The sequence below is a fragment of the Candidatus Binataceae bacterium genome (genome assembly GCA_035508495.1).
Lineage (GTDB): Bacteria > Desulfobacterota > Binatia > Binatales > Binataceae > JASHPB01.
The window spans coordinates 56,128-152,127 of the sequence record DATJMX010000014.1 but is presented as its reverse complement, the minus strand read 5'-3'; the positions used below and the strand labels follow the sequence as shown (position 1 = coordinate 152,127).

Sequence of the window (96,000 nt, the reverse complement as noted above, 5' to 3'; positions counted from 1 at the left end):
TAATTTTGTGGCGTTTATTCGCTGTGTTTCTCATAACAAGAATCAGTGCGCCTGCGCCAGCACAACAGCGGTACTTATCGAGCCCTATCGGTCAGTTTTAAGGGATTCGCCCGAGGAGCTCGCGCGCTTGCTCGATGACGGCTTCCTGATGCGGCTGCAATTCCTGGTAGCCGCGACTTGTCGTCAGCTCGAGAAATGGATCGGCGACTTCGGTGCGGATTGCGGAAAGCTCCTCCACGATCGCAAGCCCGCAAAACGGCACGTAGGATTCGGAGTAGCCTCCCTCATGTGCGAGTACCAAACGGCCGCGGCAAAGATCCGACGCGCTATCGAGCAGCATCCTGGTCAACGCGCGATAGCATTCGCTGCTCAGCATCATGCGTCCGAGCGGATCGTAGGCGTTCGCATCGAGGCCGCTCGCTACGACGATCAATTCAGGCTTGAAGTAGTAAAGCGCCGGGACCAGCACGCGTTCGAAGACCGCGGTGTACGCGCCGATGCCCGAACCCGGCGGCAGCGGAACATTGAGATTCAGACCCTCGCCGCGACCCGCGCCATTCTCCGACATCGCGCCGCTTCCGGTGGGATAAAGATTGTCCTGATGAATCGAGATCGTGAGCACGTCGGGATTCTCGTAGAAGGCCATCTGCGTGCCGTTGCCGTGATGAACATCCCAGTCCACGATCGCGATTCGATTCAAACCCAGTATGGCGCGAGCATACATCACGGCGACGGCGATATTGCCGAAGATACAATAGCCGCGTCCGCGTGAAGGCTCGGCGTGATGACCGGGAGGCCGCACCAGTGCATAGGCATTGTCGACCGCGCCTCGTACCACTTCGGCGATCGCTGCAATCACGCCGCCGGTCGAAAGCGCCGCGATCTCAAAGCTGCCGGTGCCAAAGGGAGTCAGCTCGCCAGCGTCGCCGCCATGAGCCGCTGACATCTGCCGGATACGCTCGATGTAATCGCGGGTGTGGAACCGCAGGAGGTCTTCCTCAGTTGCGGGAGCCGGCCTGATCGCATGGAGCCGATCGAGCACTCGCGTCGCGGCGAGCAGATTATGGAAACGGCGCTTGGTCTCGGGATTCTCGAAACCGGCGCTCGGCTGGAGCGGGTACGTGCCGCCGCCCGAATCGTGCCACATGTAGGTCTCATCGAACACGAATCCGGTTTTTCTCGCTGTGGTCATTTCAAATCCGCCCGCGGGCTAGCCCCTGCCGTGCGTGAAGTGCGTCTCGCCAATCGAGAAGAATGTGCCCCCAAGTTCGCGAAGCTTTCCGCTCATGATCTGACTCACGATCGTTGATCCGATCGTTTCTACGCCGGATTGCCAGTTATCGTAAACGAAGACGATTCAATGAAGAAGGCCCGGCAGATGCCCGGGCCTTCCTACGAGTTGCGGTTTTAGTCGTTTGAGAGGAATTCGAGTTGATTGGGCAGGAGCAGATCGGCACTGCCGAAGGCGTCAGCTTCCTGGCCTGACGCGCTCATGCTTTGTGCGCAGAACTTGATATTGCAGTTTTTGTCGCCGGTACACGCATCCAAGCCTGCCTGCGCCCAGAACAAAGGATGCGCAGGAGCGAGCAGGCCCGCCAGTTCAAGCCGTGACAACGTCACCTGCGCGGATTGGCCGGGCGAGAGTGCCAGTGTCTTGATCTTGATCAGGTTGCCGTTGACATCGAAGAAATCGACCTCCGCGTGGCAGGTCGCGGTAGGCGGTATATTCAATGGCGAGAACGTCACATTCACCTGGGCGGTCTGACCTAAGCCGAGACCGATCAAGCTGCTCACAAATACGAATATCTGGATTGCTGACATTTTTTTGACCTCATTTTCTGAACGACGGAAATGCTATCGGGCGAAACGTTTTCGAAGAGGATTTATTCCTGGTCAAAATCGGGGGCGTTGATCGAAGGGGTGTCCAGAGCGCGAGTGACGCCTGTCAGCGTGTCAACAATTTCGACTGATTGCGTGATGTTGCACAGCGTGAAGTCGCAAGAATCGTTGCTTGGGTCGCAGGTGTTCTCGACTTGCCCCTGCTCAGTGAAGATTCCCAAACTGCCACCACTAGCGAGGTCACTCCGGGTGAACTTCAGGACGCCGGTCTGTCCGGGCGTGAGCGAGATCGTCTGATTCTTGACCGCGTTGCCGCGACCATCGAAGACAATGACATTCATGACGCAGGGACTCGGCGGGTAGTCGTCCGGTGCCGAGAAGCCGCCCGGCACGTAGGCCAAGTTTACCTGTCCGTACTGCAGCAAACCGAGGCTAATTGGCGCTCCTGGGTTCAGCAGCGCACTGATGAGCGCGAGCATTCCTAACATTCTTAAATCCTCCAGCGATGGCTTTATTGCCGTTTAGGAGGATATAGCGAATCTTAACCTTTAATACCACTGAAAACGATTAATAGAGCATAACCAGTATACAGGTACATATTGAGCTGCGTGGGCGCGACGATACGCAAACCCGCGAAAACCTCTGGCGAGGATTTCCGAGCTATACCAGGCTGGCAGGCCCAGGATGGAAAGGGTCTTCGAAGAGATCGGGAGCGTTCAGGTCGCGGACTTCTGCTTTACATCTTCGACTGCATGTCGGCCTTGCCGGTGGCCATGTCCGTGGGAAAGGACACATGCGAGTGGATCATTTTCCACTGGCCTTTCTGCTTCTGCCAGACGTCGGTCACGCGAAATGTCATATCGATGGGTTTGCCGTCTTTGCCGGTGCCGGTGAAATGCTGAATGCTGTTGGCCATCGCCATCTTGCCGTCCGATACGACGTGCATCGAAACGAACTCGACCTTCGGATTCTTTATCGTATCGAAGAACCCCTGGAAGTCGCCGCGCACGGCTTTTCGTCCATCGAACTCGCGCGGCGTGCCGATATCATAGACGACGACATCGTCGCTGGGCTCGTAGCAATTCATTAGCTCATCGACGCTCGTCGCCTGGGCGCATTTATGTTCGAGCGCTTCGATCTCGGCCTTGGAATCGGCGGCCCATGCTGGCGAAGCGGTCGCGAATGCGATTAGACAGATCGCCGAGGCGATCGCGGCCAGACTGAGTTTTGATTTGGTCGTCATATTAAGATCCTTTAGGAAGTTTGAGGACTCGTTCCCCGATTATGTTGTGCTGGATCTCGTTGGTGCCGGCCGCGATCGTGCCGCGCCGCGCCGCGAGCATCCGATGTGACCACTTGCCACGATCGATGGAACCGGCGGCCTGATATTCCAACTGACTATATGGTCCGAGCAGTTCCATTGCGAACGATTGAATACGCAGATTCAGGTCTGTCGTGCCAAGCTTGAGAATCGATCCTTCGGGACCCGGCGGCAGCCCCTTCAATTGCCGGGTGAGCTGACGCAGGCTCGTGTACTTGAGCGCCTCGGCCTCGCACGCAAACGCCGCGAGCTTCTGCTTTACATACTTGTCGTCCGAAGCCGGACGGCCGCCGCGATTCACCTTCCTCGCGAGGCTCGCAAGCTGGCGCACTTCGACCATCATCTCGGAGCGGCCGCCGTGAATGGTGCGCTCGAACATCATGTTGGTCATCGCGACCATCCAGCCCTGGTTCTTCTCGCCCACCAGGTTGGACTTCGATACCACGACGTCTTCGAAGAACACCTGGTTGAAGCCGCGCTCGCCCGTGATCTGCACCAGCGGCCGCACCGTGACTCCGGGAGTCTTCATGTCAACCAACAGGTAGCTAAGGCCCTTATGCTTGGGCAGACTCGAATCGGTACGGCAGAGCAATGTCGAAAAGTCGGCGTGATGCGCGTTGGAGGTCCACACCTTCGAGCCGTTGACGACGAAGTGATCGCCCATGTCCTCGGCGCGCGTCTCGACCGCGGCAAGATCGGAGCCGTGATTCGGCTCCGACAATCCCTGGCACCAGATTTCCTCGGCTGACGGAATCCGCGGGATATAGCGCTTCTTCTGCTCGGGCGTGCCCCACTGCATGAGCGTCGGACCGACGCGCGCGATGCCTTGAAAGTTGACCGTGGGCGGCGCCTTCGCGCGGTCGATTTCCTGGTGATAGATGAACTGCTGAACGAGAGTCGCGCCGCGCCCGCCATATTCCTTCGGCCAGTGAATGCACATCCAGCCGGCGTCATAGAGCTTGCGATGCCACGCGCGGCGCCGCTCGAATTCCGTCTTGGTGTCGGGATCGGCAAGCTCACTGTCATCCCGCCAATCGCGCGGAATATTGCTCTCGAGCCAACTCCTGAACTCGCGCCGAAACGCTTCATCCTCTTCGCTGAAATTGAAATCCATCACGGCCTCCAGCAAAGGTTCTCAGCCATCAGTACGCGCCGAGTCACGCGGGCAACACTATCGCGACTGCGCTGAATCGCAAGGGCCGCAAACCGCGACAAGGAGTGGCTTTATTGCCATAGTGGGGCGTCTTGAGATTCGCGCCGGAGGTCGAAATCGTGGCTGATATAGCGTCGCAGATATTTCGTGTGAATGAGGTCGAATGGAGTCCGCTTGCGCCGGGGGCCAAGGTCAAGTTGCTATGGACTGATGCTGCGACGAAACGGCGTGCGCAGATTATTCGCTTCGAGCCCGGCGCGGCGCTCCCGATGCATCGTCATGTCGGCGATGAGCTGATCTATGTAATCGAGGGAGCGATCAGCGACGAGCACGGCACCACTGCGGCGGGATGCGTTGGCTATCGGCCCAACGGATGCGTTCACAGCGTCGGCAGCCGCAACGGGGCGACGGCATTGGCGATTCTTACCGGAGGCGTCGAGCCAACCAGCGATGCGGCAGGCGCGCCGCCATCGCAAAATATCAACCCGGCTGAAATCGCATGGGTCGAAGCGATCCCGGGAGTGAGGCAAAAGCCTCTCTGGCTTGACAAGGAGACCAAACGGCGCGCTGCCCTGGTGCGCTTCGAGCCGGGAGCGCAACTGCCGCGTCATAAGCATCTGGGCAACGAGTTGATATTCGTAATCGAAGGCTCGAACTCCGACGAATCAGGCGAAGTGCTGGCCGGCAACGTCAACTACCGGCCCGACGGATGCGTGCACACCGTCACGACCAGGAATGGCGCGACGCTCTTCGCGCTCGTGACCGGCGGCGTCGAGATGATCAAGTAAGTAGTTTCGCGAACGTATTGCTATCGGGCCTTGGCACTAATTTCCCGGCGGAGTCCGCGTCCTTCGGCGCGGCGCCCGCGCAGCGTCATGCAGGTGCTCGAGGCGCGCGCGACGAGTTCGTTCTTGTCGTTCAAAACGTTGCATTCGACCAGGCCGATAGTTTTGCCGCCGCGAACCATGCGCGCTTCGGCGCGGAGCTTCGCATTCCAGACCGGGCGGAAGAAATTGATTTTCAACTCGATGGTCGTGAACGTCTCGCCAGCGGCAAGCGTGCTGCTGTAAGCGATACCCATCGCGGCATCCGCGATATCGCACAGCACGCCGCCGTGAAGCGTTCCCATCGGATTCGAATGGCGCGCGCCGGCTTCGAATTCGACCGTGGCGCGCCCGACTCCCTCGCGAATCAAGGTGAGGCCGAGAAGCGTACCGATCCCGGCGGGGAATTCTTCGCGGATTGCGGCCATCTGCGGTTCTTCCAGGCGTGTGGAACTATTCATAAGTTGGGTTGCCACGACTGTTCGATAGCCGCCTGGCCCAAAAGGTTACGACCGCGCAAATGCATCGGGTGTAACCTCCGATCGTCCGCGCGCATCTGAGTCGCACACGACGAGCGAGCCACCCGGGAATCGGACATCCGAGGACGGCAGTTGATTATGAGTCAGGGCAAGACGGCAATCGTAACCGGTGCTTCGCAAGGAATCGGCGCTGGTTGTGTGAGGACTTTCGTGGAGCGCGGCTACTCTGTCGTTGCCACGTCGCGAAATATCACCCAGTCCGGCGCATTCGCATCGTCAGAGAAACTTGCGTTGGTTGACGGCGACATTGGCAGCAGCGCGATTGCCCACAGAATCGCCGAAGTCGCAATCAACCAATTTGGATCGATCGACGCGCTCGTCAACAACGCCGGAATATTCTTCGTCAAGCCGTTCACCAGTTACACCGCCGATGACTTCAAAGCGCTCTCCTCAACAAACCTTGAAGGTTTCATTTACCTCACTCAACTCGCGATTAGTCAGATGCTGGCGCAGAAGTCGGGCGGCAGCGTCGTCACTATCACTGCGACTCTCGCCGAGCATCCGATCGCGGGTGTGAACGCCTCGATTCCGATGATCACGAAGGGCGGGCTCGAAGCCGTCACGCGTAGTCTCGCGATGGAATACGCGAAGGATGCGATTCGCGTGAATGCTGTCGCGCCGGGAGTAGTCAATACTCCCATGCATCAGGACGAACTCGAAGCCATGAAGTCGCTCTCGCCTTCAGGTCAGGTATCGGACGTCGAGGACATCGTCGATGCGGTTATTTACCTCACCGAGGCGCGTCGAGTGACCGGTGAAATACTCCATGTCGATGGCGGAGCGCATATTGGTAAATGGTAATTCCAGAAGGAATAAGTAATGCCGGAAATCAAGAAAGTACAATACACGGCGAAAGCTCACACCATCGGGGGCCGCGACGGTGGCTCATCGCGCACTTCCGATGGCCGGCTCGAGGTTAGACTCTCAGTTCCGGGCCTGCCCGGAACTGGCACCAATCCTGAGCAACTCTTCGCCGCCGGATGGTCGGCATGTTTCATCAGCGCGATGGGACTCGTGGCGCACCAGAAGAAAATCAAGCTTCCATCCGAGACTGCTATCGATGCCGAAGTCGATCTGTGCCTGAACGGCGGATATTCGCTCCAGGCCCGCCTGAACGTGAGCATGCCAGGGCTGGAACGCGATATCGCCCAGAGCATCGTCGACGAGGCGCATCAGATCTGCCCCTATTCCAAGGCCACGCGTGGCAATATCGAAGTGACTATCAAGGTCGCCTGATTCGAAGGATGCGACGCGACCTTATGCTTGGTGCCTTTCAAATGAGGATCGCTACTCGTTGACGGCGTATTGATCATTTCAGTAATGCAGGAGATACGCGCGCCTATCGCCTGCATTCGAGGCTGAAGTGACACATGTCAATGCCGATCAACAACGGTAATTCGAAAGCACGCAAAGCTCCCGACCGATACGCGGACCAATATGTTGCTTGGGAGGAGCGCTGGGAGGCGGGCAAGCGGCTGCGCGAGAAGGTTCCGCGCGAGAAACACGCCGGATGGACGCCGACCCAGAGACGCTCCGATCCGGTCGAAATACTCGTCAAGTCAAACGCGCAACGCCTGCCTGAGTTGGTGCCGATCCGAACGGCGCGGATGCTCACTTCGTCGTTCGCGTTTCTGCGCGGCTCGGCGGCGGTCATGGCTGCCGATCTGTCGCGCACGCCGAAAAGCGGAATTCGTGTTCAGGCCTGCGGCGATTGCCACCTGATGAACTTCGGCGCCTTTGCCACGCCCGAGCGCAAGCTGATCTTCGACATCAATGACTTCGACGAAACGCTCCCGGCGCCTTGGGAATGGGATCTGAAGCGGCTCGCGGCAAGTTTCGCGGTCGCCGGTAAGTATATCGATCTGAATCGCGCCGACGCGCACGCAGCCGCCGAATCCGCAGTACGATCGTATCGCAAATCGATGTTTCGCTATTCGCGGATGCGGGTTCTGGATGTCTGGTACGACCACGTCGATGTTGAAGACGTGATCGCGGGCCTTCCCGATCCAAGCTGGCAAAAGAGATGGCGCGAGCGGATCGCCAAGGAACGCGCGCGCAGTGTAGTCGAGCATGACTTTCCCAAGCTTGCCGCGCGCAGCGGCAAGCGGCCCAGGATCAAGGATAACCCGCCGCTGATTTTCCATCTGCCTGACCAGGACGATCATGACCATCACAAGTCGGCGACTGCTGCGCACTATGAGTATATGGCGTCGCTCGCGCCTCAGTACCAGGCGATACTCGAGCGCTATAAACTGGTTGATATCGCGATGAAGGTGGTCGGCGTCGGCAGCGTCGGGACGTTTTGTGCGATCGCGCTTTTGATGGCGTCTGACAACGACCCGCTGTTCCTGCAGATCAAAGAAGCCAACGCATCCGTGCTGGAACCTTTTGCCGGAAAGAGCATTTACAAGAATCATGGCGAGCGGGTCGTAGTCGGCCAGCGATGCATGCAGGCTGCGGGCGATATGCTGCTCGGCTGGGCGCACGGCAAGTATCGCAAACGCGACTTCTACGCGCGCCAGTTGCGCGACATGAAGATGTCGATCGTGATGGAGACAATGGACCGGAACACGCTTCGCTACTACGCGAAGCTCTGCGGACGGGTGCTGGCGCGAGCCCATGCCCGGACCGCGGATCCGGCGGTCATTGCCGGATACATCGGCAAGAGCGGCGTCTTTGACGAGGCGATCGCGCATTTCGCGATGGAGTACTCGACGCAGACCGATCACGATCACGAAGCGTTGACCGTTGCCGTGCGCGCCGGACGGCTGGAGGCCGCGGCATCGATCTGAACTGAGTATTGCTGCTGAATAATGAGTAATCGTGAAGAACCGCTGGAGTCTCTGTTTACCGAGGGCGGTCCCGGCGCCGCGATTCTACGCCGTCTGCGCTTGCTAAATCCGGAGCTGGGCGTCGCGTCGGATCGAGCGGCGATCGTACTGGCTACTTTGTGCTGGGTACCTTTGTTGATTTTGTCGGCCGCGCAAGGGCTTGTTCTCGGCGGAGCGAAAATTCCATTCCTTAAGGACATCGCGGCACAAACGCGCTTTTTGCTGGCGGTGCCGATGCTCATGCTCGCCGAGATTCCGGTGGGATTTCGGCTGCGCGAGATGGTCAAGCATTTCCTGAACGCGGGACTTATCCGCGATTCCGAGCGCGAGCGTTTCGGTGAAATACTTGTCGATTCGGTGCGAATCCGCGATTCTCGCATCGCCGAGCTGGTCGTGGTCTCGCTCGCCTATATCATGACGTATCTGAATTTCACCGGCGGGCAGCTTCAGCAAGGCAGTACATGGTACTCGCCCGACACCGGTCGTCTCTCACTCGCGGGTTATTGGTACGTACTCGTGGCGCTGCCGGTTTTCCAGTTTCTGATCCTGCGTTGGATATACAGGATGCTTAACTGGACATTGTTTCTAATCAAGGTTTCACGGCTTGATCTGAGACTTTCGGCGGCGCATCCGGATTCGGCGGGAGGGCTGGGCTTTCTCGGCAAGAGCCTGATTCCATTTGGCACGATCACGTTTGCGCTGAGCACCGTAGTATCCGGCGCGATCGCGAGCCGCGTCATCTTCGCGGGCGCAAAGCTTGAATCATTCGCAATCGTGTACGTGGCGTTGCTCGTAATCTCACTGATTATTTTCGCGGGGCCGTTGTTGATATTCACACCGCGGCTCTTTCGTCTGAAGTACCAGGGGATGCTCAAGTACGGCGTGCTGGCGGAGCGCTACACGCAATTGTTCGAGCAAAAGTGGACCTCGCTCGGCGAGCACGGTGCGGCCGAGGAATCGGTGCTCGGCACCAGCGATATCCAGTCGCTGGCCGACATGGGCAACAGCTTCGACCTGGTGCGGAAGATGAGAGTATTCCCGCTCGAGCCGAGCGACTTCGTCGCGCTGGCGCTGCCCGCGATCATCCCGGCGCTGCCGTTGCTCGCGACGGTGATGCCCGTCGGCGACATCGTCAAGGATCTCCTGAAGCTAATCGTCTAGCCTTCGACGACTCTATTGCGCTGACCGACTCAGTAGCCGAACTCGAAGCCGGGGCCGAAGCCGTACGGAGGCATCATCATCATGTCTTCGCTGGCCTCCATGTTTTCTTGAGCAGCTTCCTGCTCCTCTTCGACCATCCGGTTCTGTATTCGGATGGCCTCGTAGCGTTGGTACGCACCTTGGGTGCCGACGTACATGCACTGGCATTCATAAGGGTCCGAGACCCAGTAGCGCAGTGTTCCATCCTTGCCGGTGTAGTGCGTCAACTTCAGCGGAGGAAGATTCTTGAGGGTCTGCGACTTCTGCGGAGTATCGGCGGGATATTGTTTGAAACCGGCCGCGGCCAGCATCGGATCCATTTTCTGCGCGCGCTGCTGGGGCGTCAGCGAGCACGAGCCGAGCAGCACGGCGGCAGTGATGGTGACAATTACCTGATAGGCTTTGCGCATGGCGGGCATCTTGGGTCGCGCGCCGGCGCGATGCAACGGATGATTGCCGATTTCGAACGGAAAGTGTCGTTTGAGTATGCACGCTGCCGAGCGCTAATGTCGGGGCGAATCCTTTGAGTGAGGTGACGCGATGGACAAGGCAGCATTTCACGCCGAGATCGCGAGGATCGTCGACGAGTATCGGCTCGATCAGCATCCGTACGTCAAGCTCGTTCATGAAGGCAAAGCCACGCGCGAGCAGCTCAAGGGTTATCCGCTGCAGCATTATGAGATGACCGTGCGCGATTCGGCGCCTATTTCGGCTGTCGCTTACCTAAAGATGTATGAGATCGACAAAAAGGTCGCACGCGGATCTGCCAAAGGATTCGCCGAAGAAGCGCTCGGGCTTTATAGCCATTCCGCGGGGCACACGGAGCTGCTGTTCGAGTTGTGGGAGGGCGGCCTCGGCTTGCCGCGCGAGCAACTGGTTAATTCGGTCGGCTCGGAGGAGGCGCGCGCGTTCAATGCCTGCATGTATCGGATCATTCATCTGAAGCCGCAATTCGTCGGCTCGATCGGCCTGTGCGAGGAAGTCGAGGTTCCCGCCTACAAGATGATCCAGGAGGGCCTCGAGCGTCACTACAATCTGAAGCCCGAACACACGCGCTTTCTGTCCGTGCATCATGAGGCCGACAAGCAGCACGGCGAGGGCGGTCATCGGATGATCGATCGTTTCGTCACCGGGACTGGGCGCGAGCAGGAATTCGTCGCCGAGGCGCGAACGATGGTGCGATTCTTCTGGAAGGGCTTCGATTCGATGCTCACAGCCTGAGAGCGCCACCAGTCCCAACGGAACTGGACCGTCAAATCTTCCGCTAACGGCCTGTCAGGGGGAAATCCCGGCGCGGTCATCGCGGAGTTGCGAACGCCTTCACGGTTATGCAAGCCTGATTGTCCGGACTGATTCTCATCTCACTCACAATGGATAGCGGGGTCTCTCAATGGCTGCTCCTCTGCGCACCGCGGCGATACTGAAGAAGTATCGCGCCGACTTGCTCAAAGAATGGACCCGAACCCTCGTCGATGGAGTCCGCAACGATCGCAGGATCACTGAAGAGGAGTTGTCGGCGCAGGCCAACGAATTTCTAACCTTGATGGACGCCGCAGCGGCGAGCGCCGGAATCCACGAGGTCGATGGCGACCAGTGGTCGCGGGTTAAAGACTTCCTCAGCGGGATCTCGCGTTCGCGCGCGATCCAGGGATTCTCTTCCGACCAGACTGCGGCCTTCATTTTTTCATTCAAGAAGCCGCTGTTCGATCGGCTCCGCAAAGAGCTCAGCAAAGATCCTCAGGCGCTCGCTGATGAACTCTGGGCGGCGACTGAGCTAATCGACAAACTCGGACTGCATACGGTGAAGTTCTTCCAGCAGGCGCGCGAAGAAGTGATCACGCGCCAGCAGGAGGAACTCCTCGAACTGTCCACGCCTGTAGTCAAGATGTGGGATGGCATCCTCGCCCTGCCGATGATCGGCACGCTCGACAGCGCCCGCACGCAGGTGGTGATGGAAACGCTGCTCCAACGAATCGTCGAAACCGGGTCGGAGATGACGGTTATCGACATTACCGGGGTGCCGACCGTCGATACGCTCACCGCGCAGCACCTGATGAAGACCGTCGCGGCAATTCGCATGATGGGCGCCGATTGCATCATCAGCGGGATCCGCCCGCAAATCGCGCAGACGATCGTGCATCTGGGCGTCGATCTGGAGGGCATCACCACCCGGGCCACGCTGGCCGACGCGCTCGCGCTCGCGCTGAAGCGTACCGGATTCATCGTTTCCCGCATCAACGAGAATAAGCGGTAATCATGGAACGAATTCCGATACTCAGGATGGGGACCTTCCTGCTCGTCACTATCCAGATCGAGATGGACGACCGAATTGCGCTGCGGCTCCAGGAAGATCTCACCTCGCTGATTGAGAAGACCGGAGCGCGCGGAGTGTTGCTCGATCTGTCGGCGCTGGAAATCGTCGATTCTTTCATCGGCAGAATGATCGGGACCATATCGGCGATGTCGCGGATACTAAACGCGAAGACCGTCGTCGTTGGACTTCAACCGGCGGTCGCGATCACGCTGGTAGAGTTGGGAATCGCGCTGGCCGGCGTCAAAACTGCCCTCAATGTGGAGCGCGGAATGGCGATCCTGCAGGCCGAGGACGAAGAGGACTCAGACCTCAAAGAATGAGTGAATCGATGCCGATCGTTACCAGTCAGGACGTGGTTCTGGCTCGACAAACAGTTCGAAAACTGGCCCAGGAGACAGGTTTCGGAATCGTGGATCAGACCAAGCTGGTCACCGCGATTAGCGAGCTTGCCCGCAACGCAATCAGCTATGGCGGCGGCGGAGAGCTCCAATGGGAGCGCGTCTCGGACAACGGCAAGAAGGGCCTCAGGCTCACGGTCGCTGATAGGGGGCCCGGGATCGCGGATCTCGAACTCGCGATGAAGGACGGCTGGACCTCGGGCTCCGGGCTCGGGATGGGATTGCCGGGCGCCAAGCGCCTGGTCAACGATTTCCATATAACAACGGAGGTTGGAGAGGGGACGACGGTGGTAGTTACGAAATGGAAGTAGCGTCTCACACGCATACCGCGGCTCGCTCTACGGTCGTCATCCGGATTGACGAGCAGAGCGCGATCGGCGATGCGCGGCGCGTCTCGACAAAAATCGCCGCGGGAGCAGGTCTCAAGGAATCGCTTCGCAACAACGTCCCGCTGATCGTAACCGAGCTCGCGACCAACCTTCTACTCCACGCCAAGGACGGCGAAATCCTGATTCATTTAACGCCCACGCCGACAGGTTCGGCCGTTGAAATAATAGCGACCGATCGCGGCCCCGGGATTGCCGACGTGAAGCGCGCGCTCGACGATGGATACTCGCGCGCCGGGACGCGCGGATGCGGCCTCGGTGCGGTTAAGCGTTTGTCCACGGAATTCGATATCTATTCACGGCAACCATCCGGCACGGTTGTGATGTCGAGAATCTTCACGCGTGGCCGCAAAGAAGGTTCTGCGCGCGCCCATGTCTCGGCGATCTGCGTGCCGAAGCCGGGAGAGCATATAAGCGGCGACGCCTGGCAGATAAGCCGCCTCGGGAACCATTTTGGAGCGGTAGTGATCGATGGATTGGGCCACGGTCCCCTCGCCGCCGAAGCCGCCTCGCGAGCAATCGACATCTTCGACGAGCGGCACTCGATTACGCCGCAGGAATATCTGGAGAGCACGCACCTGGTGATACAGGGTTCAAGGGGCGCGGCCGCGGCCTTCGCCAGGGTCGATTTGGAACGAAATACTCTTCAATATGCCGGGGTTGGTAATATAGTCGGGCGACTGGCTGACGCTCGCAGCCGCAAAACCCGATCGCTGATTTCGCTCGACGGAATCGTCGGAGCACAAATCCGCAAGGTGCGACAATTCGACTATCAGTTGAGTCCTGACGAGCTATTAATCATGCATTCGGACGGTCTCAGCGAGCGCTGGAATCTCGAAGACTACCCGGGGCTGGCTCAGGCCGATGTGGCAACAATCGCGGGTGTGCTATATCGCGACGCAAAGCGGGGACGCGACGACGCCACGGTGCTGGTAGCAAGACTCAATTCGACTCGATGAACGAACGCGAACATAACGACGGTCGCAGCGATTTGGCCGCGCTCCGCGAGCAGTGCCAGGCGCTGCAGGCTGAGCTTGCCACGCGGATCGCACAGGTCGAGTCGCTCACCGATGAACTCGCCGAAACCAACAGCGGCGTCGTGGCCCTCTACGCGGAACTCGATGATCGGTCGGTGCAGCTCCGCGAAGTATCGGAACTGAAAAGCCGTTTTCTTTCCTACATGAGCCATGAGTTTCGGACGCCCCTCGGCTCAATCCGCAGTGTCGTCCGAATCCTCCTCGACAAGCTCGACGGTCCATTAACCGAAGAGCAGGAAGTCCAGCTCCGGTTCATCCAAAAGGGCGCGGAAGAGCTGTCGAACATGGTCAACGATCTGCTTGACCTGGCGAAGATCGACGCCGGCCGCATCTCGATCTCGCCGGAATGGTTCGAGCTGGTCGATTTGTTCTCGACATTGCGCGGCATGTTCAAGCCCATCCTGACCAATGACAACGTCACGTTGATATTCGAAGAGGCCGTCGACATTCCGCGGATTTACACCGATGACAAAAAGCTATCGCAAATACTCAGGAATTTTATTTCCAATGCCCTGAAATTCACGCCCAAGGGTGAAGTCCGGGTTTCCGCACATCAAGAAGAGCCAGGTTTCGTACGCTTCGCGGTCGCCGATACCGGCATTGGAATCGCCAAGGAATATCATAAGGCGGTTTTCGAGGACTTTGTGCAGGTCAACTCTGCCATCCAGCATCGCGTCCACGGTACCGGCCTGGGGCTGGCGCTCAGCAAACGGCTTGCAGAGATGCTCGGTGGCCACGTTGAACTGGACAGCGAAATTGGACGTGGTTCAACATTCTCGGTTATCATACCGATAGAATTTCGCCCGACTGATCCGTCGCCAAACGAAAGGAGTTAGGTGGCAGAACGGCCCAACGGGCGCAGAGACCAGCTAATGCCCGATACCCCCACCCCGCGGATCGCGATTATCGACGATAACCCCGCGACCCTTTACTCCACTTCACGCGTCCTGCGCTCGGCCGGCTTCGAGGTGCGGGAAGGGATGACCGGAGAAGCCGCGCTTGGATTCGCCAACGAAGGCGCGGACCTGATGCTGCTCGATGTCAACCTGCCCGACATGCACGGCTTCGACATCAGCCGTCACCTGCGCAACGATCCGCGCACCGCGCGCCTGCCGATCATTCATCTCTCGGCAACCTTTGTCACTGAAATCGACAAAGCCCGCGGTCTCGATGCCGGCGGCGACGGCTATCTCACGCATCCTGTCGAGCCTCCCGTGCTCATCGCGACGGTCAACGCCTTTCTGCGCGCGCGGCGCGCCGAAGACGATTTGCGCACCAGCGAGGCCAAGTTCAGAGCCGTCTTCGACAATGCCTCCGGCGGCATCCTGCTGCTCGACGAGGATATGACTTTTCTGGACGTCAATCCGAAGGTCTGTCGTGTGCTCGCGCGCAACCGCGAGGAGATTATCCGCCAGCCACTGTCAGCATTCACCGACCCCGAATCGCACGTCAACCTCGCCGAGATTTCGCGCACCCTCGAGGCCAAGGGTTTCTGGCAAGGCATCTTCCCGTTACGCAAAGACGATAGCGGCGACCTGGTACATCTTGATTGGAACATCTCGGCGCACTCGTTTCCCGGCGTGCGGATGGCGATCGTTACCGATATCACGGAGCGGGTGAGGCTCGAGCTACAGCGCGATGAGCTGCTCGCGAGCGAGCGCAAAGCCCGGTCTGAAGCGGAGCGCGCCAATCGCCTGAAAGACGAATTTCTCGGCACCCTGTCGCACGAGCTGCGCACCCCGCTCAACGCGATCCTGCTACGGACCCAAGCTCTTCGGCAGAGCGTCGGCGATCCGGAAAAGGTCGAACGGGGCCTCGCCGCGATTGAGCGCAACACCCAGCTTCAGGCGCGCCTGATTTCCGACCTGCTCGACGTGTCGCGGATCATGTCGGGGAAACTGCGCCTGGACGTCGAGCCGATCGATCTGGCTGCGACCATTCGATCCGCATTGGAAATCCTCGCTCCCGCACTCGAGGCCAAGGGACTCAAACTCAAGACCTTGATCGATCGCAACGCGGCGACAATTTCCGGCGACCCCGGCCGACTGCATCAGGTTATCTGGAACCTGGTCAACAACGCGATCAAATTCACACCGCAAGGCGGTGAGATTTCAGTCGCTCTCAAGCGTGTCGCCGGCGAGGTCGAGATAACGGTCAGCGACACCGGCCAGGGAATCAAACCCGAGCTGCTGCCGCACCTGTTCGAGCGATTTCGCCAAGGCGATGTCAGCGCGAATCGGACCCACGGCGGCCTGGGTCTGGGGCTCGCAATCGTCAAGCACCTCGTCGAGATGCACGGTGGGACGGCGCGTGCCTACAGCGCCGGGCCCGGCAAAGGCGCAACCTTTACCGTCGTCTTGCCCAATGAGATCGTGGATCGCGATTCAGAGGCTGAGGCTCGCGCTCCGACGCAGCGTCACGAGACTGAGCTGGCGCGTCTGGACGGCGTGCGAATACTCGTCGTTGATGACGACGTCGATGCTGCCGCGGCAATGAGCCAGATCCTGGAATCACACGGCGCCCAGCTGGCCACTGCCAATGATGTCGATACGGCGCTGGACGAGCTGACACGCTTCAGTCCGGACGTGCTGGTGAGCGACATCGGGATGCCGGGGCGCGATGGCTACGATCTGATTCGCGAGGTTCGCGCGCGTGGGTTCACCCACCAGGCGCTGCCTGCTATCGCGCTGACTGCTCTGGCCCGTCCGGAGGATCGGCGCCGGGCCTTGCTCGCCGGCTATCAGATCCATCTCGCCAAGCCGACCGACGCAACCGAGCTGAGCGCGGCGATTGCAACCCTGATTGGCCGGACCGGAATCGACGAAAGCGCCCAGGAGCGCAAGCTCTCCGCGGATTGATCGCGCCAGGCGGCGCGTTCTCGAAAATCTCGAGCGCCCTAAGCCCGTCGTAATCCTGCGTGTTGGTCGGCGATCTTAAACGCGATCTTGTTGATGTTGAGCGCCTTGATCTTCGACTCGAGCGTGGACGGCCTGATGCCGAGCTTGACGGCGGCGCCCGACGGACCGGAGACACGGCCACGCGATTCTGCCAGCGCGGCTTCGATTCTCACCCGCTCCTGGGTTTCCATCGCTTGCGCAAGTGGCATCGCGGGCGTTGCGATCTGAACGCGATTTCGCAACAGCCAGCTCGGATCAACCGAGAACGTTTCCGTCTCACAGATGATGACCGAGCGCTCGATCACGTTCTGAAGCTCGCGGACATTGCCCGGCCACGGATAGGAGCGCAGATGATCCATGCTGGCTTGGCTGATGTTTGTAATTCGCTTGCCCGAGGCCGCCGCGTACCGATCGACGAAGTATCGCACCAGCATCGCGATGTCCTCGGGACGTTGTCGCAGCGGCGGGACTTCGATCGGGAACACGTTGAGCCGGTAGAAGAGATCACTGCGAAAAATGCCCTCGGCGATCGCTGCCTTCAGATCGCGATTCGTAGCCGCGATCACGCGCACGTCAAGCGCGATGGTGTGACTGCCCCCGAGCCGCTCGAATTCCCGCTCCTGCAGGACGCGCAATAACGCGACCTGCGTTTCCATCGGCAGTTCGCCGATTTCATCGAGAAAAATCGTGCCGCCAGCGGCCATCTCGAAACGCCCGAGCCGCTTCTGCAGCGCTCCTGTGAAAGCTCCTCGCTCGTGGCCGAAGAGCTCCGATGCGATCAGCGCCTGCGGAATCGCCGCGCAGTTCACGCTGACGAACGGGCCCTTCGAGCGCGCTGAGCGCTTGTGAATCGCGCGGGCAATCAGCTCCTTGCCCGTGCCCGTCTCGCCCGTGACCAGGATCGACGACTCGGTCGGCGCAACCTTCGAGACGCGTGACAATGTCGCCTGCAGCGCCGCCGAATCGCCGATGATCTCTTCGAACATCGAAATCGTGTCGATTTCCTCGCGCAGCGCAGTGTTCTCGTTTTGCAGCCGCTGCTCGAGCTGCTTGCGATCTTCGATTTCGATTCCCGACGAATACCAGCGCAGGATGCGGCCGCTGCTGTCACGAAGCGGAAATGAGCGGAACAGGTGCCAGCGAAAAGCCCCATCTTTGCGGCGCAGGCGGATTTCGAACTCGTAGCTCTCGCCGCGCAGAATCGGACCGCGACTGTTGATCGCCTCCAGATCGTCAGGATGGGCGAACCGCCGCATGTAACCGGGCGATCGATATTCCTCCAAAGTGATTCCGGCGTACTCGAGCGCGAATCGATTTGCGTAGAGGCGCCGTCCCGCTGGCGACATGATCCCGATCTGCTGTGGCGTGAAATCGATCAAGTCGCGGACCTCGCGCTCAGCGCGTTTGAGATCCTCGATGTCGGTGTTGGTGCCAAACCATCGGACAACGGTGCCGTGCTCGTCGCGATAAGGTTCCGCGCGCATCAGGAACCATCGATATTCGCCGCCCGAGCTTCGCAGACGCGCCTCGGCCTCACCTGCACGTCCGGTGCTGATGATCTCCTGCCAAACCTGCGTCAGACCTTCCACGTCATCCGGATGCAACGTGCTCGTCCATCCCCATCCGACGGCCTCGTGCAGCTTAAGGCCAGTGAAATCGAGCCAGCGTTTGTTCATGTATTCGACGGAGCCGTCGCTCAGGCACGACCACATGAGCGCCGGTACCATGTCAATCATGAGGCGGAAATCGGGGCTCGAAACGCTCGGATCGAGGTTCATAGCGCTCTGGCGATCGCTCAAATCATGGGCGAAGCTGCTTCTTGAGAGTCTACGGTTCTCCAGGGACTCTTCTTCTTGCACGCATCTATGGCTAACGCTCGATCGCAGCAGCGTAAAGCAATTCGGCGTGGAGACGGCGTGGAGTTTCCGTGGAGTTTCGTGTGTAGCGAAAATGGCGACCGCCAATGAAATCGCAGCCCGATCTTAGGTTCCGAGCGTTCACGCTCGATCGCGCAAATCAGCAATTGCGGCGCGCTTCCGTGGTGATCCCCCTGCCGCCAAAAACCTTTGCGGTCCTGCAGTACCTCGCGGAAAATCCGCAGCGCCTGGTTACCCACGCCGAGTTGTTGAGCGCGGTGTGGCCGGGAGTCGCGGTCGGAAACGGTCTGCTGCGGGGCTATTTGCGCGACATCCGCCGCGCGCTCGGCGACGACGCGGCGAATCCAAAATTCATCGCGACACAACAGCGCCTTGGCTTTCGCTTCCTGCCCGAGGTTGATTTCGATTCATTCGAGAACGCCCAAGGGGCGTTGCCGAGCGGCCGCGATTCCACACCTGTCAGCGCGCTGGTTGGGCGCGATCACGAAACGCGCGCGCTCGCGGATTTCCTGCGCGAGAGTCTCAATGGCCAGCGTCAGGTGGTTCTGATTGCGGGCGAGCCCGGGATCGGCAAAAGCGCGCTGGTCGGCGAGTTCGTCACGCGCGCCACTGCGCAATCCTCGGTCATCGCGACCTTGGGTCAATGTGTCGAGCAATACGGCATCCGCGATTCGTATCTGCCGATCTTCGACGCGCTCGAGAGCCTGTGCCGCGGCCCCCGCGCTACGAGCGTCATTCGCGTGCTCAGTCGTCATGCTCCCGTATGGCTAAGCCAGTTGCCGCGAATTGACGCCAGTCAGCACGCGGCGAGCGCGCCGAACGTTCAGGATCGCACGCAGGCTGGGATGCTCCGTGAGCTCTGCGAAGCGCTGGAGGTGATCGCCGCCGAGATGCCGCTGATCCTCGTGCTCGAAGATCTGCAGTGGAGCGATAATTCGACGCTCGATTTGCTATCGGCGATCGCACATCGGCGAGAGCCCGCGCGTCTGATGGTCATCGGAACTTATCGGCCCGCCGAGGTTATCGTTTCCTCGCATCCGCTCAGGACGATCGCGCAGGAGCTGCAGGCGCATCGTTTGTCCCGCGAGCTTTGGCCCTATGGCCTCAACGTCGACGAGGTGCGGCGCTTTCTGGATCAGCGCTTCGTGGGCAACGGATTTCCCGAGCGGATGGCCCAGATGATTCACGCCAATTCCGCCGGCAATCCGCTCTTCATGACGACTCTGATCGACGACCTGATGCATCAGAACGCGATCATGAACGTCGACGGGCAATGGCGCCTTGGCGGCGACCTGGACGAGGTCGGGACGAAGCGGCCGGAGAGTCTGCGCAAGCTAATCGAGGCGCGCTTCGAACGGCTCTCAGCGCGCGAGCGTTCGGTGATCGAAGCGGCTGCCGTTACGGGCATCGAATTCACCGCCGACCTCATCGCCGCGGCGCTCGAAATCGAGACCGCCGACGTCGAGGATTGCTGCAACGATCTGGTGCGGCGCTCCCAGTTTCTCGCCGCGGCGTCACCCGAGCAGCCAACCGGCGCTGGTGCGCAATTCACTTTTCGTCACGATCTCTATCGCAGCGCCGCGCTGGCCCGAACCTCATTTGCCCGCCGCGTCCTCTGGTGCCAGCGTATCGCCGAGCATCTGGCATCTGGCGACGACAGGTTCGTTAAAGAGGTATCTGGCCAGATCGCCTTTTATTTCGAGCAGGCTGGCCTTCCGCAGCAGGCGGCTAAGCATTGCCTGGTGGCGGCAGAGCGCTGTTCAGAGATCTTTGCCGACAGCGAGGCCGTCGAGCAGTTCCGCCGGGGAATCAAGCTGCTCCAGAATGCGCCGGCCTCAGAGGCGCGCGACGATCTGGAGCTTCGTTTGCAAGTTGGGCTGGCAACATCGCTGACCAAGCTCGAAGGTCTGGACAGCGATGAGATCGACGCGGCTCTGCGCCGGGCCACGGCACTCAATCAAAGAGTGGCAGATGCGCCCCAGGCTTTCGCCACGCTGCGGTTATTGGTTTCGCTGCAGATCGGCCGCGCGGATTTTCCGGGCAGTCTCGACTTTTGCGATCGGATGGACGATATCGCCGGCCGGCACCGCGAGCCGATATTCGAGGCTGAGGCAAAACGACTACGCGGACTGAGTTCTTTCTTCCTCGGCCGCTGCGCCGAGGCGCGAGATTCTCTGGAAAAAAGTATTTCAATATTCAATCAAAGCAGTACTCAATCGCATAGTTTTGCATATGCAGAAGATCCCAGGGTCTTTTCCTCATCGGTTCTGGCAATTGTCCTTTGGATGCAAGGCTATCCGGACCAGGCTCTGGCCCGTTCCCAGGAGGGAGTTAGAATAGCAACTGAGATTGGCGAACCTTACTCAGTCGCGCTGGCTCATTACTTCCTTGCCAATCTGATGAGATTTCTGCGCGACATTCCAGGTACGCTGCGCGAGTCCAGTTCAACGATCGCGATATGCCAGGAGCACGGTTTCGCTTTGTGGCGCGCCCAGGCGTCGCTGGAGCGCGGATGGGCTCTGGCGATGAGCAAAAAGTCCGCCGACGGAATCAAGGAGATCGAGGCCGCGCTCGGCACGCAACTCGGCTCGGTAGGCGCGGGCGGCTCGATCGCAAAACTTGCCGACGCATGTTTGTGCGCGAAGAAAACATCCAGAGGCCTGAGCGCCGTAAACCAGGGCCTCGAGCACGTGCAGAAATATCATGAAGGTATGTGGGCACCTGAGCTTCATCGGCTGAAGGGAGAGCTGCTCTTGCAAAAGCTTGACGCCAAGAAAGCGGGTAAAAGACGGGCCAAGGAATTCGATCAGGCTGAGCAATGCTTCCTGACCGCCATCGATCGCGCGAAAGAGAACGGCGCAAGATCATTAGAGCTGCGCGCCGCCACCAGCCTGTGTCGCTTGTTCGGGCAACAATCCAAACCACGTCACGGCCGCCGCCGACTGGAAGAGGTCTATCGATGGTTCACCGAAGGACTCGAAACCCCCGATCTGATTGACGCAAAGGCATTGTTGAAGAATGGCTAGCAGGCGTGCTCAGGCTTCTAACTGCGGCTGCGTTCATCGAGCCATTCGCGCACGTACGGTGGACAGTTGCGCAGCTCGATCCCCCGCCCTTCCCATCGCGCGAGCGTATCGACGACGTCGCGCTCGACGAGTGTTACGTCCTTCATGTCGAGGACGGTGCGCTTGCTCCGCGTGGCAAATTGAGACTGAAGTTCGCCGAGATGTACCGTTTCCACCTTGCCGCTGAGGACGAGCACGACGTCATCGGCGCTCTCAAGTCGTTCAATCTTCAATACCACCTGTCATCCCTCTGCGGCCTAAAGCCGCTTCATCCTTTCGTCCGTCGATAGCTGCGAGTGCCAGGGCGATCAGCGAGGACGTTGCGAGCGTCGTGCCATCCGCCGGCGGCCGGAAATGATCGTGCGAATGAGCATGAGAAGTCATCAGGCCTCACGCGTCGAGGCGGAGATTTCTTACGATGGTTCGCGAATTTACGATCGTCCGCGATATAGCGCGGCCTTCACCCACCAAAAGTAAGCTAATCGACAGAGCGCCACGCTGGATCGAGAGGGAACGGCGCTTGCTGAGTGCGTCACGGGAACCTGTCTCACGAGTTCCCTGCCAACTATGCATTTTTCTTTTCGGAGGCGAAATTATGCCGAATATTGAAAGGTATGAGAATCTCGTCATCGGTAGCGGGGGAGCGGGCAAGCTCACCGCCTGGTCATTGGGTGCGGCTGGACGCCAAACCGCGCTCGTCGAGCGCGGCGCGCTCGGCGGCGCATGCCCGAACGTCGCATGTCTTCCGAGCAAGAACATCATCTATTCCGCGCGCGTCATCTCGCTCGCCAAACGCGGCGCCGAATTCGGACTCGAGACCGAGGGCCTGCACGTCAATATGGCGGCCGTCCAGCATCGCAAGCGCCTGATGGTCGAGGGGCTCCACCAGATGCATGTCGATCGCACCAAGGCGAGCGGCGCTGAGCTCATCATGGGCAGTGCGCGTTTCATCGCACCGCGCACCGTCGAGATCGATCTCAATAGCGGCGGCAAGCGGACCATCGCCGGCGATCGCGTCTTCCTCGACCTCGGCACGCGTGCCGCCATTCCGCCCGTCCAGGGACTGGCGCAGGCGAAGCCGATGACTCACGTCGAAGCGCTCAACCTCGAGCGCCTGCCTGAGCATCTCATCGTGATGGGCGGCGGCTACGTCGGGCTCGAACTGGCGCAGGCGATTCGCCGCATCGGAGCGAAGGTCACCGTGATCGAAGCGGGCCCGCAGCTCGCGGGTCATGAGGATGCCGACGTGGGCGCGGAGCTGAATGATCTCTTCACCAGCGAGGGAATTGAAGTAGTGCTCGGCACTGAAGTTCGCAAGGTCGAGGGACGCTCCGGCGAGCGCGTAAAGATCGAAACGACCGACGGACCCGGCCAGCGCACGATCGAAGGCACCGACATCCTGGTCGCGACCGGACGTCTCGCCAACACCGAAGGAATCGGGCTCGACCTCGCCGGAATTGAACTGGGCGAGCACGGCTTTATCAAGGTCAACGATCGCCTCGAGACCACCAGCGAGAAAACCTGGGCGATGGGCGACTGCGCGGGTAGTCCAATGTTCACGCACGTGTCGGAAAACGATTTCGGCATCGTTTACGGCAATCTGAACGGCGCCGATCGATCCACCAGGAATCGGCTCATCCCGTTCTGCATGTTCACCGACCCCGAGCTCGCGCGCGTCGGCCGCAACGAGAATGAAGCGCGCCGCGACGGAATCGAATATCGCGTGGCGAAAATGCCGATGGCCAACATCCTGCGCACGCGAACGATCTCAGAACCGCGCGGCTTCATTAAAATGCTGATCGCGAAGAACAGCGACGAGATTCTCGGCTTCACGGCCTTCGGCTTCGAAGCAAGCGAATTGATGGTCGCGGTGCAGACAGCGATGGCCGGTCGTTTGCCGTTCACCATCTTGCGCGACGCGATCTTCACGCATCCCACGATGTCCGAAGGCCTGAATTTCCTTCTGGCTGATGTTCCTTCTAAGGAAATGCCCAAGTGAATTTGTAGACCAGTTCGTAGAACCACCTCGCGCCATTCGCGACGACTTCTATCCCGGTGCGGTGTAGATACACGGCGGTCTTGACTAATAACGCTACACTAGTGTAGCGTTATTAGGGCGAGGCGTTGGACTGGCGAAATTTAGTCGTGTGAAGGTGCGCCGATGCGCAAGCTCGAGAACAAGGTGAGCGTAGTAACCGGCGCGGCATCGGGAATTGGCGAAGCTACGGCCAAACTGTTTGCCGCCGAAGGCGCCACCGTCGTCGTCGTCGATATCGATGAGATCAATGGCCGTCGGGTCGCAAACGAGATTGGAACCACGGCGCTTTTTTACAAGGCCAACGTCGGCGATTCGGCCGAGGTTGAAGAAATGATCAGATTTACGCTCGAGAAATTCGGCCGCATCGACATCCTGCACAACAACGTCGCGACTGCCGGCGCCGTTGCCCCCATCGGCGACATGCCGCTCGAGGCCTGGCAGCGCGCGATTACTATTTCTCTCTCAGGAGTTTTCTATGGGATGCGGTTCGCCTTGCCGCACATGGTGGCGCAGGGCGGCGGAGTGATCGTCAATACCGCGTCGGTCTCCGGCCTCGCAGCGGACTTCTTGTTGGGCGCGTATAATGCAGCGAAAGCCGGTGTCATAAATCTCACTCGCACCGCAGCAATTGAGTATGCTCGCAAGAATATTCGCGTAAATGCCGTCTGTCCGGGCAGCGTCGCGACACCGCCGCTGGTCCGGGCGCTGGGAGACGAAGGACGAAAACTACTAGAAGACCATCATCCGATTGGCCGGCTTGGCCACCCGGATGAGATCGCTCGCGTGGTGCTGTTTCTCGCCAGCGACGATTCATCTTTCATGACGGGAAGCATAGTAGTCGCGGACGGCGGTATCAGCGCCCACACAGGATTCTTTGGGCATCCCCTCTAGATAGTCTTTGCATCCCGTGGCTCAACACTTAGTCAAACCCACACAAAAGGAAGTGAGTTCGCCTGCAAGAGGACGCGGGCGGCCGCGTAGCGACGCTGCTGATCGAGCGATTCGCCAAGCCGCGCTCCAGGTCTTCATCGAGCGCGGGATAGATGCGGCAAGTATCGAACAAATCGCCGACTACGCGGGTGTTGCGCGAACAACGCTGTATCGCCGCTGGTCATCGAAAGAAGATCTCATTGCCCAGGCAATCGCCTCCGCGCGCGGCGAAGGAGAACGCCAGGCAGCGAATCGAGCCAGGTCGCGCAAATCACCTGGGCCCCTGATCGATGCGCTCGCGGATCTCGTCACGCGCCCGGAATACAGAAGACTGGCGGCTCGACTGATCGGCTCTGTTCCGAGTTGCCCGAAGCTGATGGCGACCTATTGGACCAACTATTTGTTGCCACGGCGTTCGGCAATGGCGCTATTGATCGAGGAGGCGCGCCACCAGGGTATCGTGCGAAAGGATTGCGACCCGGAGATACTGCTGGATGTAATTAGCGGCGCGGTTATACATCATTTGCTAGTCAGACCGGGGAACAGGACGCGCAGCGAAATGCGCACATACCTTAACCAGGTGTTGCGCCAGTTTTATCCTGCGGAGCGATGAACTCAGTCGGATGCGAGCTTGACGGAACGTGCTTTGTCGGAGCTGATCCAGCCCTGGGCGGCGAAGTAGTGCGAAAGATATGCGCTCACCTGATCCGCCGTCTTGTCGGATAGATAGTTAAATCGGCCGAGGTAGGCTTTCCCGCCCGCGATCGCTCCTGTTGCGGCACCGCCGGCGATCGTCACACCTCCGGTGGCCGCCGCTCCCGCGCCCATCAGCAGCGCGGAACCCGGCAGTTCATTTGCCGCGGCATGTCCGATTGCAAGCTCGCGCTCTTGATCGGGCGTGCTCGAGAACTTTCGCTCGGCTTCCGACACCACGCCGTGGCTTTCCTTCACATCGTCTGCGACCACAGCGAAGTTCTGTACATAAATTATTTGCGGTCGAGGTTGGGTTGCTGAATCTGCGACGGTCTCAGGCTTGACCCCGGCGCTGGCACATCCTGCACCAACGATGGCGAGCATCAGGAAGGCCGTCTCGAAGAAATGAAAAATACTTCGAACATGGAAAGACGATGGCGAAGATTCGATGCACTTCATGTCTTTTCCGTAGGCCTGACGAAATAGAAAGCCCGAGCTCCGCGGTTGCCGATTCAACTTCGATGCAGGAATCGAAAGCCACGAAAGCGCAGTGAATCTCTTGGTTCTTCGGCCTTCGAGATTGAACTGTCCTATGAAAAAACGCCCCGCCGGGCAGGGACTTTACTCGTGTGATCCAGCCCGCCGTCGGATAGCACTGGTGACGGCGAAATTCCAGACATCGCAGGTTTGAGAAGTTACACCGCTAAGATGTAATAACCGAGTTGGAATCCTGGGTCGATCCTGAGCCATCCAACGGAGGTTCAAATGTCTCAAGAGCCTTACATCCTGATTACTGCGGACACGCATGCGGGCGGGAGCCATGCGAGCTATCGCGAATATCTCGATCCGGAATGGCGCGAGCGGTTCGACGATTGGCGCGGCGGTTATAAGAACCCTTCGCAGGAGCACTACGGCTCCAAGAAGATGCGCAATTGGGACTACGGCATTCGCAACAAGGATCAGGACAGTCAGGGCGTAGTCGGCGAAGTGGTATTTCCCAACACCGTCCCGCCGTTCTATCGCAAAAGTATCGTCACGGCGCATCCGCCAAAGCCCGAAGATTATCAGCAGTGCCAGGCAGGTATCCGTGCGCACAACCGGTGGCTCAAGGATTTCTGCGCCGAGGATCCTGTACGCCGCGCCGGGATCGGACTTATCCTGCCCAATGACTTCGACGAAGCGATCAAGGATATCGAGTTCATCGCGAAGTCGGGATTACGTGGCGGCGTGCTGCTGCCGCTTATTCCGCCTGACGCGCACTGGCTGAAGCCGCTTTATGATCCTGCGTGGGATCGAGTGTTCGCGGCAATCCAGGATCATGGCCTCGTGCTGAATCAGCATACGGGACAAGGCCTGCCGAACTACGGCGAGGGCGTCGTCGCCGAATCGATTTGGATCCAGGATGTCGCCTACTACGGTCAGGCCGGCTATCGGCATCTGCTGATGGCCGGAGTATTCGAGAAGTTTCCGAAACTGAAGCATATACTGACTGAGTCAGGATGTTACTGGGTGCCGGCGATCCTCAAGCAGATGGACCGCGCGTATTACGCCATCAAGTCGGGCGCGCTCGGCGAAATGAACTACAAGGGAATGGAGTCGCCGCTCAAGGAACCGCCAAGTGAGTATGCGAAACGCAGTTGCTATTACGGCGCGAGCTTCCCGAGTAAAGCCGACCTCGCCGGAATCGAAGAGATCGGCGAAGACCATGTGCTGTGGGGCAATGACTATCCACATTACGAAGGAACCTTCCCTTACAATCTGCAATCGTTGCGACTCACCTTCGGCGCCATGACCGATTCGCGCCGCCGCAAACTACTGGGCCTGAACGCGGCGAAGCTCTACAATTTCGATCTGGACAAACTCAAGGAACGCGCTGCGAAGATCGGGCCGACTCCTGCGCAGGTCGAGACCCCGCTGCCGCGCGAGGAAATCCCCCGCGATAGTGCCTGTTATCTCTTTCGCGAAGCGCTGCAGGAGGCGTCCTGAGCCATGGCGATGCCCACCGACATCGGGATCATCGATACTATGATCGGCTTCCCGGCTGACGACTTCAAAATGTATGACTTCATCCGGAAGCAGTTGAAAGATCCGTCGGCGAAATTCGATTTTCCGGTCGAGTACATGTTCAAGAACGTGCCGAAAGAACTGTACGGCTCCAAGGATCCCATCGGCGCGACGCTGCATGAGATGGATCGCTTCGGCATCGAGATCGGCCTTATCGGCGTGGGCGGCGAAGTATCGGCCGGGGCACTCAAGGATTACCCGGACAGGTTCGTTCCGATCGGCAACGTCGATCCGAATCGCGGCATGGACGGAATCCGCGACATGGTCCGGCAGCACGAAAAATACGGCGTGCGGGCCTTCGGCGCGTTCAACGCCGGCTACAATCCGCAAGTAGGTATTTCCGATCCGCTGATGTATCCGATCTACGCCAAGTGCGTGGAGCTGGGTGTGCCGATCTTCGCCTGCGCGGGAGTGCCGGGGCCGCGATTCCCAATGTGGCCGCAGGAAGTGCGCTTGATCGACCAGGTTATGTACGACTTCCCTGAACTCGTCTTCGTCACGCGCCATGGATGCGAGCCGTGGGAAGACCTCGCGGTCAAGCTGATGCTGAAGTGGCCGAATCTTTACTACTCAACCTCCGCGTTCGCGCCCAAGCATTATCCCGAAGCGATCGTCCGCTACGCGAACACGCGTGGCACCGACAAAATCATCTATGCCGGTTACTTTCCGATGGGTCTCTCGCTCGAACGAATCATGACCGACATGAAATCGGTGCCATTCAACGACCAGGTCTGGCCAAAGTTCCTGCGCAACAACGCCCGTAAAGTCCTGAAGCTCGGATCTTGAAATGAGTCTCGAGTGCCTGACGATTCGCAGGACTCCGCGACCGACTTCGCCTGCTCGCCAGGCGAAGTTGGTCAGTCACCTAATAATTGAACTTCGGGCTGAAACCAGTTGCGCCGTCTGGCATTAAGTCGAACAGATGCCATAGCGTGCAAAAATCGTCGCCCGGCTCGCTGCGCGCGTCTGACACCCGCACGATTTGACCGCGCTCCTTTCTGAACACTGAAATCCCCGGGATATATCGGCCGTCTTCCGATTGATAACCCATGTCGGCGGCGAAACTGGTTCCCTTGTGACTGACTATCGGAAAACGCCAGCCCCGGCTCTCCGCGAACGATCGTTGAACTTCAGGTGCGTCCGGGCTGGAGATCGCGAACGCGGCGCGCTGCGCGATATGTTCGTAGATGCCGTTGTAGCCGTCGGCCCACAACGTGCAATAGGCACACTTCACACCCATGCTATGCACCATGATCAGATCCCGTTTCGAACCGAACAGCTCGGATAACTTGACGGACCCGCGCGCCGCCGCAAACTCGTAGTCTTTTACCGCCTCGGGCTCTACCGAGGCCTGCGTCTCGCGCATCTGCTGACGCAGCTCGGTGATGCGACGCCGATAGTCTGTAAGCTTCGCATTAGTGTCTTTGTAATTCATACTGACTATTTCCCGTATTCGTCGTGAAGCCGCACCCACGACATCGTGAACTGCAGGTTGTCTTCGTCGCGTCCTTTCGGCGTGAGATCCAGGTAGTGGTACGCAGCGTTCATCATATCCAGTCCGCGCGAATAGCTCGAATAGGTATGGTAGATGGTGCCGTCGTCATCGCGATAGAAGATACTGATGCCGGGGCGCTCACCACCGAACGGTTTTCCGATTGTATAGTTATAGTATGACTGGCCTTTGCCCTTTTCTTCGGTCGTCTCGCTCACCTGGTAGTCGCGATTGAAATCGCATTCGTGGGAAGATACCCACTTGAAGTTCCATCCCATGCGTTTTTTGAAGGCGGCGAGCTTCTCCAGCGGCGCGGCGGAGACTGCGACGAAAGTCAGATCGCGTTGCTCCAGGTGCACCGCGAACCCGTTGAAGCCATCTGCCCAGAACGAGCAACTTTTGCATCCTGCAGTCGAGCTCGGACCAAACATGAAATGCTGAACGATCAGTTGATGACGGCCGGCGAATAGATCGGCGAGCGTTTGTCTACCATCCGGCGTGTCAAAAACATACTGCTTATCGACCCGAACCCACGGCAGAGCGCGGCGCTCTCGACTGAGCTCGTCGCGCAAATGAGTGAACTCCTTTTCCTTGGCCAGCAATTGCTTGCGGGCCTCGAGCCATTGGTCTTGTGAAACGACAGTGTGGTTTGGCATGGCTATACCTCCGATCAAGGTTTGCTCTTTCGCTTGCGTATTCCGCTGCTGCGCGGCTGCGCGCGGCCCTTGCCAGGCGGCCGTTGGTGGCGCCCACGGCGCTCGTCGATTTCCTCGAGCGCGGCAGCCAGTGTGTCGAACTGCTGCTGCCAATACTTGCTATAGCGGTTGATCCAGACTGCGGCGGAATAGACAGGGCCGGCGTCGAGGCTGCATCGGCTGATACGCCCGGTGCGTTCCTGCTGGATTAGCCCGGCGCGCACCAGGACCTGGATGTGACGCGAGACTGCTTGCAACGAGATTTCGAATGGCGCGGCCAGCTCGGAGACCAGCAGCGGTCCGCCATCAAGCCGCTCCAATAGCGCGCGCCGCACCGGATCCGAGAGGGCGAAGAATACGCGGTCGAGCGTTTCCTCGCCCGCGGGTCCGATTCCGGCAGCTTCGGCTTCTCTCGGCACGCTTCATAACTATCAACACATTGGTTGATAGTCAACATATCTGTTGATTAATTGCGCGCAGACAACGTGCCGGTGCGGATACGCGCGCCGAACAAGGGAAATCAGACTTTGAGCACGGAGCGGAAGCGGACTTTGCCGGACATCATGTGGTCGTAACCCTCCGATGCGCGCGCGAGCGGGAACACTTCGATCATCGGGCGCACTCCCGTGAGCGCAGCGAAGTTGAGCGCATCTTCCGAGTCCTTGGCCGTTCCCGAGGGCCAGCCCGTGATCGTCCGGCGCTTCAAGATGAGCTGAAGCGGCGCGACGCCAAATGGTTCGGAGCTGGCGCCGACGATTACGAGGTTGCCGGCCGGGCCCAGCCCGTCGACGAGCGTGCCCATCGCCTTGCTGTCAGGTGCGGTCGCGAGGATCACGCGGGCACCGCCGAGACCCGCGAGTGTTTTGGCAACGTCCTGCGTGGCGCTGTCGATATATTCGTGGGCGCCGAGCTTCACCGCGAGATCCTTCTTGTCTGCACCGCGGCCGATCGCCACGGTATGGAAGCCGAACTTGTTCGCGAACTGCACACCGAGATGCCCGAGGCCGCCGATTCCCTGCACGGCCACGAGGTCGCCGGGTCCGGCGCCGCTGTGCCGTAGCGCGTTAAACGTGGTGATTCCGGCGCACATCAGCGGGCCAGCATCCTCGGGTTTGAGCGCCGCGGGGATTCGCGCGAGTGCTGATACCGGGGCAATCATGAACTCGGCGTATCCACCGTCGTAACTGATACCCGGAATCTGGCCGAAGTCGCAGGTGATGAAATCACCACGGCGACACGATTCGCACTTGCCGCAATTGCCGCCGAACCAGCCGACACCGACGCGCTCGCCAACCTGCCATGGATCGGCGTTGTCGCCCAGGGCGTCGATCACGCCCGCGATTTCATGACCGGGCGAGCGCGGATACGCGATGCCAGGGAAGGCGCCCTCCTTGGTGATGCTGTCGCTGTGACACACGCCGCAGGCTTCGACGCGAACTCTCACACTGCCGGGCGGCGGCGCGGGAATGGGAGCATCGACCATCTCGAACCGTCCACCAGCGTTCTGCACACGGATGACTTTCATCGTAGATTCCTCCGGCTTTGAAAATGGCGCGCGGGCGCCGCGCTCATCGCTGGTGCTTCGATGAGCGCGGTGGCCTGTAGGTTACGCCATGGCGAAGGTCTAACGAAGTGTCGGTTCCGCTATGACTTGGGCTTGAGCTCCCTTACCGCCGACGCCACAGAATGTGACGTTGTAGTTGACCACCTGATCGGAGGTGCTGTTGCAAGTCCAGTCGCTCGCCTGGTCGTCGAACTGGAAGGAGTAAGCGGTCGGGCATGAGCTCTTGAAGATTGACAAATAGTTATTGCCGCCCACCGAGATTTGATTGATCGCCGCCGTCCAGTTGACGTTGGTCGGACCGCATACGCCGGTGTAAACGGCCGGGGTCTGACAGATACACGTCTCGCTCGCGCCGCAGGCTTTGCCGGCGGAATCCTGGCATTGCGTGTTGCCGGTGCACGTCGCGCTCGACGTGCAATTGTTGACCGAGTTGCAGACGCATGTGTCGCTCGCGCCGGCGCATTCGTTGACCGCCTGCGCCATGACGGTGCCGGTCGTAGGAAATTTCCGTACGGCCGCCTCGAGGCAATAATTGCCCGTGCCGCAATCGCTGTCCGCGGTGCATGATTGCGATGGATTGATGGGAGTGAAGTTGTCTGCGTTCCACACCAGCGCGCCGAACGCGGCCGGTCCGGTCACCGCCTGATTGTTAATCGGCGGAAGACAAGTCGAAGCCTGTGCGCCAGCGGAACTGGCATTGGTCAGAGTCGCGCAAGTATAGGCGGGGAATGGGAAAGTGAAGTTGGCCGAGGGACAAGCTTGTCCGTCCATCGCGCTCGAGGTGCATCCGCCATTCTGCGTGATCGCACCGTTGCCCGGGATGCATAATCCGGCACCCGCCGGCCACGTGACGTTGCTCGCCGGAGTGAAGGTCGGAGTCATCAGGCAGGTGGTGCCGGGCTGACAATCCGCGGAGCTGAAGCATACGGCGTTGCCCGAATTTGCGGACTCGAGATTGATCTGATGGCCGAATGGATCCACCTCTGTCGAGGTTTGATTCAGGCAGGCATAGAAAGAATTGTTCTGCGCCGTGCAGATCGTCGCGCTGGGATTGAGCGCGCAATAGTTGACCGGCACCGTGCAGGCGATGACGCAGGTGCCGTTGGAATCGCACGGACCGCCAGCGCAGTTCGGATCGTTCTGATTGTTCGCGGTGCAAGACTGACTCGAATTGTCGACTCGCAGTAATGGCGGACAGGTCCTGAGCAGGTCTGTTGTGCAGCTCCCGGTTTGGCAAGTCGAGCTGGTCGTGCTCCAGACGATTCCCGCGCCAGCAGTATTCGGATCGTCGGCGGTCCCCCGCAATACCGTTGAGAACGGCGGCACGGTGGCGCCCGACGTCGCGGTGGGCGACGGGCCGACATCATTGAAGAGCCAGGTGTTGGTGCCGGCCGGCGCGACGATAACTGATTGCGGTGAACCGGCCTGACCATTGGTATAAGTCGCGCCGGCATTCCATCCCGGCGCGTCGGTCGGTCCTTCGGCGCTGACGTTGATCGGAACGTTGTAGCCGCTCACCAGGCTCACATCGTAGTTATCGAGCGTACCGGGAAAACTCCCGGCATTGGTGCCGGCCAGAGTCGCTTCCCAGAGCGTTGCGTTATTCGCGCCCGCACCGAAGCAATCGGTGGCGCCACAATCTCCCGTGACACAGCTCATCGCATTCGAATTGCATCCGGTACGTCCCCAGACACGGCCCGAGTAGGTCAGCGGGATCGCTGCTGCGACGCTGGTCGCACACACGCCGCTTGGCAGGCAGAGTCCACCGTTGCAGAGCGGATCGCTCTGGTTGGTCTGGGTGCAACTGCAGGCGCCGTCGAGGCAGGTCGATCCAGCGGGGCAGGTGAAATTGGTGCCGCACTTGGGCGCCAGCTCCCAGCTCGAGATCTGGCTGACGGGCGGCGTCAGATCGACGTTGCCGTTGGCCGCGATCCAGATCGGCTGACTGCAGTTGTTAATGAAGTTAACCGTGTGCGCGGTCGGCATCGCCGTGGGCGTCGCCGTCGGAGTCGCCGCACGCGCGCGCGCAGTGAACAGCAAGACGCTGGCGATGGCCGCGATTACGATCGCACGGGCAATTCGGCTCATTGCAAGTCTCATCGGATGGTCCTCTGGATCACGGGTTCAGAAGCTGAGAGCGATACCGAACGGAACCGAGAGCTCCGTATCCGCCCCTTCAATCACGGCCTGCGGCGAGTTGTTGCCGCGCGTGAGCGCGTTGAAGCGCAGGATCGCATCCTCGGGACTCGACGCGACGAACAGCAGGCCGCCGCCGTACGCGATTCCGCCGGGAGCGGCGATCATCGTTTCGGGCCCGGCAAGCACACCCACCGGGGCGACGTCGCCGTTAGCTCCTGGCGCGTAGACCGTCACCGAATCGCTGTCGCTGTTGGCGACGTAGAGGTTGCCACTGCCGTCCATCGCGAGCGCGTCAGGTGCGTGCAATCGCGTGAGCAACCCTTTGATCCGCCGAATGAAGGCGGCATTGCCGTTGCTATTCGGCGGATAGACGGTGACGGAATTTCCCGCCGTGTTCGCGACATACACGTTGCCGGCGGGATCGAAAATGACGTCCTCAGGTTCCTTGAGACCCGTCGCCGGGCCTCCAACCAGCGCGATGGGCGCCGCGTTGCCGCTGGCTGCGGGTGCATAAACCGTCACCGTGTTGCCGCCTGCATTGGCCGCATAAATCCGGTTCTGGCGATCGACCCTGATTCCCTCGGGGTCGATCAGCAGCGTGCTCGCGCCGCTGATGACCGATATCGGCCCTACGTCGCCATTCGCGGAATGGCTGAAAACGGTGATCGTGCTGTTGTCACCGTTGGCGACGTAGATCAGTCCCCGATTGTCGAATGCGATCGCCTGGGGATTTGCGAGCTGCGTGGTGCCGCCGTCGATTGAGCGCAGCGGCTTGGCGTCACCATTGGCCCGCGAGTTGTAGACCGCGATCGAATTGGTCGCCGAGTTTGGGGCGAAGACTCGCGGCGCGGGTGGCGGACCGCTCGAACCACCGCCGCATCCCGCGGCGAGCGAGGCGAGAACGAGTCCAATCAAGGCTTTGCAGGTTAGATGCGATGAAAGTCGTATGATCATATGGATGCGCCTTGTCGAGGACGAATATCATGGATAGCAGTGAGTCGCGAGGTTAAACTGGTGAAATTGTGGATTTTTTCTGTCGAACTGCATAAAGCGACATAACGCACCTCGCCTCTCAAGCATTCTGTCTATCTTTATTGGGTTAACTTCACGTTCCGTGACGCAGCTTGCCACGAACAATTATGAGATTTAACGTCTTGTTCGTTTTTGGAAGTTTACTTCTGGATCAATGGAACTCTTTGCGATGAGAACAAGCTGCAACCGTTCGATCATCGGATCACTCTTCAATTTTGGGAAAGTCGCGATCGCGGTGATGTTTTATGTTGCTTTCTTCGATGGCATAGCCACGGCGCAAACTCCGCGGAGTCCGATCCGGCACGTGATCGTGGTGGTAGGTGAAAACCATAGTTTCGATAATCTGTTCGCAACCTACCAGCCGCACCATGGGCAATCCGTCGTGAACTTGCTTTCGGAAGGAATAGTCAATATCGACGGATCACCCGGGCCAGGTTTCGCGAAGGCCCGGCAATGGCAGGCGAAAGAACAAAATACATATTCAATCGAGCCCCAGCGGACAACACCATACTCGCATCTGCCTCAACCGAATACTACTTTCGCGTACGGGCAGCCGCTCAATGTTGCGGACCTGAGATTTCCGGCTGACCTGCCTAACGGACCTTTTCAGATCACCAAGTATACTGCCTACCAGCTTTCTTTCACCGGCGATCCGGCGCATCGCTTCTTCCAGATGTGGCAGCAGTTCGACGCCGGCCGCAATGATCTATTCCTGTGGAGCGCACTGGCGACCGGAGCGGGCAGCGACGGCAAAGCTCCCCCGACACCGTTCAGCGATCAAAGTACCCGCCAGGGAAGCGTTTCGATGGGCTTCTACAACGTCGCCCAGGGCGACGCGCCGGTGTTCAAGTTCATCGCCGATCACTACGCAATGAACGACAATTTTCATCAGGGGATCATGGGCGGCACCGGGGCGAGCTTCATCTATCTCGGCACCGGCGACCTCGCCTTCTACAGCGACGGTAACGGCCACCCGCTCACGCCGCCCAAAGAATTAATCGAGGATCCGAATCCGTTGCCCGGCACGGACAATTGGTTCAAGCAGGACGGATATCACAGTGGAACTTACGTGAACTGCGCGGATCGCGCGCAGCCGGGCGTGGCGCCAATTCTCGACTATCTGAATTCCCTGCATCGCGAGTCCAACTGCGATTCGGATCATTACTACCTGGTGAATAATTACGGACCGCCTTACAATCCGGATGGTTCTCCTGTCGATGTGAAGAAACATCCATACACTCTGCCGCCGCAAACGCTGCCCAATATCGGCGAGTCACTCAGCAAAGGCGGCATCACCTGGAAATACTATATCGGCGGGCTGCGCAAGGGCGGCGCCAACGATGCCTGGTGCTCGATCTGCAATCCCCTCCAATTCAGCAGGAACATCATGAGCGGCCCACTGCGTGCCGATATCGAAGGAGTGCAGGATTTCTTTCACGATGTCGAAGCGGGATCACTTCCGGCAGTCTCGTTCGTGCGTCCTTACGAACCGTACTCAGGGCATCCCGGGAACTCGGCGATGTCGGCGTATGAGTATTTCGTACAAAGTATCGCCAACGAGGTAATCAAGCATCCGAAGCTTTTCGCCGACTCGGCGGTCTTCGTGACCTTCGACGAAGGCGGCGGATACTACGATTCAGGTTATATCTCGCCGCTGGATTTCTTCGGCGACGGCACGCGCATTCCACTGATGGTTATTTCGCCGTATGTGAGGGCCGGCGCGATCAACCACGCATATTCAGATCATGCGTCGATTCTTAAATTTCTCGAATGGAACTGGAGGCTGGCACCGCTTTCGAAGCGCAGCCGCGACAACCTGCCGGATCCTATGCCATCGACGAAGAACCCCTATGTCGCGGCGAATGGCCCCGCGATAGACGATCTGCGAGGCATGTTCGATTTTCAAAATCCGCGCCGGGACGATCTGCTGATCATCCCGGATGGAATCTAGCTGCGACTCCCGCGCTTGCTGACCGCGGTGCCGCGAATCACGGTGACGATTGTGAGGAACTCCCGCTGGGTCAGCACGTAGCCGAGCAGGCTTAGCTGCTTCATCGCGCGGAGCTCGAGCGGCGTCACTTCGTAGCGGGTAAGCAGAGCCTTATCGCTGATCAGTTCCTGCCACGATTGCGCCGGGCTTCGATCCTCTGGCTTCGGCGCCGGTTCGAACATCGACTTCGCTTCAGGATGAACCAACAGGAACAGTTCCTGGCGGTCAACCCCGAGCGTGCGTGCCAGGCGCTGGGCCAGGCTGAGCGACGGCTTGCGGCGTCCACTCTCAAGGAATGCGACGTAGCTCGCTTCGACGCCGAGCTTGGCGGCGAGGGCGCGCTGACTCAGGCCGAGCGCCTTGCGCCGGCTCTTCAACACGAGACCAAGTTTATTTCGCGAGCTCATAGATCGAATTCGTTGCGCAACGCCTCTCGGAGTCTGGTGTAGTGTAGCAGTCCGGCCATGTATTGAAACTTCTGTGAGACGGACATCTTGTCATCGAAAGACAGTCCGTACTGTTTTGCCAGGTAATCGATAACGGCCGAATGTCCGTTCACATCGAGATTCGTCGGCCTGGTGCTTCGCCGCGATTGAGGAAACATCTTCCGCGCCATCGGTTGCGGATAGATGCCCAGACTGACCAGCACGTCAGCCACGAGTTCCGACGGCTCATTCAGATGATCGGAGTAACCGGTGTAGAGCAGGCTCGGAGTGTGGTCGTCATTGCCGAAGATCTCGGCCGTCAGATGATGACCCATCTCATGAACGAACGCCGCGCCGATCACTGCCGGATGATGGGCCGTGTTAACACAAATGAGCGGCTTGCCCGACAGGAAGTCGGTCTTGCGGACGTAGAACCCGAGCAGCGCCAGTCCAGTCGACGTCGGCATCCGGGCCGGGCGTACTTCGACTCCGACGCCGGAAAAACGTTCGGAAAATTCGCGGGTCGATCCGAGCCTCAGTGGCTCGCGATTGAGGTTCGGCCAGACGTTCTTGCGTGCGTCCTTGATGAGCGCGTTGAGCTGCGGCCGATCGAGGCATCGCCGCAACGGTCCCGCGTAGTCAAGGCTTGCCAGCTCTTCGACTTCGGCGCCGATCTTGGAAGCCTTGCGATGGAGGCGGGTCTTACTTTTGGAGGCGACCAGCTCGACCAGCAAGGCGTTAATTTTGGACCGCTCGCTTTTGGAGCTCACGATAGACAAACCCTGTCTGCGAGAAACAAACAAATCTAATCCAACGCGTCAAACCCTACACTGCTTCGAGTTGACTGGCAACTCCAAGGTGCCAGAAAGAGCGATTACAAGCCAGACCAAACGAAAAGCATACCAAGCGAATACATTTCGTATTTCTTTCGCCTTGCAGTCACGGCGCACTCCAGCCGAAATGTGACTTAGCAATGATGAGCGCTGAGTGAGCGTAACCAATCACAACCAACTAATTGGTATCCACGCCTCAGTCTGCTCAGAGCCCGCACTTGCGTGCGCACCCAAAGCAACCCTAGTATTCGCGAAGTCAGTTAGGAATGACAAATTGTCAGCGTCGAATCTCATCGTCGAGATTGCCCGATTGCGAGCGCTGCGGCTGGTATCACGCGCGATTCGTACCCCCACGCCGCCAAGGCGAATCTACTCGCGCGTTCAAAAGCTGCCCTCCGATCCTTTCCACAACCCTGCCAACTCAGCTTTATACAACCTTGTATTAGTCATACCGGCGAATTCTTTCGCCATAAAAGGAGACAGGGGTTATGGAACTAAGGCTTTTGGTTACCGAAGAGGAACGGAGAATCTTTGCTGATCGGCTCGCAGAGGCGCGGGCCAAACTCGGCATCAGGTTCAGAGAGAAGTCGCGCTCTCAGCTCGCGAAAATTCAGCTTGCCTTTGGCAATCTCTACGGCCTGTTCGAAGGGGAATCTGATCCGGCCGAGAAAATGATCGCGGGCATTTCCACCCACGATTTGGAAATGTTCCCTCAGACCTGCCCCAAACCGGATCTTTCTCATCTGGCGCCTGGAGCAGTGGTCGAATGCAGCGATCTCTGGTCGCTCAGGAAAGGCGCGGGACTGATGGTCTGGTGCGGAATGGTCGTGCCGCTGGTGGGCCGCGGAACACGTGCCGCTCTCGCCTACCTCGCGGCAGGACCGGAGGGGAATCCGGATTTCTATCTTGGAACCGGTTTCAAGATGGTGGGCGAGCCGGGCCTGTATCCATACCTGGAAACGGTCGATGGCGAACCTATCTACGCGCAGCCAATGGTTCTCGAGACCGAGGCTTTCGATCGGCTGGCCAGGGCGCTGTCGCGGTTTGCCAAAAGCATGGCACCGGACCATTCCAGGGTAAAGCTCAAGAACTTCATCGGCATGCGGGTGTCTTCCGAAGAAGAGCATACGCGCCAGGAAATGGGACAAGCCGCGGCCTGATGCGGTGCGTCGCCAGGTAATTTACTGCACCGGATTTTGTCTCTCCGGCAGCGCGGATCTTCGTGTCCGCTTCGCCGTAGTACGTCCAACTCGAGGGAAAAAATGAACGTCAAAGCAATGCCTATTGGTGAACAACAAGAGCTTCGTGATGATTCCAAGGTCGAAATCCCCGTCAGATTGACCAAGGAAGAGTTAATTGAACTTTCGCAAGTAAGTGGACTTCGGGGATTCGTCCACATCGCGGCTGAATGGATGATGATCTTCGGCGCAATCTATCTTAGCCAGCGATTCTGGCATCCGGCTCTATACATCCTCGCAATCGCATTCATCGGCGCGCGCCAGCATGCACTGATGATCCTGATGCACGAAGGAGTGCATCGCAGGCTGTTCCGCAACCGCACGCTGAACGACTGGGTATCCGAAATATTCCTGGCGTGGCCGAACTTGATTTCGGCGCGCGCGTATCGCCGCAACCATTTCGCGCACCATCGCTACTTGAATACTCCCCAGGATCCTGACTGGGCGCGCCGCCAGGGCGATCCGGCGTGGGTCTTTCCCAAGAAGTGGCGCGCGCTGTTTTCGCTAATGCTTCACGATCTCTCGGGTTTCAACGCGCTGCGCCTTCTCGCACTGATGCGCAGCCTGATGACGACTGACACCGGCGTATCGAAATCGTTTATCGCGATGCGCTATGCGTTCTACACCGCTGTTGTCGCCGCGATGATCTGGGCGGGAGTTACCAAGCTCTTTCTGATCTACTGGGTTATTCCCCTTTTCACGTGGTTACTGTTTATTTTCCGGATCCGCAGCATCGCGGAGCATTCCGCGATCGAAGGCAGGACACCGGCCTACGCTCAGACTCGCACTGCCCTGCTGACCATGCTCGAGCGGATCTTCTTCGCGCCCAAGAACGTCAGCTATCACCTCGAGCATCACTTTTTCCCCAGCGTGCCGTTCTATCGCCTGCCCGCTCTGCACGAGGTGCTCAAGGCCAAGCCCGGTTTCGCCGATTCTGCGCATATCACCCGTAGCTATGTGGGCGTGCTGCGCGAGTGCGCCGGCGCCGACCGGTCGCTTGCATTCGACGGCGAGCGAGCGCCCTGCGGCCTCACGATGGAACCGGCTGCCGACGGAGCATCGATATGAGCTTTGGTTATCTGCCGGATAGTAAAAACTTGACAAAGAGTAGTGCATATGAGAGATGCTAACCGCCCGTCAGTTCGTGCGACGCCGGCTTCCCAGTTGATACCGCTCAAGTACAACCTGCGCAGCCTCGTGGTCAGGAAGACCACCTCGTTGATGACGGCGGCCGGCGTCGCGATGGTCGTGATGATCGTCGTGCTGCTGCTCAGCCTGGTCGGCGGTCTGCGCGCGAGCCTCGAGCTTGCGGTCGAGCCTCACAACTGGATGGTGCTGAGCCGCGGCACCAGCTCGGAGGTCGAAAGCTATATTCCTCGCGAGCAATACGATGTCCTCAGAACGCGGAAGGAAATCGCAACTGATGCCTCCGGCGCGGCGCTGATATCGCCGGAAATGGTGGCCTCGTTTAACGCGGCCGTGCGCCGTCCGGCGCAGCAGTTCCAGCCCGCGTATCTGCGCGGTGTGTATCCAATTGCCTACCTGGTGCACAAAAATCTCAAGCTGACCGCCGGGCGCTGGCCCGCCCCCGGGCGTGAGGAAATGGCTATCGGGCGCAAGCAGGCTGAGCGCTTCCCCGAACTGGGTATCGGCAGCACCTTCAGATACGGCCGGCGCAATTGGACGATCGTCGGAGTCTTTTCCGACCACGGCAGCGCCCGCGAGAGCGAATTCTGGACCGATCTCGATGTACTGGAACAGGATGCCAGGTTCGAGAATGCCTATTCCTCGATTCATGTAGTGCTGAATCCCGGGATGCAGGATAGCTTCCGTGACGCGCTCAGTAAGAACGTGCAATTGACCGTTGACCTGATGAGCGAGCGCGATTTCTACGCATCGCAGGCCGTGCTCGCGGATCACCTGAGATCGCTGGTGATGATAGTAGCGCTGATCGTCGGGATCGGTGCGACGTTCGGCGGCATGAATACGATGTATGCGGCGGTTGCGCATCGGAGCCGCGAGGTTGGCGTGCTGCGCGCGCTGGGTTTCAAGCGCTCACAGGTGCTGACCAGCTTCCTCGTCGAAAGCGTGATCATTGCGCTCGCGGGAGGGCTCGCGGGTATCGTCGCGGCACTGGCGGTGTCGATTGCGACCGCGCTCGGCGATCGGCAACTGCGTGTCGGTGCGATTTTGTTTTCATCGCACTTCAGCTGGATGATTTTCGTCGAAGGCATCCTGACTGCGATCGCAATTGGAATCGCCGGAGGGATTCTTCCAGCTTGGCGCGCCGGCCGTATCGGCGTTATCGACTCGCTGCGTGAGGCTTGAGCGAAGTGAACGCATCGATCCTGGTAGCGAGAAACGTAAGTCATCACGCGCGGCGTGCGGTGTTAACTACACTGACGTTTGCGCTTGCGACTTTCATATTCACGGTACTGATCGCGATCCCGTCGTCGATCGATTTGATACTCAAAAAGACATCCGAGACGATGCGCCTATATTCCTACAATGCTGACGGGCGCTACCTGGGATTGCCGTCGCGCTATTGCGGCGATATCGAACGGTTGCCAGGCGTCGCGGGCTGTACGCCGATGGTCATACTTCGCGCCAAGTACCAGAGCGAAAGTGAGATCATCCAGGCTTACGCGGTCGATGCGGAGCGCACGCCGATCATGTACCCGGATTATGGAATCGCGCCGAATGTTCTGAAGGACTTTGCGAATAATCGGATGGCGGCGATTGCCGGCCGGCTTCTGATCCGTAATCACAAGTGGAAAATCGGCGATGTAATCACCCTTCGTGGCGATGCCAACCGGCTCAGGATTCGCTTCGTGCTGGTCGGCGAAACGCCATCGAATAACTATCCAAACTTTTTCATGTTCCGGCGTGATTATCTGGTCGAAGCTGAAAAGGCGATTGGTATTCCCGAAGTAAAGCATCCGGCGGGTCTGCTGGTAACGCGGGTCAAGAGCGCCGACGACGTTGCGCGCGTGATACGCGAGATCGACGAGAATTTCCACAACTCGGATTTCGAAACGGTGACGATGACGGAGAGCGACGCCATTTCCGGGCTGCTATCCACCGTCGGCGATATCCGCACGATAGTCTACAGCATCTTCTTCATCATCCTTGTGACTATTCTGCTGATCGCCGCGAATGCGATGGCGATGATGGTGCGGGAGCGCTTGCGCGATGTCGCGGTGATGCGCGCGCTGGGGTTTGGCCCCGGCTACGTGACGTCGCTGCTGCTCGCCGAATGCCTGGCGATCGGCGCCATCGGCGGAGTGATCGGCGGCATGGGCGCGTACTGGCTTTTCGGCAGTGGCGCAACGATCGCAGCGATCATTGGCAACGCCGGTGAGCTTACGGTGACGGCGGGAATCGTTGCGGCCGCTTTGAGCGTCTCGCTGGTCGTCAGTCTCTTGAGCGGAATATGGCCGATTCTCGGAACGATCAGAATAACGCCTGCTGACGCTTTCAGGCGCGCAATATGAGTGAACAGCGCCAAAAGATGAGTATCGCTGCTAGCAGTAATATAGACGAAGGCCAAAGACACCAGATTTGCAAAAGATAATGAGTGAGAAAAAAATGAGATTTATCGAATCAATCAATTTTTCTTTCATTGCCTGTCGCCAGACCGGCGTTACAAGTGTACTCTCGGTAGTGATCACAGACTTTGTAGCAAAGCTCTACGACAAGGAGGGGAACTGACATGCCAGTTGTTGAACGCCGCAGCTCCGTCCCAATGAACGCGCTGCTCGCTCCGCCAGCCGCGCTCGCAGCCGAAGTCGCCCCTCCGCGCGAACCCGATGCGGTCGACCAGTTCGTTGAGCATTTCATCCGATGCCTCAAGGATGGCATTTGTCCGACCTGCGATACCGCAGTGGATTTCGAGCAGAAGGGCATCCATGTCTTCGGCTCCTGCGGCCATCGAATCTATATCGGGCTGAGACCGCCCAACCGCAGGAAGAAGCGCGCCGCGTAGACGCTCACCGTCAGCTCTAAGACAACGGAGCGCTGCGTCATCGATGGCGCGGCGCTCCGCGCTTTTTGAAACATCGCATGTTTCGATTCGCTCTCGGGCATTGGATAAGGGTCTCAGTGCTACTCATCGCCCATCGGCGATGCTACTGATTTCACTCGGTGGGCATCACTCTTAGACATCTGGTTATTCCAGTGTTCGCGTCCGCAGTTGTCGGAACCTTAATCGTACTGGCGTGATGTCATCATCCCGGCGTAGCCGCATTGACCGAAGCGATCAGGAAGGGCGGTGTTCTGCTATTCGGGCAGGATGCGCAGCGCGGTACGGGCCGCTTCTGGAACGGCGCTGCGATAGGCGAAGCTGAGCGTCCAGAGCGTCGTGGCCGCGTATGCGAGGCCGCCGCATGCGATCGCGATGCCTCCCGCTTCGGCGATCGGCAGCCATCCGGCCAGCAGGCCTGCGGCTTCCAATGCCAGGCCACCGTTGAATGACGCGAAGACGAAGGGCTGCGGGCGCGAGTCTGATAGTTCAGCGTTGGTGACCGCGGGCCATCGCATGCCCGAGCGCGCGCGAGCGACGAATCCCGGGAATAGCTTGTACGACATCCCGATGATGAAGTTGGAGACGAAGCCGAGCAGCCCCGCGAAGCCATACGCACCCGCGAGCCGATTGCCGAGGTCGCTCTGCCCACCGACGACTGACAGCGTCACGCCGAGGATCGCCGCGACCGCAAGCCATCCGACTCCCGCGAGCGCGTGCCGCGTCGTCCAGTCGATCGGCATCCGGCGCGAACGCACCAGCTTCGCGATTATCAAAACGTAGAACGCGAGCGAGGCCACGATCGCGAGCGCCCAGAACGTTGCCCCTGCGAGGCCGAAGAGCAGCGTGAAACCGAGGCCCAGCACCGCGATCGCGAGCGCATAGATCTGCCAGATCGCGCGCGGCGGCAACGTGACGCGCGGCAGCAGGAACGCCGGCAGCATCCGGTACGACACGGCGCAGATCGTGAGTGTCACCCACCCCACCGCCGCGAAATGAACGTGACTCGCGAGGTTCGTCAGCACGTCGCCGCCAAGAAAGTCGTAGTTCTTGTCGAACGCGAGCGTGAAGCCGAGCGACGCGGCCAGAATCAGGAAGCATAACGAGATGAACATCCCGGTCGCGGCGACACCATCGCCCACGTGCGGCCACAGGCACGGAAACATGTTCATCGCGAAGATTAAGATCGATGCGATGATGACGATCGCCGCGAGCCATACGCCGGGCCATAGACCGATCGTGAAATGCGCCACGATGCCCGAGACACCGATCGCGTAGAGCATCACCTGCAGCAGCGCCAGGCGCGGATAGGGGACCGCATGCCGGGTGAGCGCCGGCACGTACCGATACATCACGCCGATCACCGCAGCCGTAATCCATCCCAGCGTGAATGTATGCGTCAGGGCGAGCGGCAGCGGCTGATAGAAAAACTGCACGATCGACGGCACGACCAACGGCAACGCCGCGACACCTACGGCAAAGAAAATCACCGACACGACGAAGAAATGCAGCGGCGTGCGGCCGATGCGCAGCAGATCGATGCCGCGAGCGTAGTCGCGAGGCGTTGCGTCCGAGAGGGCGCCTTGTTTGGCTTGGGAACCGTGCATGATGCAGCAGAGTTATCCTAGCGCATCCATCGTGATCGGCTAAGAACTGCGGGTGGCGCTGACGCTGGCTCCTGGAGCCGCCTTGTCGCAAAAGAATGGTTAATGCTTGCTCGCTTGATCACTTATGATCTACAAATAACGCAGGATTTGGCAGAATCCCGAAATTCTAATGGATGGTAGAGCAACTTCTTCACTTCGCTGCCCCTAGCTCTGCCCCAGGATGGAACTTATGCAGCATTCTCGGTCGCGAATCGTCATTGACGGGGCGATTGCAGGCATAATCGGTGGGGTAGTTGTCGCAATATGGTTTCTAATATTCGATTTGATTCGTGGCCACGCCTTTGAGACGCCGGCTCTGCTCGCCGCGACGATTCTTCACGGCCTGCGCGATTCGCACATGCACAACAGCATGATTCGGCTCACGCTGGAGTATTCGGTCCTCCACTTCGCAGCTTTCATTGCATTCGGCATCGCGGGCGGCCTCTTGCTCGAGGCTGCGGAGACCGAGCCGTCGCTATTGTTTTCACTGGGAATTTTCTTCGTCGGGTTCGAAGCCTTCTTTATCGCGGTCGCGGCCTTCATGGGTCCGAACGTGATGGCCGCCCTGACCTGGTGGGGAATCATTGTCGGCAACCTGCTCGCGTCTGCGGCGATGCTCACCTACTTCCTGTCGCGTCATCCAGCGCTCGCGCAAAACCTGCTCGGCGGATGGATCCCGGTCGCACGCGAAGGTATCGCCGCGGGGTTAATTGGCGCGGGCACCGTGGCGGTCTGGTTCATGCTCTATGACATGGTCGCCGGTCAGATGTTCCGCACGCCTTCGATGCTGGGCGATATGATCTTCTACGGCGCCAACTCGTTCGACGTGGTCAAGGTCTCGATTCCGCTGGTGCTCGGTTACTCGATCCTGCACTTCGCGGCGTTTATCGCGTTCGGTCTCGCACTCGCGATCCTGCTCGCCGCGTCGGAATGGGAGCCGTTCATGGCGCTGCTGGCGCTGCTCCTGCTCGCGGTCTTCGAGGTCTTCTTTGTTGGATTCGTCTCGCTGCTCGATTCGTCAGTGCTCGAGACCCTCGGATGGTGGAAGATCGTCGCGGGCAATATTCTCGCGCTGGTCGCGATGACGACCTACTTCCTGCGCGGCCATCGCCAACTCAGTGTGCGCCTGGTCGAGCGCTGGGCGACGCTTGAGTACGAAGAAGAAGAGGTGGAAATGGTTGTAGGCGCCAAGCGCCCCGCGCACTCGCATAACGGCGACGCGTTACATTCCTAGAACGTCGCGCATCGAATAGAGCCCGGGTTTCTGCTTCTCCAGCCACGCCGCGGCGCGTATCGCGCCGCGCGCCAGGCTGTCGCGGCTCTGCGCGCGATGCGTCAGCTCGAGGCGCTCGCCCTGTCCACCGAAAATGATCGTGTGATCGCCAACCGCGTCGCCGGCGCGAATCGTGATCATCCCGATTTGGTCGATCGGACGCACGCCGGTGATTCCTTCGCGGCCGTAGATTGCATTCGCGCCGAAATCCTTGCCGCGCGCTGCCGCGATTGTCTTGCCAAGCGAGAGCGCGGTGCCGCTCGGAGCATCGACCTTGGTGCGATGATGAATCTCGATAACTTCGGCGTCGAAGTCGGGCAGAAGCTTTGCGACCTCGGCCGCGATTTTCGCCAGCACGCTGATCCCGGCGCTCATGTTGGGCGCAATAACGGTGCGGGTTTGGGGCGCGATCTCTTTCGCGCGCGCATCCATTTCCGGCGTGAAGCCCGTCGAGCCGATCACGATCGCTGCGCCAGCTTTGACGGCGACCTCGAGATGCTCCATCGATGCCGACGCGATCGTGAAGTCGAGCGTGACCGTGTCGGGCTTTGCGACAGCGGCGTAATCGTCCCTGATCTTCACGCCGAGCTTGCTCACGCCGGCGACTTCGCCCGCGTCAGAACCCACCGCGGGGGTACCTTTGGCCTCCACCGCTCCGACGAGTTTGTGAGCCTTGTCCTGCGTGGTGAGTGCGACCAGCAGCCGCCCCATCCGGCCAGCCGCGCCGACGACGATTATGTTTGCCATGATCGCAACTCGACCCGCGGCGAACGCGGGATGATCTCAGGAGGCTGACGCGGCCGCGGCGGGGGCCTCAGCGCCCTTGCCGGTCTTGGCCTTGTAATGTTCTTCGCACAGGCTGCCGACCGCGCGCTTTTTGCGGCACTTCTCGAATGTGCAGGTGCGGTAGCGCGGCTTGGGCATCTCGCCCGCCTTCCAGAGCCGAAAATGTTTGCGACAGTAGCCGCGCGCGATCACCTCGCGCGAGCATTCGTTCGCCTTGCAGGTTGCCTTATTTTCCATTGAGTCCCTTCTGAAATGCCGCCTAGAACTCGGGCTTGAGTTCGCGGCTGAGCAATTCATCTACAATAGTGTCTGGCGCCGCCGCTTCATAGAGGGCGCGATAGACGGCGTTAACGATCGGCATCTCGACGCCGAGCCGCGCCGCGAGCGCGCGCACCGAACGCGCGTTGGCGATCCCTTCAGCCACCGGCTTGCCCGCATGGTCGGACTTCACGTCGGGCCGGTCGCCGCGCCCGAGGCGGAGTCCCACGGTACGATTGCGAGAGAGATCGCCCGTGCACGTGAGGACGAGGTCGCCTAGCCCCGCGAGACCCGCGATCGTTTCGCGGCGTCCGCCGCCGGCCGCGGCGAGCCGCATGATCTCCGCGAGTCCGCGCGTGATAACGGCGGCGCGCGCGCTCGATCCCAGTTCGAGGCCGTCGCTCGCGCCAACTGCGATCGCGATCACGTTCTTCGTAGCGCCTGCCAGCTCGACACCGACGACATCGGTGCTGGAATAGACCCGCAGCGTGCGGCTGGCGAACAGTTCGCGCGCGCGAACCGCGACGGATTCCTCTGCAGCAGCCGCGACCAGCGCCGCGGGCTTGCCGCGTGCAACCTCGGCGGCAAATCCCGGCCCGCTCAAGACCGCGATCTGAGTCCCCGGCGGCGCGACCTCGCGCAGCATCGCGCTCATGGTATGCAGCGTATCTTCCTCCACACCCTTGGTCGCGCTGATGAGCATCGCACCCGGCCGAATCCCGCTCGCGACGGGAGCCAGCGCCGCACGCGCATGACGCGACGGCACCGCAATCACGATCGTGTCCGGTTCGCGCACCGCGGCCGGCCAGTCGGCGCTCAGCTCGATCGCGTCAGGAATCGCGACTTGCGGTAGATATGCTGAGTTCTCGCGCGCGCGATCGATCGCCTCGCATTGCTCGGCACGTCGGGCGCACAACGTCACGCTGCGCCCACCGCGCGCGAGCATCACCGCCAGCGCAGTCCCCCACGCGCCCGCGCCGAGCACCACGATACGATCATCCATGTATCGATTTTCAGATTAGACCGCAGACATTGTCCAGCCGCCTGGAAAATATAGTGGGGCGTCCCTGCCCGCCATCAAGATGCGCGCCTGGCGCGCTTCCATTCTGCGGCAAACAATCGGCGGCGCGAGGCTTAGGGCGCGCGCGCATTTCAATGGCGGGCAGAAACGCCCACCCTATTCTTTTAAAATCTCAGACGACGAATGAGGCGAGCCTAGAGATCCACGTAATGGCCGGTCTTGTCGTTATGTTCGACCGGCTCGCCGCTCTTGTTTGATGGCTTGGTGTTGAGCAGCGACATCACGTTATCGGTGATTTCGCCGCGCTTGCCTGCGCCGACGATTCGGCTGACGATTTGTCCCTTGGGGTTGACAAAATATGTCGTCGGGAGCGCTTCCACGCCGAGCGCATCGACCAGGCCTTCGCTGGCCATCACGATCGGATAGGTGACGCCGAACTCCTCGACGAATGGGCCGACCGCGCCGCGGCCCTCGCCCTGGATCGAATCGCACGATACGCCGATAACGACGAGGCCCTTCGTCTTCTTATATTTCTCGTAGAGCTCTTCGAGCTCAGGCACCTGGCGGCGGCACGGGGCGCACCACGTCGCCCAGAAATCGACGACAATCGGATGCCCCAGCCATTGCTTGATACTCATCTGCTTGCCGTTCAGGTCGGGCGCGCTGAAGTTGAAGGTCTGCACTTCCGCGGCGAGAGCGAGTTCAGGCGCGGCGGCTAGTTTTCCATCGGTCGAGACGCGGGGACCGAAGGCCGCCGCGATAAGAGCAGCGGCGACAACGATCAGCGCCCAGTTGCGTTTGAGCTTTTTCATCGCGCGATAAGAACCCGCCCACTCATATGATACTACGCTGCCGGAGTTCCGAAAGACGTTCATTGTCGTAGCCGAGAAGGCGCGTGAGCACATCCTCGGTATTCTCGCCGAGCCCGGGGGCGTGCGTATCGGGCGTCGCTGTCGAGCCGCGCAGTTTGATTGGCGAGCCCGGCACGATCAGGCCGTCGTAACCGGGAACGTTGGCGCGCAGGATCATGTTGCGTTCGTGCAGATGCGGATTGCGCGTGACCTCCTCCAAATTATTGATCGCCGCGCACGGGACCGCCGCTTGTTTGAGACGTTCGATCCAGTAATCGCGAGGTTTGGGTGCGAAGTGCGCGGCGAGAATTGCTTCCAGCGCCGGATGGTTTGCGGTGCGATCGGTGTTACGCAGAAAGCGTGGATCGTCTTTCAATTCCGGCCGCCCGATCGCGTCGCACATGCGCAGCCAGATCGATTCGTTGCCCGCGCCCGCGACGAAGTATCCGTCGGACGCCTTAAACTGCTGAAACGGCGTGATCGAGGGATGCCGAGTGCCGAGCGGCCCGGGTATTTTGTGCGTCACCGAGTAGCGTGCGAGCGCATCTTCGAGGATCGCGACCTGGCAATCGAGCATCGCGATATCGACGTGCTGCGCAACACCGTCGCGATCCCGCACGCGCAGCGCCGCGAGGATTCCCGCGAGTCCGTACAGCGCGGCGGTGAGATCGCCGATCGATACGCCGCATCGCATCGGCTCGCCGCCCGGAACGCCGGTGATACTCATCGTCCCGCCGAGCGCCTGCGCGACGATATCGTAGGCGGGATCGGCGGACATCGGCCCGGTCTGCCCGAAACCGGAAATCGAGCACAGGATGATCTTCGGATTCGCGCTTTTCAGTTGTTCGAAGCCGGCGCCGAAGCGATCCATCGTCGTGGGCGAGAAGTTCTCGACGACGATATCCGACATCGCGACGAGGGCGAGAAAAATTTCCGCGCCCTCGGTCGTGCGCAGATCTATCGTCACGCTACGCTTGCCGCGATTGACGCTGTAGAAGTATCCGGAGTCTCCGGTCGGCAGCGTGGGCGCGTAACCACGCGCATCGTCGCCGCGGCCCGGCACTTCGATCTTGATCACCTCGGCGCCGAGGTCGGCGAGGTTCATCGTGCAGAACGGTCCGGCCAACACGCGTGTCAGATCAAGCACGCGTATGCCGTCAAGCGGCTTCTTGGCGATCATCTATGCTATTCCTTCCGGAAATCGCGTCGCGAAGAATTCGGGACAAACGTTCTGTCTCAATCACTGCGGAGCGCAACTTCCCTTCCCGCACGGGAAGGGAACCAGCCCCGGAGCCACCGCGACGCTTTATCGGCGGGATAGTAGCTAACTCGATGCAGCGAATAAAATCCTCAGCTCAAACTGCGAAGATCAAAGTCCGCGCAGCGCGCATCGCCGATGTGCCCGCGCTGACCGAGCTCTACCGCGAGCTTCATCTCGATGACTACTCGTATCGGCCGCCGAAACCCGCCGAGATGCTGAAGGCGTACCGCGCGATCGCCAAAAATCCCGACCATCAGATTCTCGTCGCCGAGGCGCACGGCAAAGTCGCCGGCACGCTGCACGTGATGATCTTTCGTCATCTCGGGCATGGCCTGAAACCAGTCGCCGTGGTCGAGAATGTTGTCGTATCGAGCGCGATGCGCTCGAAAGGCGTCGGCGAGCTGATGATGGAAGCTGCCGATCGCATCGCGCGGCGCAACCGATGCTACAAGATGTCGCTGACGACGAACCTGAAGCGGCCGCGCGCGCATCAATTCTACGAACGCCTCGGATGGCGCCGCACGCATCACGGCTATTCGATGGACTTGAAGTCTTAGCGGCGGCGGGAGCGCTGCTGCTGCGAGCGCATCGCCTCGGCTGGAGTCATGATCAGGCGCGGCTCTTCGGCAGCGCGCTGCTGTTCCTCGGCGAACACGGCGCCGAGCTGCATCCTGATCCAGGCCTGAAAAAATGCGTCGCGCTTGACGTCGGCATGGTCGCGGATTTTCGCCGCGGCTGCGACCGCCCATCCGGCTTGTTGGCGGCGGCCCGCGCGCGCCATGAAGTAGGCAAGGTCCTCGAGGCTGCGGCGGATCTGCTCGCCAGTGTCGCCGGACAACAGCGATTCCAGCGCGCGCTCGATCGCCTCGTTGACGCGCTCGCGCTGTTGAATCGGGCTCACGACGATCACGCTCTCCTGCGCCCCCTGGATTTCATCGGCGTACTTCTTGACCAGCGGCTCGGGCAGCCGCCATTCGAGAAACTCGGGCTCCTTGAGCAGATCGAGAGACGGGTCCTGCGCAGCTTCCGTGGCGAGATCGTCGTACACGGGATGCCTGAACTCGGATGGCGGCGGCGTGGGGATAAGCTCGGCACGCAAGAAGAGAAAACTGCCAACGCGGCCGCGGCGCGATTCCGGCGTGCGGCGGTATGCGTCGCAGAGCAGGAAATCGGCAAAGCGCCCATCGACCTCGACCAGCTTCGTCCCGGCATTCTGCTCCAGACGCTCGCGATCGGCCTTGAGCTCGCGGCGCGTCACCTCGGAGGCCTCGCAAGCAATCAGACCCTCGTCGCGCGAATCGAGCGCAAAGATCCTGCCGATTTTTCCGCCCATCCTTGCCCGCATGAGCCAGATGATTCGCACGCCTTCGCGATCCGGCGGCGACATCAGCGCCGAGATTCCGGATGGCAACGGCTCGCGCTCGGCAGCGGGCTGAGCCGCGGCGGGAGGTTCGACGCCGCGCTGATGCAAGCGATAAAGGGCGCGGCGCACTTCGCGTCTGAGCGCGCCCGAGGCGGATTGCTCCATCTCCGTGAGCATCACGGCTGCCGAAAGGTCGGTAATCGCGCCGAGTGCACGCGCGATCGCGGCATCGTCAATGTTGCCGGCAGCGCGCAGCTCGCCGAGCTTGCGCACGGCATCTGCCGATGCGGCAGCAGGATCGAATCCCGCCGCAATCAGGTTCGGATCGAAGGTCGCAGGTTCCTTATGACTAGCCACTGAATCAACTGTCTCTCGTAGGAGTCGTGGGAGCGTTAACTGCCGATGCCGACGCTGTCAAGTTTCGCACGGCAGAGTATCGCGTGCCATGATCGCGAAGTCACATGAGAAATCTCGAGGCCAAGTTCCGGCTCGCCGATCTCGACGCCGCCGCCGCGCGCGCTTCAAAGCTCGGATACAAGCAGCGCTCGGTCCTCGATCAATGTGACACGTTCTTTCGCGTTCCCAACGGCAAGCTCAAGCTGCGCGAGGAAGGGCATCGCGCGGTACTGATTTTCTACAGCCGCGATGACAGCGGGCCACTGAAGCTCAGCTCCTATGAGATCGTGGCGATTTCGCATGCCGAAGAAACGCGCGCGATGCTCGCAGCGGCAATGGGTACGATCGCGACGGTCATCAAAAAGCGCATCCTGATGAAGCGCGACCACATCCGCTTTCATCTCGACCGCGTCGAAGGCCTCGGCAACTTCGGCGAAATCGAGGCCGTTATCCCCGACGGCCAAGACCCGGAGCTAAGCCGCGCCGCGGTCGACGAGCTGCTCGCGGCGCTCCAGATTGGTCCGGCTGACCTTATCGACGTGTCGTATTTCGAGATGCTGCTCGCAGCGACGCGCTGAACTTCTAGGCGTGCGCTCGTTTTGTGACGTGCGCGGCGGGCGCCGTCATGAGACCGTGCACAACGAAATCGATCACCGTCGCGATCGCAGTTTCGTCGTCGATTTTGTGCGTCGGATCGAGATAGCGATTGCGCGCGAACCATCCGATCGTTTCGATAATCAGGCGCGCGGTCGCCGCGGGATTCGCCAGCGCGCGAAACTGGCCAGCCTTGCTTCGCAATTCCAGGTAATGCGCGAGTCGGTCAACGAGTTGATTGCGGAGATCGACAAACAGATAACCGAGCTGCGGCAGATCGTTGAACGAGGCCTCCACCAGGGTTATCAGGTGGCGGATCCGATAAATCATGGTGTAGAGCTCGCGAGTCACGTCCTCGAGCTCGGCGCGCGGATCGGCGGCACGCTCGCGGTTCAGCGCCGCCTGGAGAGCAGGCAGACGCTCGGTCAGCGAGGTCAGCTCCTTGAAGCGTTTGAGAGCAGGCTCATGGCCGCGGAAGCGGATCGGCAGCTCGGGCGGCTCCTCCATCGGCTCGATAAGGCCGCTCTCCAGCGCGAGGTAGAACAGCGCCTCCTTACCCTCGACGTAATTGTAGAGCGAGCCGGGCGACACGCCCATGCGCCGCGCGATATCGGCCATCTGGGTGCGGCGGTAACCCTTCTCGCAGAAGGTGGCTACCGCCGCTTCGATCATCGAATCGATCCGGTCGGCTGGTCGTGTGCGAGCCATGGTAATGAGTAGACATTAAAATGAATCGTTCAGTCAATATTCTACCACGCCAACTTCGCCAGTTCGGCGACAACGTAGAACAGGGTGATCGCGGCGAACGCTGCTCCCGGCAGTTCACTGATGCGCAGTCCAAGCGCGAAGCAGTTGCGCGACTCCTGATTTTGGGTTTCACGGCCATAATGGGTGAGTGAAGAGATCTTGCTGATTGCAGCCATCGTGGTTTCTCCTTCCGAGTTCAAGCAGCGTCCAGTCGCTGCGTCATAGATGTAAATATAACTGAATCATTCATTTAGTCAAGGCCTGAAAGCAAATACTTTGGGGACGTCCGTGCGGAAGCGCGTCAGGCCGGTGAGGGTGCTGATCGAAGCGCGAGCACGAATATACGGGCGAGGGATTTCAGGATTCAGAGCAGATCCTGGATTGCCTGGACGACGGCCGCGGGGGCTTCGCGCGAGATGAAGTGGCCCGCGACTGGGATCACGCGGCGCTCGTAGTTGCCGGTGAAATAGCGCGCGTGATGCTCGGAGGTCTGGGGCGGTGCGACACCGTCTTCGGCGCCGTGCAGCACGATCGTCGGTGCGGCGATCGTGGGCTGCGCCGAAAGCCGCGTCTCGATTTCCTCGAGCGCGGGATCGCCCGGCGCATTCGCATAACGATGCCGATACGACTGGATCGTTACCGCAACGAAATCGGGATTGTCGAAACTAGTTGCCGTTGCCTCAAACGTCGTGTCATCGAAGCGCCAGTTCGGCGACCATAGCCGCCACAGCAGCTTTGAGACATCGCGCCGGTTGCGCTCGAGGCCGGTGCGTCCGCGCTCGGTCTGGAAGTACCATTGGTACCAGAGCCGATGCTCGAAGTCGGCGGGCGCAGGCCGTCCCGATGCAGGGATATTCTGCAAATTATAGCCAGTCATCGAAACCAGCGCGCGCACGCGCTCGGGCCACAGCGCCGCGACGATACATGCCGCACGTCCGCCCCAGTCGTAGCCGCACAGGATCGCGCGATCGATCGCGAGCGCATCGAGGAAGTCGCGCAAATCGGCGCCCAGCGCGGCCTGCTGGCCCGAGCGCGGCGTGGCGGGATCGAGAAATTTCGTCGGACCGAATCCGCGCAGCCAGGGTACCAGCACGCGGCATCCCGCGGCCGCGGCCGCCGGTGCGACGCCATCGTAGTCGTGCGGATCGGACGGCCAGCCGTGAAGCAGCACCACAGGCGTGCCATTTGGCGGACCGCTCGCCTCGTATGCGATTTCGAGCGTCGGTATGCGAACAGTCTGATGCATCGTCATCCTCGTTTATTCGAGGATGACGGCACTCGCCGGTGTTGCCTAGATCGATTCGCTGAAGATCTTTTCGGCGCCTGTACCATCGAGGACCGAGTCGACGAACCTGCGATCGCTATAGTCGAGCGCGGCGCGCGCCTCGCACAGCCATCCGAGACATTTGCCCTGGTATGGAAACGGCTGCTGCACCCACGGGCGGCCGTCGATCTCACATTCGACCTTCTCCGCCTTGGCGCGCAATGCGCGCGCGTTGGCGAGCAGGAACGGCGCGTACACGCGGCCGATCTCGACGAAGAACCCGCGCAGCGCATCAGTGGCCTGCGCGCGGCTCATCCAGCCTGAATCCTCGACCTCGAGCGAATGTTGATCTTCGAGATTCGAGACCCACGACACGACGCGCGGCGCAGCGGTGATCGCGATCGCCGCCGGCGTCGGATCGAATTGCGTGAGCTGCGTGAGCTGTCCGAAAAGACCGAAGTCGCCGACGCCCGGCCGCGCCCCCATCAGGTAGCGATGACCCGCGACGAGGTGCGCATCGAGCAGTGCCAGCAGCCGCCGGTAGCTGTCCTCGATCACCGGCGTCGTCAAATCGTTGGAGCCGACGAAGCGCAGGCGCTCGATTTGACGATCGGCGATATAGCGCGACGATTTCTGGATCGCTTCCGGACTCAGGTTGAAGTCCCGATCGAGCGGCAGGATATGCGACGCCTTGTGGATGTCAGCCGCGTATTTCCAGCGATAATGGAACATCGGCTTGGTCAACCATTCGTCGCCGTAGTCTTCGATTAACTCCTGGAGAAATGCGAGCGCCGGATCGCGCGGCACCAGCGAGCGCTCGGTGAACTCCTTTTCGAGGCGTTTGATCTGGAACGTCGAATCGACCATTGCCGCGTCGGGCTTGCCGCCTTCGCCGGGGAAAACGATCACCGGGATAAGCGCGACGGGGACCGCGGGAATTTCCACATCGTCCTTCGATCCGCGCATGATCCAGGTGAACGGGATACGCCGATAGCGCAGCACCGCGCGCATCTTGCGCGAGTATGGCGAGCCGAAAGCGCCGACCAGTTTGAGCTGCTTCATCGAAGTCTCTCCTCGCTACGCGGGCGCCTCTACCGGCAGCATCGGGCTGCGCGGCTTGGGCAGGTTGTCGTAGAGGTCGGCAATCAGGTCGGACTTGACTTTCTGATAACCCGGGTCGCTCCACAGGTTACGCCACTGCTTCGGATCCTCGGCGAGGTTATAGAGCTCACCCTCGGTGCCGTCGTAGCGAATCTCGGGTTGCGGGAAATCGCCGCCCGCCAGCATCCGCGGCACCTGCGCGAGATCGTAGCCGATATCGGTGGTCGATTTTTCATACACGGTGCAGACCCAGCCGTCGCGGCAGATCGACCGCAGATGCATCCCGACCTGCTTGAACTGGCTGTCCCATTCTGTGATGACGCGCTCACGCCCCGAGCCCGGCGCAGTCGGCAGCATCTTGCCCTGGACCCACTCGGGAATCGGCGCGCCGGCGATAGCGCAGAAGGTCGGCGCGAGATCGAGCTGGCCGACGGGCTCATCGACAATCGCGGGCGCGACTTTCGCCGCCGACGCGGGCCGCCAGATCATCGGCAGCCGCATGAGAGCGTCGACATGATACGGCCCCTTGTAGAGCAGGCCGAAGTCGCCCTGCAACTCGCCGTGATCGGTGGTGAAGATAACGTCGGTGTTGGTTTCCCATCCGCGCTCGGCGACGCGTTTCAGCACGCGCCCGCAGGCCTGATCGATTAGCTCGTTCTCGACATGAGTCATCGCGTTGACTTCGCGAATCTGATCCTCGGTGAGCGACTTGGGGATGAACGCGACCGGGCCGCCTTCGAAGTTGCGATAGCGGCCTTCGTACCAATCGAGCCAATGACGCGGCTTCTGCGCGAGGATCTTTTCGATCTTCTCGCGCGAACCGGGATAGCCCTCGGGCAGATCGAGATCGCGCCAGTTGATTCGCCGCGCCTCTTTCTCGGGCGGATCCCACGGATGGTGCGGGTCGGGGAAGCTCATCCAGACGAACCAGTTCTCGTTCGGATCGAGCGAATCGAGAAACGCGATCGTGCGGTCGGCGACCCAGTCGGTGTGATAGTGCTCGCGCGGAATCGGGTTGTACTTGACCTCGGGCGCTCCGGTATCGCCGCCCGCAAGCGCGCTGAGCAACGGAGCAAAGCCGCCGATCTCATTCGGATAGTTGTTGAGCAGCCACAGCGAGTAATGCCATCCGTTGAGCGGCGCGTGCATCGCGAGTTCCATGCGCTCGAAGCCGCGATACGGTCCGGTCGAATCCTTACGCGCCATCGTGTTCTCGAACCATCGGCCCTGCATGTCGAACGCCGGCTCGAAATGGGCCTTGCCGAGCAGCGCGGTGCGATAGCCGGCCTTTTCATGAAGCCAGCCCGCGATACTTGGTGCGTCGGGCGGCAGCGCGATTCCGTTGGCAAACACGCCGTGTGTGCGCACGTACTGTCCCGTGATCATCGTCGCGCGCGCCGGCATGCAGACCGTGTTCTGGTTGTGGGCGCGGCGATAGTTGATCCCGTTGGCGGCGAGCCCATCGATTACCGGCGTCTTCGCGATCTTGCCGCCGTTGCATCCGAGCGAATCAAAGCGCTGCTGATCGGTGGTGATAAAAAGAATATTGCGGCCCATGGAGATTTCCCCCTGTGATTACGAGCGTTTGGCGAGCAGCGCGCGGATGGTGCGTTCCATCACGCGCCGCGCGTCGGCTTCGGACTGGCCTTGCTGCCGGCGCATGAACTCCCACGATTCCCACGACATCGCGACTGCGAGCGCATTCAACACATCGCGGCGCTCCGCGGCAGGCATCGCGATCAGTTCGCGCTCGAAGACCTCGGCGATCTGATCGCGCGCCATCTCACGCGCCCCTGCGAGCAGATTGGCAATCGTCGGCGCAAAAGGCGCGCGCAATACGGCGTGCCGCCGCACCGGCGAAATGAATTCGAGGATCCGCGTGCGCTGCGCGACAAGCTCGGTGACCCGCTTGTTCAGCGGCGCAGTGGGCGAGATCGCAGGAAGGAACATCGGCGCAGTGCGTTCGATTTGCCGCCGCTGCACCTCGGTGTAGATCGTTTCGAGATCCTCGAAATGATGAAAAACCAATCGCAGCGAGACGTTCGCGCGCTGCGCGATACGCTGCGCGGTCGGCTGCAGGTCGCCTTCGTTTAGGAGTTCAAGCAGAGCATCGACGACCGCCACGCGCGTGCGCTGGCTGCGCGCGATCCGGCCGTCGGTCTGAGGAGGAGGATTTATCGCGGCACCCATGGCCGCAAAGATATTACATCGTCAGTGCAAATACAAGCGCCACGCTCACTGCTGATCGAGGATTTCGAGCAGGTTCATCGTGATGCGCAGCGTCAGTCCCCAGATCGTCTGACCGCCGTAGAGGATCGCTGGAAACTGGCGCGCCGTGCCATTGATTTTCCATTCGTACTCGCCGCGGTAGGTCGGGCTGCGCAATGCGCTCAGCGGCACGTGGAAAATTTCCGCAACTTCCTTGGGCTCGGGCGTAAGCGCGAGCGTGGCGGGAATCGCGCCGACGAACGGCGCGACAGTGATCCCGGTCGCCGTCGTATGCTGCGTCGGAAACGCGCCCAGCACTTGCACCTCGCGCGGCGGGATACCGACTTCCTCGTGCGCCTCGCGCAGCGCCGCATCGAGCAGAGTGCGATCGACGGGATCGACGCGACCGCCCGGAAACGCGACCTGCCCGCGATGGCTCTCGACGTGATCGGAGCGCCGGATATAGACGACGTGCATCTCGCCTTCGCGCTCGAAGAGCGGCACCAGCACCGCGGCGGCGTTGCGATTATTGGCGAGGGCCTCGCGCGGCGGCACCTCGACGCGGCCCAGCGCCTGGCTGATGCGCTCGAGGTGCTGGTTGAATTCGGATGCCGTGCTCATTGGGTTCTCGCAGACTGCTTAACTAATCGCGCACGCGAGCATTTTTGCAAGCATCGCAACTGGTTTTTCGAGGCCGCGTTCCATAGGCTCACTGGCGATGCGTTTTCTGATCGGCAGATATCACGAGATTGCGCTCAAGGGCCGCAACCAGTGGCGCTTCGTGAACCAGGTCAAGACCAACGCGCGGCACATCTTCGCCGACTATCGCCTCGGCAAGATGCGCAGCGTCGGCCCGCGGCTCATCGTGCCGCTGCCCGACGAGCTGAGCGATGAAGCCGCGATCGCGCGGGCACGGCTGGTCTTCGGCTTGCAAAATTTTTCGCTCTCCTACCCGGTCGAACGCGAGATCGACGCGATCTCGCGCGAGGCGATCGCACGTGCGCGCAACTTCTCGCCGCGCTCGTTCTGCGTGCGCACCAAGCGCGAAGACAAGCAGTTTCCGATGACTTCGCCCGAGATCGATCGCGAGGTCGGCGGCGCCATCGTCGATGCGCTCGGCTTCAAGGTCGATCTGCACGATCCCGAGCTGACAATTTCGATCGAGATCATGAAAGAGGCGGCCTACGTTTCAGCGGGCAAGCTGCCCGGCCCGGGCGGATTGCCGGTCGGGGTCGCGGGCCGCGGGCTGGCGCTGCTCTCGGGCGGAATCGATTCGCCCGTCGCGGCATATCGGATGATGAAGCGCGGGCTGTGGCTCAACTATGTGCACTTCCATGGCCAGCCGCTGGTCTCCGCCGCGAGCCAGGAAAAAGCGATCGAGCTGGGAGCGCATCTCGTGCGTTACCAGGGGCAGGCGACGCTGATTCTCGTGCCCTTCGGAATCCTGCAGCGCGAGATCGTAGCGCACACGCTGCGTCCGTTGCGCGTCGTGCTCTATCGCCGCTTCATGATGCGAATCGCGAGTGCGCTCGCAGCGCGTATCAACGCGACCGTGCTCGTCACGGGTGAGAGCCTCGGCCAGGTCGCGTCGCAGACGCTCGAGAACATGGCGGTGATCGAAAACGCCGCGTCGCTCCCGATCCTGCGCCCGCTGGTCGGGATGGACAAGAACGAGATCATCGACCAGGCGCGCGCGCTCGGCACCTTCGAGACTTCAATTCTGCCCGACCAGGATTGCTGCACACTGTTCGTACCGGCCCATCCCGAGACTCACGCGCGGCTCGCCGAAGTCGAAGCGGCGGAGTCGCATTTCGATATTGCGAGGATGGTCGGCGACGCGGTGGCCGCGACCGAAGTGGTGCGGCTCTCGTTTCCGCCGCGCCCGCAGGACGCTACGGCCACAGCCACAGAACGGCAGTATTGATCGCGAGCGTCGCGATCGTGATCGGCACGCCGACGCGCAGGTAATCGCGAAAGCTGATCTGCACGCCGCGACGGTGCGCCTGCTCGATCACGATCAGGTTTGCGATCGAGCCCACGACCGTGAGGTTCCCCGCGTAGCTACTTGCGCTCGCGATTAGAAGCGCGACGGTGCGGCTCCCGCCGAGCATCGGATAGAGCGGCCGGAACAAGAGCACCGCCGGCACGTTGCTCACGAGGTTCGACAGCACCGCGACGACCGCGGTGAGCGCGATGGGATTCGTAAGGCGCTGCGCGCCAACCAGTTTCAGCATCGCGGGGGCGAATCCTGTAGATTCGAGTCCCGCGACCACGACGAAGAGGCCCGTGAACATCGCGAGCATCGTCCAATCCACGAGCGCATAGATGCGCGCCGGCTTGATGCGGCGCGAGAAGAGCAGGAACGCACCCGCGGCGAGCGCCACGAGATGCGTCGGGTACCCGAGCATGAACATCGCAAGCACGGCGAGCGCGACGAGCGACGACTTGATCATCAGCGGACGCAGCACGCGCGGCGGCCGCATCGCGACGCCATTCGCAAGACGAGCTGAGGTCAGCCGCTCGCGATAGATGATCGCAATCACAGCGTAATTCACGACGAGGCCCACAATCGCAGCGGGCGCCAGGTGCAATAAAAAGGGCAAGTAGCCGAGATGCGCGAAGCCCGCGACGATCATGTTCTGCGGATTGCCCGTGATCGTCGCCGCGCTGCCAATGTTGCTCGCCGTCGCGAGGCCGAGCAGGAGCGGCACGGCATCCACTTCCGCGGCCGCCGCTGCATCGATCACCAGCGGCGTCATCGCGATGCAGACGACATCGTTGATGAAGAACGCGGCGAGGATTCCTGCCGCCGCGATCGTCATCGCGAGCATCCCGTGACCCGATCGCGCCCGCGCGAGCATCGCACGCGCAAACAGCGCGAAGGCGCCCGAGAGCCTCAGATTCGCAACCACGAGCATCATGCCGAGCAGAAGAGCCAGCGTGTGCACGTCGATCGCGTGCTCGGCGGCGTTCTCGCTGAGCGCGCCCGAGATGACCATCGCGACCGCGCCCGCGAGCGCCGCGCCGGTGCGATCGATCCTGAAGAACGGAATTTCGCCAAGAGCGATAACCGCGTAGGTGATCGCGAAGATGAGGAGCGTCAGGAGGTGGTGGTCGGTCATCGCCGCTTGAGATCATCAGGCGCGGCTGGTGGCGAGATCAACCCGGCAGTTTCATTCGCCGCCCATGCGATCAACAATCGCGACGAGTCCTGTAGCTGGAGATATTTTCGATGTCGATGCCATTCAAAGTCGGTGAACTGGATCACGTGGTCCTGCGCTGTCTCGATGAAAAGCGCGCGTACGATTTCTACACGCAGGAGCTGGGCCTCGTCGAAGAGCGGCGCCTCGATTCGCTGGGGCTCATCCAACTGCGGGCAGGCTCGGGCCTCGTCGATCTGCTGCCGACCAGGGAGCGCGAGCAGAAGGCGCCCAACGTCGATCACTATTGCCTCGGTATCGTCGCCGACGACATGAACGAGGTCGCGCGTCATCTGCGCGCGCGAGGCATAAACGTCTTAGGCGAACCCGCAGAGCGCTATGGCGCAAGAGGAACCGGCCTTTCGATCTATATTAACGATACTGAAGGCAACGTCGTCGAGCTCAAGCAGATACCGAAGTAGCGCCCGCGCGGCGTCCGCGCCATCGAACGGGCAGCCTTTTTCGGCGCGCGATGACTTGTTTTTGGCATGAGCGACATTAGAATCGAGACGTTTTACGCCGGTTACCGCCTGCGGGGAGGAAGACTTTTATAATGATCAAGCGACCGTCGAAGGCTCCATTGGCTGCGGTCATCGCGATTTGCGCGATTGGGCTCGCGGGATGCGCGGGCAAGACGCCGAAAAATGCGGCCCAGAATTATCTCGACAACCTCAAACTCTACAACTACCCGGGCTGCTACAACGCGCTCACGCACCAGGACCAGGTCGATCGCACGATCGACCAGTTCCTCAGCGAGATCCCGATGGCGCCCGACGTCAGTAAGGACTGGTTCAAGGGGATCCTGCGCGCCTACCAATACGATGTGGGTGAGGAAAAGATCGACGGCGACAACGCCACCGTGTCGGTCAAGGTGACGCAGCCCGATCTCGCGCTCTGGGAGCGCACGATCGACGCCACGATCGGACCCAACGATACGCCCGATCAGACCGCGCAGAAGCAGCTCAACGACAACAGCTTTCCCAAGGTTTCCTACGACGACAATATGGTCTTCGCCAACCAGGGCGGTGAATGGAAACTGAAAGTCGATTTTCCGTTCCAGGAAAATATCGTCAAGGAGCATAAGGACGCCGTCGAGCTTTACCACAAGCACGACTACGACAAGGCGGTCGCGGCCTATCAGAAGATGCTCGATGAGCTCGACAAGGAGCAGTCGACCGGCACGCTCGGCCTGAAATTCATGTACGGCCGCGAGCTCGCCGATATCCAGAACATCCAGAAGCAGATGCCCGACGCGCAAGCCTACATCCCGAAGATCACGCTTACCGACGTTGACATGAAGATGGGTGCATCGCGCACGCCAGGCATCTTCGGCAAGATGACCAACGCCGGCGACAAGGCGATCGACGAGGTGCAGTTCACCGTCACCTACTACGAAGGCAAGGGCAAGAAAAAGAAGGAAGTGTTCTCGGAAGTTCACACGCCGGTGGCGACGCCGCTCGAGTTCACCGACTTCGCACGCCCCGTGCTGCCATTCGTGCCGGGGGAGACGCGCAGCTTCGGCTTCCGGTTGACGGCGCCCTCGGACATCCAGATGAAGGGGACGCCCGATCTGAACGTGACGTCGATCGTGTTCACGCAATCGACGGCGCCGTTGCCCAAGCCGGCCCCGTCGCCGGGCGCTTCGCCCTCGCCGGGAGCGTCGCCAGCAGCGGGAGGTTCGCCCGCGGCGGGCGGCTCACCAGCAGCCGCCGCTTCGCCGGCCGCGGCCGCATCGGCAGCAGCACCCGCGAAGACGAACTGACGGCGGATCGCATAGGGCAAATCCCGAACCGCGCCGCGAGCCGGATTTTCCGGCCTCCGGCGCGGTTCGGCTATTATGGATATCGCGCGCTTCCCTTATGACCACGCTCGCCATCGCGATTCCGACCCATAACCGCGCGGCGACGCTGCGCGACACGCTCGCGAGCGTCATCGCGCAGCGGTTGCCCACTGAAGTCGAGGCTGAATGTGTCGTGATCGACAACGGCTCGACCGACGACACCGCTGGCGTCGTGACAGAAATCGCAACCAGTTCGTCGATACCGCTGCGCGGAGTTTTCGAATCGCGGCTCGGCTCGAGCTTCGCGCGCAATCGCGCTTTCGAGGAAACAAAAGCCGACTTCGTGCTCTTTATCGACGACGACGCGATCGCCGAGCCTGACTGGGCCGCGCAGATGCTCGCCGCGCTCGAGAACCGCGACCTCGACGCCGCCTGCGGGATGGTGCTGCCGCGATGGACCGCGCCGCCACCCGCGTGGCTCGGCACGAGCCTCTGGGTGAAGCTGGCAGTTCACGATCGCATCGCGATCGAGCGCGCGCCGCTCGCCGAGGTGGAAACCCTCGCCAACTATTTCAGCGCGAACATGGGAATCCGCCGCTCGGCGATCGATCGCTTCGGCAAGTTTCGTGAGGATCTCGGCGTCGTCGGCGGCAATCCGATCTCGGGCGAGGATACGGAACTGTACGCGCGCATCATCGCAAAGGGCGGCCGGATGGGATTTGCGCCACGCGCGATCGTGCATCACCTGATTCCGCCGGAACGGATGACGCGCGCGTATCTGCGCCGCAAGAGCTTCGCCTACGGCATCGGCAGCGCGATCACCGGCGGCCGCAGCCACAATCGAATCGACAAGCTCGTCCGCAACGCACTGAGAATGGCCGCGGCGACGATACGCGGAGATCGCGAGCGCGCCGTTTATCACGAACTCGAGTGCGCAAACTTCTTCGGCTACTGGCGCGGACGCATGATGCCGCGCTGACACGGAGATCGCCTACTTCACAAACTTGAGCATGCCGCGCTTCAGGACTCGCTCGAGATACGGGATCATCTCGAAGTTGCCGAGTTCCTCGGGCGTCACCCATTCCGATTGGACGTGCTCGCCCTCGCGCAACTGGATTTTCTGAAACACCGTCAGTCTGCATGAGTAGATTGCCTGCAGGTACGGCTCCGCTTCCATCGAATGCAATCCGACCAGGCCCGTGATCGTGACGTCGAGCGCGGTCTCCTCTTTCACCTCGCGCAGCAGGCACTCTTCGAAGGTCTCGCCAATCGCGAGATGTCCTCCCGGCAGGTCCCAGCTTCCCGGCTTGTACGGCATCTCCGGCGCGCGCTTCAACACCAGCATCCTGCCGCGATTTGCGATCACGCCATGAATCCCCACGTAGAACTGCTGCTCGGCCATCCTTCGAAGCTAACCGGCGCGGCGCGATCACGCCACTCAGAGGTTGGTGATCGGGTCGCGACCGACTACGATCGGCGGACTTCGGAGGAACGCTATGGACAAGGCGGAGTTCTATCGCAACGCGCGGCGCGATCTGACCGGACCGCTTCACGGCATTCGCGCGCTCGACGTGACAACCAGTTGGGCGGGACCGATGTGCAGTTGTATCCTCGCCGACCTCGGCGCCGATGTGATCAAGATCGAAGCGCCCACCGGCGAAGTCGCGCGGCGCGTTCCGCCTATGCTGCCCGGAACGAATCCGCCGGTGAGCTTTCTGCAGGCCACCGTGAACCGCAACAAGCGCAGCATGACGCTCGAGCTGCGCAAGCCCGAGGGCCGCGACATTTATCTCAAGCTCGCGGCGACCGCCGACGTAATCGTGCAGAACTTCCGCCCCGGCACGCTCGATAAATGGGGCGTCGGCTACGAGGCGGTGCGTGCGGTGAAGCCGGACATCGTGTACGTATCGATAAGCGGCTTCGGCCAGTGGGGGCCGATTCACGATCGCGTCGCGTACGATCCGCTGGCGCAGGCGATGGGCGGGTTCATGTCGCTCAACGGCGCGCGCGACGGCCATCCGAGCAAGGCGCCGACATTTCTATGCGACGACCTCGGCGGATTGCACGGCGCGATCGGCGCGCTCGCGGCACTGCGGCATCGCGATCAAACCGGCGAAGGGCAGCACGTCGACGTCGCGATGCTCGATGCGATGCTGTTCCAGTCCAACGGTTATCTCTCGCTCGGCAAGCTCGGCCTTCCACTCGAGCGATATGGCAACGAGTTCTGGTTTTCGATTCCGACCAACACCTATCAGTGTCGCGACGGCGAGACAGTCATGGCCGGTGTGCTCCTCGATACGCACTGGAAGGTGCTCGCGAAGATGCTGGGGCATCCGGAGCTTGCCGACGACGAGGGCTTCGCGACAGTGGCCGGCCGGGTGGGTAATCGCGCGCGATGCAACGAACTGTGGTCAGCATGGTTCGCCGAGCGCACCGTTAACGAGGCGGTCCAGGAGTGCGCCATCGCGGGAATCCCATGCGCAAAGGTTCGCACATACGCGGAAGCCGCCGAAGATCCCAACACGATCGAGCGCGATATGCTGCTCGACGTCCCTCAGCACGAGGGCACATCGACCCCCATCACAGGCCCGGCGGCAAAATTCTCGCGCACGCCGATCACAATCCGCACCGGCGCCCCCGCTCTGGGAGCGGACAACGCCGATGTGCTCCGCGATCTCGGAATCGACGCGGCAACCGCAAAACGCCTCCGCGACGACGGCGTGATTTAGCGAGCCCGGAGTCTCACGAAGGTTTCAGCAGGATCTTGAAGTGAAATGGCTCTGCCGCGGCTTCGATTGCGCGGAGGCCGTCGCTCAGGGTGAAGGTTCGATCGATTAGCGGGCGCGGGTCGATTCGGCCTGCCACGAGCGCTTCCAGAGCGGGGGCGAACCGGCCGCATCTCGAGCCTTGCACTGTGATTTCATTGATCACGACTGGCGCCAGGTTGAGCTGCGCTCCTGCCGCCGCAGTGCTTTTGAGGACGATCGTGCCGCGCGGCTTGACGATATCGATCGCGCGCTGAAATCCCACGCCCTGCCCGGTGCAATCGACCACGACGTCGAACTTGCCGTTGAGCGCAAATTCCTCGGTGATCTTGATTTGCAGTTCGCCGAGCCGTTCGAGCTTGTCGCGATGATGTCCTGCGACGAGCGGCTCGTAGCCCTCGGCTTTGAATGCCATCGCAACGAGCGCGCCGAGGCGTCCGTCGCCGAGTATCACGATCGATTTGTCGCGATCGAGGCTGAGCTGCTCGAAAATTTCGTAGGCCGCCGCGATCGGCTCGACGAACACCGCCATCTCATCGGGCAGCGAATCGGGAACCGCAATGAGATTCCGATCGGGCAGACGCAGGTAATCGGCGAACGCGCCGTTGCGGCCAACGATACCGAGCACGGTGCGAGTCGCGCAGTGCCGCGCCATTCCGTGTTCGCATTCGCGGCAGGTTCCGCATCCGGCGTTGATCTCGCCGACGACGCGCTTGCCGCGCAGTTCAGCGTTGTGAGTCTCGACGACGCGGCCGACGAACTCGTGCCCCGGGATGCCCTTGAACGACATGTAGCCGCGCGCGATTTCGAGATCGGTGCCGCAGATTCCTGCCAGCGCAACGCGCACAACGCTCTCGCCATGAACCGCCAGCGGGTCAGGATAGTCGCCGCGGAGCTCGAGTTGGTTTTCGAATACGAGTGCTTGCATGAATCGGAGCCGGCGTATCGCCAGCGCATCGATTCAAACAAAAAAGCCGCGAGCACTTCCAGCCCGCGGCTTCGAAATCGATCGTTGACTTAACGACGTTACTTAGCCGCGGCGCTTCCCGATTTGGTTGAGGAATCGGATTTGGTTGACGAATCGGATTTAGCCGAGGAATCCGACGACGAGCTCGAGGCTTCCTTGGTCGTCGAACTGGAGCTTTCTTTCGAATCCTTGGTCGAGCTCGAAGAACTCTCCGACGATTCTGACTTGGCTCCGCCCGAGTTATCCTTGCGCGCGTAATCCGTGACGTACCATCCGCTGCCCTTGAGCACGAACGAAGTGTTGGAAATCTGACGCTCGGCCTTGCCCTTGCACGTCGGGCACTTCTTCAGCGGCGCATCGCTGATTTTCTGCATCACTTCGAACACGCCACATTTATTGCACTTGTACTCGTAGATTGGCATTTGACGAACCTGACTGCTAATGCAAGAGACTGTTCCTGCCTATCAATGAACTAATCACTCAGCCGAAGGGTGTCAACGCGAAGGTGCAGCCTTCGCCGTTCATTCGCCTGTTTGAAGCGGATCCAGGAGTTGCTTCAATTGATTGACGAGCTCGAGCGGCGACGCCGATTCGACACGAATCGTCTTGTGGCGCGAGGATTCGCCTCTGAGGATCGTTACCGAGCTGCGCGGCAGCCCGAGCTCTCTAGCGAGGAACGCGATAAGCTCGGTGTTTGCCTTGCCCTTGTCGGGCGCTGCGTTGATTCCGATCACGACGCCTTGCGGCGTCACGCGATGAAATCCGCTGCGAGAAGCTCCCGGCCGCGCCACGACTTCGATCGTTACGGTATCAACCGAAGACCGCAGCCAGGGCGGCGTCACGCGAAGCCGGTCATCAGTGCGCGAGCGACCGTCGGAATCAGGTACTGCTGGAGAAACTCGATGGCCAGGATTACGACGATCGGCGAAAGATCGATACCGCCGAAGATCACCGGCAGATGCTCGCGCACCCAGTCGAAAACGGGCTCGGTCACTCCGTAGAGGAAGCGCACGATCGGGTTGTAGGGATTGGGCTCGATCCAGGTCAGCACTGCCGCGATAATCACGACCCAGAAGTAAAGCTGCAGCAGCCCCTGAAGGACGTTGACGATAAAGACGATGAGGTTGGTCCAGGCGTACACGATGACTACCGGTTAATGCTGTCCGCGGCCGAGCTCGCGCGAGCGTGCCGCGGCGGCGTGAAGTGCGCCCGCAACAATATCAGAAAAGCCGGTTTCAACGAATCGACGCAGCGCCGCCTCGGTGGTGCCCCCGGGAGACGCGACGACGCGAATCAGCTCGGTGAGCGTTTGCTTCGAGGTGCGCATCACCTGTTCCGCGCCGCGAATCGTCTGCAGCGTCATCCGCAGCGCCAGCTCGACCGGGATCCCTTCGTTGATCGCCGCATCGGCGAGCGATTTGGCGAACAGGTAAACATACGCCGGGCCGCTGCCCGACAGCGCCGTAACGGCATCGAGCAGCTTTTCATCCTTGACTACGAGCGCGTCGCCGACCGCGTTGAAAATCTTGAGCGCGAGCGCTTCGTCGGCTCTGGAAGCGCCCTTGGAGCGCGCCAACGCCGCCATCCCGAGCCCGACCATCGCGGGCGCGTTCGGCATCACGCGCACGATGCGCGAGCTCACGCCGAGCGCCGCCGCCATCCGCGCGATCGGAACGCCGGCCACGATCGAGATGAAAAGTTTGCTCGCTTTTGCCTTAGGCTTCGCATCGCCGGCCGCAAGCTCATGCAGCACGGCGTCGATTTGCTGGGGCTTTACCGCGAGCACGATCGTCGCGGCCTCGCGCAGCACATCGAGGTTGCTGGCCGTCGCGGCGATTTTGTACTGCCGCGCCAGCTTGCGCCGCCGCTCGGGCGCGACATCCGCCACGATAATATCGGCGGGCTTAAAGACTTTCTTCGCGATAAGCCCGTGCACCAGAGCCTCGGCCATGTTGCCGCCGCCGATGAAACCGATTTTCTTCATCGCTGTCTCTCGCCGAACACGGCCCGCCCGACGCGCACGATGGTCGCGCCTTCCTCGATCGCGATTTCGAAGTCGTCCGTCATTCCCATCGAAAGCTCGCTTAGCGCAAGCCCGGTTCGCGCCGCAAGCCGCTCGCCCATCGCCCGCAGCTCGGCAAAGTAACGCCGCGACGCTCCGGGATTCTCGCCCGGAGGTGGAATCGTCATCAGCCCTGCAATATCAATCTTGCCGCGCTCCGAGTCGATCAGCGCTTCGACACTCTCCGGCGCTGCGCCCGACTTGCTCGCTTCACCTCCAAGGTTCACTTCGATCAATGCACGCACGGGAGGAGCTGGCCGTGCACGCGTGAGCGCTTCGGCAACGCGAATTGAATCGACGCTGTGAATCAGCTCGAACGCCGACGCCGCGACCTTGGCCTTGTTGGTTTGCAGATGGCCGATGAGATGCCAGCGGATGTTGAGCGCGCGCAGCGCTTCCTGCTTGCCCAGCGCCTCCTGCACGTAGTTTTCGCCAAAGTCGCGCGCGCCCGCCGCGTAGGCCGCCGCGATCGCATCGGACAGCTGCGTCTTGCTCGCGAGCACGAGCGTCACTCCCGAGGGCTCGCGATGCGAGCGTTTCGCCGCGGAGGCGACGCGCTCGCGCACTTCGGCATAGCGCCGTGCGATCTCCTGCGCTGGCCGCATCAGCCCGTGTACCCGTGACGCCTTAGCGCCGCGACGACGCGCGCGGTCGGCAGTCCCATCACGTTGTCACGCTCGGTATCGACGTGCGCGATGAAGCTCGCGGCGTGCCCCTGGATTCCATATGCGCCGGCTTTGTCGAACGGCTCTCCGCTTGCGATGTAATCCGCGATCTCCCCACTCGTCAGCGGGCGAAAGGTGACGCGGCTCCTCACTGGCTCGCGCTCGAGGATGGCTCCGCCGCGTGCGATCGCAAACGCTGTGATCACAACGTGTACGTTAGCCGAGAGCTTCTCCAGCATCCGGCGTGCGTCGTCGGGAGACGACGGTTTCTCGAGGAGCTCGCCTTCGCAGTACACGATCGTATCGGCGCCGATGACGAGCGCATCCGGATAGCGCGACGAAACGGCGAGCGCCTTGTCCGACGCGAGACGCAGCGCGTAGTCGCCGGGCTCTTCGCCCTGGCCGCATAGCTCCTCGACGCCGCTCTCGACGACCTCGAAGCTGATGTCCGCGGCACGCAGCAGGTTGCGCCGGCGCGGCGAGCCCGAGGCAAGGATCACATTCGTAGTCATCGCGGTTTCGAGAGTATCAAGCCGGTGACGAATTTTTCAGAGCGCGCCGGGCCGGGCAAGCATGGCGATGAACGAACGATTAGCCGGGTGGAATTGAACAGAAGCGATTCATCGGCTAACCCAGATCAGATGGAAATGAAGCGCGCGCGCCGCGCCACGATCGCGATCCTCTCCGCCGTTGCCCTTGCCGCCACGCTTCTGGCCTCGCCGCGAGCCTCGTCGTCCGGCGATCCATTCGCCGACGGCTACAACGCCTACAAGTCGCGCGACTACACGCGCGCCGTCGAGCAGCTAAGGCTTGCCTCCGAAAACAATCCGACGCTCGCCGACTATGCGCTCTTTTATCTCGCTCGCGCCCAGCGCGACCAGGGCGAGACCGCGGGCGCCGCGGCTGCATATACAAAGCTCGTGCAGGAATTTCCGCAGAGCGTGCTCACGCCGCGCGCGATGCTGGAGCTGGCACAGGCGCAGCTCAAGCTGGGGCTCAACGACGATGCGGCCGCGACGGCAGCTCGCCTTGTCGCGAACGCTCCCGACGAGGCGCTGGAGCGCCAGGGGCGTGTCGCGGAAGCGCGCGCGCTGCTCGCGCTCGGCAAGTTCAAACCTGCGTATGACGAGGCGATGAAGGTGCGCGACCTTTATCCCAAGTCCGACGAGGACGTCGAGGCGCGCACGATCGCATACGAGATTTTGCTGCAACATCCCGGGGTCGAAGCGACCGACACTCTCGACTATCACCGCAGTGAAGCCGCGCTGCTGATCGAGGAAGGGCAGCTCGATGATGCGCGCACACAGGCGCGCGCGGCGCTCGCGTTCGAACCCCCGATGCCGGTGCGGGCTGAGCTGACCTGGATCGTTGCGCAATCGTACAAGTCGAATCCGACTGCGCAGAAGCGCGAACTGCTCGCGTACCTGGCGCTCGCGCCGCACGGGCCAAGCGCGACGCGTGTGCTCACGGATCTCGGCCTGCTCTACTGGCATGAGGACGACTATGCGAACGCGCTCGCGATGTTCAATCGCTTGGCCGCTGACTTTCCGTCGAGCGAGCTTGCGCCCGAAGCGCTCTACCGCATCGGGCGGATTTTCGAGGAAGAGAAAAAGTTCGACGCGGCGCGCGCGACGTATCGGCGGCTCGACGCGCGCTATCCGCGCAGCGACGAGGCGTCAGACGGCCGCTTCCGTATCGGCTGGACCTTTTATATGGCGCGTCGCTATGGCGCCGCCGCCGATGCATTCAAGCACGCGCATAGCGACGATCCGCAGGAGCGCGACATGTTTGCGTACTGGCGCGCGCGCTCGCTGGAAAAGAACGGCCAGGCGCAAGCCGCACGCCAGATTTTTACTCAGCTCGCGAGCAGCACCGACACGAACTATTACCCCGAGCTCGCAAGCCGCCGCCTCGGCGGTGTCGCGGTCGATTTGCCTGCGGCATCGGCGCTCGATCCCGCGTACGCCGGCGTGCCTCCCATCGCCGCTCCCGCGGAGTTTCATCTTCAGCGATGGCAGGCGCTGCGGGCGCTCGGGCTGAAGGATCTCGAGCCGGCGGAGCTGCAGGCGATCGCGGCGAAGGGCGGCAATTCGCGCAACCTCAGGATGTTCGTGCTGGCCGGCCTCGAGAACGCGGGCGCCTGGTACGACGCGATCACGACGGCAACCAAGATGGCGGCGCGTAACGAGATCGGCCACGACGAAGCCGAGCGCGTGCGGTATCCGCGTGCGTATTGGGATCTGTTCGCGAAAGACGCGCGGCAGCGCGGACTCGATCCGCTGCTGGTCGTCGCACTCGCACGCCAGGAGAGCCTTTTCAATCCGTTCGCAACGTCGGTTTCCAACGCGCGCGGCCTGATGCAGTTGATGTCGTTCACGGCGCGGCGCGAGGCGCCCGAGGCGGGCATCGATCCCGAGAACATCAACCTTTACGATCCCATGGTGAACGTTGCGCTCGGCACGACCTATCTGAAAAATCTCATGCAACTCTTCTCGGGCAACGAATTCCACGTCGTGGCGGCCTACAATGGCGGCGAGCACGCGGTGCAGAAATGGATGGCGCAGTTTCCCGGCGACAACGACGAATGGGTCGAGAACATCGGCTACAAACAGACGCGCAACTACGTCAAGCGGGTAATCGGCGGGCGCCGCGAGTACCAGTTGCTCTATCCGCAGATGTCAGGCGCGTCGCAATCGGACGGCGCGATGCGCTCGTCGGGATAGACGTCGGCGAGGATTTCCTCGATCTCGCGGTCCTCGCGCCGCGCGCGGCGAGGCTCGAGTATTCGCGAATGGATCTGCGGTTAAGCGCTGGCGATCCAGTCGAATCGCTGGCGGCCGCTCTGAGAGCGCACCTCCCGGCTCGCGATACGATCGCGATCGTCGACGCGCCGCGCCTTCCACTCGCATCTGGTTCCGCGCAACGCAAGATCGATTTGGCGTTGAGGCGAATCGTCGCGGATCGTGGAAACAGGTTGTCGATGTTCCCGACGCCGAAGCTCGCTGAGTTCGAGGCGTTCACCGCCGATCCGCAATGCAAGCCGCATCTCGTCGCGATCGCGCGTCGTATCTTCGGCAAGTCCCCACTTGCGAGCAACGTCGCGCCGCTGCCGCGCGGACGGCTCTTCACGCGCTTCATGCTCGCTGGATTCGCGACCCATCTCGCGCTCGATACGCTCGGCGTGCGCACCTACGAAGGCTATCCGTACCTCGCGTTCAGCTTGTGGAAGCCGCCGCGCGTCGAGCTGCCGCCGAAGTCAGATCGAAGCGCGCTCGCAGTGAGAATCGCGATTCTGCGGCGTCTGGCGCGGATCCTGGATATCGCTATTTCCGTTCCAACGTCGCTCGACGAGGCTGATGCAGCGTCGCTCGCGATTACGACCGCGCTCTGCGCGAGATCGAGCGGAATGGCGCTCGCAATTTCAGATGCGGGCGAGGGGCAATTCCTTCTCGCGGCGCCTCCCGTGCGGGGCGCTTGACAACTATCGAGACAACGATGTTCAAAGGGTGACGAGATCGCTTCCGCTGGCGCGCTGAGAATCCATTGCCTTCATCCGATTTCAAAGCTGTGTTCTTCGACCTCGACGGCACGCTCGTTGATATCCATGGTCCGCTCTATATCGCGGCGCGCAACGCCCTCGACGAGGTCGGGCACGGCCCGCCGCTCACGCGCGAGCGCTATCACGAGCAGATGAAGCGCGACGATTTCTGGGCGGATATCCCCGAAGAGATTCGCCCCCAGCTCTTCAAGCTCGCGTTCGCGTACTTCATGGCCGAGGTCGATCGCACCGAGCGCCTCGAGGTGCTGCCGCATGTCGCCGAAACGCTGGCCGAGCTGAAGCGCCGCGATTTTGCCACCGGTGTGATCACGAGCCGTCCCGGAGAATCGCAGACGCTCGTCGAAAAGCTCGCGATGGTCGGACTCGCCTCGCATCTCGATTTCGTCATTACCCAGACCACTGGTTCGCTGCGCGCACTCGACAAGAGCGAGAGCCTGAAGCAGGCTGCGATTCGCGCCGGCATTCATCCGCGCGTCTGCGTCTACGTCGGCGACGAGCCGCGCGACATCATGGCGGCGGGCAACGCTGGCTATGGCGCCAAGATCGCCGTTGCGACCGGCGCCGCGTCCTACGTGCATCTCGTGAATCACAAACAGTATCGCGCTGACTTCGTGATGAACTCGATGAACGAACTGTTCGACGTGATCGAACGTATCAGGCCGGGAGCGTGAGCCGTGGCCCAGGTTGAAGAATATCGCCAACCGCCGCGCGCGCTTGATGGAATCAGGGTCGTCGAGCTGCCGTGCCTCGACACGATGCCGTTCATGGCGGCGGCGATGTCGGCGAAGTCGTTCGCCGACTTTGGCGCTGAAGTAATCAAGATCGAGCCGCCGCGCGGCGGCGCGCAGGAGCGTGCGCTCGGTCCGTTTCGCGATGAGATGCCCGACCCCGAAACGGGCGGCCTTCATCTTTTTCTCAATTCGAACAAGCTGAGCGTGACGCTCAACCTCGAGCATCGCGGCGCGCGCGAAATATTGTTCAAACTGCTCGAGGGCGCCGATATTGTCATCAACCCGAATCGGCCCGCGCAGAGCGAGCGGCTCGGGATCGATTGGCGTACGTTGACTGCGCGTTTTCCGAAGCTAATCGTGGCGTCAACAACGTTCTTCGGCGCGGAATCGCCATATCAGAATCTGCGCGGCGGCGATTTGATCGCGACCCACATGAGCGGCGTCGGCTGGGAGACGCCGTATCACCAGGTCACCGACCTCGAGAAGGAGCCTCCTCTCAAGGCCGGCGGGCATCAGACGGATTATCTCACCGGATACACCGCGGCGGCGGCTGCGATGTGCGCGCTGTTCGCGCGGCGCAAGACCGGCGCGGGGCAGCACGTCGATGTGAACCAGTGGCTCGCCATGGTGAGCATGATGCGTCCGATGCTCGGCATCCATTCGCATGAGGCGGTGGAGTCCGCGGGCTACCAGCGGCTCACGATGCGCAAGAAGACTGGCGCGCAGTGGGTTTATCCGTGCAAAGACGGATGGGTGAGCTTCAACGCGGGCACGGAGCGTTTCTGGCAGGGCGCCAAGCGCGCGATGGGCAATCCCGAGTGGATGAATATGGAGCTGCTCGGCAACGTGGCGAGCCGCGCGCTGAATGTCGATGCGATCGAGGCGGGCCTGGTCGACTGGCTCACCGATGTCACGCGCAAGGAAGCCTTCGAGCGCACCCAGGCCGAGCACGTGCCCTGCTTCCCGGTGCAGACGCCGGCCGAAGTCGCGGCCAACGCGCAGTACAAGGCACGCAGCTTTTTCGTCGAGATCGATCACAAGGCGGAGCGCGAGGTCACGATGCCCGGCGCGCCGTGCAAGTTCAGCCGCACGCCGTGGCGAATCGTACGCGGCGCGCCGCGCCTCGGCGAGCATAATCGCAAGATCCTCGGCGAGCGCCTGGGGCTTGCTGACACCGAGTTGACGGCGCTCGCGTCGGAGGGTGCGATCTGATGAGCAAGCTGCCCTTCGAAGGAATTCGCATCGCCGACTTCGGCTGGATCTTCGCCGTGCCGCACGCGACGGCTTGGCTCGGAGCGCTTGGCGCAGATGTGATTCGCATCGAATCGATGCGCGCGCCCGACCTGGTGCGATTCCTCACCGGCACCGACGGCGTGGTCGGCCCCAATCGCAGCGGCGTGTTCCATTCGATCAATTACTCGCGGCGCAGCCTGACGCTCAATCTCGCAACGCCCGAGGCGCAAGAGATCGCGCGGCGCATCGTGGCGCAGAGTGACATCGTCACCGAGAATTACACCGTCGGCAACATGGCGAAGTACGGCCTTAGCTACGCCGACCTCGTCAAAGTGAAACCGGACATCATCATGATGTCCGGCACTCCGCTCGGACAGGACGGGCCGTTTGCAAAGACCGTCGGCTTCGGCCCGACGACTCAGGCCTTCGCGGGCCTGTGTCACATCACGGGTTATCCTGATTCGGGGCCGTGCGGGATCGGCGGCACGTGGCCCGACTTCGCCGTCGGCACGGGCATGGTCTTCTTTCTGCTCGCCGCGCTTTATCATCGCGAGCAAACCGGCGAGGGGCAGTACCTCGATCTCTCGATGGCCGAGATGGTCACGACGATGATGCCCGAGGCGATGATGGATTTTTTCCTGAACAAGCGCGACCCGGGTCCGATTGGAAATCGCGACGAGTCGATGGCGCCGCACGGCGTGTTCCCGACCGCGGGCGACGACAAGTGGATTGCGGTCGCAATCGCATCGGACCAGGAATTCGCCGCGCTGGCTGAGGCGCTCGGCGTGCCTTCGCTCGCGTCTGATCCGATGTACTCGCGGGTCAGCGGACGGCTTCACAACGTCGATTCGCTCGAGCGCGAGATCGCCGCGCGCACGCGCAACTTCGACCGCGATCAGCTCGTTGCGAAGCTGCGCGAGCGAGATCTCGCGGCAGGTCCTGTCTATGCCTGTGCGGAGTTGGTCAAGGATCCCGCCTTCATCGCGAGCGGGACTCTGGTTACTCTCGGTCACGGCGAAGTCGGCGCGCGCAAGATCCCAGGCCTGCCGGTGCGCTTCAGCGCGATGGAGCCCGACTTCCGGGGCTCGCCGATGATGGGCGAGCATAGCGACGAAGTGTTAACTGAACTCCTCGGGATGTCATCCGAGGAAATCTCGCGTCTGCGCGAAGCAAAGGTCATAGTCTAGATTTTATGACTGAGGCATCTGCAATTCCCGGTGGAGGGGCGCGTCCCGGCGCGCTCGCAATCTGGTTCCAGGCCATCCGCGCGATGTCGCTGACGGCGGCGGCGATCCCCGTGCTGCTCGGCATGGCGATCGCGGCGCGCGCCGGTTTCTTTGCGCCGCTGCGGCTGCTGCTCGCGCTGGTGGGCGCGATGGCGATCCAGGCCGGGACCAATCTCATCAACGATTACTACGATTATCGAAGCGGGGCCGACCTCGAGCAGTCGCTCGGCCCCAGCATGGTAATCCAGCGCGGCCTGCTCTCCGCCGACCAGGTGTGGTTTGGCGGCGTGGCCGCGTTCGCGATCGGCGCGGCAATCGGCCTCTGGCTGGTTTATCTCGCGGGATGGCCGATTCTGTGGCTCGGCATCCCGAGCGTACTCGCGGGATATTTCTACACCGCGCGGCCGGTCGCGCTCGCGTACATCGCGCTCGGCGAGCTCACGGTCTTCATCTTTATGGGGCCGGTGATCGTGCTCGGCACCTACTTCGTGATGGCCGGGAGTTTTTCGTGGACGGCGCTGTGGGCCTCGATTCCGCTCGGCTTCGTGGTCGCGGGAATCCTGCACGCCAACAATATCCGCGATATCGATACCGACACGCGCCACGGCAAGCGTACGCTCGCAACGATTCTGGGCCGCGCCGGAGCGAATCGCGAGCTCGCCGCGCTCGATATCGCCGCCTACGCGACCGTGCTGATCGCGACCTTCGCGCACAAGCTGCCATGGACGTCACTTGCGGTTTTCATTTCGCTGCCGCGCGCGCTCGATCAGCTGCGAATCGTGATGCGAGAGACTGAGCCGAAGAAGCTCAACCTCGCACTTTTCCGATCGGTTCAACTGCACATGGAATTCGGTCTGCTGCTGATCGTCGCGTTCCTGGTCGCGGCCTTCATGCGGTGGTAAGGCCCTTGCGATGCCAGATATCGAAGTGACCGCAATTCGCCCTGAGCCAACCGAGGCTGATCTGCGCGCGCAGCTTGGGCAAATCGAAACATCGATCGACGCCGGCAACTATCATCCCGGGCCGTGGGACAGGTTCGTGCGCGCGGCGCGCAATCAGCCCGACGACGTGCGCGGCGCGCTCGCGGAAGATGCCAGCCGCGTCAGCCGCAAGCTGCACATGCGCACTGGTCGCGCGACGATGCCGCTCGCGCGGGCGCTGCTGATCGAGGGTGCCGCGACGGTAGGCGGCGCGGTGCTGCTCGCGATCGGCGTCGCGGCAGGCTCCTTCATCTTTGGGCTGCTGGGGGCCGCCGTCTGGACCACAACGTTCCAGCCGCTGGTCAAAGTCGGAACGGGCGCGTGGCTCGGGATCAATTCGGACTACGCGTATCTCGAAGGCAAGGCTGAGCCGCGCTTCAAAATTCGCTTCGGCACCTATCTCGCGCAGCCGCGATGGAAACGAATCGTGTTCCATCTTTCAGGCATCGTCGGCTCGCCACTCGGGCTCGCATGCTCAGCCGCGCTGCTACGGCCGGTACTGCCGGGGACGGCGAAATTCTGCATGGTGATTTTCTGGATCATCAATGCGGTGAACGTGGTCGCGTTCGTTGGCGGATTGATGGGTCATCGCAAGTTGGGCCCTGTGCGCGTAGCGATCTCGAGCGGCGGCGTAGCCGGCGCAGAATCCCGCGAAGCGCTGAATCTGGGCGCGTAATCGACGCCGATTTTGCTCGCGCGCCCTTCCCGCGCCAGTTTTCTCAGAATGGACGGCGCGCAACGCGCCATCTTAGCGGCGGGCAGGGACGCCCGCCCCACTATTTTTCTTCGGGCGCCGCGGGGCTCACGGCAGGGTGGCTTCGCCGGTGATTATTTCTGCTACGTGGCCGGCGACTCTCACGTTGTGGATTTGATCGCCGGTCTTGCTGGCGCGGACGAAGATTTGGCTTGGGCGATTGGCTTCGATGCCTTGCTCGATGAGGACCTGCTCTTCGGGCTGCGCGACTCCGTTGCGGACCATCCAGGCTGCGGTGCATCCTGCCGCGGAGCCCGTCGCGGGATCGTCGCCGCCGATGAATTGCATGCGGGCGTGCAGGCGCGCGGCTTGGTCTTCCACCTCGCGCGTGACGAAGTAGAACGAAAACGCGTCCATCTTTTCGAGGTATGCAGACGCGCGCCGAATGTCGATGCGCAGTGCTTGCACGGCCGCGATGCTCTTTAGCGGAACGATCGAAAAAGGGACGCCGGTGCTGACGGTCTGAATCGGCAGCGACGCGTCGATCACGTCGAGCGCTACGCCTGAGGCCTGCGCGACGTCTTCGGCGCGATGAGTCTGGCCGAACTCCGGTTCTCGCTGCGTCATTTCGCCGAACATCAGTCCGTTGCGATGCTCGAAGTTCACCGGCACCGGTCCGATTTTCAGATCGAGCACGACTCGATTTGCGCTCTGCGCCCTGGCGATCACGTAGGCAGTGCCGAGCGTCGGATGGCCCGCGAATGGCAGCTCTTCGGCGATCGTGAAGATTCGAACCTGCACGCCGCGTTCGCGTTCGAGCGCTGCTTCACGGGGAAAAACGAACGTCGTCTCCGACAGATTCATTTCGCGCGCCAGCGCCTGCATCTCGGCGTCGCTCAGCCCGCGAGCGTCGGTGAAAACGGCGAGCGGATTTCCCGCCAGCGGCGTTGAGCTGAAGACATCGATGGTGACGAATGGATAGCGTCGCATAAGCGCGACTCTATCGGCGCGCTTTGCGCGATTCCACGCACAAACCGCTCAGTCCAAAAGCAGTTTCGGCGGACGCTCTGTGAACTCTTGGCGCAGATGTTCGTAGGTCTCGAGATCATCGACCGTGCGCATCAATCCGCGATGTATCCAGCCGAAGACCGGCAGTCCGCGCGCGACCATCGGCGCGAACAGACCTTGAAAGAGGCTCCACGGCGGCGTTTGCGGAATCAGGTCGAGACACGCCGGCTCGATGACGATGAACCCGCAATACATGTAGTCGCTCGCAGCAGTCTTGAAGTCAGCATCGGGCGGATAGTCATCGTATTCGAGCGGCGAGCGGCGCTTCAGCAGGCGCACCCGGCGGATGCGCGAATCGTTGTCGAGCTCGAAGCGGCTGTAATAGTCGAGGTTCTCGGGGCGATTCAGTCCGATCGTCGCAAGCGCGCCGCGATCACGATGAAACGCGATGACCTTGGCGAGATCGAGATCTAAAATCGTGTCGCTGTTAGCGATCACGAAAGTGTCGTCGCGCAGAAAATCCCTGAGCCCGTTGAGCGGACCGCCGGTGCCGAGCAGGACCGGCTCCGGCGCCCACGTGATATGCAGGCCGAGCTGCGATCCATCGCCCAGCGCGGACTGAAGCTCGCCCGCGAGGTGATGCACGTTCACCGCAACTTCGGTGATGCCGGCCCGCTTCAGCATCGCGAGCGCGTAATGGATGAGCGGGCGCCCGTTCAGATCGAGCATCGGCTTGGGCGTCGTTTCGGTGAGCGGACGCAATCGTTCGCCGACTCCGGCCGCAAGCACCAGAGCCCTCATCGCGAGCGCCGCTGCTCCTCGACGCCGAGCGCGGCGCAGAGCTGAGGAAAGATCGCATGCATGTCGGCGAGCATCCGCCGCGCCTCATCGAGCGCGTGCGGCACGTACTGCGCATAGCCATGCTTGCCGTCGCGTTCGAACATCATGAAGCGCCCGCTCATCTTGAGCGCGTGCTGGATGACTGAGTAACGGTAGCTCATGAAGAAATCGTCGATCCCGATCGTGACGGCCTGCCGCCGCGCGAGTCCCGCATAGTAATAGTCGAGCAGACGGCGCTCCAGGTTCTGCGACACGAGCTGGCCCGTGTCGCGAGTCGTGAGCAGCACCGCGAGATCGTGCGCTCCTGGAGCCATCAGCGCGTCCTGGAAATCGATCACGCGCAGCCGCGGCCCGTCCTGCACGTAGAGATTCTGCCCGTGATAGTCGCGATGCGACAGCACGCGCGGATAGCGATCGAGGCGCTCGGCGAGATCGTCGAGCTCGGCGTAAACCGCGGCCCGATCGCATCCGGGCGCGACTTCCGACAGCGTCAACTCGACAAACTGCGACAGCTCCCAGATGAACAACTTGCGATCGTAGTTGATCGACGACGCGAAGCATCGATGATGAATCCGCCTGGTTCCTTCGACATGAATTTTCAGCAGCTCGTCGATGGCGAGGCGAAACAGGTCGGCGGCGTTCGATGGTACCTGGCGGCACGAGTCGAACACCGAGAGCATGCCCACGTCTTCGACCAGCAGCGCGCGATGAGGATTCGAATGGGCGTAGAGCGCGGGGACGGCGACACCGATCGACGCGAGAAAGCGATGAACATTGATCCAGGGCGGCTCGGGCAACGGCTCGTGGAGCAGCCGCAGGGCGCGCGCGTAGCCGGGCAGATCATCGGGTCCCAGATCGATCACAATCGCGCTCGTCGGCGGCTGCTCTCCATCACCCGCGGCCGACTCGAGATGCAGGCGCCAGAAGCGGCGCGTCGAAAGATCGCCACGCAACAAATCGGCGCGGGAGACCGCTGCGACCGGCCATCGCATCGCGACGGCCTCCGCCGCCCATGTCATCCGGGCCCGATCGTCGGCTTCGCTCACGCTTCGAGTCTAGCGGATGGCACGGAGCGGGTGCACGCGTGCGAAGGCTCGTGCCCCGAGTACTTCGATCGATTGAAATATGCTGAGAAGTGCCGAATCATAGGCTGCGGCTTGATGAATCGTCACGGCCGTGCCGCTATAGTGGGCAGCGCAGGATTTCCATTTGGAAAAGCAGTGCTCATCGGGTAATGATGGTTTGATAAGCGATTCTTTTCGGCGGTCCTCATGACGACGTGGTTTCCAGTGATAGTTACCCTGGCCGTGGCCGGGCTCGTGGTGGGCGTGATGTGCACGCTCAACATGCTCGTCGGTCCCAAGCGCCCCTCGAAAATCAAGGGCGAGGCGTTCGAGTGCGGCAATCCCCCGACCGGCAGCGCGTGGGGCCGTTTTTCGGTGCGCTTCTACCTGACCGCGATCCTGTTTTTGGTTTTCGATGTCGAAGTGATCTTCCTCTATCCGTGGGCGGTCGAGATACGGCAGCTTGGGATGTTCGGGTTCGTCGAGGCGCTGATCTTCATCGCGATTCTCGCCGTGGGCCTGATCTACGCGTGGCAGCGCGGCGCGCTCGATTGGGACTGAGCCAGAGTTACAACTGAATGATTCTCGATAAGGTTAAAGAGCGCTTCGGCGCCGAAGTGCTCGCGAGCGACACCACGCATGGCGAGGAATGGATCGTCGTTGCGCGCGACAAAGCGCATGAGATCCTGCGCGCGCTGCGCGACGAGCCGGGATTCGAATTCAACTTCCTGTCCGACCTGACGGCGGTTGACTGGGATCAGCGCAAGCCGCGCTTCGACGTGGTCTATAACCTCAACTCGCTGACGAAGAACCATCGCCTGCGCCTCAAGGTCAGTATCGACGGCGACGATGCGTGGATTGATAGCGCGATCGATCTGTGGAAGGCGGCCGACTGGCTCGAGCGTGAGGCCTTCGACATGTTCGGCATCCAGTTCCGCGGGCATCCCGATCTGCGGCGGATCCTGCTCTACGATTCGTTCGAGGGCCATCCGCTGCGCAAGGATTACAACTACCAGAAGCGCCAGCCGATCGTTGAAGAGACCGATCCGGTGCTGAAACCGCTGCGCATGTCGCGATAGAAAAATCCGATGCTACCTGCACGCTGGAAAGAAAAAATCGAGGCGTCCGATCCCGCCGACGAGATCATGGAAATCCAGATGGGGCCGTCGCATCCCGCGTCCCACGGCACCATCAAGTTCAATCTCAAGCTCGACGGCGAGCGGATCGTCGATTGCGACGTCGAGGTCGGCTACCTGCATCGCGCGTTCGAGAAGATGTGCGAGCAGGGCACCTGGACGCAATGCTTTCCCTATACCGATCGGCTCAACTACGCGTCACCGCTGATCAACAACGTCGGCTTCGCGCTCGCGGTCGAAAAGCTGCTCGACATCGATCTGCCCGAGCGCGGCAAGTACGTGCGCCTCATCATGAGCGAGATCTCGCGCATCACCGATCACCTGACCTGCCTTGGGATGGCGTCGAGTGAGGTCGGTGCGACGACCGTGGCGTTCTATACGCTCGAAGCGCGCGAGATGCTCTACGACCTGGTCGAGGCGGTGACGGGCGCGCGCCTCACCGTGACGTGGTGCCGCGTCGGCGGCGTCGTTCATGACCTGCCGACGGATTTCAACGATCGCGTGAAGCATTGCTTCGATATGCTCGACAAGGTGCTCACCGATTGTGACGGGCTGTTGTCACGCAACCGCGTCTTCATCGATCGTATGTCCGGCATCGGCATCCTGCCCAAGGAAGACGCGATCTCGTACGCGCTGAGCGGACCGCTGCTGCGCGCGAGCGGCATCGCATACGACGTGCGCAAGGCGCATCCGTACCTCGTTTACGATCGCATGGAATTCGAAGTGCCGCTGGGCGAGCGCGGCGACAACTACGATCGCTTCCAGGTGCGATTCCGCGAGATCTACGAAGCGAAGAAGATCATCGAGCAGGCGCTCAAGCAGATTCCCGAGGGCCCCGTGTCGATCACTGACCCCAAGGTCGTGCTGCCGCCGAAGGAAAAGGTCTACAACTCCATCGAAGGCTTGATGAACCACTTCAAGCTCATCATGGAAGGCATCAAGGTGCCGCCCGGCGAGGTCTACCAGGCCGTAGAAGGCGCCAACGGCGAGCTGGGCTTTTTCGTGGTCAGCGACGGCAGCGGCCGCCCGTACCGCGTGCGGGTGAGGCCGCCCTGCTTCCTCGCGATGAGCGCACTCAACAAAATGTTAAAGGGCCACATGATCGCCGACATAATCACCACCTTCGGCATGGTCAACATGATCGGCGGCGAATGCGACCGCTGATTGGGCAGTCGCCTAAGCTGTTGCCACAAATAATTCTTCGCCGCTGATAATTAACCTCGCCCGCAAAGCGGGAGAGGTCGCGCGGCGGGGCGTTTGCGATTCTTTTTCGCAAGCGCCGTGACGCGCGGATGAGGGTGTAGCGCGCGTAGTCAGGCAGAATGTTAGCGCAGATCTGCTATACGCTCCTGTCGCTGGACCCTCACCCGGATGTAACACAGCATGAACTCAGACTGCGTTCCCTCAGACCTCTCCCGCTTTGCGGGCGAGGTTATTCGCAGAGCGCCAGCAACGTATGGGTCGGTTTCTTCTCAGCTTCGGGATCTTTTCGGAGGGCGTCGATGTCGGGCTATCCCGCGGTTCAATCCGTCGTTATCATCGTGCGCTGGAGACGCTATCGGGCCGCTCAGGATGTCAACCACTGACGCACTACAGGCAAATCAAGTTTCACCGCACCGTGTCCTGATCGTGCTGCTGGGCGCGATTGGCGATGTCGTCCGCGCGCTGCCGCTCGTCGGGCGGATGCGGCGCGCATGGCCCGACGCTCATATCGCGTGGGCGATTGAGCCGAAGTCGCAGGCCGTCCTCGAAGGCCATCCCTGGATAGATGAAATCATCCTCTACGACCGCAGGCGAGCGCCTTTTGACTTCCTGCCATTCCTGAATCGCGTGCGGCGCGGGCACTTCGATCTCGTGATCGATCTGCAGCGCCATTTGAAAAGTGGCGTGACTTCGCGGATCTCGGGTGCGCCGACGCGGTGGGGCTTCGATCGCGCCAACACAAAAGAATTCAACCATCTGTTTTCCACCAAGCAAATTGCGCCGCAGCCGAACATGCGGCTCAAGCTCGAGCAATACCAGGCGTTCGGCGATGCGCTCGGACTGCCGCCCGCGCCGATCGAGTTCGGGCTCGTTGGCTCTGAGAGCGAGCGCGAACGCGCTCATGCGATGCTCGCCGATGCGCCACGCCCTCTGCTCGGCGTGATTCTCGGTTCATCATGGCCGAGCCGCATCTATCCTGCCGAAGAGACTGCGGCGGTCATTCGCGAGTTGACGCATCCTGCCGAAGGATCGCACGCGCTCTTCCCGGTGCTGCTTGGCGGACCGGGCGAGTCGCGCCTCGCCGCCGATGTGATTGCGCATCTCGAGGGTGCGCCGATCCTCAACCTTGTCGAGCGCACGACGCTGCGCGATCTGATCGCGATCTTCGCGGAATGCGCCGCGGCGTTTGGTCCCGATTCGGGTCCGATGCATATCGCGGCCGCCGTCGGATGTCCGATCGTGTCGCTGTGGGGCTCGACCGCGGCGGAGCGCTCGGCGCCGTGGGGCTTCGCGCAGTATGCGCTTAGCGGCGAGATCCCGTGTCATCCGTGCTACCTGCGCGATTGCCCCATCGGCCGCGAATGCATGCATCGCATCGCCACGGCCGACGTGGCCTTAACGATCAGGCGGGCGATCGCCGATCGCGGCGCGTCGATTCACGCCGAGGCCGAGCGATGATCTCGCGCCGCGCAATTGAACGCGACGGATGGCGTTTCGTCGTGCCCGGCCTCGATACGCCTGCCGCTCGCGAAGCGCTTATCGGGTTGGCGCTCGAAGCCACGGCGGGGCGCGGACAGTTGGTCCGCCGCACGCTGAACGCAGCGACGCGCGTGGTCGAGTTTGCCGACGATTCCGGGATGCGCTGCGACGCGTTCATCAAGGTCTTCGATTCGCCGCACGGAATCGGCGCGCTGAAACGCAAGTTCCGCGGCTCGCGCGCGCTGCATCTGGCGCGAATCGAGACGGAACTCAACGCCAACGGCATCAACGCGCCCGAGGTTCTGCTCGTCGCGACCGAGCGAATTGGCGGCCGCGAGATGGTCGTGACGCGGCGTGCCGAGGGCCTGCTAGCTGCGCGTCACATGGGACCGTATCGCGAATCGCTCGCGCGCAAGCGCGCTGTCTTGCATATGCTCGGCATCGCAGTCGCCCGGATGCATCGCGCGGGCTTCGTTCACGGCGACCTCACACCGTTCAACGTCGTCGTGGCGCCGGGAGCGCCGCTGCGAATCGTTTTCATCGATCACGAACGCACCAGCCGCTCGCGCTCGATCCGATGGCGCCCGCGCCTGCGCAATCTGGTCCAGCTCGGCCACTACGACGTTCCAGGCTTGACGAATATGGATCGGATGCGCGTATGGAAGAGCTACGCCGCCGAGATTGGCGCTTCGCCCGCGGTCCGGCGGCGGATGCTCGCGATGCTCGCGGCGCGGGTCAAGCGTGACGGCGGCCTCGCACCGGCGCATCCAACACCGATGGTTACTCCCGCGAAACTGCAGGAGGGCAATGCCCGAGCCAGTTAAAATCTCGGTCGTTATCCCCGTCTTCAACGAGGTCGAAACCATCGGCAAGGTCATCGACCGCGTGCTGAATTGCGGCTTCGACGTGGAAGTGATCGTCGTTGATGATGCCTCGACCGACGGCACGCGCGACTTCCTCGGCACCTTCGAACATCCGCGCGTGCGATGCTTCTTTCACAGCGTCAATCGCGGCAAGGGCGCGGCGCTCAGGCTCGGCTTCGCCGCGGCGACCAATCCTTACGTGTTCGTGCAGGACGCCGACCTCGAATACGACCCGCGCGACTATCACCTGATGATCGGCCCGCTGCTCGATGGCCGCGCCGACATGGTTTACGGCTCGCGATTTTTGGGCGGGCCGCATCGCGTGCTGCTCTTCTGGCATTTCTTGGGCAACCGGCTCGTGACGCTTGCCTCGAACATGGTGAGCGACCTCAACCTGAGCGACATGGAAACCGGGATGAAGGCCTTCGTGCGCGCGAAGCTCGCCGCGCTCAAGCTCTCGGCGAACCGCTTCACCTTCGAACCCGAGATCACGGCCAAGGCCGCGCGCGCGAGATGGCGAATCTACGAGGTGCCGGTTTCGTATTCGGGCCGCACGTATGAAGAGGGCAAAAAGATCGGCTGGCGCGATTCGATCACTGCTTTCGGCGCGATTCTCTACTACCGGTTTTTCGATTGAGCTCGCCCGGACATCATGAAGCCGCGGCGGCGCATGGCGATTGCGATGTCGCGAGAGGCGCGCCGCATCCGCTCAGAATTGCGGGCGTCGATCCCGAGCTGCGCTTCGCCGGCGGTGAGACGCAGGTAATGGCGCTCACGCGCGAGCTGGTGCGCCGCGGGCATCAAGCGGAGATCATCTGCAATCACGCGGGGCGGCTCTGGGAGCGGGCGCGCGCCGAGGGAGTCGTTTGTTATCCGCTCAAGATTCGCAACGCGATCGACATTAGCGCCGCACTCCGTCTCCGCGCGATCCTGAGCGTTGGCGGTTTCGACGTCGTGCACTTTCACACCTCGCGTGCGCACGCGATGGCGCCGTTCGTGCGCGGATGCGCACCCGTGGCGATCGTGACGCGGCGCATGGATTACAGGCCGAATCGGATGCTGGCGCCGTTCCTTTACGGCCGCGGTGTCGATCGCACGATCGCGATCTCATCGGCCGTGGCGGATTCGCTCGTCGATGTTGGCGTGGCGCGATCGAGGATCACGATCGTTCCGAGCGGCGTCGATACCGAATATTTTCGGCCGCCGACCGCTGAGCAACGCGCCCGCGCCCGCGAGACGTTGGGCATCGACGCTCATACGATCGCGATCGGCGCGGTCGGTGCGCTCGAGGAACGCAAGGGCCAGCGTTGCCTGCTGCGCGCGATCGCCTCGATCTCCGACGCAAATGTCCGATGCTTCATCGCGGGCGATGGCTCGATTCGATCCGAACTCGCAGCGGAAGTGGCAAAACTCGGATGCGGCGACCGCGTGTCGATGCTCGGCCGGGTCGAGGACCCGCGTGCGATTCTGTGGGCGCTCGATATCTTCGCGATGCCATCGATTCTCGAAGGCCTCGGCGTCGCGGCGCTCGAGGCAATGGCCTGCGGCTTGCCGGTCGTCGCGAGCAAAACAGGCGGTCTCGCGGAGCTGGTCGAGGATGAAAACACCGGGCTGCAGGTCCCTCCTGCTGACACAAACGCCCTCGCCGCGGCTCTGTCGAGCCTCTTGAACAACCCCGACCGGAGGCGGCAACTTGGAATGAACGCTAACGCGCGTATCGCAAAGGAATACTCGATGACGGCGATGGCCGAACAAACACTCGAAGTTTATCTCGAATGTTTGCGCGACAAGGGCAAGGTGGGCTGAGATGCGAAGCATGACAGGCTTCGGCCGCGGCGTGGTCGAGCGCAATGGAACGCGCGTCACCGCAGAGGTCCGCGCGCTCAACCAGAGATTCTTCGAGCTCAAAGCGGTGCTGCCGCGCGGATGGGGCGAGCAGGAAGCCGAAATCCGCAAGCTGGTGCAGGCCGTCGTCGCGCGCGGCCGCGTCGAGCTGTTTATCAAGGCCGTCGCGCTCAAGCCGCCGCGGGCGCGCCTCGAGGTCAACGAAAATCTCGCTAACCTCTACGTCAAGGAGCTGCGCCGCGTCGGCAAGAATCTCAAGCTTAACGGCGAGCTCAGTATCGAAGTCATTTTGAATCGGCCCGAAATTTTTCACGTCGTCGAAGAGGAGAGCGAGCCCACGCACGCGATCGAGCTCGGGATGAAGGCGCTGAAAGACGCGCTGAAGCACCTCGAGGCCGAGCGCGTGCGCGAAGGACGCAGTCTGCACAAGGACTTTGCAACGCGTATCGACGCGATCAGCTCGGCGATTCCCAAAATTGAACATCTCGCCGAGAAGACCCGCGCCGATATCCGCGCCAATTTCGAAAAGCGCGTGCGCGAGCTGCTCGCCGAGTTGCCGGTCAACGAGAAGCGGCTTTACGAGGAAGCTTCATCGGCATCGCAGCACGGCGATATCACCGAGGAACTGATTCGGCTGCGCACGCATCTCGACGGCCTCAAGACGCTGCTCAAGCGCAAGGGTCAGGTCGGCAAGTCGATCGAGTTCCTGCTCCAGGAAATCAATCGCGAAGTGAATACGATGGGCTCCAAGTCGCAGAGCGCGGCGCTCTCGCAGGTGACGGTCGAGGTCAAGGCGGAGGCGGAGAAGATGCGCGAGCAAGTGCAGAACGTCGAGTAGCCTTGTCATATAAAACGCCATTTGCAATGCTCCGCCCGCTCGGTTAGCCTTGAATGATAGATGCTTCCTTGCCGCAACGACGCGGTATAATTTTCATTCTCTCGGCCCCGTCCGGCGCCGGAAAAACGACAATTTCGCGCGCCGCACGCAAGCAAATCGCGGGTCTGGAGGCATCGGTTTCGTTAACCACGCGCAAGCCGCGCGAGGGCGAAGTCGCAGGTATTGACTATCGATTCGTGAGCGACGACGAGTTCAAACGTAAGCTGGGCGCGAACGAACTGGCGGAGTGGGCCCAGGTTTTCGATTCCTCTTACGGCACGCCGCGCGAGCCGCTCGATGCTGCGGTCGATTCCGGCACCGACATCCTGCTCGATATCGATATCCAGGGCGCGCAGCAGATTCGCGAGATCTATCCCGACGACGCCGTCACGATTTTCGTCCTGCCGCCCAGCTTCAAGGATCTCGAGGGCCGCCTGCGTGGCCGCGGCACCGAAACCGAGGACAAAATCCAGCATCGGCTGGATCGTGCGCGCGAAGAGGCGCTCGCGTATCCCGAATACGACTACCTGATTATTAACGAGCACGTCGAAGAATCGCTCGCCCGCCTCGCAGCGATCGTCGCCGCCGAGCGGATGAAGGTCGCGCGGCTGCGCACGGACTTTGAACCGTGGAAGAGTTAGCGCAAGCTCAAAGTCTGCCTGACCATCTCGACGAGCTCCTGCGGCTCGTCCAGTCCTACAATCCTTCGGCTGATTTCGATCTGATCCGCCGCGCTTACGATTACTCGGCGCGGATGCACGTCGGGCAGAAGCGCGATTCCGGCGAGCCCTACGTCATTCATCCGCTGAACGTCGCGATGATAATCGCGCGGCTCAAGCTCGACGTGCCATCGATCGTGACGGGACTGCTTCACGACGTCGTCGAAGACACCGGTGTTTCACTGACCGAAGTGCGCGAGCTCTTCGGCGCCGAAGTCGCGCAACTCGTCGATGGCGTCACGAAGATCTCCAAAGTCAGCTTCCAGAGCCGCGAAGAGAAGCAGGCCGAGAATTTCCGCAAGATGGTCATCGCGATGGCGCACGACATCCGCGTCGTGCTCATCAAGCTCGCCGATCGCCTGCACAACATGCGCACGCTCGAGCATCTGTCGCCCGAGCGCCAGCATGAGATCGCGCGCGAGACGATCGAGATCTACGCCCCGATCGCGCATCGCCTCGGTATCTACTGGCTAAAATCCGAGCTCGAGGATCTCTCGTTCCGCTACCTCAACACTTCCGCCTACGGGACGCTCAAGGCCTACGTCGCCAAGACGCGCAAGGAGCGCGAGGAATATATCGCGGCGGTGATCGAAATCCTGTCGCGGCGCCTGCTCGAATCAGGAGTGAAAGCGGAAGTCACCGGACGGCCCAAGCACTTCTACTCGATACATTCCAAGATGCAGGAGATGGGGCTCAGCTTCGAGGAGATCTACGACCTCGTCGCCTTTCGCATCATCGTCGATACCGTGCGCGAATGCTACGAAGCGCTGGGCGTCGTGCACGCGAACTGGAAGCCGGTGCCCGGGCGCTTCAAGGATTACATCGCGCTGCCCAAGGTCAACATGTACCAGTCGCTGCATACGACGGTGATCGGGCCGCGCGGGCAGCGGATGGAAGTGCAGATTCGCACGCGCGAGATGCACAAGGTGGCCGAGGAAGGCATCGCCGCGCATTGGAGCTACAAGGAAGGCAACTCCAAGGAGATGCGCGAGACCGAGCGTTTCGCATGGCTCCGCCGGCTCATCGAATGGCAGCAGAATCTCAAGGACCCGCAGGAGTTTTTATCGACGGTCAAGGACGACCTTTTCCCCGAGGAGGTTTTCGTCTTCACGCCCAAGGGCGACGTGCTCGATTTTCCGCAGGGCTCGACCGTCATCGACTTCGCATATCGAATCCATTCGCAGGTTGGTAACCATCTGTCAGGTGCGCGGGTGAACGGCAGGATGGTGCCGCTGCGCTACAAGCTTAAGTCGGGCGACACCGTCGAGGTCCTCACCTCGGAGCGGCAGACGCCGGGTAAGGATTGGGCGAACTACGTCGCGACGGCGCGCGCCAAATCGCGCATCCGGCAATGGCTTCGCCAGCAGCAGGCGGAGCGCTCGCGCGATCTCGGAATCTCGCTACTCGATCGCGAGCTCGAACAGCTCAAGCTCACCGTGCATCAGCTGCGCGCCGATCATCGATTCGAACCCGTGCTCAAGGAGTTCTCGCAGCGCGACGTCGAAAGCCTGCTCGCGGCGGTGGGTTACGGGCTGGTCACGCCGACCCAGGTGCTGAATAGGGTTCTCACGCCCGATGAGATCAAGGCTTATCGTCACGAGAAAGCGCCCTCCGACGCGCCGGCGCAGAAGGATCGCGCATCGCGTGAGCTGCGCCGGGCGGCTTCAGGAGCGGTCGTGGTGTCAGGCGTCGGCGACATGATGGTGCGCTTCGCCAAGTGCTGCAATCCGCTTCCGGGCGAGGCGATCACCGGATTCATCACGCGCGGGCGCGGCGTCACGGTCCACGTCGCGGGATGTCCGCACGCGCTGAACACCGATCCGCAGCGGCGCGTCCCGGTGGTCTGGAAAGACGGCGAAGAAGAGCCGCGCCCGATTCGCCTCGAAGTGCTGTCCGTCGATCAGCCGGGATTGCTCGCCGCGATGACGAAGGCGATCGCGTCCGCCGGCGTGAACATCTCGACCGCCGAAGTGAAAACGCGCGGCGCCGATGGGCGCGCGCTGGCAGTATTCGAAGTGAGCGTCAGCAGCGCGCGCCAGCTCAACAACCTGATGAACTCGATCGGCGCAATCGACGGCGTGATGCGAGTAGCCCGCCTCGGCCAGCAAAACGGCCACCGCTACTGAGTATTTCAGCCGCGCTCATCGAAATAGCCAGTCAAATCTCTGTCTTGCCGAAAATGTTTCACGTGAAACATTGATATTTCAGGATGAACTATTCATCCTTGTTCTGAAATCCAGAGTATGTATTCGACCACAATGCGAAGTGACTATTCGCAAGATTCCACTCAATCCCGCTCCTTCAAAATCCCTCTCCCCGACCAGGGAGAGGTCGGCGCGTCGCGTAGCGACCAGTGAAAAACGCGGTGCCGGGTGAGGGTCGTCCGGATTCTTTTTGCCGATAACGGCGAATGGGAATACCCTCACCCTAGCCTCTCCCTGGTCAGGGAGAGGGGACCAGAGAGAGCGTCAGGGGAGGGGAGATTCGATGAAGAAGCTGATTCAGACTAATGAAGCGCCGGCGGCGATTGGTCCTTATTCACAGGCGATCGATACCGGCACAACGATTTTCTGCTCGGGGCAGATCGCGCTCGATCCGCGCAGCGGCACGCTTGTCGACGGTGGAATCGAGCACGAGACGCGGCGCGTGCTCGAGAATATCCGCGAAGTGCTGGCGGCGGCCGGTCTCTCGCTCGTCGACGTTATCAAGACCACGATCTTCTTGGTCGACCTCTCAGAGTTCGACATCGTCAATCGCGTTTATGGCGAACATTTCAGCGCTCCATACCCCGCGCGCTCAACCGTCCAGGTCGCCGCACTCCCCCGCAAAGCCAGAGTAGAAATCGAAGCCATCGCCGCGAAACGCGGCTAAGCAAATTCTCAGTATTCAGCGAAATGCTCGGCGCACTAACTTCCCTTCCCGCACGGGAAGGGGATCAGAATCGATACCGAGAATTAGATGTGATTAGTCAGTGCCGGCAGGCGGAATAGGCGCTGGGTGTTGGTGACTACCAGATTACTGAGAGCCGGCGGATCGCAGTGGCGGGTTTGGGCTAGCGCCTCGAAAGTCTTCACTACGAATGAGGGTTCGTTGCGTTTTCCGCGGTAGGGGATGGGTGCGAGATAGGGCGAATCGGTTTCTACCATCAGGCGGTCGTCTGGGACTATCGCGGCGGCCGCGCGGATTTGGCCGGCGTTGCGGAAGGTCAGAATTCCCGAGAATGAGATGTGGAAGCCGAGCGCGAGGAATTCGCGCGCGGCTTCGGCGTTGCCGGTGAAGCAGTGGATCACGCCGCCGGCCGCCGACATTCCGCATTCGCGCACGATCTCGACGAGGCGCCGCTCGGCGTCGCGGCAGTGAATGACAATCGGCAGTTCGAGTTCGTTTGCGAGCTTGAGATGGCGGCGCAGCGATTGTTCCTGCGCCTCCTGCGGCGAATGCTTGTAGAAAAAATCGAGGCCGCTTTCGCCGATGGCGACTACGCGGTATGACTTCGCGAGGTCGCACAGCGCCGCGAAGCGTTCGTTGGTCGCATCCTTGGCGTCGTGCGGATGCACGCCGACAGCGGCGAAAACGTTGGCGTGGCTCTCGGCGATCTTGACTGTCAGTTGATCGTTTTCGATTGGTCCGATCGCGCCGACCGAGACCATCTGCACCACACCCGCCTCCGCCGCGCGCGCGAGGACGCCTTCGACATCGTCGCGCAATTTCGCATCCGCGAGATGACAGTGGCTGTCGATCAGCGGCAGCACCGTTATTCCTTGGCTTTTTCGATACGCGGGAAGAGTGGCGTCGCAGGCTTCACGCGATGCCCCAGCTTGATGCCCTGACCGAACGGCGCATGCGCTGTCGCTTCATCGCAATTCAGCAAGTCGAGAATCCTTTGCGATGTCACGGGCATGAATGGCTCGAGCGTATCAGCGACAACCCGCAGTCCTTCGAGCAAGTTCGCGAGAATCTGCGCGACGCGAGGGAGCTGCGCCGGATCTTTCGCGATCGTAAACGGCGCCGTCGCCACGATGTACTTGTTGGCCGCATCGAGCGCCTGCCAGATCGCTTCGAGCGCGCGATTGAAGGCGAGCTCGTCGACGAGCGGATTGGCTCTGGAAGCCGTCGTGGCGAATACCTCGCACAGCGCTGTATCCTGCGAATCGCTGCCCGCGCCGGGCGTCGCCGTCACTTCGCCCTGGAAGTAGCGCGCCGCCATCGAGAGCACGCGGCTGGTGAGATTGCCTAGATCGTTGGCGAGGTCTGAGTTGTAGCGCTCGATTATTCGATCGTCGGAGAAATCGCCGTCGAGGCCGTATGTCACTTCGCGCAGGAAAAAAAAGCGCAGCACATCGGGACCATAGGTGCGCTCGTAGCTGACCGGATCGCCGATATTGCCCGCGCTCTTGGAAAATCGCGCGCCGCCGAAATTCAGAAAGCCGTGCACATTGAGACGCCGGTAAACGGGCAACTGCGCTGCCATCAAGATCGCGGGCCAGTACACCGCGTGAGTCTTCAGGATGTCTTTGCCGATGAAATGCTCGGTTACCGGCAGTATCTGACTCAGCGCGTCGTCGCTGTTATCTGGCAGTTCACTCAGGTAGGCCCAGAAGGCGTCGTACCAGACGTAGGTCACGTACTTGTTATCGAACGGCAGCTCGACGCCCCAATCAAGCCGCGACTTGGGCCGCGAGATGCAGAGGTCTTCGAGCGGCTCGGCGAGCATCTGCAGCGCTTCGTTGCGATAGCGCTCGGGCCGGATGAATCCTGGAGTCTGCGCGCGCTTCAGAATTTCGGCGCGGAACTTCTCGAGCTTGAGGAAGTAGTTGCCCTCGCGAATTAGTTCGACGGGCGTGTTATGCGTCGGGCAGATGTTGCCCGGCAGCAGTTCCTTCTCGGTGTAGAAGCGCTCGCACCCGACGCAGTAAAGGCCCTCGTAATCCTTGAAGTAGATATCGCCGCAATCGAAGGTGCGCTGGAGCATCCGCTGCACCAGCGCCTCGTGCACGGGATCGGTGGTGCGCACGAATATGTGATCGCTGATATTGAGGCCCTTATGAGCCTCGCGAAAGAACACCGCGATCTTGTCTGAGAATGCTTTCGGCTCGAGTCCTGCCTTGCTCGCGGCGTCGCGATTTTTCTGGCCGTGCTCGTCCGTGCCGGTGACGAACGTGACATTCTGTGTGCCGAGCTTGCGCCGTTGATAGCGTACGAACGTGTCGGTGCACAGGTACTCGTAGGCGTGGCCGATATGCGGCGGCCCATTGCTGTAGGTAATCGCGGTCGTGATATGAATGCGATCGGCCATCGAACCCAAAAGAATATCTAGCGCGCCGATGCGAGGCGACTACTGATTCTGCCGCGCCACGAGATCTTCGAGCGTCGCCTCGACCATCCCGCCTTCGCCGTCGAGTTGGATGAACACCGTCTGCTTCAGAATGTTCTGGCGCACGACCTTGCCGTCGCCATGCACGCTCTGCACCCGCTTGCCGATATTCGGGATGTTGCGCTTGAGCTCGGTGTAGGTCGCGTATTCGTAGCGCAGGCAGCACTTGAGCCGCCCGCACATCCCGGCCAGGCGCGAGGGATTCAGCGCGAGGCCCTGCTCGCGCGCCATCTTGACCGTGACCGCCTCGAAGTCGCGCAGCCACGACGAGCAGCACAGCTCACGCCCGCACGGGCCGAGGCCGCCCGTCACCTTGGTCTCGTCGCGCGCGCCGATCTGTTTCATCTCGACGCGCACGCGCAGCGTGTTGGCGAGATCGCGCACCAGGTCGCGAAAATCGATGCGGCCCTCGGCAACGAAATAGAAAACCACCTTGCGCAGATCGAAGGTGTACTCGGCGCTCACCAGTTTCATTGCGACGGTGCGCTCGCGGATTCGCTCGAGGCATAGCTGTCGTGCGCGCGCCTCGCGCGCGATCACTTCTTCCTCGATGCGCAGGTCGTCCTCGCTCGCGACGCGCACGATCGGCCGCACGCCAGAGAGATCAAGCGTAAGCGCCGCTTCGTGCGGCTCGATCTCGACGGTGCCGACGCGGGTGCCGTTTTCGGATTCGACCAGCACGCGATCGCCGCGCCGGAGCGGGTAATCGCTCGCGAGGTAGCTCGAAAGATGGCCCGTCTTCTGCAGGCTGACGCCGATTATTCTCGGCTGTTCGATTCCGCCTTCGAATGGATCAATATCCGGCACTAGTTTTCACCCCGAATCGCCCGGCCCGCCGAAACCCACCATTGCTCGGCCTGCAGCCGCGAATTCGCCATCGCCTCGACCGCTTCAACCGCGCGCACCGCGCCGTCAAGGCAACTCACAATCGCGTCGAGCGGCAGCTTGTCGGCGAGGGCCTTGTTCGATGCCGCCTCGACGCCAGCGTCGGCGCCAAGCAGCTTGTAGCATAGTATTTCTTCGAGCAGTCGCGCGAGCAGCTCGAAATTGGCCGCGGCCTGGTCGCGATTGGCAAAGAACTCCTGCGCGAGCGCCTGCGCGCGGACGAAATCCATCGAATTGGCGTTGGCAACCGCACTCAGGAGCTCCTTGATCGGCGGCTCCTCGCCGCCTGCCAGCGCGATCGCACGGGCGGCGCTGCCGCGCGCGAGCCGCGCAAGTGCCGCGGCGCGCTCGCGGCTCGCGATTCCGCGCGCAGCGAGGATTTGCTCGATGTCGCCCGGCGCCAGCGCGCCGAATCTCACCGGGCGCATCCGCGAGCGAATCGTGTCGAGCAGCGCCCGCTCGCTGGCAGTTACCATGAAGATGATCGTCTGGCCCGGCGGCTCCTCAAGAGTTTTCAGCAACGCGTTCTGCGCGGGCAAGTTGAGCGTCTCGGCGTCGTCGATAATCGCGACGCGCCTTGGGCTGCGCGAGGGCCGGATACCGAGCTGAGCGATCAGGTCGCGCACTTGCTCGATGAGCACGTCGGTGCGGCCGGGAGGCTTCGCGATGTAGTTGAAATCTGGATGCACGCGGGTCGCGATCTGGATGCACGCCGAACAGCAATCGCATCGCGGCGAGGGCGTGGCGGCGGCGCGGCCGCGCACCGATTGCGTGGCGCCGATCCGCACCGGGCAATGCTCCGGCGTGCAGCAGAACTTCGCGCCCGGTGAGCGCTCGCACAACAGGCCGTGCGCGAGGCTTTCCGCAACCAGAGCCTTGCCGACGCCGCGTGGCCCCGAAAACAGGTACGCATGCGATGGGCGCGTGCGCAGCTCGTCGAAGAGCCGCGAGGCCAGCTCGCGATGGCCGCGCAGGCCGTCTAGAGGCATCGCTGGATGAGCGCGTCGACGACGCGCTTGATTTCGGCGGTGACCGTTTCGCGCTCGCGATCGGCGTTGATGATCGTGACGCGATTCGGTTCGGCGGCGGCGATCACGAGGAAGCCGTCGCGCACCTTGCGATGAAACTCGTTGCGCTCGCTTTCGAAACGATCCGCGCCGCGCGCGCCGTGTTTGGCGCGAGTGCGCGTGCGCTCGAGTCCGGTCTCTGCGGCGAGGTCGAGCACGATCGTGAGATCGGGC

Annotated in this window: 99 protein-coding genes (1 of these 99 only partly in view); 50 read left to right on the top strand and 49 right to left on the bottom strand. The window is 61.3% G+C overall.

Features of this window, described 5'->3' with window-relative positions:
- Window positions 1–97: 97 nt before the first annotated feature.
- The 5 genes from VMA09_05095 to VMA09_05075 form a co-directional block, all read right to left on the bottom strand.
- On the bottom strand, window positions 98–1,192 hold the full coding sequence (locus VMA09_05095) for a class II histone deacetylase (protein HUA32959.1): 1,095 nt from the start codon (window positions 1,190–1,192) through the stop codon (window positions 98–100).
- A 215-nt stretch (window positions 1,193–1,407) separates the two neighbouring features.
- On the bottom strand, window positions 1,408–1,821 hold the full coding sequence (locus VMA09_05090) for a hypothetical protein (GenBank protein HUA32958.1): 414 nt from the start codon (window positions 1,819–1,821) through the stop codon (window positions 1,408–1,410).
- 62 nt (window positions 1,822–1,883) lie between these two features.
- A complete protein-coding gene (locus VMA09_05085; GenBank protein ID HUA32957.1) occupies window positions 1,884–2,327 on the bottom strand; it encodes a hypothetical protein in 444 nt (147 codons plus the stop codon).
- 248 nt (window positions 2,328–2,575) lie between these two features.
- Entirely contained in the window at window positions 2,576–3,082 is a 507-nt protein-coding gene (locus tag VMA09_05080) for a nuclear transport factor 2 family protein (protein ID HUA32956.1), read from the bottom strand.
- Between the two features lies 1 nt (window position 3,083).
- On the bottom strand, window positions 3,084–4,274 hold the full coding sequence (locus VMA09_05075; protein HUA32955.1) for an acyl-CoA dehydrogenase family protein: 1,191 nt from the start codon (window positions 4,272–4,274) through the stop codon (window positions 3,084–3,086).
- A 158-nt stretch (window positions 4,275–4,432) separates the two neighbouring features.
- Here VMA09_05075 and VMA09_05070 point away from each other — a divergent pair, with 158 nt between their 5' ends.
- Window positions 4,433–5,101, top strand: coding sequence for a cupin domain-containing protein (locus tag VMA09_05070; GenBank protein ID HUA32954.1), 669 nt, complete (start codon window positions 4,433–4,435; stop codon window positions 5,099–5,101).
- Between the two features lie 20 nt (window positions 5,102–5,121).
- On the opposite strand, the gene VMA09_05065 is transcribed toward VMA09_05070, so the two are convergent.
- Complete coding sequence (locus VMA09_05065; protein HUA32953.1) at window positions 5,122–5,565, bottom strand: PaaI family thioesterase; 444 nt, start codon at window positions 5,563–5,565, stop codon at window positions 5,122–5,124.
- Between the two features lie 189 nt (window positions 5,566–5,754).
- Here VMA09_05065 and VMA09_05060 point away from each other — a divergent pair, with 189 nt between their 5' ends.
- The 4 genes from VMA09_05060 (at window position 5,755) to VMA09_05045 (ending at window position 9,668) form a co-directional block, all read left to right on the top strand.
- Complete coding sequence (locus tag VMA09_05060) at window positions 5,755–6,477, top strand: SDR family oxidoreductase (protein HUA32952.1); 723 nt, start codon at window positions 5,755–5,757, stop codon at window positions 6,475–6,477.
- An 18-nt stretch (window positions 6,478–6,495) separates the two neighbouring features.
- Window positions 6,496–6,912 (top strand): organic hydroperoxide resistance protein, encoded by a 417-nt coding sequence (locus VMA09_05055; protein ID HUA32951.1) that lies wholly within the window; start codon window positions 6,496–6,498, stop codon window positions 6,910–6,912.
- A gap of 140 nt (window positions 6,913–7,052) precedes the next feature.
- A complete protein-coding gene (locus VMA09_05050) occupies window positions 7,053–8,468 on the top strand; it encodes a DUF2252 domain-containing protein (protein ID HUA32950.1) in 1,416 nt (471 codons plus the stop codon).
- A 21-nt stretch (window positions 8,469–8,489) separates the two neighbouring features.
- Window positions 8,490–9,668 (top strand): hypothetical protein, encoded by a 1,179-nt coding sequence (locus VMA09_05045; protein HUA32949.1) that lies wholly within the window; start codon window positions 8,490–8,492, stop codon window positions 9,666–9,668.
- Between the two features lie 29 nt (window positions 9,669–9,697).
- Here VMA09_05045 and VMA09_05040 read toward each other — a convergent pair whose 3' ends face one another.
- Window positions 9,698–10,117, bottom strand: coding sequence for a hypothetical protein (locus VMA09_05040; protein HUA32948.1), 420 nt, complete (start codon window positions 10,115–10,117; stop codon window positions 9,698–9,700).
- 130 nt (window positions 10,118–10,247) lie between these two features.
- Here VMA09_05040 and VMA09_05035 point away from each other — a divergent pair, with 130 nt between their 5' ends.
- From VMA09_05035 to VMA09_05005, 7 genes are all read left to right on the top strand, one after another.
- Window positions 10,248–10,928 (top strand): iron-containing redox enzyme family protein, encoded by a 681-nt coding sequence (locus VMA09_05035; GenBank protein HUA32947.1) that lies wholly within the window; start codon window positions 10,248–10,250, stop codon window positions 10,926–10,928.
- Between the two features lie 169 nt (window positions 10,929–11,097).
- On the top strand, window positions 11,098–11,961 hold the full coding sequence (locus VMA09_05030; GenBank protein ID HUA32946.1) for an STAS domain-containing protein: 864 nt from the start codon (window positions 11,098–11,100) through the stop codon (window positions 11,959–11,961).
- Between the two features lie 2 nt (window positions 11,962–11,963).
- Window positions 11,964–12,341 carry an STAS domain-containing protein gene (locus VMA09_05025; protein ID HUA32945.1) on the top strand — a complete coding sequence of 126 codons (378 nt, stop codon included), beginning with the start codon at window positions 11,964–11,966 and terminating at the stop codon, window positions 12,339–12,341.
- Window positions 12,342–12,349: 8 nt separating this feature from the next.
- A complete protein-coding gene (locus VMA09_05020) occupies window positions 12,350–12,730 on the top strand; it encodes an anti-sigma regulatory factor (GenBank protein ID HUA32944.1) in 381 nt (126 codons plus the stop codon).
- Window positions 12,721–13,764 (top strand): ATP-binding SpoIIE family protein phosphatase, encoded by a 1,044-nt coding sequence (locus VMA09_05015; protein HUA32943.1) that lies wholly within the window; start codon window positions 12,721–12,723, stop codon window positions 13,762–13,764. Before VMA09_05020 ends, VMA09_05015 begins: the two co-directional genes overlap by 10 nt.
- Complete coding sequence (locus tag VMA09_05010; protein ID HUA32942.1) at window positions 13,761–14,678, top strand: ATP-binding protein; 918 nt, start codon at window positions 13,761–13,763, stop codon at window positions 14,676–14,678. Before VMA09_05015 ends, VMA09_05010 begins: the two co-directional genes overlap by 4 nt.
- Before the next feature lie 36 nt (window positions 14,679–14,714).
- Window positions 14,715–16,700, top strand: coding sequence for a response regulator (locus tag VMA09_05005; protein HUA32941.1), 1,986 nt, complete (start codon window positions 14,715–14,717; stop codon window positions 16,698–16,700).
- A gap of 38 nt (window positions 16,701–16,738) precedes the next feature.
- On the opposite strand, the gene VMA09_05000 is transcribed toward VMA09_05005, so the two are convergent.
- The gene (locus tag VMA09_05000) at window positions 16,739–18,475 is read right to left on the bottom strand and encodes a sigma 54-interacting transcriptional regulator (protein HUA32940.1); all 1,737 of its coding nucleotides are present in this window, start codon (window positions 18,473–18,475) and stop codon (window positions 16,739–16,741) included.
- Between the two features lie 227 nt (window positions 18,476–18,702).
- Here VMA09_05000 and VMA09_04995 point away from each other — a divergent pair, with 227 nt between their 5' ends.
- Complete coding sequence (locus tag VMA09_04995; protein ID HUA32939.1) at window positions 18,703–21,642, top strand: AAA family ATPase; 2,940 nt, start codon at window positions 18,703–18,705, stop codon at window positions 21,640–21,642.
- A gap of 17 nt (window positions 21,643–21,659) precedes the next feature.
- On the opposite strand, the gene VMA09_04990 is transcribed toward VMA09_04995, so the two are convergent.
- Window positions 21,660–21,914, bottom strand: coding sequence for a hypothetical protein (locus tag VMA09_04990; GenBank protein HUA32938.1), 255 nt, complete (start codon window positions 21,912–21,914; stop codon window positions 21,660–21,662).
- 362 nt (window positions 21,915–22,276) lie between these two features.
- On the opposite strand from VMA09_04990, the gene VMA09_04985 reads away from it, so the two are divergent.
- The 3 genes from VMA09_04985 (at window position 22,277) to VMA09_04975 (ending at window position 25,262) form a co-directional block, all read left to right on the top strand.
- Complete coding sequence (locus tag VMA09_04985; GenBank protein ID HUA32937.1) at window positions 22,277–23,680, top strand: FAD-dependent oxidoreductase; 1,404 nt, start codon at window positions 22,277–22,279, stop codon at window positions 23,678–23,680.
- 162 nt (window positions 23,681–23,842) lie between these two features.
- On the top strand, window positions 23,843–24,610 hold the full coding sequence (locus VMA09_04980; GenBank protein ID HUA32936.1) for a glucose 1-dehydrogenase: 768 nt from the start codon (window positions 23,843–23,845) through the stop codon (window positions 24,608–24,610).
- 16 nt (window positions 24,611–24,626) lie between these two features.
- Window positions 24,627–25,262 carry a TetR/AcrR family transcriptional regulator gene (locus tag VMA09_04975; protein ID HUA32935.1) on the top strand — a complete coding sequence of 212 codons (636 nt, stop codon included), beginning with the start codon at window positions 24,627–24,629 and terminating at the stop codon, window positions 25,260–25,262.
- 2 nt (window positions 25,263–25,264) lie between these two features.
- Here the strand turns inward: VMA09_04975 and VMA09_04970 are convergent, their stop codons facing one another.
- Window positions 25,265–25,615, bottom strand: a complete 351-nt coding sequence (locus tag VMA09_04970) for a hypothetical protein (GenBank protein ID HUA32934.1) — start codon at window positions 25,613–25,615, stop codon at window positions 25,265–25,267.
- Between the two features lie 492 nt (window positions 25,616–26,107).
- Here VMA09_04970 and VMA09_04965 point away from each other — a divergent pair, with 492 nt between their 5' ends.
- A complete protein-coding gene (locus VMA09_04965; protein HUA32933.1) occupies window positions 26,108–27,328 on the top strand; it encodes an amidohydrolase family protein in 1,221 nt (406 codons plus the stop codon).
- 3 nt (window positions 27,329–27,331) lie between these two features.
- On the top strand, window positions 27,332–28,192 hold the full coding sequence (locus VMA09_04960) for an amidohydrolase family protein (protein ID HUA32932.1): 861 nt from the start codon (window positions 27,332–27,334) through the stop codon (window positions 28,190–28,192).
- 79 nt (window positions 28,193–28,271) lie between these two features.
- Here VMA09_04960 and VMA09_04955 read toward each other — a convergent pair whose 3' ends face one another.
- The 6 genes from VMA09_04955 to VMA09_04930 form a co-directional block, all read right to left on the bottom strand.
- Window positions 28,272–28,841, bottom strand: coding sequence for a DUF899 family protein (locus tag VMA09_04955; GenBank protein ID HUA32931.1), 570 nt, complete (start codon window positions 28,839–28,841; stop codon window positions 28,272–28,274).
- 5 nt (window positions 28,842–28,846) lie between these two features.
- Window positions 28,847–29,554, bottom strand: a complete 708-nt coding sequence (locus tag VMA09_04950) for a DUF899 domain-containing protein (protein ID HUA32930.1) — start codon at window positions 29,552–29,554, stop codon at window positions 28,847–28,849.
- A 14-nt stretch (window positions 29,555–29,568) separates the two neighbouring features.
- Window positions 29,569–30,012, bottom strand: coding sequence for a metalloregulator ArsR/SmtB family transcription factor (locus VMA09_04945; GenBank protein HUA32929.1), 444 nt, complete (start codon window positions 30,010–30,012; stop codon window positions 29,569–29,571).
- Between the two features lie 101 nt (window positions 30,013–30,113).
- Window positions 30,114–31,118, bottom strand: a complete 1,005-nt coding sequence (locus VMA09_04940; GenBank protein HUA32928.1) for an alcohol dehydrogenase — start codon at window positions 31,116–31,118, stop codon at window positions 30,114–30,116.
- Window positions 31,119–31,217: 99 nt separating this feature from the next.
- Window positions 31,218–33,245 (bottom strand): thaumatin family protein, encoded by a 2,028-nt coding sequence (locus tag VMA09_04935; protein ID HUA32927.1) that lies wholly within the window; start codon window positions 33,243–33,245, stop codon window positions 31,218–31,220.
- A gap of 36 nt (window positions 33,246–33,281) precedes the next feature.
- A complete protein-coding gene (locus VMA09_04930) occupies window positions 33,282–34,250 on the bottom strand; it encodes an NHL repeat-containing protein (GenBank protein ID HUA32926.1) in 969 nt (322 codons plus the stop codon).
- A 232-nt stretch (window positions 34,251–34,482) separates the two neighbouring features.
- Between VMA09_04930 and VMA09_04925 the strand changes: the two genes are divergently transcribed.
- Window positions 34,483–36,279: an alkaline phosphatase family protein gene (locus VMA09_04925; protein ID HUA32925.1), complete on the top strand. Its 1,797-nt coding sequence runs from the start codon at window positions 34,483–34,485 to the stop codon at window positions 36,277–36,279.
- On the opposite strand, the gene VMA09_04920 is transcribed toward VMA09_04925, so the two are convergent.
- Window positions 36,276–36,725: a helix-turn-helix domain-containing protein gene (locus VMA09_04920; GenBank protein HUA32924.1), complete on the bottom strand. Its 450-nt coding sequence runs from the start codon at window positions 36,723–36,725 to the stop codon at window positions 36,276–36,278. The genes VMA09_04925 and VMA09_04920 overlap by 4 nt on opposite strands.
- Complete coding sequence (locus VMA09_04915) at window positions 36,722–37,513, bottom strand: hypothetical protein (GenBank protein HUA32923.1); 792 nt, start codon at window positions 37,511–37,513, stop codon at window positions 36,722–36,724. The genes VMA09_04920 and VMA09_04915 overlap by 4 nt, the downstream gene beginning before the upstream one ends.
- A 551-nt stretch (window positions 37,514–38,064) precedes the next feature.
- Between VMA09_04915 and VMA09_04910 the strand changes: the two genes are divergently transcribed.
- The 5 genes from VMA09_04910 (at window position 38,065) to VMA09_04890 (ending at window position 42,799) form a co-directional block, all read left to right on the top strand.
- The gene (locus VMA09_04910; GenBank protein ID HUA32922.1) at window positions 38,065–38,736 is read left to right on the top strand and encodes a hypothetical protein; all 672 of its coding nucleotides are present in this window, start codon (window positions 38,065–38,067) and stop codon (window positions 38,734–38,736) included.
- Window positions 38,737–38,838: 102 nt separating this feature from the next.
- Entirely contained in the window at window positions 38,839–39,882 is a 1,044-nt protein-coding gene (locus VMA09_04905; protein ID HUA32921.1) for a fatty acid desaturase family protein, read from the top strand.
- Between the two features lie 48 nt (window positions 39,883–39,930).
- Window positions 39,931–41,142, top strand: a complete 1,212-nt coding sequence (locus VMA09_04900) for an ABC transporter permease (GenBank protein HUA32920.1) — start codon at window positions 39,931–39,933, stop codon at window positions 41,140–41,142.
- Window positions 41,143–41,147: 5 nt separating this feature from the next.
- Window positions 41,148–42,308: an FtsX-like permease family protein gene (locus VMA09_04895; GenBank protein HUA32919.1), complete on the top strand. Its 1,161-nt coding sequence runs from the start codon at window positions 41,148–41,150 to the stop codon at window positions 42,306–42,308.
- A gap of 218 nt (window positions 42,309–42,526) precedes the next feature.
- On the top strand, window positions 42,527–42,799 hold the full coding sequence (locus VMA09_04890) for a hypothetical protein (GenBank protein ID HUA32918.1): 273 nt from the start codon (window positions 42,527–42,529) through the stop codon (window positions 42,797–42,799).
- Window positions 42,800–43,092: 293 nt separating this feature from the next.
- On the opposite strand, the gene VMA09_04885 is transcribed toward VMA09_04890, so the two are convergent.
- The gene (locus tag VMA09_04885) at window positions 43,093–44,442 is read right to left on the bottom strand and encodes a hypothetical protein (GenBank protein HUA32917.1); all 1,350 of its coding nucleotides are present in this window, start codon (window positions 44,440–44,442) and stop codon (window positions 43,093–43,095) included.
- 229 nt (window positions 44,443–44,671) lie between these two features.
- Between VMA09_04885 and VMA09_04880 the strand changes: the two genes are divergently transcribed.
- A complete protein-coding gene (locus VMA09_04880) occupies window positions 44,672–45,715 on the top strand; it encodes a hypothetical protein (GenBank protein HUA32916.1) in 1,044 nt (347 codons plus the stop codon).
- Here VMA09_04880 and dapB read toward each other — a convergent pair.
- The 5 genes from dapB to VMA09_04855 form a co-directional block, all read right to left on the bottom strand.
- A complete protein-coding gene (dapB, locus tag VMA09_04875) occupies window positions 45,704–46,501 on the bottom strand; it encodes a 4-hydroxy-tetrahydrodipicolinate reductase (GenBank protein ID HUA32915.1) in 798 nt (265 codons plus the stop codon). The genes VMA09_04880 and dapB overlap by 12 nt on opposite strands.
- 36 nt (window positions 46,502–46,537) lie before the next feature.
- Window positions 46,538–46,777, bottom strand: a complete 240-nt coding sequence (locus tag VMA09_04870; GenBank protein ID HUA32914.1) for a hypothetical protein — start codon at window positions 46,775–46,777, stop codon at window positions 46,538–46,540.
- 22 nt (window positions 46,778–46,799) lie between these two features.
- The gene (locus tag VMA09_04865) at window positions 46,800–47,801 is read right to left on the bottom strand and encodes an NAD(P)H-dependent glycerol-3-phosphate dehydrogenase (GenBank protein ID HUA32913.1); all 1,002 of its coding nucleotides are present in this window, start codon (window positions 47,799–47,801) and stop codon (window positions 46,800–46,802) included.
- A 212-nt stretch (window positions 47,802–48,013) separates the two neighbouring features.
- Window positions 48,014–48,631, bottom strand: a complete 618-nt coding sequence (locus tag VMA09_04860) for a TlpA disulfide reductase family protein (GenBank protein HUA32912.1) — start codon at window positions 48,629–48,631, stop codon at window positions 48,014–48,016.
- Window positions 48,632–48,653: 22 nt separating this feature from the next.
- The gene (locus VMA09_04855) at window positions 48,654–49,850 is read right to left on the bottom strand and encodes a CoA transferase (protein HUA32911.1); all 1,197 of its coding nucleotides are present in this window, start codon (window positions 49,848–49,850) and stop codon (window positions 48,654–48,656) included.
- Window positions 49,851–50,002: 152 nt separating this feature from the next.
- Between VMA09_04855 and VMA09_04850 the strand changes: the two genes are divergently transcribed.
- Complete coding sequence (locus VMA09_04850) at window positions 50,003–50,488, top strand: GNAT family N-acetyltransferase (GenBank protein ID HUA32910.1); 486 nt, start codon at window positions 50,003–50,005, stop codon at window positions 50,486–50,488.
- Here VMA09_04850 and VMA09_04845 read toward each other — a convergent pair.
- A complete protein-coding gene (locus tag VMA09_04845) occupies window positions 50,485–51,651 on the bottom strand; it encodes a hypothetical protein (GenBank protein ID HUA32909.1) in 1,167 nt (388 codons plus the stop codon). The genes VMA09_04850 and VMA09_04845 overlap by 4 nt on opposite strands.
- Before the next feature lie 104 nt (window positions 51,652–51,755).
- Between VMA09_04845 and VMA09_04840 the strand changes: the two genes are divergently transcribed.
- The gene (locus VMA09_04840; protein ID HUA32908.1) at window positions 51,756–52,268 is read left to right on the top strand and encodes a class IV adenylate cyclase; all 513 of its coding nucleotides are present in this window, start codon (window positions 51,756–51,758) and stop codon (window positions 52,266–52,268) included.
- Window positions 52,269–52,272: 4 nt separating this feature from the next.
- Here the strand turns inward: VMA09_04840 and VMA09_04835 are convergent, their stop codons facing one another.
- The 7 genes from VMA09_04835 to VMA09_04805 all read right to left on the bottom strand — a co-directional run bounded on the left by VMA09_04835 (window position 52,273) and on the right by VMA09_04805 (window position 58,225).
- Window positions 52,273–52,992, bottom strand: a complete 720-nt coding sequence (locus tag VMA09_04835) for a helix-turn-helix domain-containing protein (GenBank protein HUA32907.1) — start codon at window positions 52,990–52,992, stop codon at window positions 52,273–52,275.
- 41 nt (window positions 52,993–53,033) lie between these two features.
- Window positions 53,034–53,207: a hypothetical protein gene (locus VMA09_04830; GenBank protein HUA32906.1), complete on the bottom strand. Its 174-nt coding sequence runs from the start codon at window positions 53,205–53,207 to the stop codon at window positions 53,034–53,036.
- Between the two features lie 188 nt (window positions 53,208–53,395).
- Window positions 53,396–54,277, bottom strand: a complete 882-nt coding sequence (locus tag VMA09_04825) for an alpha/beta hydrolase (protein ID HUA32905.1) — start codon at window positions 54,275–54,277, stop codon at window positions 53,396–53,398.
- A 45-nt stretch (window positions 54,278–54,322) separates the two neighbouring features.
- A complete protein-coding gene (locus VMA09_04820) occupies window positions 54,323–55,357 on the bottom strand; it encodes a glutathione S-transferase N-terminal domain-containing protein (protein ID HUA32904.1) in 1,035 nt (344 codons plus the stop codon).
- 15 nt (window positions 55,358–55,372) lie between these two features.
- A complete protein-coding gene (locus VMA09_04815) occupies window positions 55,373–56,953 on the bottom strand; it encodes a sulfatase-like hydrolase/transferase (protein HUA32903.1) in 1,581 nt (526 codons plus the stop codon).
- Between the two features lie 18 nt (window positions 56,954–56,971).
- Window positions 56,972–57,586: a TetR/AcrR family transcriptional regulator gene (locus VMA09_04810; protein HUA32902.1), complete on the bottom strand. Its 615-nt coding sequence runs from the start codon at window positions 57,584–57,586 to the stop codon at window positions 56,972–56,974.
- A gap of 45 nt (window positions 57,587–57,631) precedes the next feature.
- Window positions 57,632–58,225, bottom strand: a complete 594-nt coding sequence (locus VMA09_04805) for a CoA pyrophosphatase (GenBank protein HUA32901.1) — start codon at window positions 58,223–58,225, stop codon at window positions 57,632–57,634.
- Window positions 58,226–58,322: 97 nt separating this feature from the next.
- On the opposite strand from VMA09_04805, the gene thiI reads away from it, so the two are divergent.
- Window positions 58,323–59,528, top strand: a complete 1,206-nt coding sequence (thiI, locus tag VMA09_04800) for a tRNA uracil 4-sulfurtransferase ThiI (GenBank protein ID HUA32900.1) — start codon at window positions 58,323–58,325, stop codon at window positions 59,526–59,528.
- Here the strand turns inward: thiI and VMA09_04795 are convergent.
- On the bottom strand, window positions 59,497–60,726 hold the full coding sequence (locus VMA09_04795) for an SLC13 family permease (protein ID HUA32899.1): 1,230 nt from the start codon (window positions 60,724–60,726) through the stop codon (window positions 59,497–59,499). The two genes, thiI and VMA09_04795, sit on opposite strands and share 32 nt — an antisense overlap.
- A gap of 116 nt (window positions 60,727–60,842) precedes the next feature.
- Between VMA09_04795 and VMA09_04790 the strand changes: the two genes are divergently transcribed.
- From VMA09_04790 to VMA09_04780, 3 genes are all read left to right on the top strand, one after another.
- Window positions 60,843–61,226 carry a VOC family protein gene (locus VMA09_04790; protein HUA32898.1) on the top strand — a complete coding sequence of 128 codons (384 nt, stop codon included), beginning with the start codon at window positions 60,843–60,845 and terminating at the stop codon, window positions 61,224–61,226.
- 131 nt (window positions 61,227–61,357) lie between these two features.
- Entirely contained in the window at window positions 61,358–62,566 is a 1,209-nt protein-coding gene (locus tag VMA09_04785; protein ID HUA32897.1) for a hypothetical protein, read from the top strand.
- Window positions 62,567–62,663: 97 nt separating this feature from the next.
- A complete protein-coding gene (locus VMA09_04780; protein HUA32896.1) occupies window positions 62,664–63,563 on the top strand; it encodes a glycosyltransferase in 900 nt (299 codons plus the stop codon).
- 12 nt (window positions 63,564–63,575) lie between these two features.
- Here the strand turns inward: VMA09_04780 and VMA09_04775 are convergent, their stop codons facing one another.
- Entirely contained in the window at window positions 63,576–63,986 is a 411-nt protein-coding gene (locus VMA09_04775) for an NUDIX hydrolase (protein HUA32895.1), read from the bottom strand.
- Window positions 63,987–64,080: 94 nt separating this feature from the next.
- Here VMA09_04775 and VMA09_04770 point away from each other — a divergent pair, with 94 nt between their 5' ends.
- Window positions 64,081–65,313, top strand: a complete 1,233-nt coding sequence (locus tag VMA09_04770) for a CoA transferase (GenBank protein HUA32894.1) — start codon at window positions 64,081–64,083, stop codon at window positions 65,311–65,313.
- A gap of 13 nt (window positions 65,314–65,326) precedes the next feature.
- Here the strand turns inward: VMA09_04770 and VMA09_04765 are convergent, their stop codons facing one another.
- From VMA09_04765 to VMA09_04735, 7 genes are all read right to left on the bottom strand, one after another.
- The gene (locus tag VMA09_04765; protein ID HUA32893.1) at window positions 65,327–66,277 is read right to left on the bottom strand and encodes an alcohol dehydrogenase catalytic domain-containing protein; all 951 of its coding nucleotides are present in this window, start codon (window positions 66,275–66,277) and stop codon (window positions 65,327–65,329) included.
- Between the two features lie 98 nt (window positions 66,278–66,375).
- Window positions 66,376–66,738, bottom strand: a complete 363-nt coding sequence (locus tag VMA09_04760; GenBank protein ID HUA32892.1) for a zinc ribbon domain-containing protein — start codon at window positions 66,736–66,738, stop codon at window positions 66,376–66,378.
- 99 nt (window positions 66,739–66,837) lie between these two features.
- Window positions 66,838–67,158: a DUF167 domain-containing protein gene (locus tag VMA09_04755; protein HUA32891.1), complete on the bottom strand. Its 321-nt coding sequence runs from the start codon at window positions 67,156–67,158 to the stop codon at window positions 66,838–66,840.
- Window positions 67,155–67,457, bottom strand: a complete 303-nt coding sequence (locus VMA09_04750) for a YggT family protein (GenBank protein ID HUA32890.1) — start codon at window positions 67,455–67,457, stop codon at window positions 67,155–67,157. Before VMA09_04750 ends, VMA09_04755 begins: the two co-directional genes overlap by 4 nt.
- A gap of 12 nt (window positions 67,458–67,469) precedes the next feature.
- Window positions 67,470–68,300: a pyrroline-5-carboxylate reductase gene (proC, locus tag VMA09_04745; GenBank protein ID HUA32889.1), complete on the bottom strand. Its 831-nt coding sequence runs from the start codon at window positions 68,298–68,300 to the stop codon at window positions 67,470–67,472.
- Complete coding sequence (locus VMA09_04740) at window positions 68,297–68,983, bottom strand: YggS family pyridoxal phosphate-dependent enzyme (protein HUA32888.1); 687 nt, start codon at window positions 68,981–68,983, stop codon at window positions 68,297–68,299. The genes proC and VMA09_04740 overlap by 4 nt, the downstream gene beginning before the upstream one ends.
- Window positions 68,983–69,555, bottom strand: coding sequence for a Maf family protein (locus VMA09_04735; protein HUA32887.1), 573 nt, complete (start codon window positions 69,553–69,555; stop codon window positions 68,983–68,985). The genes VMA09_04740 and VMA09_04735 overlap by 1 nt, the downstream gene beginning before the upstream one ends.
- A gap of 129 nt (window positions 69,556–69,684) precedes the next feature.
- Between VMA09_04735 and VMA09_04730 the strand changes: the two genes are divergently transcribed.
- From VMA09_04730 to VMA09_04700, 7 genes are all read left to right on the top strand, one after another.
- Complete coding sequence (locus VMA09_04730) at window positions 69,685–71,766, top strand: transglycosylase SLT domain-containing protein (protein HUA32886.1); 2,082 nt, start codon at window positions 69,685–69,687, stop codon at window positions 71,764–71,766.
- 68 nt (window positions 71,767–71,834) lie between these two features.
- A complete protein-coding gene (locus VMA09_04725) occupies window positions 71,835–72,521 on the top strand; it encodes a DUF429 domain-containing protein (protein HUA32885.1) in 687 nt (228 codons plus the stop codon).
- A 65-nt stretch (window positions 72,522–72,586) separates the two neighbouring features.
- The gene (locus VMA09_04720; protein HUA32884.1) at window positions 72,587–73,273 is read left to right on the top strand and encodes an HAD family hydrolase; all 687 of its coding nucleotides are present in this window, start codon (window positions 72,587–72,589) and stop codon (window positions 73,271–73,273) included.
- 3 nt (window positions 73,274–73,276) lie between these two features.
- Complete coding sequence (locus tag VMA09_04715) at window positions 73,277–74,545, top strand: CoA transferase (protein ID HUA32883.1); 1,269 nt, start codon at window positions 73,277–73,279, stop codon at window positions 74,543–74,545.
- Complete coding sequence (locus VMA09_04710) at window positions 74,545–75,753, top strand: CoA transferase (GenBank protein HUA32882.1); 1,209 nt, start codon at window positions 74,545–74,547, stop codon at window positions 75,751–75,753. The genes VMA09_04715 and VMA09_04710 overlap by 1 nt, the downstream gene beginning before the upstream one ends.
- A 5-nt stretch (window positions 75,754–75,758) precedes the next feature.
- The gene (gene menA / locus VMA09_04705) at window positions 75,759–76,694 is read left to right on the top strand and encodes a 1,4-dihydroxy-2-naphthoate octaprenyltransferase (GenBank protein HUA32881.1); all 936 of its coding nucleotides are present in this window, start codon (window positions 75,759–75,761) and stop codon (window positions 76,692–76,694) included.
- 10 nt (window positions 76,695–76,704) lie between these two features.
- Window positions 76,705–77,448: a hypothetical protein gene (locus tag VMA09_04700; protein HUA32880.1), complete on the top strand. Its 744-nt coding sequence runs from the start codon at window positions 76,705–76,707 to the stop codon at window positions 77,446–77,448.
- Window positions 77,449–77,574: 126 nt separating this feature from the next.
- Here the strand turns inward: VMA09_04700 and VMA09_04695 are convergent, their stop codons facing one another.
- The 3 genes from VMA09_04695 to VMA09_04685 are packed head-to-tail and all read right to left on the bottom strand — an operon-like array spanning window position 77,575 to window position 80,360.
- The gene (locus VMA09_04695) at window positions 77,575–78,456 is read right to left on the bottom strand and encodes a PhzF family phenazine biosynthesis protein (GenBank protein ID HUA32879.1); all 882 of its coding nucleotides are present in this window, start codon (window positions 78,454–78,456) and stop codon (window positions 77,575–77,577) included.
- A gap of 48 nt (window positions 78,457–78,504) precedes the next feature.
- A complete protein-coding gene (locus tag VMA09_04690; protein ID HUA32878.1) occupies window positions 78,505–79,275 on the bottom strand; it encodes an NDP-sugar synthase in 771 nt (256 codons plus the stop codon).
- A complete protein-coding gene (locus tag VMA09_04685) occupies window positions 79,272–80,360 on the bottom strand; it encodes a phosphotransferase (GenBank protein ID HUA32877.1) in 1,089 nt (362 codons plus the stop codon). The genes VMA09_04690 and VMA09_04685 overlap by 4 nt, the downstream gene beginning before the upstream one ends.
- 225 nt (window positions 80,361–80,585) lie before the next feature.
- On the opposite strand from VMA09_04685, the gene VMA09_04680 reads away from it, so the two are divergent.
- The 11 genes from VMA09_04680 to VMA09_04630 all read left to right on the top strand — a co-directional run bounded on the left by VMA09_04680 (window position 80,586) and on the right by VMA09_04630 (window position 91,371).
- Window positions 80,586–80,939: an NADH-quinone oxidoreductase subunit A gene (locus VMA09_04680; protein HUA32876.1), complete on the top strand. Its 354-nt coding sequence runs from the start codon at window positions 80,586–80,588 to the stop codon at window positions 80,937–80,939.
- A gap of 17 nt (window positions 80,940–80,956) precedes the next feature.
- Entirely contained in the window at window positions 80,957–81,457 is a 501-nt protein-coding gene (locus VMA09_04675) for an NADH-quinone oxidoreductase subunit C (protein HUA32875.1), read from the top strand.
- 9 nt (window positions 81,458–81,466) lie between these two features.
- Window positions 81,467–82,678, top strand: a complete 1,212-nt coding sequence (locus VMA09_04670; GenBank protein HUA32874.1) for an NADH-quinone oxidoreductase subunit D — start codon at window positions 81,467–81,469, stop codon at window positions 82,676–82,678.
- A 408-nt stretch (window positions 82,679–83,086) separates the two neighbouring features.
- The gene (locus VMA09_04665; protein ID HUA32873.1) at window positions 83,087–84,175 is read left to right on the top strand and encodes a glycosyltransferase family 9 protein; all 1,089 of its coding nucleotides are present in this window, start codon (window positions 83,087–83,089) and stop codon (window positions 84,173–84,175) included.
- Complete coding sequence (locus VMA09_04660; GenBank protein ID HUA32872.1) at window positions 84,172–85,020, top strand: lipopolysaccharide kinase InaA family protein; 849 nt, start codon at window positions 84,172–84,174, stop codon at window positions 85,018–85,020. Before VMA09_04665 ends, VMA09_04660 begins: the two co-directional genes overlap by 4 nt.
- Window positions 85,004–85,696 (top strand): glycosyltransferase family 2 protein, encoded by a 693-nt coding sequence (locus VMA09_04655; protein ID HUA32871.1) that lies wholly within the window; start codon window positions 85,004–85,006, stop codon window positions 85,694–85,696. The genes VMA09_04660 and VMA09_04655 overlap by 17 nt, the downstream gene beginning before the upstream one ends.
- On the top strand, window positions 85,693–86,865 hold the full coding sequence (locus tag VMA09_04650; protein ID HUA32870.1) for a glycosyltransferase family 4 protein: 1,173 nt from the start codon (window positions 85,693–85,695) through the stop codon (window positions 86,863–86,865). The genes VMA09_04655 and VMA09_04650 overlap by 4 nt, the downstream gene beginning before the upstream one ends.
- A gap of 1 nt (window position 86,866) precedes the next feature.
- Window positions 86,867–87,742, top strand: coding sequence for a YicC/YloC family endoribonuclease (locus VMA09_04645; GenBank protein ID HUA32869.1), 876 nt, complete (start codon window positions 86,867–86,869; stop codon window positions 87,740–87,742).
- Between the two features lie 68 nt (window positions 87,743–87,810).
- Window positions 87,811–88,422, top strand: a complete 612-nt coding sequence (gmk, locus tag VMA09_04640; GenBank protein HUA32868.1) for a guanylate kinase — start codon at window positions 87,811–87,813, stop codon at window positions 88,420–88,422.
- Window positions 88,410–90,626: a bifunctional (p)ppGpp synthetase/guanosine-3',5'-bis(diphosphate) 3'-pyrophosphohydrolase gene (locus VMA09_04635; protein ID HUA32867.1), complete on the top strand. Its 2,217-nt coding sequence runs from the start codon at window positions 88,410–88,412 to the stop codon at window positions 90,624–90,626. Before gmk ends, VMA09_04635 begins: the two co-directional genes overlap by 13 nt.
- Before the next feature lie 361 nt (window positions 90,627–90,987).
- Window positions 90,988–91,371 (top strand): RidA family protein, encoded by a 384-nt coding sequence (locus VMA09_04630; protein HUA32866.1) that lies wholly within the window; start codon window positions 90,988–90,990, stop codon window positions 91,369–91,371.
- An 83-nt stretch (window positions 91,372–91,454) separates the two neighbouring features.
- Here the strand turns inward: VMA09_04630 and VMA09_04625 are convergent, their stop codons facing one another.
- The 5 genes in view from VMA09_04625 to tmk are tightly spaced (at most 39 nt apart) and all read right to left on the bottom strand, a layout consistent with a single transcriptional unit that may run on beyond the window.
- Window positions 91,455–92,252, bottom strand: a complete 798-nt coding sequence (locus VMA09_04625; protein HUA32865.1) for a TatD family hydrolase — start codon at window positions 92,250–92,252, stop codon at window positions 91,455–91,457.
- A gap of 2 nt (window positions 92,253–92,254) precedes the next feature.
- On the bottom strand, window positions 92,255–93,796 hold the full coding sequence (gene metG / locus VMA09_04620) for a methionine--tRNA ligase (GenBank protein ID HUA32864.1): 1,542 nt from the start codon (window positions 93,794–93,796) through the stop codon (window positions 92,255–92,257).
- A gap of 39 nt (window positions 93,797–93,835) precedes the next feature.
- Window positions 93,836–94,681 (bottom strand): regulatory iron-sulfur-containing complex subunit RicT, encoded by an 846-nt coding sequence (ricT, locus tag VMA09_04615; GenBank protein ID HUA32863.1) that lies wholly within the window; start codon window positions 94,679–94,681, stop codon window positions 93,836–93,838.
- A complete protein-coding gene (locus VMA09_04610; protein ID HUA32862.1) occupies window positions 94,681–95,748 on the bottom strand; it encodes a hypothetical protein in 1,068 nt (355 codons plus the stop codon). The genes ricT and VMA09_04610 overlap by 1 nt, the downstream gene beginning before the upstream one ends.
- On the bottom strand, window positions 95,739–96,000 hold the end of the coding sequence (gene tmk / locus VMA09_04605; GenBank protein HUA32861.1) for a dTMP kinase. 383 nt of this gene lie beyond the right edge of the window; only the last 262 of its 645 coding nucleotides appear in the window; the start codon falls outside the window, past its right edge; the stop codon is at window positions 95,739–95,741. The genes VMA09_04610 and tmk overlap by 10 nt, the downstream gene beginning before the upstream one ends.

What these genes read in the sequence shown, in the direction of transcription:
- VMA09_04810 (HUA32902.1), bottom strand. Translation starts at nt 57,586, where the DNA reads ATGGGTGCCGCGATAAATCCTCCTCCTCAGACCGACGGCCGGATCGCG.
- VMA09_05050 (HUA32950.1), top strand. Translation starts at nt 7,053, where the DNA reads ATGCCGATCAACAACGGTAATTCGAAAGCACGCAAAGCTCCCGACCGA.
- VMA09_04900 (HUA32920.1), top strand. Translation starts at nt 39,931, where the DNA reads ATGAGAGATGCTAACCGCCCGTCAGTTCGTGCGACGCCGGCTTCCCAG.
- VMA09_04855 (HUA32911.1), bottom strand. Translation starts at nt 49,850, where the DNA reads ATGATCGCCAAGAAGCCGCTTGACGGCATACGCGTGCTTGATCTGACA.
- VMA09_05035 (HUA32947.1), top strand. Translation starts at nt 10,248, where the DNA reads ATGGACAAGGCAGCATTTCACGCCGAGATCGCGAGGATCGTCGACGAG.
- VMA09_04925 (HUA32925.1), top strand. Translation starts at nt 34,483, where the DNA reads ATGGAACTCTTTGCGATGAGAACAAGCTGCAACCGTTCGATCATCGGA.
- VMA09_04815 (HUA32903.1), bottom strand. Translation starts at nt 56,953, where the DNA reads ATGGGCCGCAATATTCTTTTTATCACCACCGATCAGCAGCGCTTTGAT.
- VMA09_04985 (HUA32937.1), top strand. Translation starts at nt 22,277, where the DNA reads ATGCCGAATATTGAAAGGTATGAGAATCTCGTCATCGGTAGCGGGGGA.
- VMA09_04710 (HUA32882.1), top strand. Translation starts at nt 74,545, where the DNA reads ATGAGCAAGCTGCCCTTCGAAGGAATTCGCATCGCCGACTTCGGCTGG.
- VMA09_04695 (HUA32879.1), bottom strand. Translation starts at nt 78,456, where the DNA reads ATGCGACGCTATCCATTCGTCACCATCGATGTCTTCAGCTCAACGCCG.
- VMA09_05065 (HUA32953.1), bottom strand. Translation starts at nt 5,565, where the DNA reads ATGGCCGCAATCCGCGAAGAATTCCCCGCCGGGATCGGTACGCTTCTC.
- VMA09_05085 (HUA32957.1), bottom strand. Translation starts at nt 2,327, where the DNA reads ATGTTAGGAATGCTCGCGCTCATCAGTGCGCTGCTGAACCCAGGAGCG.
- VMA09_04770 (HUA32894.1), top strand. Translation starts at nt 64,081, where the DNA reads ATGGACAAGGCGGAGTTCTATCGCAACGCGCGGCGCGATCTGACCGGA.
- VMA09_04995 (HUA32939.1), top strand. Translation starts at nt 18,703, where the DNA reads ATGAAATCGCAGCCCGATCTTAGGTTCCGAGCGTTCACGCTCGATCGC.
- VMA09_04645 (HUA32869.1), top strand. Translation starts at nt 86,867, where the DNA reads ATGCGAAGCATGACAGGCTTCGGCCGCGGCGTGGTCGAGCGCAATGGA.
- VMA09_05075 (HUA32955.1), bottom strand. Translation starts at nt 4,274, where the DNA reads ATGGATTTCAATTTCAGCGAAGAGGATGAAGCGTTTCGGCGCGAGTTC.
- VMA09_04980 (HUA32936.1), top strand. Translation starts at nt 23,843, where the DNA reads ATGCGCAAGCTCGAGAACAAGGTGAGCGTAGTAACCGGCGCGGCATCG.
- VMA09_05080 (HUA32956.1), bottom strand. Translation starts at nt 3,082, where the DNA reads ATGACGACCAAATCAAAACTCAGTCTGGCCGCGATCGCCTCGGCGATC.
- VMA09_04775 (HUA32895.1), bottom strand. Translation starts at nt 63,986, where the DNA reads ATGGCCGAGCAGCAGTTCTACGTGGGGATTCATGGCGTGATCGCAAAT.
- metG (HUA32864.1), bottom strand. Translation starts at nt 93,796, where the DNA reads ATGGCCGATCGCATTCATATCACGACCGCGATTACCTACAGCAATGGG.
- VMA09_05015 (HUA32943.1), top strand. Translation starts at nt 12,721, where the DNA reads ATGGAAGTAGCGTCTCACACGCATACCGCGGCTCGCTCTACGGTCGTC.
- VMA09_05010 (HUA32942.1), top strand. Translation starts at nt 13,761, where the DNA reads ATGAACGAACGCGAACATAACGACGGTCGCAGCGATTTGGCCGCGCTC.
- VMA09_04880 (HUA32916.1), top strand. Translation starts at nt 44,672, where the DNA reads ATGCAGCATTCTCGGTCGCGAATCGTCATTGACGGGGCGATTGCAGGC.
- VMA09_05045 (HUA32949.1), top strand. Translation starts at nt 8,490, where the DNA reads ATGAGTAATCGTGAAGAACCGCTGGAGTCTCTGTTTACCGAGGGCGGT.
- VMA09_04930 (HUA32926.1), bottom strand. Translation starts at nt 34,250, where the DNA reads ATGATCATACGACTTTCATCGCATCTAACCTGCAAAGCCTTGATTGGA.
- VMA09_04940 (HUA32928.1), bottom strand. Translation starts at nt 31,118, where the DNA reads ATGAAAGTCATCCGTGTGCAGAACGCTGGTGGACGGTTCGAGATGGTC.
- VMA09_04960 (HUA32932.1), top strand. Translation starts at nt 27,332, where the DNA reads ATGGCGATGCCCACCGACATCGGGATCATCGATACTATGATCGGCTTC.
- menA (HUA32881.1), top strand. Translation starts at nt 75,759, where the DNA reads ATGACTGAGGCATCTGCAATTCCCGGTGGAGGGGCGCGTCCCGGCGCG.
- dapB (HUA32915.1), bottom strand. Translation starts at nt 46,501, where the DNA reads ATGGCAAACATAATCGTCGTCGGCGCGGCTGGCCGGATGGGGCGGCTG.
- VMA09_04910 (HUA32922.1), top strand. Translation starts at nt 38,065, where the DNA reads ATGGAACTAAGGCTTTTGGTTACCGAAGAGGAACGGAGAATCTTTGCT.
- VMA09_04955 (HUA32931.1), bottom strand. Translation starts at nt 28,841, where the DNA reads ATGAATTACAAAGACACTAATGCGAAGCTTACAGACTATCGGCGTCGC.
- VMA09_04610 (HUA32862.1), bottom strand. Translation starts at nt 95,748, where the DNA reads ATGCCTCTAGACGGCCTGCGCGGCCATCGCGAGCTGGCCTCGCGGCTC.
- VMA09_04950 (HUA32930.1), bottom strand. Translation starts at nt 29,554, where the DNA reads ATGCCAAACCACACTGTCGTTTCACAAGACCAATGGCTCGAGGCCCGC.
- VMA09_05095 (HUA32959.1), bottom strand. Translation starts at nt 1,192, where the DNA reads ATGACCACAGCGAGAAAAACCGGATTCGTGTTCGATGAGACCTACATG.
- VMA09_04830 (HUA32906.1), bottom strand. Translation starts at nt 53,207, where the DNA reads ATGGCTGCAATCAGCAAGATCTCTTCACTCACCCATTATGGCCGTGAA.
- VMA09_04850 (HUA32910.1), top strand. Translation starts at nt 50,003, where the DNA reads ATGCAGCGAATAAAATCCTCAGCTCAAACTGCGAAGATCAAAGTCCGC.
- VMA09_04630 (HUA32866.1), top strand. Translation starts at nt 90,988, where the DNA reads ATGAAGAAGCTGATTCAGACTAATGAAGCGCCGGCGGCGATTGGTCCT.
- thiI (HUA32900.1), top strand. Translation starts at nt 58,323, where the DNA reads ATGCGTTTTCTGATCGGCAGATATCACGAGATTGCGCTCAAGGGCCGC.
- VMA09_04825 (HUA32905.1), bottom strand. Translation starts at nt 54,277, where the DNA reads ATGCATCAGACTGTTCGCATACCGACGCTCGAAATCGCATACGAGGCG.
- VMA09_04865 (HUA32913.1), bottom strand. Translation starts at nt 47,801, where the DNA reads ATGGATGATCGTATCGTGGTGCTCGGCGCGGGCGCGTGGGGGACTGCG.
- VMA09_05030 (HUA32946.1), top strand. Translation starts at nt 11,098, where the DNA reads ATGGCTGCTCCTCTGCGCACCGCGGCGATACTGAAGAAGTATCGCGCC.
- VMA09_04785 (HUA32897.1), top strand. Translation starts at nt 61,358, where the DNA reads ATGATCAAGCGACCGTCGAAGGCTCCATTGGCTGCGGTCATCGCGATT.
- VMA09_04655 (HUA32871.1), top strand. Translation starts at nt 85,004, where the DNA reads ATGCCCGAGCCAGTTAAAATCTCGGTCGTTATCCCCGTCTTCAACGAG.
- VMA09_04730 (HUA32886.1), top strand. Translation starts at nt 69,685, where the DNA reads ATGGAAATGAAGCGCGCGCGCCGCGCCACGATCGCGATCCTCTCCGCC.
- VMA09_04890 (HUA32918.1), top strand. Translation starts at nt 42,527, where the DNA reads ATGCCAGTTGTTGAACGCCGCAGCTCCGTCCCAATGAACGCGCTGCTC.
- VMA09_05000 (HUA32940.1), bottom strand. Translation starts at nt 18,475, where the DNA reads ATGATTGACATGGTACCGGCGCTCATGTGGTCGTGCCTGAGCGACGGC.
- VMA09_05025 (HUA32945.1), top strand. Translation starts at nt 11,964, where the DNA reads ATGGAACGAATTCCGATACTCAGGATGGGGACCTTCCTGCTCGTCACT.
- VMA09_04740 (HUA32888.1), bottom strand. Translation starts at nt 68,983, where the DNA reads ATGCGGCCAGCGCAGGAGATCGCACGGCGCTATGCCGAAGTGCGCGAG.
- VMA09_05060 (HUA32952.1), top strand. Translation starts at nt 5,755, where the DNA reads ATGAGTCAGGGCAAGACGGCAATCGTAACCGGTGCTTCGCAAGGAATC.
- VMA09_04660 (HUA32872.1), top strand. Translation starts at nt 84,172, where the DNA reads ATGATCTCGCGCCGCGCAATTGAACGCGACGGATGGCGTTTCGTCGTG.
- VMA09_05005 (HUA32941.1), top strand. Translation starts at nt 14,715, where the DNA reads ATGCCCGATACCCCCACCCCGCGGATCGCGATTATCGACGATAACCCC.
- VMA09_04735 (HUA32887.1), bottom strand. Translation starts at nt 69,555, where the DNA reads ATGACTACGAATGTGATCCTTGCCTCGGGCTCGCCGCGCCGGCGCAAC.
- VMA09_04760 (HUA32892.1), bottom strand. Translation starts at nt 66,738, where the DNA reads ATGCCAATCTACGAGTACAAGTGCAATAAATGTGGCGTGTTCGAAGTG.
- VMA09_04680 (HUA32876.1), top strand. Translation starts at nt 80,586, where the DNA reads ATGACGACGTGGTTTCCAGTGATAGTTACCCTGGCCGTGGCCGGGCTC.
- VMA09_04780 (HUA32896.1), top strand. Translation starts at nt 62,664, where the DNA reads ATGACCACGCTCGCCATCGCGATTCCGACCCATAACCGCGCGGCGACG.
- proC (HUA32889.1), bottom strand. Translation starts at nt 68,300, where the DNA reads ATGAAGAAAATCGGTTTCATCGGCGGCGGCAACATGGCCGAGGCTCTG.
- VMA09_04690 (HUA32878.1), bottom strand. Translation starts at nt 79,275, where the DNA reads ATGAGGGCTCTGGTGCTTGCGGCCGGAGTCGGCGAACGATTGCGTCCG.
- VMA09_04675 (HUA32875.1), top strand. Translation starts at nt 80,957, where the DNA reads ATGATTCTCGATAAGGTTAAAGAGCGCTTCGGCGCCGAAGTGCTCGCG.
- VMA09_04820 (HUA32904.1), bottom strand. Translation starts at nt 55,357, where the DNA reads ATGAAGCAGCTCAAACTGGTCGGCGCTTTCGGCTCGCCATACTCGCGC.
- VMA09_04840 (HUA32908.1), top strand. Translation starts at nt 51,756, where the DNA reads ATGAGAAATCTCGAGGCCAAGTTCCGGCTCGCCGATCTCGACGCCGCC.
- VMA09_04805 (HUA32901.1), bottom strand. Translation starts at nt 58,225, where the DNA reads ATGAGCACGGCATCCGAATTCAACCAGCACCTCGAGCGCATCAGCCAG.
- VMA09_04860 (HUA32912.1), bottom strand. Translation starts at nt 48,631, where the DNA reads ATGAAAAAGCTCAAACGCAACTGGGCGCTGATCGTTGTCGCCGCTGCT.
- VMA09_04905 (HUA32921.1), top strand. Translation starts at nt 38,839, where the DNA reads ATGAACGTCAAAGCAATGCCTATTGGTGAACAACAAGAGCTTCGTGAT.
- VMA09_04965 (HUA32933.1), top strand. Translation starts at nt 26,108, where the DNA reads ATGTCTCAAGAGCCTTACATCCTGATTACTGCGGACACGCATGCGGGC.
- VMA09_04885 (HUA32917.1), bottom strand. Translation starts at nt 44,442, where the DNA reads ATGCACGGTTCCCAAGCCAAACAAGGCGCCCTCTCGGACGCAACGCCT.
- VMA09_04665 (HUA32873.1), top strand. Translation starts at nt 83,087, where the DNA reads ATGTCAACCACTGACGCACTACAGGCAAATCAAGTTTCACCGCACCGT.
- VMA09_04835 (HUA32907.1), bottom strand. Translation starts at nt 52,992, where the DNA reads ATGGCTCGCACACGACCAGCCGACCGGATCGATTCGATGATCGAAGCG.
- VMA09_04935 (HUA32927.1), bottom strand. Translation starts at nt 33,245, where the DNA reads ATGAGCCGAATTGCCCGTGCGATCGTAATCGCGGCCATCGCCAGCGTC.
- VMA09_05090 (HUA32958.1), bottom strand. Translation starts at nt 1,821, where the DNA reads ATGTCAGCAATCCAGATATTCGTATTTGTGAGCAGCTTGATCGGTCTC.
- VMA09_04790 (HUA32898.1), top strand. Translation starts at nt 60,843, where the DNA reads ATGCCATTCAAAGTCGGTGAACTGGATCACGTGGTCCTGCGCTGTCTC.
- VMA09_04870 (HUA32914.1), bottom strand. Translation starts at nt 46,777, where the DNA reads ATGGAAAATAAGGCAACCTGCAAGGCGAACGAATGCTCGCGCGAGGTG.
- VMA09_04670 (HUA32874.1), top strand. Translation starts at nt 81,467, where the DNA reads ATGCTACCTGCACGCTGGAAAGAAAAAATCGAGGCGTCCGATCCCGCC.
- VMA09_04920 (HUA32924.1), bottom strand. Translation starts at nt 36,725, where the DNA reads ATGAGCTCGCGAAATAAACTTGGTCTCGTGTTGAAGAGCCGGCGCAAG.
- VMA09_04725 (HUA32885.1), top strand. Translation starts at nt 71,835, where the DNA reads ATGGATCTGCGGTTAAGCGCTGGCGATCCAGTCGAATCGCTGGCGGCC.
- VMA09_05055 (HUA32951.1), top strand. Translation starts at nt 6,496, where the DNA reads ATGCCGGAAATCAAGAAAGTACAATACACGGCGAAAGCTCACACCATC.
- VMA09_05020 (HUA32944.1), top strand. Translation starts at nt 12,350, where the DNA reads ATGCCGATCGTTACCAGTCAGGACGTGGTTCTGGCTCGACAAACAGTT.
- VMA09_04700 (HUA32880.1), top strand. Translation starts at nt 76,705, where the DNA reads ATGCCAGATATCGAAGTGACCGCAATTCGCCCTGAGCCAACCGAGGCT.
- VMA09_05040 (HUA32948.1), bottom strand. Translation starts at nt 10,117, where the DNA reads ATGCGCAAAGCCTATCAGGTAATTGTCACCATCACTGCCGCCGTGCTG.
- VMA09_04795 (HUA32899.1), bottom strand. Translation starts at nt 60,726, where the DNA reads ATGACCGACCACCACCTCCTGACGCTCCTCATCTTCGCGATCACCTAC.
- VMA09_04765 (HUA32893.1), bottom strand. Translation starts at nt 66,277, where the DNA reads ATGCAAGCACTCGTATTCGAAAACCAACTCGAGCTCCGCGGCGACTAT.